Origin of the sequence: Mannheimia kashgarensis, assembly GCF_041807705.1 — a bacterium.
GTDB lineage: Bacteria > Pseudomonadota > Gammaproteobacteria > Enterobacterales > Pasteurellaceae > Mannheimia.
Genome location: NZ_JBGTYY010000007.1, coordinates 1 through 87,995, shown reverse-complemented (window position 1 = coordinate 87,995; position 87,995 = coordinate 1). Strand labels below are relative to the sequence as shown.

General features: G+C 38.7%; 85 protein-coding genes, 1 tRNA gene, 3 pseudogenes and 2 riboswitches. Of the genes and pseudogenes, 40 read left to right on the top strand and 49 right to left on the bottom strand.

All coding sequences use genetic code 11. The annotated features are described in order from the left end of the window. Positions 1-224 precede the first annotated feature (224 nt). The 4 genes from ACERCF_RS05105 to asnS all read right to left on the bottom strand — a co-directional run bounded on the left by ACERCF_RS05105 (position 225) and on the right by asnS (position 2,832). Positions 225-404, bottom strand: a complete 180-nt coding sequence (locus ACERCF_RS05105) for a hypothetical protein (RefSeq protein ID WP_373624861.1) — start codon at positions 402-404, stop codon at positions 225-227. 277 nt (positions 405-681) lie between these two features. Next, positions 682-822 (bottom strand): hypothetical protein, encoded by a 141-nt coding sequence (locus tag ACERCF_RS05100; RefSeq protein ID WP_373624860.1) that lies wholly within the window; start codon positions 820-822, stop codon positions 682-684. 96 nt (positions 823-918) lie between these two features. After that, positions 919-1,041 (bottom strand): hypothetical protein, encoded by a 123-nt coding sequence (locus ACERCF_RS05095; RefSeq protein ID WP_373624859.1) that lies wholly within the window; start codon positions 1,039-1,041, stop codon positions 919-921. A 387-nt stretch (positions 1,042-1,428) separates the two neighbouring features. Next, positions 1,429-2,832, bottom strand: coding sequence for an asparagine--tRNA ligase (gene asnS, locus ACERCF_RS05090; protein ID WP_373624858.1), 1,404 nt, complete (start codon positions 2,830-2,832; stop codon positions 1,429-1,431). A 469-nt stretch (positions 2,833-3,301) separates the two neighbouring features. Between asnS and sbcB the strand changes: the two genes are divergently transcribed. The 3 genes from sbcB to ACERCF_RS05075 are packed head-to-tail and all read left to right on the top strand — an operon-like array spanning position 3,302 to position 6,268. Then, the gene (sbcB, locus tag ACERCF_RS05085; protein ID WP_373624857.1) at positions 3,302-4,846 is read left to right on the top strand and encodes an exodeoxyribonuclease I; all 1,545 of its coding nucleotides are present in this window, start codon (positions 3,302-3,304) and stop codon (positions 4,844-4,846) included. Between the two features lies 1 nt (position 4,847). Further along, complete coding sequence (locus tag ACERCF_RS05080; RefSeq protein ID WP_373624856.1) at positions 4,848-5,447, top strand: DNA glycosylase; 600 nt, start codon at positions 4,848-4,850, stop codon at positions 5,445-5,447. A gap of 2 nt (positions 5,448-5,449) precedes the next feature. Next, positions 5,450-6,268: a PHP domain-containing protein gene (locus ACERCF_RS05075; RefSeq protein ID WP_373624855.1), complete on the top strand. Its 819-nt coding sequence runs from the start codon at positions 5,450-5,452 to the stop codon at positions 6,266-6,268. A 10-nt stretch (positions 6,269-6,278) separates the two neighbouring features. Here the strand turns inward: ACERCF_RS05075 and ACERCF_RS05070 are convergent. Then, positions 6,279-7,171, bottom strand: a pseudogene (locus ACERCF_RS05070) (ABC transporter permease); the annotation flags it as partial. A 236-nt stretch (positions 7,172-7,407) separates the two neighbouring features. On the opposite strand from ACERCF_RS05070, the gene uvrB reads away from it, so the two are divergent. After that, complete coding sequence (uvrB, locus tag ACERCF_RS05065) at positions 7,408-9,426, top strand: excinuclease ABC subunit UvrB (RefSeq protein WP_373624854.1); 2,019 nt, start codon at positions 7,408-7,410, stop codon at positions 9,424-9,426. A 90-nt stretch (positions 9,427-9,516) separates the two neighbouring features. Here uvrB and ACERCF_RS05060 read toward each other — a convergent pair whose 3' ends face one another. The 3 genes from ACERCF_RS05060 to ACERCF_RS05050 all read right to left on the bottom strand — a co-directional run bounded on the left by ACERCF_RS05060 (position 9,517) and on the right by ACERCF_RS05050 (position 10,837). Further along, positions 9,517-10,077 (bottom strand): hypothetical protein, encoded by a 561-nt coding sequence (locus tag ACERCF_RS05060; protein WP_373624853.1) that lies wholly within the window; start codon positions 10,075-10,077, stop codon positions 9,517-9,519. Positions 10,078-10,162: 85 nt separating this feature from the next. Continuing rightward, complete coding sequence (locus ACERCF_RS05055) at positions 10,163-10,615, bottom strand: hypothetical protein (protein ID WP_373624852.1); 453 nt, start codon at positions 10,613-10,615, stop codon at positions 10,163-10,165. A gap of 3 nt (positions 10,616-10,618) precedes the next feature. Beyond that, positions 10,619-10,837 carry a hypothetical protein gene (locus tag ACERCF_RS05050; protein ID WP_373624851.1) on the bottom strand — a complete coding sequence of 73 codons (219 nt, stop codon included), beginning with the start codon at positions 10,835-10,837 and terminating at the stop codon, positions 10,619-10,621. A 207-nt stretch (positions 10,838-11,044) separates the two neighbouring features. Between ACERCF_RS05050 and ACERCF_RS05045 the strand changes: the two genes are divergently transcribed. Both ACERCF_RS05045 and ACERCF_RS05040 read left to right on the top strand, forming a co-directional pair. Further along, the gene (locus ACERCF_RS05045; protein WP_373624850.1) at positions 11,045-11,800 is read left to right on the top strand and encodes a TatD family hydrolase; all 756 of its coding nucleotides are present in this window, start codon (positions 11,045-11,047) and stop codon (positions 11,798-11,800) included. A gap of 14 nt (positions 11,801-11,814) precedes the next feature. Beyond that, the gene (locus ACERCF_RS05040; RefSeq protein WP_373624849.1) at positions 11,815-12,702 is read left to right on the top strand and encodes a DMT family transporter; all 888 of its coding nucleotides are present in this window, start codon (positions 11,815-11,817) and stop codon (positions 12,700-12,702) included. Positions 12,703-12,786: 84 nt separating this feature from the next. Here the strand turns inward: ACERCF_RS05040 and ACERCF_RS05035 are convergent, their stop codons facing one another. Both ACERCF_RS05035 and ACERCF_RS05030 read right to left on the bottom strand, forming a co-directional pair. Next, positions 12,787-14,199 carry a surface lipoprotein assembly modifier gene (locus ACERCF_RS05035; RefSeq protein ID WP_373624847.1) on the bottom strand — a complete coding sequence of 471 codons (1,413 nt, stop codon included), beginning with the start codon at positions 14,197-14,199 and terminating at the stop codon, positions 12,787-12,789. A gap of 53 nt (positions 14,200-14,252) precedes the next feature. After that, complete coding sequence (locus ACERCF_RS05030) at positions 14,253-15,629, bottom strand: hypothetical protein (protein ID WP_373624846.1); 1,377 nt, start codon at positions 15,627-15,629, stop codon at positions 14,253-14,255. 151 nt (positions 15,630-15,780) lie between these two features. On the opposite strand from ACERCF_RS05030, the gene ACERCF_RS05025 reads away from it, so the two are divergent. Beyond that, complete coding sequence (locus tag ACERCF_RS05025) at positions 15,781-18,162, top strand: TonB-dependent receptor (protein ID WP_373624845.1); 2,382 nt, start codon at positions 15,781-15,783, stop codon at positions 18,160-18,162. Positions 18,163-18,241: 79 nt separating this feature from the next. On the opposite strand, the gene ACERCF_RS05020 is transcribed toward ACERCF_RS05025, so the two are convergent. The 5 genes from ACERCF_RS05020 to mazG all read right to left on the bottom strand — a co-directional run bounded on the left by ACERCF_RS05020 (position 18,242) and on the right by mazG (position 24,077). After that, the gene (locus ACERCF_RS05020) at positions 18,242-19,012 is read right to left on the bottom strand and encodes a Nif3-like dinuclear metal center hexameric protein (protein WP_373624844.1); all 771 of its coding nucleotides are present in this window, start codon (positions 19,010-19,012) and stop codon (positions 18,242-18,244) included. An 81-nt stretch (positions 19,013-19,093) separates the two neighbouring features. Continuing rightward, entirely contained in the window at positions 19,094-21,016 is a 1,923-nt protein-coding gene (locus tag ACERCF_RS05015) for a MacB family efflux pump subunit (protein ID WP_373624843.1), read from the bottom strand. Positions 21,017-21,048: 32 nt separating this feature from the next. Further along, positions 21,049-22,443, bottom strand: a complete 1,395-nt coding sequence (gene cpxA, locus ACERCF_RS05010; protein ID WP_373624842.1) for an envelope stress sensor histidine kinase CpxA — start codon at positions 22,441-22,443, stop codon at positions 21,049-21,051. 52 nt (positions 22,444-22,495) lie between these two features. Next, positions 22,496-23,218, bottom strand: coding sequence for a response regulator (locus ACERCF_RS05005; RefSeq protein ID WP_373624841.1), 723 nt, complete (start codon positions 23,216-23,218; stop codon positions 22,496-22,498). A gap of 76 nt (positions 23,219-23,294) precedes the next feature. Then, complete coding sequence (gene mazG, locus ACERCF_RS05000; protein ID WP_373624840.1) at positions 23,295-24,077, bottom strand: nucleoside triphosphate pyrophosphohydrolase; 783 nt, start codon at positions 24,075-24,077, stop codon at positions 23,295-23,297. A 308-nt stretch (positions 24,078-24,385) separates the two neighbouring features. On the opposite strand from mazG, the gene accD reads away from it, so the two are divergent. Then, positions 24,386-25,279 carry an acetyl-CoA carboxylase, carboxyltransferase subunit beta gene (accD, locus tag ACERCF_RS04995; protein WP_373624839.1) on the top strand — a complete coding sequence of 298 codons (894 nt, stop codon included), beginning with the start codon at positions 24,386-24,388 and terminating at the stop codon, positions 25,277-25,279. A gap of 6 nt (positions 25,280-25,285) precedes the next feature. Next, entirely contained in the window at positions 25,286-26,587 is a 1,302-nt protein-coding gene (gene folC / locus ACERCF_RS04990) for a bifunctional tetrahydrofolate synthase/dihydrofolate synthase (protein ID WP_373624838.1), read from the top strand. A 110-nt stretch (positions 26,588-26,697) separates the two neighbouring features. Here the strand turns inward: folC and ACERCF_RS04985 are convergent, their stop codons facing one another. Together ACERCF_RS04985 and ACERCF_RS04980 are read right to left on the bottom strand one after the other, a co-directional pair. Next, a complete protein-coding gene (locus tag ACERCF_RS04985; protein WP_373624837.1) occupies positions 26,698-27,894 on the bottom strand; it encodes an amino acid aminotransferase in 1,197 nt (398 codons plus the stop codon). 108 nt (positions 27,895-28,002) lie between these two features. Continuing rightward, complete coding sequence (locus tag ACERCF_RS04980) at positions 28,003-29,895, bottom strand: tRNA(Met) cytidine acetyltransferase TmcA (protein WP_373624836.1); 1,893 nt, start codon at positions 29,893-29,895, stop codon at positions 28,003-28,005. A gap of 255 nt (positions 29,896-30,150) precedes the next feature. Here ACERCF_RS04980 and ACERCF_RS04975 point away from each other — a divergent pair, with 255 nt between their 5' ends. Together ACERCF_RS04975 and ACERCF_RS04970 are read left to right on the top strand one after the other, a co-directional pair. Beyond that, the gene (locus tag ACERCF_RS04975) at positions 30,151-30,525 is read left to right on the top strand and encodes a hypothetical protein (RefSeq protein WP_373624835.1); all 375 of its coding nucleotides are present in this window, start codon (positions 30,151-30,153) and stop codon (positions 30,523-30,525) included. Next, positions 30,518-31,177, top strand: a complete 660-nt coding sequence (locus ACERCF_RS04970; RefSeq protein ID WP_373624834.1) for a DUF805 domain-containing protein — start codon at positions 30,518-30,520, stop codon at positions 31,175-31,177. Before ACERCF_RS04975 ends, ACERCF_RS04970 begins: the two co-directional genes overlap by 8 nt. 55 nt (positions 31,178-31,232) lie before the next feature. On the opposite strand, the gene ybeY is transcribed toward ACERCF_RS04970, so the two are convergent. The 5 genes from ybeY to moaA form a co-directional block, all read right to left on the bottom strand. Continuing rightward, entirely contained in the window at positions 31,233-31,715 is a 483-nt protein-coding gene (gene ybeY, locus ACERCF_RS04965; protein WP_373610898.1) for an rRNA maturation RNase YbeY, read from the bottom strand. A gap of 17 nt (positions 31,716-31,732) precedes the next feature. Continuing rightward, positions 31,733-32,188 (bottom strand): molybdopterin synthase catalytic subunit MoaE, encoded by a 456-nt coding sequence (gene moaE / locus ACERCF_RS04960; protein ID WP_373624833.1) that lies wholly within the window; start codon positions 32,186-32,188, stop codon positions 31,733-31,735. Position 32,189: 1 nt separating this feature from the next. Next, positions 32,190-32,435, bottom strand: a complete 246-nt coding sequence (moaD, locus tag ACERCF_RS04955) for a molybdopterin synthase sulfur carrier subunit (RefSeq protein ID WP_373610897.1) — start codon at positions 32,433-32,435, stop codon at positions 32,190-32,192. Continuing rightward, positions 32,428-32,904: a cyclic pyranopterin monophosphate synthase MoaC gene (gene moaC / locus ACERCF_RS04950; RefSeq protein WP_373610896.1), complete on the bottom strand. Its 477-nt coding sequence runs from the start codon at positions 32,902-32,904 to the stop codon at positions 32,428-32,430. The genes moaD and moaC overlap by 8 nt, the downstream gene beginning before the upstream one ends. A gap of 494 nt (positions 32,905-33,398) precedes the next feature. Next, positions 33,399-34,424 carry a GTP 3',8-cyclase MoaA gene (gene moaA / locus ACERCF_RS04945; RefSeq protein WP_373624832.1) on the bottom strand — a complete coding sequence of 342 codons (1,026 nt, stop codon included), beginning with the start codon at positions 34,422-34,424 and terminating at the stop codon, positions 33,399-33,401. Beyond that, positions 34,413-34,567: riboswitch (molybdenum cofactor riboswitch) on the bottom strand. It overlaps the preceding gene by 12 nt. A 160-nt stretch (positions 34,568-34,727) precedes the next feature. Between moaA and ACERCF_RS04940 the strand changes: the two genes are divergently transcribed. From ACERCF_RS04940 to ACERCF_RS04915, 6 genes are all read left to right on the top strand, one after another. After that, on the top strand, positions 34,728-36,467 hold the full coding sequence (locus tag ACERCF_RS04940) for a LuxR C-terminal-related transcriptional regulator (RefSeq protein ID WP_373624831.1): 1,740 nt from the start codon (positions 34,728-34,730) through the stop codon (positions 36,465-36,467). A gap of 165 nt (positions 36,468-36,632) precedes the next feature. Next, the gene (locus tag ACERCF_RS04935; RefSeq protein WP_373624830.1) at positions 36,633-37,748 is read left to right on the top strand and encodes a NapC/NirT family cytochrome c; all 1,116 of its coding nucleotides are present in this window, start codon (positions 36,633-36,635) and stop codon (positions 37,746-37,748) included. Between the two features lie 4 nt (positions 37,749-37,752). After that, positions 37,753-37,939, top strand: a riboswitch (molybdenum cofactor riboswitch). A gap of 18 nt (positions 37,940-37,957) precedes the next feature. Then, positions 37,958-40,444, top strand: a complete 2,487-nt coding sequence (gene torA / locus ACERCF_RS04930) for a trimethylamine-N-oxide reductase TorA (RefSeq protein WP_373624829.1) — start codon at positions 37,958-37,960, stop codon at positions 40,442-40,444. 151 nt (positions 40,445-40,595) lie between these two features. Then, positions 40,596-40,799 (top strand): DNA methylase N-4/N-6, encoded by a 204-nt coding sequence (locus ACERCF_RS04925; RefSeq protein WP_373624828.1) that lies wholly within the window; start codon positions 40,596-40,598, stop codon positions 40,797-40,799. A 38-nt stretch (positions 40,800-40,837) separates the two neighbouring features. Then, on the top strand, positions 40,838-42,199 hold the full coding sequence (locus tag ACERCF_RS04920; RefSeq protein WP_373624827.1) for a site-specific DNA-methyltransferase: 1,362 nt from the start codon (positions 40,838-40,840) through the stop codon (positions 42,197-42,199). 14 nt (positions 42,200-42,213) lie between these two features. Further along, on the top strand, positions 42,214-44,847 hold the full coding sequence (locus ACERCF_RS04915) for a DEAD/DEAH box helicase (RefSeq protein WP_373624826.1): 2,634 nt from the start codon (positions 42,214-42,216) through the stop codon (positions 44,845-44,847). A 70-nt stretch (positions 44,848-44,917) separates the two neighbouring features. Here ACERCF_RS04915 and ACERCF_RS04910 read toward each other — a convergent pair whose 3' ends face one another. After that, complete coding sequence (locus tag ACERCF_RS04910; RefSeq protein WP_373610889.1) at positions 44,918-46,198, bottom strand: citrate synthase; 1,281 nt, start codon at positions 46,196-46,198, stop codon at positions 44,918-44,920. 223 nt (positions 46,199-46,421) lie between these two features. On the opposite strand from ACERCF_RS04910, the gene icd reads away from it, so the two are divergent. The 3 genes from icd (at position 46,422) to ACERCF_RS04895 (ending at position 52,860) form a co-directional block, all read left to right on the top strand. Then, the gene (gene icd, locus ACERCF_RS04905) at positions 46,422-47,669 is read left to right on the top strand and encodes an NADP-dependent isocitrate dehydrogenase (protein WP_373610888.1); all 1,248 of its coding nucleotides are present in this window, start codon (positions 46,422-46,424) and stop codon (positions 47,667-47,669) included. Between the two features lie 21 nt (positions 47,670-47,690). Then, a complete protein-coding gene (gene acnB / locus ACERCF_RS04900) occupies positions 47,691-50,297 on the top strand; it encodes a bifunctional aconitate hydratase 2/2-methylisocitrate dehydratase (RefSeq protein ID WP_373624825.1) in 2,607 nt (868 codons plus the stop codon). A 214-nt stretch (positions 50,298-50,511) separates the two neighbouring features. After that, positions 50,512-52,860, top strand: a complete 2,349-nt coding sequence (locus ACERCF_RS04895) for a molybdopterin guanine dinucleotide-containing S/N-oxide reductase (protein ID WP_373624824.1) — start codon at positions 50,512-50,514, stop codon at positions 52,858-52,860. A gap of 76 nt (positions 52,861-52,936) precedes the next feature. On the opposite strand, the gene ACERCF_RS04890 is transcribed toward ACERCF_RS04895, so the two are convergent. The 3 genes from ACERCF_RS04890 to ACERCF_RS04880 form a co-directional block, all read right to left on the bottom strand. Beyond that, complete coding sequence (locus tag ACERCF_RS04890) at positions 52,937-53,848, bottom strand: DMT family transporter (protein WP_373624823.1); 912 nt, start codon at positions 53,846-53,848, stop codon at positions 52,937-52,939. 92 nt (positions 53,849-53,940) lie between these two features. Beyond that, the gene (gene cspD / locus ACERCF_RS04885; RefSeq protein WP_373611923.1) at positions 53,941-54,147 is read right to left on the bottom strand and encodes a cold shock domain-containing protein CspD; all 207 of its coding nucleotides are present in this window, start codon (positions 54,145-54,147) and stop codon (positions 53,941-53,943) included. Positions 54,148-54,248: 101 nt separating this feature from the next. Continuing rightward, positions 54,249-54,821, bottom strand: a complete 573-nt coding sequence (locus ACERCF_RS04880) for a YceB family lipoprotein (protein WP_373624822.1) — start codon at positions 54,819-54,821, stop codon at positions 54,249-54,251. Between the two features lie 93 nt (positions 54,822-54,914). Here ACERCF_RS04880 and ACERCF_RS04875 point away from each other — a divergent pair, with 93 nt between their 5' ends. From ACERCF_RS04875 to ACERCF_RS04855, 5 genes are read left to right on the top strand one after another with little or no spacing between them, the layout of a single operon-like run. Next, on the top strand, positions 54,915-55,055 hold the full coding sequence (locus ACERCF_RS04875; RefSeq protein ID WP_373611926.1) for a hypothetical protein: 141 nt from the start codon (positions 54,915-54,917) through the stop codon (positions 55,053-55,055). 59 nt (positions 55,056-55,114) lie between these two features. Further along, the gene (gene tgt / locus ACERCF_RS04870) at positions 55,115-56,269 is read left to right on the top strand and encodes a tRNA guanosine(34) transglycosylase Tgt (RefSeq protein WP_373624821.1); all 1,155 of its coding nucleotides are present in this window, start codon (positions 55,115-55,117) and stop codon (positions 56,267-56,269) included. Between the two features lie 12 nt (positions 56,270-56,281). Continuing rightward, a complete protein-coding gene (locus tag ACERCF_RS04865; RefSeq protein WP_373624819.1) occupies positions 56,282-56,794 on the top strand; it encodes a hemerythrin domain-containing protein in 513 nt (170 codons plus the stop codon). A 51-nt stretch (positions 56,795-56,845) separates the two neighbouring features. After that, positions 56,846-57,055 (top strand): sulfurtransferase TusA family protein, encoded by a 210-nt coding sequence (locus ACERCF_RS04860; RefSeq protein WP_373624818.1) that lies wholly within the window; start codon positions 56,846-56,848, stop codon positions 57,053-57,055. Between the two features lie 9 nt (positions 57,056-57,064). Further along, on the top strand, positions 57,065-59,044 hold the full coding sequence (locus ACERCF_RS04855; RefSeq protein ID WP_373624817.1) for a WG repeat-containing protein: 1,980 nt from the start codon (positions 57,065-57,067) through the stop codon (positions 59,042-59,044). 262 nt (positions 59,045-59,306) lie between these two features. Here the strand turns inward: ACERCF_RS04855 and ACERCF_RS04850 are convergent, their stop codons facing one another. The 8 genes and pseudogenes from ACERCF_RS04850 to ACERCF_RS04815 all read right to left on the bottom strand — a co-directional run bounded on the left by ACERCF_RS04850 (position 59,307) and on the right by ACERCF_RS04815 (position 62,926). Further along, positions 59,307-60,026 (bottom strand): alpha/beta hydrolase, encoded by a 720-nt coding sequence (locus tag ACERCF_RS04850; protein WP_373624816.1) that lies wholly within the window; start codon positions 60,024-60,026, stop codon positions 59,307-59,309. A gap of 105 nt (positions 60,027-60,131) precedes the next feature. After that, positions 60,132-60,362 carry an enterochelin esterase domain-containing protein gene (locus ACERCF_RS04845; protein WP_373624814.1) on the bottom strand — a complete coding sequence of 77 codons (231 nt, stop codon included), beginning with the start codon at positions 60,360-60,362 and terminating at the stop codon, positions 60,132-60,134. 238 nt (positions 60,363-60,600) lie between these two features. Next, positions 60,601-60,783 (bottom strand): hypothetical protein, encoded by a 183-nt coding sequence (locus ACERCF_RS04840; protein ID WP_373624813.1) that lies wholly within the window; start codon positions 60,781-60,783, stop codon positions 60,601-60,603. A 33-nt stretch (positions 60,784-60,816) separates the two neighbouring features. Beyond that, positions 60,817-61,629: pseudogene (locus ACERCF_RS04835) on the bottom strand (TonB-dependent siderophore receptor); the annotation flags it as partial. A gap of 297 nt (positions 61,630-61,926) precedes the next feature. After that, the gene (locus ACERCF_RS04830) at positions 61,927-62,103 is read right to left on the bottom strand and encodes a hypothetical protein (protein ID WP_373624812.1); all 177 of its coding nucleotides are present in this window, start codon (positions 62,101-62,103) and stop codon (positions 61,927-61,929) included. A gap of 23 nt (positions 62,104-62,126) precedes the next feature. After that, a complete protein-coding gene (locus ACERCF_RS04825; RefSeq protein WP_373624810.1) occupies positions 62,127-62,444 on the bottom strand; it encodes a hypothetical protein in 318 nt (105 codons plus the stop codon). A gap of 60 nt (positions 62,445-62,504) precedes the next feature. Continuing rightward, a pseudogene (locus ACERCF_RS04820) lies at positions 62,505-62,567 on the bottom strand (hypothetical protein); the annotation flags it as partial. Positions 62,568-62,656: 89 nt separating this feature from the next. Then, positions 62,657-62,926, bottom strand: a complete 270-nt coding sequence (locus ACERCF_RS04815; RefSeq protein ID WP_373611937.1) for a hypothetical protein — start codon at positions 62,924-62,926, stop codon at positions 62,657-62,659. Between the two features lie 97 nt (positions 62,927-63,023). Between ACERCF_RS04815 and ACERCF_RS04810 the strand changes: the two genes are divergently transcribed. Further along, positions 63,024-63,656 carry a helix-turn-helix domain-containing protein gene (locus ACERCF_RS04810; protein WP_373624809.1) on the top strand — a complete coding sequence of 211 codons (633 nt, stop codon included), beginning with the start codon at positions 63,024-63,026 and terminating at the stop codon, positions 63,654-63,656. Here ACERCF_RS04810 and ACERCF_RS04805 read toward each other — a convergent pair. The 5 genes from ACERCF_RS04805 to yjgA all read right to left on the bottom strand — a co-directional run bounded on the left by ACERCF_RS04805 (position 63,640) and on the right by yjgA (position 66,351). Continuing rightward, the gene (locus tag ACERCF_RS04805; RefSeq protein WP_373611939.1) at positions 63,640-64,089 is read right to left on the bottom strand and encodes a pyridoxamine 5'-phosphate oxidase family protein; all 450 of its coding nucleotides are present in this window, start codon (positions 64,087-64,089) and stop codon (positions 63,640-63,642) included. The genes ACERCF_RS04810 and ACERCF_RS04805 overlap by 17 nt on opposite strands. A 67-nt stretch (positions 64,090-64,156) precedes the next feature. After that, the gene (locus tag ACERCF_RS04800) at positions 64,157-64,720 is read right to left on the bottom strand and encodes a UbiX family flavin prenyltransferase (RefSeq protein ID WP_373624808.1); all 564 of its coding nucleotides are present in this window, start codon (positions 64,718-64,720) and stop codon (positions 64,157-64,159) included. 2 nt (positions 64,721-64,722) lie between these two features. Next, entirely contained in the window at positions 64,723-65,436 is a 714-nt protein-coding gene (locus ACERCF_RS04795; RefSeq protein ID WP_373624807.1) for a DUF554 domain-containing protein, read from the bottom strand. A 7-nt stretch (positions 65,437-65,443) separates the two neighbouring features. Further along, positions 65,444-65,815 carry a SirB2 family protein gene (locus tag ACERCF_RS04790; RefSeq protein WP_373624806.1) on the bottom strand — a complete coding sequence of 124 codons (372 nt, stop codon included), beginning with the start codon at positions 65,813-65,815 and terminating at the stop codon, positions 65,444-65,446. A 5-nt stretch (positions 65,816-65,820) separates the two neighbouring features. After that, the gene (gene yjgA / locus ACERCF_RS04785; protein ID WP_373624805.1) at positions 65,821-66,351 is read right to left on the bottom strand and encodes a ribosome biogenesis factor YjgA; all 531 of its coding nucleotides are present in this window, start codon (positions 66,349-66,351) and stop codon (positions 65,821-65,823) included. 99 nt (positions 66,352-66,450) lie between these two features. Between yjgA and pmbA the strand changes: the two genes are divergently transcribed. Both pmbA and hpt read left to right on the top strand, forming a co-directional pair. Continuing rightward, positions 66,451-67,800: a metalloprotease PmbA gene (gene pmbA / locus ACERCF_RS04780; protein WP_373624804.1), complete on the top strand. Its 1,350-nt coding sequence runs from the start codon at positions 66,451-66,453 to the stop codon at positions 67,798-67,800. Positions 67,801-67,838: 38 nt separating this feature from the next. Beyond that, the gene (gene hpt, locus ACERCF_RS04775; protein ID WP_006249222.1) at positions 67,839-68,375 is read left to right on the top strand and encodes a hypoxanthine phosphoribosyltransferase; all 537 of its coding nucleotides are present in this window, start codon (positions 67,839-67,841) and stop codon (positions 68,373-68,375) included. A 166-nt stretch (positions 68,376-68,541) separates the two neighbouring features. Here the strand turns inward: hpt and ACERCF_RS04770 are convergent, their stop codons facing one another. The 6 genes from ACERCF_RS04770 to ACERCF_RS04745 form a co-directional block, all read right to left on the bottom strand. Continuing rightward, positions 68,542-70,929, bottom strand: coding sequence for an exo-alpha-sialidase (locus ACERCF_RS04770; RefSeq protein ID WP_373624803.1), 2,388 nt, complete (start codon positions 70,927-70,929; stop codon positions 68,542-68,544). Positions 70,930-71,884: 955 nt separating this feature from the next. Beyond that, positions 71,885-72,190 (bottom strand): hypothetical protein, encoded by a 306-nt coding sequence (locus ACERCF_RS04765; protein ID WP_373624802.1) that lies wholly within the window; start codon positions 72,188-72,190, stop codon positions 71,885-71,887. Positions 72,191-72,385: 195 nt separating this feature from the next. Continuing rightward, positions 72,386-72,634 (bottom strand): Arm DNA-binding domain-containing protein, encoded by a 249-nt coding sequence (locus ACERCF_RS04760; protein ID WP_006250244.1) that lies wholly within the window; start codon positions 72,632-72,634, stop codon positions 72,386-72,388. 203 nt (positions 72,635-72,837) lie between these two features. Continuing rightward, positions 72,838-72,913, bottom strand: a tRNA-Ile gene (locus ACERCF_RS04755). A gap of 98 nt (positions 72,914-73,011) precedes the next feature. Further along, positions 73,012-73,749: a peptidoglycan editing factor PgeF gene (pgeF, locus tag ACERCF_RS04750; protein ID WP_373611951.1), complete on the bottom strand. Its 738-nt coding sequence runs from the start codon at positions 73,747-73,749 to the stop codon at positions 73,012-73,014. Between the two features lie 31 nt (positions 73,750-73,780). Then, positions 73,781-74,170, bottom strand: coding sequence for a RidA family protein (locus ACERCF_RS04745; protein WP_373624801.1), 390 nt, complete (start codon positions 74,168-74,170; stop codon positions 73,781-73,783). An 83-nt stretch (positions 74,171-74,253) separates the two neighbouring features. On the opposite strand from ACERCF_RS04745, the gene yejK reads away from it, so the two are divergent. The 3 genes from yejK to gdhA all read left to right on the top strand — a co-directional run bounded on the left by yejK (position 74,254) and on the right by gdhA (position 77,205). Then, entirely contained in the window at positions 74,254-75,255 is a 1,002-nt protein-coding gene (gene yejK / locus ACERCF_RS04740) for a nucleoid-associated protein YejK (protein WP_373611955.1), read from the top strand. A 68-nt stretch (positions 75,256-75,323) separates the two neighbouring features. Then, on the top strand, positions 75,324-75,665 hold the full coding sequence (gene bamE, locus ACERCF_RS04735) for an outer membrane protein assembly factor BamE (RefSeq protein ID WP_373611956.1): 342 nt from the start codon (positions 75,324-75,326) through the stop codon (positions 75,663-75,665). A 199-nt stretch (positions 75,666-75,864) separates the two neighbouring features. Then, entirely contained in the window at positions 75,865-77,205 is a 1,341-nt protein-coding gene (gene gdhA / locus ACERCF_RS04730; RefSeq protein ID WP_373624800.1) for an NADP-specific glutamate dehydrogenase, read from the top strand. Positions 77,206-77,517: 312 nt separating this feature from the next. Here the strand turns inward: gdhA and glnS are convergent, their stop codons facing one another. Continuing rightward, the gene (gene glnS, locus ACERCF_RS04725; RefSeq protein ID WP_373624799.1) at positions 77,518-79,188 is read right to left on the bottom strand and encodes a glutamine--tRNA ligase; all 1,671 of its coding nucleotides are present in this window, start codon (positions 79,186-79,188) and stop codon (positions 77,518-77,520) included. A gap of 229 nt (positions 79,189-79,417) precedes the next feature. Here glnS and ACERCF_RS04720 point away from each other — a divergent pair, with 229 nt between their 5' ends. The 8 genes from ACERCF_RS04720 to ACERCF_RS04685 all read left to right on the top strand — a co-directional run bounded on the left by ACERCF_RS04720 (position 79,418) and on the right by ACERCF_RS04685 (position 85,316). Next, the gene (locus ACERCF_RS04720; RefSeq protein ID WP_373624797.1) at positions 79,418-80,377 is read left to right on the top strand and encodes an ABC transporter substrate-binding protein; all 960 of its coding nucleotides are present in this window, start codon (positions 79,418-79,420) and stop codon (positions 80,375-80,377) included. A gap of 97 nt (positions 80,378-80,474) precedes the next feature. Continuing rightward, positions 80,475-80,735, top strand: coding sequence for a GlsB/YeaQ/YmgE family stress response membrane protein (locus tag ACERCF_RS04715; RefSeq protein ID WP_373624796.1), 261 nt, complete (start codon positions 80,475-80,477; stop codon positions 80,733-80,735). A gap of 183 nt (positions 80,736-80,918) precedes the next feature. Continuing rightward, positions 80,919-81,311: a DUF423 domain-containing protein gene (locus ACERCF_RS04710; protein WP_373624795.1), complete on the top strand. Its 393-nt coding sequence runs from the start codon at positions 80,919-80,921 to the stop codon at positions 81,309-81,311. After that, positions 81,311-82,414 carry a 23S rRNA (cytidine(2498)-2'-O)-methyltransferase RlmM gene (rlmM, locus tag ACERCF_RS04705; RefSeq protein ID WP_373624794.1) on the top strand — a complete coding sequence of 368 codons (1,104 nt, stop codon included), beginning with the start codon at positions 81,311-81,313 and terminating at the stop codon, positions 82,412-82,414. The genes ACERCF_RS04710 and rlmM overlap by 1 nt, the downstream gene beginning before the upstream one ends. Positions 82,415-82,478: 64 nt before the next feature. Beyond that, positions 82,479-82,934, top strand: coding sequence for a hypothetical protein (locus tag ACERCF_RS04700; RefSeq protein WP_373624793.1), 456 nt, complete (start codon positions 82,479-82,481; stop codon positions 82,932-82,934). After that, positions 82,913-83,302, top strand: coding sequence for a hypothetical protein (locus tag ACERCF_RS04695; protein ID WP_373624792.1), 390 nt, complete (start codon positions 82,913-82,915; stop codon positions 83,300-83,302). Before ACERCF_RS04700 ends, ACERCF_RS04695 begins: the two co-directional genes overlap by 22 nt. Positions 83,303-83,353: 51 nt before the next feature. After that, the gene (dapB, locus tag ACERCF_RS04690; protein WP_373624791.1) at positions 83,354-84,166 is read left to right on the top strand and encodes a 4-hydroxy-tetrahydrodipicolinate reductase; all 813 of its coding nucleotides are present in this window, start codon (positions 83,354-83,356) and stop codon (positions 84,164-84,166) included. A 16-nt stretch (positions 84,167-84,182) separates the two neighbouring features. Beyond that, a complete protein-coding gene (locus ACERCF_RS04685; RefSeq protein ID WP_373624790.1) occupies positions 84,183-85,316 on the top strand; it encodes a methionine biosynthesis PLP-dependent protein in 1,134 nt (377 codons plus the stop codon). Positions 85,317-85,492: 176 nt separating this feature from the next. Here the strand turns inward: ACERCF_RS04685 and ACERCF_RS04680 are convergent, their stop codons facing one another. Then, a complete protein-coding gene (locus tag ACERCF_RS04680; protein ID WP_020824066.1) occupies positions 85,493-85,828 on the bottom strand; it encodes a DNA-binding protein in 336 nt (111 codons plus the stop codon). A gap of 26 nt (positions 85,829-85,854) precedes the next feature. Further along, positions 85,855-87,006 (bottom strand): phage/plasmid replication domain-containing protein, encoded by a 1,152-nt coding sequence (locus ACERCF_RS04675; RefSeq protein WP_373624789.1) that lies wholly within the window; start codon positions 87,004-87,006, stop codon positions 85,855-85,857. A 156-nt stretch (positions 87,007-87,162) separates the two neighbouring features. Here ACERCF_RS04675 and ACERCF_RS04670 point away from each other — a divergent pair, with 156 nt between their 5' ends. Continuing rightward, positions 87,163-87,357 carry a hypothetical protein gene (locus tag ACERCF_RS04670; protein WP_373624788.1) on the top strand — a complete coding sequence of 65 codons (195 nt, stop codon included), beginning with the start codon at positions 87,163-87,165 and terminating at the stop codon, positions 87,355-87,357. A 103-nt stretch (positions 87,358-87,460) separates the two neighbouring features. Here ACERCF_RS04670 and ACERCF_RS04665 read toward each other — a convergent pair whose 3' ends face one another. Then, a complete protein-coding gene (locus tag ACERCF_RS04665; RefSeq protein ID WP_020824063.1) occupies positions 87,461-87,745 on the bottom strand; it encodes a hypothetical protein in 285 nt (94 codons plus the stop codon). Positions 87,746-87,995 lie beyond the last annotated feature (250 nt).

The window sequence follows — 87,995 nt, the reverse complement described above, 5'->3', positions numbered from 1 at the left end:
CACCATCGAACACATCAAGGAAAAATGTGCTGTGGCAGAACACCGATGGCAACCTTACTTGATGGAAAACGGATTTGGGTGGAAAAGAATTTAAGCTCAAATTAATCTGACAGACACGGTAATTTAAAACGGGGGACTGTCAGATTAGGTTTGATCTTCTACACATTACTTGACGTACACAAGTTCTTATATCATTAATTGCCTCGGGCGATAAAATTACTGGTTTAGGCATATGCTACTGTACGCTCGAAATCTGCTAACTCTTGAGCAGTTTCTTCAATAGTTGATTGAACTAACAATTTGGCTTGTTCAAGAGGAATACCTTTTCCAGATTCTAATTCAGCTCTGCCTTTTGCAATTTTTCGAGCAAGGAACTCATCGTAGCCTTTTTCTTTGAATAACATTGTAGTCTCCAAATTTTTTACTTGTACTAAATTTACGCTGGAATTTGGGAAGTGTCAATAGTCCGTTTTACAGGGAAACCCAAATTTCTGCCCGATAATCTAAGCAAAAAACCGAATCCGTTTTTCTCTTGGGAACCCAGTTGTGATGTTACCTCTCAATCTAGGAGGTGCTTACGCTTTAAATACTGAGCGTATCATATTCCGTTAGGTATCCTTGACGTCAATGAATGATTGTCAAAATTTGCACTTGTGTTTATGTTTCTCTATCTGCTGTTCCCTATAGTTCTTGCAAGACCTCATATATAATTTTTTGGCAAAGCTGACGGCTTTCTTCTAATGGAACAACACGACCGTTTTCAATGTCATCAAGTCCCTGTCTGACTTGCTCTGTTAAGAAATTTTTGTATTCTTCTGACATAGGAATTATATTCTCCGAGAACTATTGTTGGAATAATTTACGCTTAAAGCAATAGAGTTTCAAGAGTAGGGAGAAAGTGTTGTGATTTGGTGAGATTTAAAAATCATCATCGTAAGACTCAATTTCATATTCAGCTTCTTCATCATCATACTCATTCTCTTCAATTTCTGTATACTCAAATTGTTCCCGTAATGCGGCAGCTGCTTCTGATTCTGGCATAAATTGTTGGTAATTGCAGAAGAGATTATCATCATTGCCCTTTTTCCAATTAGCTCTGAGATTGACACAAGATAATATTGATTTTTCTCTATGGGAATAAAGCGAAAATACGCTTTTGAAGAAGATAAATAATTCATCATGATAAGAAAACAGTAAAGTATTGTTTAAAGTGAGTAGTATCCATCATAATATTTACCACTTGAGGAAGTGTTTTTTACTCTGCTGTTATTACTTTCTCAAGATGCCTTTTAATCGTTCTCTCAGAACAGAGGTTAAAAGAGGGACAGAAAATGCAATTTTTTAGGCATTTTTATAAAAAGTAGGTAAAACCTTAGCTTTAACCTACTTTACAGACTCAATTTTTTCCACTATGCCATTTCTTGCAAATTAGAAGTTTGCGTTGCGAGGAGCGCGAGGGAACGGGATTACATCACGAATATTCTGTAAGCCTGTTACATACACGATCAAACGCTCAAAGCCTAAGCCGAAGCCTGAGTGAGGCACTGTACCGTATTTGCGTAAATCACGATACCACCAGTAATCTTCTGGGTTTAATCCCATTTCAACCATACGTTTATCTAACACATCTAAACGCTCTTCACGTTGTGAACCACCGATAATCTCGCCGATGCCCGGAGCTAAAACGTCCATTGCTGCTACTGTTTTGCCGTCTTCGTTTAAACGCATATAGAAGGCTTTAATATCTTTCGGATAGTTTTTCACTACCACAGGCGATTTAAAGTGTTCTTCTGCTAAATAACGCTCGTGTTCAGATGATAGGTCAATACCCCATTCCACAGGGAATTCAAATGTTTTGCCTGATTTTAATAAAATCTCAATCGCATCAGTATAATCTACTTGAGCAAATGGGGCATTAATAAAGTTCTCTAAACGACTTATCGCATCTTTATCAACGTGTTTAACGAAGAATTCCATATCGTCTTTACGTTCAGCAAGTACGGCACGGAAAACATATTTCAGCATATCTTCGGCTAATTTTGCGTTATCGTTTAAGTCTGCAAATGCAACTTCAGGCTCCATCATCCAGAACTCGGCTAAGTGGCGAGTGGTGTTTGAATTTTCCGCACGGAAAGTCGGGCCGAATGTATACACTTTACTTAATGCACAAGCGTAAGTTTCTGCATTTAATTGACCTGATACGGTTAAAAATGACTCTTTACCAAAGAAATCTTGGTTGAAATCGACTTTGTCATTCTCACCACGTGGTAGATTTTCTAAATCAAGTGTAGAAACACGGAACATTTCGCCTGCACCTTCAGTATCTGAAGCGGTAATCACTGGTGTTGCAACCCAATAGAAGCCTTGTTCGTGGAAGAAACGATGAATTGCTTGTGCTAAGCAATGGCGAACACGAGCCACTGCACCGATTAAGTTTGTGCGAGGGCGTAAGTGTGCGACTTCACGCAGATATTCAATAGAGTGGCGTTTTGCTGCCATCGGGTAAGTATCAGGATCTTCCACCCAGCCAACAACTTCTACATTGCTTGCTTGTAATTCAACTGCTTGACCTTCAGCGGGTGATTCCACTACTTTACCTGTAACAATAACAGAGCAACCTGCAGTTAAACGTAATACTTCATCATTATAATTAGGAAAATCGTTGTTGATGATTGCTTGAATTGGGTCAAAGCACGAGCCGTCATATACAGCTAAGAATGATAAACCTGCTTTTGAATCTCGACGGGTACGCACCCAGCCACGCACTGCAACTTCTTCACCTACTGTAACTTTGCCAGATAGGATTTCCGAAACTGTTGGAAATTTAGACATTGAATACCTCAAATTCTTTATTGTGAGTTTTAATATAAGAAACGTTCCGTATTCTACAAGAAAATAGGGGGAAATATAATAATTTTACGGAATTATTTGCAAATTTGTGAGTCTATATAAGCATTGCAAGTAGTTAAATCTGAATTTGCTTAGTTTTAAAAATTTTTTAATTTTTAATGAACTTTCGTTCAGTTAGTTAGTCTGAGTATATGTAACAGATTTATGCAAGTTTTTTTCATTAATTTCCTTAGGTAAGACCTCCGCCCCTTTTCGCTGTTTTGATTAGGGGCTTTTTTTTTGCTAAAAGATTTACAAATTTTTGATGACAAACGCTTGCATTTGAATGTTGGCTTTGCCAACGGATCTGAAGGATAGAGCGTAGCGAGTGAAAACAACCGCTTGCATTTCTTCCTCGCTTTTATCTTATCTGTGGTACAATTTCCCTAATTTTGGCTAATCAATTATTCCAATGAGCAAATCATTTTCTTTTTTCTTTTACGATTATGAAAGTTTTGGCGTAAGCCCATCTCACGATAGACCTGCCCAGTTTGCAGGGATTCGCACCGATGAGGATTTTAATATCATCGGCGAACCTGTGATGTTTTATTGCAAACAAACGCCAGACTATTTACCTAGCCCTGAAGCGGTAATGGTTACAGGTATTACACCGCAACAATGTAACGCTGAAGGTCTGCCTGAGCCTGAATTTGCCGCTCGTATTCACGCTGAATTTAGCCAAGCCAATACTTGTACTATTGGCTATAACAACATTCGTTATGATGATGAAATGACTCGCTATACCTTTTTCCGCAATTTTTACGATCCCTATGAATATAGCTGGAAAAATGGCAATTCTCGTTGGGATTTATTGGACTTAGTGCGAGCTTGTTATGCGTTACGCCCAGAGGGCATTGAGTGGACTAAAGATGAAAATGGTATGCCGAGCTTTAAATTGGAGAATCTAACCAAAGCGAACGGCATTGCTCACGAAAATGCTCACGATGCGATGTCAGACGTTTATGCGACCATTGCAATGGCAAAGTTGATTAAAGAAAAACAGCCAAAACTGTTTCAATTTTTCTTTAATTTACGCACTAAAAAAGAAGTTGAAAAGCTAATTGATACAGGCGAGATGACACCACTTGTACACGTTTCGGGTATGTTGGGAAATTATCGTGGTAATACTGCTTGGGTTGTGCCTTTAGCTTGGCACCCAACTAATCGAAATGCAGTGATTGTGTGTGATTTATCGGGTGATATGCAGGGTTTACTGAATGAAAATGCAGAAACTCTACGCCAACGCTTATATACCAAACGTGAAGAATTAGCAGAAAATGAACTCCCAGTGCCGTTGAAATTAGTGCATATCAATAAATGCCCGATTTTAGCCCCTGCAAAAACCTTGCTACCTGAAAATGCAGAGCGACTAGGTATTGATCGAGCATTATGCTTAGAAAATTTGAAAGCGCTAAAAGCTCAGAAATCGCTTGTGCGAGAAAAAGTGTTGGAAATCTTTACTGATGAACGCACATTTGAGCCTTCAGCTAATGTAGAAACTATGCTCTATGAGGGCTTTTTCTCGCCTGCGGATAAAAATAATATGGCGATTTTACGCACCTTACCGCCTGAAAGTTTAGCTAAGCACGGCTTGAAATTTGAAGATCCTCGTGTAGAGCCACTTTTATTCCACTACCGAGCAAGGCATTATCTAAACACGCTAACAAGGGCAGAGCAGATTAAATGGCAGAAGTATTGCCACCAACAAATTGATGCAAAAGCAGAGCAGTTTGCCAAATCCATTGATGAATTGTTCCAACAACATCACGACAATCCAGAAATGGTAAAATTATTGGAAAATTTGACCGCTTACGCAGAGCAAGTCTCACAAAAACAGACGGTTGTTTATACGCCAAAAAGTGATGATGAAAAATTAGTGAATGATTTAAATAAAGTGGCAGAGCAATCATTAGATAAAGCTGAAAAATTAAAGCTATTAAAGGAATTAATTAAATAGAATGGAAACGCTTGAATTAGAACATCACCCTTTTGAGCCGATTCTGCCTGAACACGCCACCGTTGTGATGATGGGGACATTTCCACCAACGTCCGAAAAACGCTGTATGGAATTTCATTATCCAAACTTTCAGAATGATATGTGGAGGATAATGGGCAAGGTGTTTTTTGATGATGTGAATTACTTCCGAGTAAATGATGAAAAACGGTTTGACCCTGTTCGCATTGAAGCCTTTTTGCGAGAAAAGTGCATTGCACTTTGTTCATCGGCTAAAACGGCAATTCGTTTAAAAGGTAATGCGGCAGATAAAGATCTCAAAATTGTTGAGCCTGTGGATATGGACGAGTTATTAACTCAGCTACCCAAAATGAAATGGCTATTCACAACAGGCGGTTTGGCAACAGATGTGTTATTAGACCTTCTGCCAGAGAAAATAAAAGCCCCGAAAACTAATGAGTGGGTGGTGTATCCTTATGCCAAATCAAGAGAGCTTTATTTATATCGGTTGCCTTCTACCTCAAGAGCTTATCCATTAAGTTTGGAGAAAAAGACTGAAGCCTATCGCCAATTTTTCATTCAAACAGGGCTAATTAAGGATTAATAATGAAATACGATTTACATTCGCATAGTACGGCTTCCGATGGCGTACTTTCGCCCACCGAATTAGTCCAAAGAGCGGTTGAGCAGGGCGTTGAAATGCTTGCTTTAACCGATCACGACACCATTTCAGGCATTCGTGAAGCGAAAACCTTTGCCCAAACTCAGCCAATCAAATTTATTTCTGGGGTGGAAATTTCCGTATTATGGCAAGACAAAAGCATTCATCTTGCAGCCCTAAATATTGATGAAAATAATGAAGAATTAATTCAGTTTTTAGATAACCAAGCTAAATTGCGTGAAGAACGAGCGGTCGAAATTGGTGAAAAATTAGCAAAAGCAGGTATTCCTAATGCTTATGAAGGGGCAAAATCTCTTGCCACAGGTGAAATAACCCGAGCTCATTATGGTCGTTTTTTATATGAAAACGGACACGTTCGCAACATAGAACACGCTTTCAAACGCTATTTAGGAATGGGGAAGCCCGCTTATGTTAAGCCAAAATGGAGCAGTTTAGAAGAAGCCGTTCAGGTTACACACAAGGCTGGAGGGGTCATTAATATTGCCCACCCATTGCGTTATAAAATGACTTCTCGCTGGATTCGCCGTTTGATTGTCGATTTCAAACTAGCAGGCGGAGATGGAATTGAAGTGGCAGGCTGCGGACAAACGCCAGACCAACGCCAATTACTCACTCGCTGGGCGAAAGAATTTGATTTATATGGCTCGGTTGGCTCTGATTTCCACTATCCAACAGGCTGGATTGAACTCGGAAGAAGTTTAGAACTGCCGAAAGAGTGCAAGCCGATTTGGGAGCTGTTTTAATTATATAAATGCGTTTTTCTCTTATTAATAAATAGAGGAAAATAACTGTTCCCACAATACCAAAAATAGTGGATATCGGCACTTCATAAGGGGCATTAACTGAACGCCCTAAAATATCACAAATAAGGACTAAATTCGCACCTAATACCACCACAGTAGGCAGATTTTGACGCAATCTATCGCCCGCAATCCGAGAAATAATATTCGGTACAACCAAACCAATAAAAGGGATTTGCCCAACCGTTACTACAACGATGGAGGTAATCATCGCAACCACAATCAACGCTAGCCACGTTATTTGTTTGTAATTTATGCCTAAATTGGTACTAATGTTCTCGCCTAGTCCCACAATGGTTAGCTTATCTGCCATTACATATACAACCACCGCTAAAATTGCAGTCAGCCAGAGTAATTCATAGTGCCCTGCTAAAATGCCAGAAAAATCGCCCGAGAACCAAACTGCCAGCACTTGCAAGCTATCATTTTCATAAGTGATATAAGTTGAAATTGCTTCAATTACGCCACCAAACACAATGCCGACTAAAGGTAACATTAATTGTTGGTAAGGAGGTAAGTTGCGAATAAGTAGTATAAAATGCTAATGCCAATTAAGGTGCTAACGGTGGCAATAGACATTTTTAGCATTAACATAGAGGCTGGGAACATTAAGCTCGCAATAAGAATGCCAATAGCTGCACTTTGGCTTGCCCCAATCATACTTAGCTCAATAAAGCGATTTTTTAAGACGATTTGCAGCACCATTCCAGCAACGGCAAGGAAACGGCTAACAAAAAAGAGCTGGCTTTGCTCGGCAGAGCTAAATACCTCACGCCAACTAAAATCAGCAACACCCACACTTGTGCTAATTGGAATGAGTAATAAAATAAGAAGATTTAATCTAATGCAGAAACGTGAGCGGCGATAAAAAAGCTAGAAAAGGCAAAAGCAAGTTTAGTTAAACGCATAATAGTCTCCATAAATTAAATATTTGCACAGAATGATAATACTATTACGAACTATTCTCAAAAATAAAGTAAGGATTTTGTGATCTAAATCACATTTTAATTTGTAAATTTTTCACGAAAAAAGACCGCTTGCTTGTGCTAAAATGCTTTAAAAGTTTTCAGGATTTCTATTTTATGAGCAAACAGCACAAACCCTTTATTCTCCATTCTCCATTCAAACCCTCAGGCGATCAGCCCACCGCAATCGCCAAACTCACCGAAGGCTTAAATGACGGGCTTGCCCACCAAACCTTACTCGGCGTAACGGGGTCGGGCAAAACTTTTACGATTGCCAATGTGATTGCCGAGCTCAATCGCCCTGCGATGGTGCTTGCCCCGAATAAAACCCTAGCCGCTCAGCTTTATGCGGAGATGAAAGCCTTTTTCCCTGAAAATGCGGTAGAGTATTTCGTTTCCTACTATGACTACTACCAACCCGAAGCCTATGTGCCAGCAAGTGATACCTTTATTGAGAAAGATGCGTCCATCAATGAGCAGATCGAACAGATGCGACTGTCGGCAACTAAATCTTTCCTCGAACGCCGAGATACCATTGTGGTCGCTTCCGTTTCCGCCATTTACGGCTTGGGTGATGTTGATGCCTATATGCAGATGATGTTACATTTACAAATAGGTGCGATGATCGGGCAGCGGGAAATTCTGACTCGCCTTGCCGAATTGCAATATACCCGTAACGATCAGGCGTTCCAACGCTCGACCTTCCGTGTGCGGGGCGATGTGATCGACATTTATCCTGCCGAAAGCGATGAAGTGGCACTGCGTGTTGAGCTGTTTGACGATGAAATCGAAAATCTCTCGCTGTTCGACCCACTTACAGGGCATAGCTTAGGCAAAGTGCCTCGCTACACGATTTATCCTAAAACTCACTATGTCACGCCACGAGAGCGAATTTTAGAGGCGATTGAGCAGATCAAAGCAGAACTTGCCGAACGCCGTACCTACTTTATTCACGAAAACAAATTGCTGGAAGAGCAGAGAATTGCTCAACGCACCCAATTTGATATTGAGATGATGAACGAGCTGGGCTACTGTTCGGGCATTGAAAACTATTCACGCTATCTGTCGGGCAGAAAAGAGGGAGAAGCTCCGCCAACTCTGTTTGATTATATGCCGGCAGACGGTATTTTGGTTATTGATGAAAGCCACGTTACTGTGCCACAAATCGGCGGAATGTATCGGGGCGACCGAGCGAGAAAAGAGACGCTGGTGCAATATGGCTTCCGCCTGCCGTCTGCTCTCGATAACCGCCCGCTCAAATTCGAGGAGTTTGAACGCCTTTCGCCACAGACGATTTATGTCTCTGCCACACCAGGTGCGTACGAATTGGAGAAAAATCCCGATGTGGTGGATCAAGTGGTTCGCCCAACCGGCTTGCTCGACCCGATTATCGAAGTTCGCCCCGTTGCCACGCAGGTGGACGATTTGCTGTCTGAAATTCACAAGCGAGTGGCGGTGGACGAACGAGTGCTGGTGACAACACTCACCAAAAAAATGGCGGAAGATCTCACCGATTATTTGGACGAACACGGCGTACGAGTTCGCTATCTGCATAGCGATATTGACACAGTAGAGCGGGTGGAAATTATCCACGATTTACGAATGGGAATGTTTGACGTGCTGGTGGGGATCAACTTATTGCGTGAGGGCTTGGATATGCCGGAAGTGTCGCTGGTGGCGATTTTAGATGCGGACAAAGAGGGCTTCCTCCGTTCCGAACGCTCGTTAATTCAGACCATCGGACGTGCCGCCCGAAACCTCAACGGCAAAGCGATTTTATACGGCGACCGCATTACCAACTCAATGCAAAAAGCAATTACTGAGACCGAACGCCGCCGTGAAAAGCAGATGAAATACAACGAAGAACACGGCATCACGCCACAAGCGTTGAACAAAAAAGTGGGCGAATTGCTCGACATCGGACAATCCGACAAACCAAAACGCGGCAAACAAGCGGTTAAAAAAGCCGAAAATTCTGCAAGCGACTACAAACCGAAATCCCGCAAAGAGTTGGAAAAAGAGCTTAAACTACTTGAACAACAAATGCGTGATTTTGCGAAAGATCTGGAATTTGAAAAAGCGGCTGCGGTAAGGGATAAAATTGGGCAGTTAAAGGCGTATTTGTTGGAAATTTAATATAACAGGTAGGTTGCGTTGAGCTTGCGAAAACCCAACACTATTTTTAGACATTTTGTTGGGTTACGCTTCGCTAACCCAACCTACGAGTTAATTCCATTTAAATAACCATTCACCATCAGGTTGTTTGATAGCAGCATAGCCATAACTGTCGGTTTCTTCACTTTGAGGAGATTGATAATAAACTGTGAAGGTAAATGCGTTAGCCGCTTGTCGTTTGAAATTGTTTATTCTAAGCACCTTCAAACAACCTGATTTGTGGTATTTAAGCTTATAACTAACTGATAGAGGGACAGGTAAACCTAAGCCACTATTAGGATCACTAAATTGATTAAGAGGAGATTGTTGTGTAGTACAAGCTGTCATTGAAACCATTTTCTCAATAGTTGGCTTCGCTTCATTAAACATTTTTTTGACATCATTACTTGCATTTGCCCTATTAATAGCATTCACAGCAGATGTTTTAGTTTGAGTATCAATAGGAACAGTAGAGGAAGATAAGGCAGAATTTACAGAACCAAGAGTGTTATTCACAGCACTCAATACATCATTTACACCTTGACAAGCAGTTAAGCTAACGCTGAAACGCTGAACGAGAGTTTTGCATATTTTTCTCCTATAAGAATTAAAAGACGAATTAAATTCTATCAATTTCCATAAATTGTTCAAGGGTTTTATCGTATCAACCTCATTCTTTAATCTAACAAGCGGTCAGATTTCTTCCATTTTTTACAAATTAACTCACAGCCCCACACTCAGCCACTTCCCATTGCATTTTTGAGATTTTATTTCGTTGATAAAGCCAGTTTGCAACCTCTTTCCAAGAATAGAGTGCGGAACCGCTCGCTACGCCGTAAACAGGGCGGGGGAAATTATTGGCTCGTTTGCCATTGGCGTAATTAGAAATGGCTGCACGGGTTAAGCCTGTTCGGGTGGCGATTTCACTTAACGAACTGACACCAGCTTCTTGCAATACTAAATCTGAAAACCCTGCTTGGCGGAGATTATCAAAGGCGGATTGAATAGCGATTTGTGCTGTTTCGGCTTCTCTGTCAAATTCCAAATAGACACTTTGGTTGTAAAAACAGATCAAGGCATCATCACACCCTGCGTCAAAAAGACGATCTTCAAGGTTTTCGGTGCTTTTGTCGGCATCTCGAATCAAAATTGAAAAATGATAAAGTGTCATCGGTTATTCTCCACATTCGTTTACTTTACGAATAATTTGTTTGGCGTGATTTTCAGGATTTCGGGGCGTACTCCATACACTCATTTGATGTTCACTATGCCCTAGAATACAGCGTAAACGGCAGTATGAGTGAGCAGATTTTCCTGATTTCACAATCTCCCAGCCATTTTGCACGGCATAATCTAATGCAGCTTGAATATGTTTATTGGGGTGTTTTCCCATAGATGTTCCTAATTAGCTATTATACACAACTGTTTACATTTGTAAACAATTTATTGATTGTATAGATAGAATAACGAGGAAAATGGTTTGTACAAGCGGAGAAATTGGGAGAAATTGATTTTTGCGAGTGAGATCGAAAAATTTGTTTTTATTGCTTGATTTTAGATTTATTCTGTGAAGCAATTTTTGTTATCGGAGGAGGGAAATATGCTTTTCGACACCCATATCCATCTCGATCAATTTTCAGATCAAGAAATCGAGCAAATTTTAGAGCAACCTCATTTACAAGGCGTGCTGGCTGTTGCAACGGATTTAGCTAGTTGTGAACGGTTATTGAGCTTAAAAGAGCAGTATTCCAATCTCTACATTGCGGCTGGCTTTCACCCAGAACAAGCATTACCTTCGCAGAGTGAGATCGAAAAACTATTTGATTTTATTGCAAAAAATTATCAAAAGTTGACCGCTTGTGGAGAAGTTGGGTTGCCGCATTATCTGAAGCGAGAAAATCCAGCATTAGATTATCAGCCATATATTGATTTGTTAGAGAGTTTTATTGCGGCAAGCAAGCAGTATGATTTGCCGTTAAATTTGCATATTGTGTATGAGGACACAGAAATTGCCCTTGAACTGCTAGCAAAACATCAAATTCAAAAAGCCCATTTTCATTGGTTTAAGGCAAGTGATGAGACGTTGGAAAAATTGCTTTTGACCCCTTATTTTGTTAGTCTTACGCCCGATATTTTGACTAACCCGAAAACGCAAAAAGTGGCTCAGCAGTTTCCGTTATCACGGCTACTAATTGAAACTGATGCCCCTTGGCAGCACGAGGGATTTAAGTCTGTAGAAATTACTCAGCAACTCGTTGCCGTAATCCAAAAGCTGGCGGAAATTAAGCGATTGCCAGAAAAAGTGGTGGCAGGGCAGATCAGTCAAAATATACATTCATTTTATCTCACTAAATAGAATTTATTACATCTATGAAAAACCATCAACCAATTAAAGGGGCAGTTGCAATTATTACCGCAGGTGTATTGTTTGCCTGTATTAATACACTTATTCCCAAGTTGACTTCTATTTCCCAGATTGACTCTAGCGTGATTGCCTTAGTGCAATACTTGATTGCTTTTGTGTTTCTTGTGCCAAGTATGAATAATGTTGGCTTTTTCTCATCACTAAAGACGGCACATTTTGGGCAGCATTGTTTTCGCATTTTTCTTTCGGCAATCGGTATTCAATGCTGGACAATGGCATTAGCTAACCAATTACCGATTTGGCAAGGCATTGCATTACTGATGACATCGCCTCTCTTTGTTACCATCGGCTCAGGGCTATTTTTGAAAGAACACGTCGGTAAAAGACGCTGGATTGCCACCGCACTCGGTTTTGTGGGAGCAATGATTATTTTAGAGCCGTGGAGCGATAATTTTAACCTGATTGCATTATTACCACTTGCAGCCGCCTTTTTCTGGGCAGGTTATTCATTGATGGTGAAAAAACTTTCTCGCTACGACAGCCCAACCACAATGGTGGCTTATCTGTTTATTTTAATCACGCCATTTAACTTACTAATTGCTTTAACCAATCTTAGCCCGAGTGGATTTAGCTTTCCTTCGTGGAGCGATTTCGGTTTCCTGATTTTGCTTGGTTTTTTAACCGCTCTCGCTCAATTAGCGGTAGCAAAAGCCTATAATTTAGCCGATGCCTCTTATATCCAACCGTTTGATTTTATCAAACTACCGTTAAATGTATTGGCAGGCTGGCTGGTGTTTAACTGGGTTCCACCAGGGAAATTATGGCTGGGGGCTGCGATTATTATTGCCGCCACGGTTTATATTACCTACGCAGAAGGAAAAGATAATCGGTAGCGTAAGCAAACAAGCGGTTAAATTTCGTGAAAATTTTGCAAATTGCAAAAAGTTAGAGAAATTTGACCGCTTGTTTTTTATCGGCTAGAACCGACTTTCAACAATCAAATTGATGTTTTTATCGGTGTAAGCATAGAGGCTCGGTAGGTTGCTACGGTGTTTAGCGTAGGCAAATTGTAGTTTTGGGGTTAGCCCGAGCCAATGCCAGTCACGTTTCCAGAGTGTAAGGTTAGCACTTTGCACACGGTCGTGGCGGATTTTGCCGAGATTCAGTTTTCCGCCCAATATAGCGGTGTCTTTGTAACGCCTATCTGTGTAGCCAAGCGTGAGGCGACTGGAAAGTTCGAGTATTTGCCATTCTCGTTGCCAGCCGAAGCGTATTGCTTTGGTGTCGGAACTATGCTGTTTTAACCGAGTTTTGTCTCGGTGGAAATCTGTGCCGACAAAGAAAAATTGCTGTGGGCTTTGTCGCCAAAGCAGAGTAGCAGAGGCAAGTTTATAGTTTCCGTTATAAATCGGTAAATCAAAATAACGTTTTTTGCCGTATTCTAATGCAGTAGCGAGTTGCCAACGGGGTGAAAACCATTGAGCGTGTTCAAGCCGAATACCGTTTGTCCAACGTTCCGAGCGATGATTTTTCCAGCGTTTTTCATAAAACGGTAACAAGCGGGTGGTTTGGTCGGATTTTTTGTAAGCGTAGCCAAGCAAGGTGCGATTAGTGATTTCATCATAATCGTGCTTATCCCAATAAAGTTCGCCTTGGGTTTGATTATCAAAACTCACATAGTGCGAGCCGAACAGGTTGAAATCTCGCTGTAATCCAAACGCATAGTGAACGCCGTGTGCGGTTTGGGGCAACAAATTCGGTTGTTTTACATAGCCGGTTTGCTCAATGTTCGGCTGTTTTGAGGTGCGGTTAATGTTGCCGTCTCGTACATAATTGGCTGAAAAATTGAATTTCCATTCCTGTTTTTTTGCCAGATGTTGCTGATATTGCTCAATCAATGCGTGAACTTTAGGCGGTAGATGTTCGAAACTTTTGGCTTGTTCAAATTGGGCTTGGGCTTCATTAAGTTGCTGATCGTGCAATAGAGCAATCGCCAGCTCAATTCTTACAGTGTTTAGTTTGGGTTGTTTGGCAAGAATGGTTTGGAAGTGCTGAATTGCCTGTGCGTAATCGCCTTTCAGTAGGGCAATTTTACCTTGTGCATAACGCAGTAAAATAGGGTCAATCTGCGTAAAATCTTGATAAATAGCGGTCAATTTTTCCATATTGGCTAATTGACGGCTATAAATGGCTTGAGTCAGCAGTTTTTCGGTTAATGCCTGATTTGCTCTCAATTCCGCTTCATTAAAAATAGGGGTTGATTGTTCAATAGCGACAGATTGTGGTGCGGTTGTCGGCTGTGCTGTATGCTCAATATGAGCAGGTGTCGTATTCGGATCTCGGGCAAAGAGTAGCATCGGGAAAAAAGCCAGCAAAGCAATTTTTTTCATTGTTCGTCCTTAAAAACAAAGGGCTGTTGCCAGCCCTTATCAGAAATAAAAGATTAGTTGGTAGGTTTAGTTGCACCAAATACGGCGTTATATTTCAATTTGTCGTTCTCTAAATCAACCGCTCCGACCGCATCTTCTAAGTTTGGTCCGGTGAAATATACGTCGTATCCGCCTACAAAACTATCATCGCCTTCTACAGTTGCTTCATCACCAAAGCTAAGGTTACTTTTTAAGGTAGAACTTGGGCTAATTTTCGTTTCATTTAAGGAAATTTTACCTAACGTTTTACTGTTGATTTGACCACTAAGTGAGCTATCTTTCCAATTTTCAGCCAAATTCAAATCTAAGGTAACATCACCGTCAAATTGCGGCAAACTTGCAACTTGTTTGCCATCTTCGGTGCGAACCACTCTAGCAATAGTTTGCCCTTTATAAGTAGCGTTCCCCACTAAGTTCTCATTCCATTTGCTGTCATTGCTAAATACGTCATATTCCGCATAAGCATTGCCTCTGTCATTTTTACCGCTTTGCCCTGCTGTTAAATGCACGCTAAATAGATGGCTATCATTTTCATTGGTAAATAATGCTCCGTAGCTGGAATACGGTTGGTTTACATAGAGATAGTGAATTGATTGAGAATCGCCCTCTATTTTATCATCTTCATAAATGCCACTATGAATACCTAGCTGACTACCTGTGTTATCAAGGGTTTTAAAAGATGTCGCCTTGTCGGTACTACCGAGATTGAATGCAAGGATATGGTTGTAATCTTTATTATCATCGCTGCTTTCAAACGGCGAATCTTCCACAGAATCAGCGGTAAAGGAATCGTGATTTACTTTTAGAAACGCAGCGGTGTTTACCACACTTTTTCTTGGGTTTAAATTAACCACTCGGAAAGGTTTCTTTTTCCTATCAAGCTCCACGAAGATGATTTCCTGATCAGTATTTTCAGCTTTAGCAGGTGGTTCTACCGGTTGGTTATTGGCATTTTCTGCTTGATTATTTTCAGCTTCGTTACCTTGAGCGTTATCCGTTTTATCTGTCTCAGCTGTCTCCGGCTGTTTTTCTTCCTCTTTTTTATGCGTATTCGGTTGTTCCGGTACAGCGTTAGGAGCTTTATCGGAATTTGTTTGATTACTTTGAGGAGCAGGTTGAATATTGTCTTTAGCCGGTGGTGTATTGCTAACAGCAGGATTTGATTGTGGTTTATTTCCTGCTGTATTTACGGTGGCATTTGGTTTATTCGATTGTGGCTTTGGTGGGGTTGATTTTTGTCTATTCTCCTTTGCTTTGGAATCATCCTCCGGAACTGTAATCTGTTTTGGCGGATTATCTGCAATGACAGAAGGACCTTGGCTGGATTTGCAGCCGGTTAAAACAACAGAAACCGCTAATGCGGCAAGGGTTAGTTTGAATTTAGAATGCATAGATATTTTCTCCTTATAAAAACCATAAAATTTTAATGGATAAATTTACCTTTTGACAAGTAGGCAAGTTAAAAATCCCATAAATTTTTTATGGTCTATTGTAAAAAACTCTTTTTTACAGTAATTTATTACCCTTAAAATTTTTAAGGAGATGATTGTGTTTAATAAAAAATTACTGGCTTTGCTAATTTCTGCTCAATTTAGCCCGCTTGTTTGGGCTGAAAGCAGCGATGATGTTGCAGTTTTGAATGAGGTTTCTGTGGTTGGCAGTACACCGAGTGTGACGAAAGGTAGCGAAGTCACCCTAATGAAAACCAGTGATAAAATCATTGAAGGTAAAGAGTTTAAGAAACGTTCGGCAACATTGGGCAATGCGTTAGCCGCTGAATTAGGAGTGCATAGCAATCCGTTTGGGGGCGGAGCAAGTAAACCGATTATTCGAGGGCAGGAGGGCGTTCGAATTCGGATTCTGCAAAATGGCTCTGATGTGATTGATATGTCGAATCTTTCTCCTGATCACGCAGTGGTTGCAGATTCATTACTTGCCGAACAAGTAGAAATTCTGCGTGGTTCAAGCACCTTGCTTTATACCAGTAGTTCGCCGGCTGGAGTGGTTAATGTGTCTGATAAACGCATTCCAACAGCTATTCCGGAAAAAGGCTACGAGGTCGAGCTCAATTCTCGTCTTGATACGGCAGCAAAAGAAAAAGTGGGAGCATTGGGGGCAACTTTTGGCATTGGCAAACATATTGCCGTGCGTGCCGAAGGTTTAACCCGTCATAGTGATAACTACCGTGTGCCGGGCATTAACTTGGGGGAGCGTCTCAATTATGTGCCGGATACTTATCATAAATCCAAAGTCGGCACATTAGGGATTTCTTTCATTGGCGAACGTGGCTATATTGGAGCATCTTACAGCAAACGTCGGGATAATTACGGCTTGCCGGGGCATAACCACAAATTTGATTTTTGTACCGGTCATATTTACGGCAACAAACGGGATAAATATGCCTACACCTATCTCTATCCACATTTGTTAGATGAGAATAACATTACCAGTAATCCGCACTTCCATTGTGGCACTAACCACGCACATGATGAAAATCATAGCCACGATAACCCGTTCGGACACCAACACGACCATAATCACAAAGGTCCGTGGGTTGATCTTGAGTCGAAGCGAATTGACATCAAAGCAGAACTCCGCCAGCCGTTTAAAGGTGTGGATAAAATCAAAGCAAGCTATGCCGATGCCGATTATTATCACGATGAAAAAGATGCCGGAGCTTTAACCACCAGCCTGCATAAACAGAACAAAAAAGATCAGGATTACGGTAAGCCGGTGAATATTTTCAAAAATCGGGGTAAAAATGCCCGCTTGGAGATTTATCATGCACCGATTGGCGGTTTAACCGGTGTATGGGGCGTGCAATATCAAACCCAAAAAAGCAGTATGAATGCTCCAAAAGATCGTGAGGTTAAATTCCCACTGGTAGAAAATACCAACAAGCAGTTGAGCTTATTCGGGATTGAGCAATATATGTGGGACGATTTTGCCCTCGAATTAGCAGGCAGGGTAGAGCGACAAAAAATCGAGATTGATTACGACCGTGATGAAATCAAACGACTACAGAAACATTACACTCTAACCGGTGGTAAACAAGTTGAAACCACGCTTGACCCTTACGATCAAACGGCTTTTGCCTATTCAAGCACGTTAAACTGGTTCTTCCACCCAGATTATCAGCTTTCGTTTACCGCTTCGCACAACGAACGCTTACCAACGCCAATGGAGTTATACTATCACGGGCAACATATTGCTACTAACTCCTTTGAGTACGGTAATAAAGACTTGAGAAAAGAGAAGTCAAACAATGTGGAATTGGGATTAAGTTATCAAACCGAGCGTGTTGGTTATAAAGTGAACTTGTATTATAACCACTTTAAAAACTACATCTATAATGAAAACCTGTTCCGTGAAAATCAGCTGTTTATGCGTCGTTATAATCAAGCAAAAGCCCGTTTTTTCGGTATTGAAGCCGAAGCCGGCTATCGTTTTAACGACCAATACCAAGCCACTATTTTCGGTGATATGGTACGAGGCTGGCTCACCGGCTTACCGCCACTTAAAGTAAACAGCGATTACTCCGTCTTTAAGGATTATCTGCCGGAAAATGCACAGCGTGGGCAGGATTATTGGGTGTATCGAGCCGATCAAAATACCCCTCGCACACCGCCGTTGCGTTTAGGTTTCCGCTTTAATGCTGAATTTACGCCAAATTGGTCGGGGGATTTAGAGCTAATCCGCACCTTTACCCAACGCCGAACCAGCCAGTTGGAATACATCACCGAAGGCAATACAATGTTGAATATCGGGCTGGCGTATAGTAACAAGTGGAAAGATCTGGATTACAAAATCAGTCTAAACGGCACAAACTTACTGAATCAGCCGGTGTATATCCACACTTCGTATCATCAATTTGTACCACAAATGGGACGTAATTTTATGTTAGGATTAGAGATGAAATTCTAACAAAGCGAAACAAGCGGTCGTTTTTCAATCATTTCTGCAATTTGCAAAATTTTTCAGAAATTCGACCGCTTGTTTTTCATTACGCCGGATTATCAATATCAATAAACTCAACTTCTAATTCATAGTGTTCGGCGAGCCATTCACCTAAGGCTTTTACGCCGTCTCGCTCTGTTGCGTGATGTCCGCAGGCGAAGTAGTAAATACCTTGCTCACGGGCTGAGTGGGTGGTTTGTTCGGAAATTTCCCCGCTAATAAAGGCATCGCAGCCTTTTTCAAAAGCAAGATCGATATAACCTTGTCCGCTACCTGAACAGATACCAATGCGTTTAATCATTTTTTGTGGCGATGAAGTAAACTCATTACATAAAATAACGGTGCGTTGTAACGTTTTTTCAAGTTTCTGTTGTAGTTCTTCGGCAGAAATTGGTGTTTCTAATTCGCCATACATTGGAATACAGTTTGGATTATCTTCTAAACCTTGTAAATTGATTACACCTAAATGCTTCGCTAGTTGGGCGTTATTCCCTAGTTCTGGGTGGATATCAAGTGGTAAATGATAACCGAACAAGTTAATATCATTCACTAATAGTTGTTTAATACGTTTACCTTTCATACCTCTAATGCACGGGTTTTCACTTTTCCAAAAATAGCCGTGATGGACTAAAATTGCATCGGCATTTTTCTCGATTGCTTTTTCAATGAGTGGGAGTGAAGCTGTTACACCTGTGATGATTTTTTTAATCTCTTTTTTACCTTCAACTTGCAAGCCGTTTGGAGCGTAATCATTAATCGCAGAGCTGTTTAGTTTTGTGTTAAGAATTTGTTCTAGTTCAAAATTGGTTATTGTCATTTTATCTCCTTAAAATTGAGTGGTAATATGCGTAGGGGCAAAAAATTTTTGCCCCTACAATGTAACATATATGAGATGGATTTACTCTTGAGCAAGAGCAGCAATCGGATTAAGCCTTGAGGCATTGCGAGCAGGAATATAGCCAAACACAATGCCGATAAGAGTAGAGCAGAGTACTGCGATAATAACGGATTCTGGCGAAAGGATCATTTTAAAACTTGAGCCTAAGCTATTAAATGCCCAAATAATGCCACCTGCTAATAAAATCCCAATCACGCCACCAATCAAGCAAATTACAATGGCTTCGATCAGAAATTGTTGCAAAATGTTGCGTTGTTTAGCACCTATTGCCATTCTTACACCGATTTCACGAGAGCGTTCGGTAACTGAAACTAACATAATATTCATTACCCCAATACCACCTACAATCAATGAGATAAGTGCAATGGAAGAAATCAGCAATGTCATTGTATTAGTGGTATCGGTAATGGTTTGTTTAATGCTATCACTGTTAATAATAAAGAAATCTTTTTTGCCGTGTCGGGCTGTGAGTAGTTCCGTAATACTTTTTTCTGCGGTTTGGCTTTCGATATTATCTTTCACTTTAACTGTCAGAGAATCAATCTGCTTCGCCCCTGAAACACGCTGCATAATAGTGGTATAAGGCGACCAAAGCGTAAGGCTGGTTTGGTTCATAGCATTGGCTTGTTGAGCTACGCCGATAATCTGAAGCGGTTTTTTATCCACCAAAATAATTTCGCCTTCGACTGGAGCTGGTAAGCCTAAGTCTTTTTGCGTGTTAGGGTCGATAACAATAACTTGTGCCACATTTCTTACTTCTTCAGCCGTAAAAAAACGTCCTGAAATCAGCTTAAGCCCTTTTACGTCGATAAATTCTTCACCAACACCACGCACCGAGCCTGTTACTGCGGTATTGCCATAAATTAATGTGGCATTCACGTTACTTGATGGTGTGGTACTTTCAACATAATTTTGTCGGCTTAATGCTAAGGCATCGCTAATGGTCAGGTTTTTGGTAAGATTTGCCCGTCGATCGCCAAAGCCCGTGCCGTTCATAATATCCATTGTATTTGTTCCTAAGCTATTGATATTTGTCAAAATTTGCTGCTGCGAACCTTGTCCTAATGCAACTACAGAAATAACGGAGGCTATACCAATAATAATCCCCAGCATTGTGAGTAATGCTCGCATTTTGTGAGCTAAAATAGCACTGCTTGCCATTTTGAACGATTCAATTAATTGATCAAAAAAACGTGGCGGTTTGTGGGGCGTTTTATTAAGTTTAAGTTCGTTTGAGTAAGGTTTCTGGCGTTCATCTCGAATAATTTCACCATCTTTAATTTCAACCACACGGCTGGCTTGGGCTGCAATGTTAGGATCGTGCGTTACCATAATAATGGTATGACCTTCGCTATGCAGATCTCGCAAGATTTCTAGTACTGTTTCGCCGCTTTTGGAATCTAATGCCCCTGTGGGTTCATCAGCTAAAATAATTTCGCCGCCGTTTATTAAGGCACGGGCAATACTCACACGCTGCTGCTGTCCACCAGAAAGTTCGTTTGGACGATTGCGTGTTTTATCATCTAATCCCAGTTTAGCCAATAAGTTATCGGCACGTTGTTTGCGAGAGATTGTACCCATTCCCGCATAAATAGCAGGAAGAGCCACGTTTTCATTGGCTGTAAGGGCAGGCAATAGATTATAGCGTTGGAAAATAAAGCCGAATTTGCGTTGGCGTAAATCGGAGAGTTCATCAGCACTCATTTGCTGGGTTTCTTTGCCATCAATGCGACAAATGCCTGAGCTAGCTGTATCTAAACAGCCGATAATATTCATCAAAGTGGATTTGCCAGAGCCTGAAGCTCCGATAATTGCAACAAAATCACCTTGTTCTATAGTGAGGTTAATATTTTTTAAAATATGGGCTTGGCTTTCTCCCAAGCCAAAATATTTATTTAGACCTTCAATTTCAATTAATTTCATATTTGTGATGTTCTTCAGCTGCTTTTACAAATTTAGTAAAATTGTGTCCAAATAGGAATTTCTAATTCTACTCTTAATCCCCCCATATTGCTTTTTGTTAATCGGATATAGCCTTGGTGCTGTTGTACCGCATTATAAACGATAGAGAGACCTAACCCGGTTCCGCCGGTTTCTCGTGTTCTGGCTTCATCTATACGGTAAAAAGGCTTTAGAATATTCTCATATTCATTTTCAGGAACACCGGCTCCATCATCTTCAACTACTAAAATTAACTTTCCATTTTGGATATCCATTGAAATAGAAATAATTTTATTTGCATATTTTTGTGCATTTCTAACTAGATTTTCCAATGCACTAGAGAGGGAGGTCACTGAACCATTAATAGAATAAAAGCATGGTTTTTTAATATTCTGTTTAATAATCAAAATAATATTGTTTTGAGATGTTTCAAACTTTGCATCTTCAATTACATCTTGCCATATTTCATCAACTTTAAATATTTTAGTATGAGTCTGATAATTAAGTTTTTGCCGAGAAATAACTAATAAATCTTTAATCATTTGATCAAGTTTCCCGATTTCAGTCTCGATGCGATTAATTTCTGAAATTTCGCCTATTTTTCTGCGTAGGATAGCAGTAGCAAGCTGTAATCTTGCTAATGGAGTTTTTAATTCGTGGGAAATATCAGAAATCATCCGTTGTTGTTGTTCTGTTAAATCTTTTAGGCTCTTTACCATATGATTAAAACTTTTCCCTACTTCTCTTATTTCATAAATTCCTTCTTTTTCTAGTTTAGGGTTTGTTACTAAATTTCCTGCAGCGATTTTATTTGCAGAATCAGTAAGATTTTTGACTGGTCTAGTAATTTTAAAAGATAGCCATAATAATAATGGCATACCTGAAAACATTAAGATTAATGTCATTAGGAATGGGGAATCTAGAATAGCATTAAGCCATTCTTCTTGAGCAGCTACCGCTTTAATAAAATACTGATTATAAGTATGTGCAGATGACTTAATAATAAAAGGTCCATATATTTCAATGTTTTCGAATCGACGTTGTAATGGTCCCTCTGTTTGCTGTGATTGATAGATAAAAAATTGTAATGACTTAATATTACTTTGGTTTACACCACTTAAGTTCCCAGTCTCTTTATCTTCCAGAATAACATCATAGCCATTTATAGTTTCAACAGAAATGTTTCTCTCAAATATTTCGTCTAGGTTAAGACTTTTTTCTGTTTCACGACTCTCATTTCTAAAATAGATTTGATCTTTTTGAGAAATAGGGGAAAATTTTCTTGAATCAAATTTATCTAAATTAAAAGTAATTGTGATAAATAATATAAGTAATAGCCCATAATAGGTAATAAGTTTATAAGCTAAACGTTTTCTAAATTGTAAATATTTATTTAATAAGCTTGACATAATTTAAAAATATAAAAATCCCTAAAATAATTTCTATCTAGGGATTTTCGCATTACTTTTCGGTTACTAATAAGTAGCCTTTTCCTCTTAATGTTTTGAACCAAGATAAACCATCTTCTCGTTCAGGTAATTTTTTTCGAAGATTAGATATATGCATATCAATAGCACGATCATAAGGTGTTAATTGTTTACCCAGCACTTCTAAGCTTAATAGCTCCCTTGATAAAATTTCACCAGGATTACATACTAATAGTTTCAATAATGCAAATTCAGTACCGGTTAGATCTAAATCGTTACCTTGATAAAATGCTTGCTGATGTCCAGGATTTAATTCTACGCTGGCAAATTGTAGCAGTTTTGTTCCTTGCTCTGCAGTAGAACTATCAGTACTAATATTATTTTTTATAGATGTAACAGTAGTTCGTCTTAAAATTGCTTTCATTCGAGCAACTAATTCTCTATCGTTAAATGGTTTTGGTAAATAATCATCAGCACCTAATTCTAGGCCTAGAATTCGGTCAATTTGTTCATCTCTGGCACTTAATATTAAAACTGGCAATACATATTTTTGTCTAATTCTTTTCAATGTTTCTATGCCATTTAATACAGGCATCATAACATCAAGTAATACTAAATCATATTGATTGACATCTAACTCATTTAGCCCTTCCTGACCATTATGAACGACTTTTATTTGGAACCCCTCTAAGGAGAGTAGTTCTTCTAGTAAGTCAGTTAGTTCAACATCATCATCTATTACTAAGATTCTTGACATAGAACACTCCCTATAAAATATCGAATATAGATAAGATAGAATAGTGAATATTTCTTATTATAACAAGTGAAATGAATTATTCTACTTTTTTTATTTGGTGCCAAATGGCATCTAGATCGGCTAATTTACACTCTTTTAAAGACTTCCCTATATCTCTAACTGCCTGTTCAACTTTCCTAAAGCGTGTTTCAAATTTAAGATTAGCATTGCGTAAATTTTCTTCAGCATCTGTCTGATAATGGCGACATAAATTTACAATCGCAAATAATAAATCGCCTAATTCTTCAGCTAATTCGGCAGAACGATTAGGATATTGGGCAATTTCTGCTTTGACTTCATCGAGTTCTTCTTCCACTTTTTCTAAAACATCGTCTGGATTATCCCAATCGAACCCCACTTTCGAACATCGTTTCTGCAATTTATTGGCTCGAGTTAGAGCAGGTAAGGCAAAAGGGAGGTCGTCTAAAATAGAGTCTTGATTTTTATGTTTTTCATCATTGGCTTTTTGAGCTTCCCAACTTTTTAATGCTTCTTCGCTATTTTCTGCTTTCACATCACCAAAAACGTGAGGGTGGCGGTAAATCAATTTATCGTGAATATCAGTTACCACATCATCAAAGGTAAATGAGCCTTCTTCTTTCGCTAGTTGGCTTAAGAACACCACTTGAAGTAATAAATCGCCCAGCTCTTCTCGTAGAGCAGAACGGTCTCGAGTATGGATAGCTTCAGCAACTTCATAGGTTTCTTCTAGCAGATGGGGGAGCATTGTGTCGAAATTTTGTTTTAAATCCCACGGGCAGCCGTGTTCAGGGTGGCGAAGTTGGTTTACGACTTCAAGAAATTGTTCGATAGTGGCCATATTTTTCCTTTTACAAGCGGTCAATTTTTATCAAAATTTTACAAATTCTAGCATAATAACGCTCTTTTCGCTTATAATAAGCCAATTTTTAGCAAAATTAGGAACGAAATGGCAGCAGAAAAATTAACTAAAAAACGTTTAATTCAAATTGTAATAATGCTCGTCATTCTTCTGATTGCGTTTTTTTATCGAACTTATACGCATAGTTAGTGATCTGATATGTCAATAAAACATATCAAAAAACGGTAATTTATGCTTTAATAGCAAGAATTTTATTTATCCCACAACTCAATCCAGAAGGACTAAAAATGAGCTGGTTAGACAGAATTTTAGGTAGAGATTCATCATCAAGTACTGCAAAATCAAAAATCCCTGAAGGCGTTTGGACAAAATGTACAAGCTGTGAGCAGGTTCTTTATAGCGAGGAGTTAGAACGTAATCAGCACGTTTGCCCAAAATGCGATCATCATATGCGTATTGATGCTCGTACACGTTTGTTGAACTTATTAGATAAAGATTCAGCGGTTGAAATTGCGGCTGATTTAGAACCGCAAGATGTGCTTAAATTTAAAGATCTGAAAAAATATAAAGATCGTTTAACTGCCGCACAAAAGCAAACAGGCGAAAAAGATTCTTTCCTTGTTTTCTCTGGCACATTACACAATATGCCTGTTGTGACTGCCTCCTTTAACTTTGAGTTTATGGGTGGTTCAATGGGTTCTGTGGTTGGTGCGAAATTTGTAAAAGCGGCAGAAAAAGCCTTAGCAGAAAAAATTCCATTTATCTGTTTCTCCGCTTCAGGTGGTGCTCGTATGCAAGAAGCGTTATTCTCATTAATGCAGATGGCAAAAACCAGTGCAATTCTTGCTAAAATGAAAGAGCAGGGCGTGCCGTTTATTTCTGTATTAACTGACCCAACATTAGGTGGTGTTTCCGCAAGTCTTGCAATGTTAGGCGATGTGAATATCGCCGAGCCTAAAGCCTTAATCGGCTTTGCAGGCCCTCGTGTTATTGAACAAACTGTGCGTGAAAAACTGCCGGAAGGTTTCCAACGTGCTGAGTTTCTATTAGAACACGGGGCTATTGATATGATCGTTCCTCGTAAAGAGATGCGTGATACGCTTTCTCGCCTTTGTGCAAAATTAACCAATCAGCCAACGCCATTTAAAACGGCAGAATTGATTGTTGAAGATGTAGAATAATCACGAATGAATACATTAATTACCCCTAAAGCCACGGATTCTTTGGAAACGTGGCTTTCCTATTTAGAACAAGCTCATTCTAAGCCGATTGATATGGGTTTAGAACGTATTACTGCAGTTGTAAAGGCGTTGGATTTACTCAATCCAGCCCCTTATGTGATTACCGTTGCAGGTACAAATGGCAAAGGCTCAACTTGCCGATTATTAGAAGTGGCTTTATTAAAAGCCGGTTTTCGTGTGGGTGTTTATTCTTCCCCCCATTTAATTCATTACAATGAACGGGTAAGAATTAATGGTGATGTGCTGCCAGATAGTGATCACGTTCAGTCATTTGCAAAAATTAATGAAAAAAAGACCGCTTCACTCACTTATTTTGAGTTTAGCACACTCTCTGCGTTCGAATTATTTAAGCAAAATCAGTTAGATATTGTAATTTTAGAAGTTGGCTTGGGTGGGCGTTTAGATGCCACAAATATTGTTGCTCCAAACCTTGCGATTATTACTTCTATTGACATCGACCACGTCGCTTTTTTAGGGGACAATCGAGAAGATATTGGGCGTGAAAAAGCGGGTATTTTCCGTAAACATATTCCTGTGATTATTGGCGAGCCGAATTGCCCTAATTCTATTAAAGAAATGGCAATATCGTTAAATTGTAACGCTTTTTATCGAGGTAAAGATTGGCAGTTTGAAATTAAAAACAATTTATTTCATTGGACTTCTGAGCAGAAATCCTTTAACGATTTACCGCTGCCATTAATGCCAATCCCAAATGCTGGCACGGCACTTGCAGCATTAATGCAATTACCGTTTGAAATTGATGAGCAAGTTATTCGTGAAGCCTTTGGTGAAGCTCAAATGACAGGGCGTTTCCAAACGCTTTCAGATAAAGATTTCGCTCAATTTTCAGGGCAAAAGCCCGTTGCAAAAGTGATTATTGATGTAGGGCATAATCCACACGCTGCACGCTATTTAGCTGACAAACTTGCAGAGTTAAAACAAGCCAATCAAAAAATCTATGCGGTATTTAGTGCATTGGAAGATAAAGATTTATCTGGCATTGTTGAGCCGTTAGAACATTTGATTGATGAATGGCATTGTGCAGGTTTAGATTGCTGGCGAGGGCAAAGTGGCGGAACGGTATTGAATAAATTGGTAAAAGTTTTACCAAATTCGACCGCTTACAGCTATGAAAACGTGGCTCAAGCAAGCCTTGCATTGTTTGGAAAAGCAAACGAACAAGATATCGTGCTAGTGTTTGGCTCATTCCATACGGTAGCAGATTTTATGCTGTGGTTGGAAAAGTAGTTTTACGATAGCTAAATGATGGTGCAGGCGTCCACGCTTGTACCCTAAAATGATAAAAAATAGAGGCACAAGCGTGGACGCTTGCGCCATCTATATTTTAACTTGTTAATTTAAAACACTTTCACAATTGCATCAGCTAAGGCATCAATATTTTTGCTGGTAATACCTGCCACATTAATTCGACCTGAACGCACTGCATAAATCGCAAATTCATCTTTTAATTTATCTACTTGCTCAGGGGTTAAGCCACTGAATGAGAACATACCGTTTTGTTCGGTAATGAAAGAGAAGTCTTTATTCGCGCCTTTCTCTTTCAGTTTTTCAACTAATTGCGTACGCATATCTTTAATACGGTTACGCATTTCATCTAGCTCTTCAATCCATAATGCTTTAAGTTCAGGATCTGCCAATGCTACCGCAACCGCACTTGCACCGTGAGCTGATGGATTAGAGTAGAGTACACGAATAATTGATTTAATTTGTGTAAATGCACGGTTCGCATCATCTGCGTTATCCGCAATTAAGGTAAATGCCCCAACACGCTCGTTATATAAGCCGAAGTTTTTCGAGAATGAGCTTGCCACTAATAATTCACGATTGTTTTTGGTGAATGCTCTTAAGCCGTAAGCATCTTCTTCTAAACCATTTGCAAAGCCTTGATAAGCGAAGTCAAATAATGGTAACCAACCTTTTTCGGCTGATAATGCCGCTAATTCTTCCCATTGTGCTGGAGTTGGGTCAATTCCTGTTGGGTTGTGGCAGCAGCCGTGTAGTAAAACCACATCGCCCGCTTCTGCTTGGCTTAAGTCTGCAATTAAGTTATCCCAATCTAAGCCATTGGTGTCTTTATTGTAGTAGCGATAACCTTTTACATTCATTCCAACCGCATCAAAAATACCATTGTGGTTTGGCCAAGTTGGGGTGGAAATCCACACATTTTTTGCATTGGTATGGCGTTTGATAAATTCTGCTGCAATACGCAATGCCCCTGTACCACCTAAGCTTTGAGCGGTTTTTGCACGACCAGAGGTAATTACTTCAGCCCCTTCACCAAATAATAACGCTTGTGTTGCCGCATTGAAGGCTTGAACGCCATCAATAGTAAGGTAGTTTTTGCTGGTTTCGGTATCTAATAAGCGTTTTTCCGCCTCTTTTACCGCTTTAACGATCGGGGTTTTACCCTCATCGGTCATATAAACACCGATTCCAAGATTGATTTTTCCTTCACGGGTATCTGCTTTAAATGCTTCGCTTAAACCTAAAATTGGGTCTGCCGGTGCTGCTTGAATATGGCTGAACATTGACATTGGAAATCCTCTTAACAATTAAAAAAAACAACAGTGAATTTATACGGCTAAATGAAAAATTTAGCAAGAGGGAAAACATAAAAAAATTAAGTTAAATCATAAATTATTTTAATGATTAACTGTTTTTAAATATGTTTGCACAATTTGTCGGTATTTTTCCGTTTCTGCTTTTGAACGCTTTTGTTTATTTTTACTAAAAACAGCAAGTGAAATCAGCTTTTCGGGATTAGAAAAATATAAACGCTTTAAACTCACATAAACCGCTGATAAAGCTCGTTTGCCATTGGCAAAAGCAGTAAGGTTTTGCCAATCACGATCTGCTAAATTTTTCTCTGCAAGCGGTCTAAATTGCTCAACATTTTGCAATTCTTCATAAACATCATCAAAAAATAGCTGGAAGGCAAAATCTCTGGCAAAGGCTTGGGTGGCTTGCTGAGCAAACTGTTTACCTTTTTCTGATAAAGGATAAATCATCATCGCACTATGATAACCGCTACTTGCCTCTTTATTCGGTGTGATTTGCACAAGATCAAAACCGCAAGATTGCCAAAAGGTATAGAGTGGAGCAGTTAGACCAAAGCTGACAGAGATAAAATCAAGCGGTCGTTTTGCTGAAGAATTTTGCAAAATAAAGCGAGAAATCAACCGCTTGCCAACACCCTGATTTTGCTTTTCAGGCTTAACTGCAATACGAGAAATACGAACTGAATGCAGTTTGCAAGCCTCTGGTAAATTTCCTTGAAAGCAGAGATATTGAGCCACCAAGTTACCTTGAGGGCGACGTTCACCTAACCAAATTGCGTGGGTTAATTCCTCGCTTAAACCACCTTCAAGCATTGCCCAGATACCGCCAATCAGTTGGTCATTCTCTATTTCTTGCAATAAAATTTGATTTTCGCCATCAAATAAACGGCGTAAATCCGTTGGGGTAGTTTTGTAATGGGCGTTGGCAAGTAAGCGGTAAAATTCAATTCTGCGTTGTATTAATGCTACTTCCACAGATTGTAGGGGAAAATTGCAATTTTCCCCTACGGTATAGCCATTTAACAGGAGTAAATCGTTAATAAAATGCTCTAACGGATCATTTTCCCCCCAGCGTAGTGGTTGCGATAATGTCCAATGTTTGAATAGTTTATTTAACATCTTCGGCAATTTCAGTTCAAAACCTCGACCTGTGCCTTCGTAATTTTGGGTGGTTGTGGTTAAAACCACTTTTTCAAAATAGGCACAAAGTGTGTGGAGTATCGGTAAGGGAAGGCTGGCGGCTTCATCAATAAAAAGCCATTGGTTAGGCGAAATTTTTTTACTTTTAACCAGCTCGGTTAAATGATCAGGTGCGAAAAATGGGATTTTTTGCTCAGCCGAACGCCAAAAACTTGGAAGAGCAGATAAGGAACGAGCAGTAATCAATACATTGTGTTGCTGCGTAAGTTCTGTCGCAAGCAAACCCGCTAAAGTCGATTTTCCTCTCCCTCGAGGGGCAGTAATTAAATGAATATCTGGATTATCAAGCGGTAGATTTTTCAAGATTTTTTGCTGTTCGTTCGTTAATCGTAGGGGCGAATTACATTCGTCCTTTGAGCTAGGATAACTGAAAGGCGAATGTAATTCGCCCCTAGATTCAAATTGATATTGGGTTACTAACTGCTTGAAATAATGATAAAAATTTGGTGCTGTAACTGCTTTACCATCATTCCACCTAAGACTATCTAAATCGATTATATTTTCTATATTTTCCCAATCAGGGCAGAGCAGATAGAGCGTACCATTTTCTTGAATTGTACCGGCTAGAATGCCAAATGCCTCAAGGTTAAAATTCACACCGTTTTCCGCACGCATATCGTAAATGGCAAAAGGGTATTCATTGCCAAGCAGAGATTTTGCGTTAGAAAAGTGTATAGGGTATATAGCACTTGGTAGATAAATCCCTGATGATACAAATTTAGGGACATACTGAACGAGTTTTTTATTTTGATCGTTTACGATAACCAGTTTTCTCATTGTTTGTTTGGTTTAGCATTTTATTGTTTATGTAGAATTATGTAAGTATACATAATTCTACATAAACAATAACAGATAAATTGAATGTAAATTTTTCTACTAAAACAACCGCTGGTGAGTATTTTTTATATAGCCCACCATTATGATGATTTTTCATTTGAATAAAGTTTGCTCACGAACAGATAGTACTATCTGTGTTCTTCCACTTGACAGTGGAAGAACAATTAATACTGACTAACATTTATAGGATTTTATATGGCTGGAAAATGGAACTATAAAGAGAGTTGTGAAAAAGCTATCTTAGCTGATTATGAAGAATGTACCGATGAGTATGCTTATAACGGCTCTTATTTTATAAAAGATGACAAAATTTGGATTCACGATTTGGAATCTTTGTGTGAAAAAATGGGCTTTACGACCATTCAAGAGATAAAGGATGCTGGTTATGCCTTCGATGATTGGCTTAAATATAAGGATTTGACAACCTCTCAAATGGAAGCTCTATTGGCTGAGGAAGAAATGTTAGATATTTATGCAGAAATCGGTGGAAACGGTTTTGATAATATTTATCTAGCAGACGGTATGTGGCTAACGCCTGAAGGTGAATTAGTGGGTGGAAATAATGCGTAGATCACGATTAAATTATATCTTTTGGTCAATAGTCAATTGGGTTTTCTTTTTTATAGTAACAACCATACTTTTCAATAAAGTATCCTATTATGATTTTTCTTCTAGGCTGGAATATGAAGGAACAATATGGACTTATACTATTATTATGCTTATTATGCTAGTAGCTCAATCTATAATGATGATCTCTCTTTCTAGAGATAGATTAAAAGATATGGGAAAAGATCCTATATGGTCTTGGGCTGTTATTCTGCCATTTGTTTGGTTATATTTTGCATTTGCAAAAGGGACGGATGGTGATAATCAATACGGCAAATCGCCCAAAGATCTTCGTGCAGAGAAAAAAGTGCAAGAAGCAGAGCAACAGGCATTGACTAATCCAACAGATATTGATTTAGTGCTGCAAAATATGGGGCAGTTCTGTAGTCCGCCTATTGGTAGAATTGAAAGTATCAATTTCCGAATAAGTGAAGAAAATGAACGTTATTTTTATGCAATTCCGCCAGAAAGCGTGAAAAAACTTCGTCAACGTTTGGAAATTTTAGCCAAACGATTACAAGATGATGAAGATTCTTATGGTTATTTATATGCAGAAAGACGATTTTATATTGGTGATAAATTGATGTTTTCTTGGTCAAACGAAGTGAAAATCTAATGTGTAAGTCGGGCAATTTTGCCCGACTTTTCTGTGTTGGGCATAAATGCCCAACCTACATTTTCTCGCTTAAATACGGATCTTCATACCCCAACGCAATCATAATTTCGGTTTCAAGGCTTTCCATTTCAATCGCTTCATTTTCTTCAATGTGATCGTAGCCGAGTAGGTGGAGCGTGCCGTGTACGCTTAAATGAGCCCAGTGGCTTTCCTCGCTAATTTGCTGTTCTTTGGCTTCTTTTTCCATCACTTGTCGGCAGATAACCAAATCGCCCAATAGTGGCATTTCTATACCTTCAGGCACTTCAAACGGGAAAGATAGCACATTGGTTGGCTTGTCTTTACCACGATAAGTTAGATTTAGCTCGTGGCTTTCTGCCTCATCGACAATCCGAATGGTAATCTCACTTTCAGGGAAATCATCAGTTTTTGCCTCAACTGCAAGGGCTTTTTGTACCCAAGTATAAAATTGTTGTTCGCTTGGTAAGTTTTCGGTATTTTCGCAGGCGATCTGCAAATCAATATATAAATTTTCCATTGGTTACCTTTTGCAAATTATTGCCACTTTTGGACCGCTTGTTGATCGCTCTCACGTCCTTCAATCCAACGCTCGCCCTCTTGGGTTTGCTCACGCTTCCAAAAAGGTGCCTTGGTTTTGAGATAATCCATAATAAATTCATTAGCGTGATAAGCATCGCCTCTGTGAGCAGAGCTTACACCCACTAACACAATCTCATCGCCTGTGTTGAGTTGTCCAATTCGGTGAATCACTGCAACACGTTGTAAATCCCAACGGTTTCGGGCTTCATCAACAATTTCTTGCAGGGCTTTTTTCGTCATTGTAGGGTAGTGCTCAAGAAATAAACCCGACACATTATCGCCTAAATTCATTTCACGCACTTTGCCGATAAAAAGCGTAGTTGCCCCAACACTATTGTATTCACTGAGCCAACGATAGATTTTGTTTTGGTCAAATTCAGCTTCTTGTACTTCAATCAATGTAGCGTGCATTTTAGCCCCCTGTTACAGGTGGGAAAAATGCCACTTCATCGCCATCTTTAATTGCTGTTTCAAGCGGGCAGATGGTTTGGTTGATTGCAACTAACAGTTTGCCTTTTTCTAACGCTAATTGCCATTTTTTACCTTGCTGGCTTAAATGTTCACGCAGTTCTTCTGCAGTCGCAAATGTTGGTTCAACCTCTAACATATCGGTTGCCACAAGCTCTCGCACTTGGGCGAAAAATAATACCTTAATCAACGCTAAAATCTCCCGATTTTCCACCGCTTTTACTCAGCAGTCTGACATTTTCAATTACCATATCTTTTTGTACCGCTTTGCACATATCATAAATTGTTAATGCTGCCACACTTGCTGCGGTGAGAGCTTCCATTTCCACGCCTGTTTTACCCGTTAGTTTACATAGGCTTTCAATACGCACTTGATTGGTTTCAGGTAAAGCTTCAAGCTGAACTTCGGCTTTAGAAAGTAATAACGGGTGGCAAAGAGGAATAAGCTCCCACGTTCTTTTCGCTGCTTGAATGCCTGCAATACGAGCGGTTGCAAATACATCGCCTTTATGATGATTTCCGCTCACAATCATTTGTAGCGTTTCAGCGTTCATTCGCACAAAGGCTTCCGCACGGGCAATTCGTACGGTTTCTTGTTTCATTGAAACATCAACCATATTAGCTTCGCCATTTTGGTTGATATGGGTGAATGTTGTCATTTGTTTGTCTCTTTGAATTTGAATTTGATTGAAAAATTAATATCGAGAGTTTTTTCTTGTTACTTTTCTTTGCTTCGCCAAAGAAAAGTAACCAAAAGAAAGGCGACCCCAGATTTTCCTTATCCCTTCGCTTGTTGCTAACTTTTGGGACGAACTTTTCAAACTCGCCAACTTCGTTGGCTCAAACACGAAAAGTTGTCCTCAAAAGTTGACGCAACCGCTACAGCGGAAAATAGGGGGAGCAGGTGCACTATTTAAGATTTTTTACAAGTTTTCAGTGAAAAATAACCGCTTGTAACGCTCCAATTACTCCCTTCTGAACCGCCTGAGCGACTTTGAATTTGTAGGAAAAATTTAGTGTTTGAGCCAACGGAGTTGGCGAGTTTTAAATTTTTTCGTTAAACAAATTCAAATAAAGCGAAGGTAGCGGTGAAGTAGGGTGTGCTTTCTTTGGTTACTTTCTTTGCACAAGCAAAGAAAGTAACATAAAACTCTTAACCACCGATACTCGCCAAATTATTCCTAACCCCACTATCCCCAATATGCAAATAGTGGTGTTCTCGCTTGCCTTGTAAGGCAGATTTTAGCCGTGTTTCAAGCTGTAATTGTTGCTCATCACTTGCCAGCAAATCACGAATATCAATCCCTTCTTCACCAAATAAGCACAGATGCAGTTTACCGAGGGCGGAAACACGCAAGCGGTTACAAGAGGCACAGAAATTTTTCTCGTAAGGCATAATTAAGCCGATTTCGCCTTTAAAATCAGGGTGAGAAAGCACTTTTGCCGGGCCGTCAGACATCGCTTTGGGTTGTAATTGCCAGCCTTCTTGTAATAAGCGGGTCATTACCGATTGCCCGGAGAGATGCTGAGCTTGAAAGAAAGTATCCATTTCGCCGGTTTCCATCAATTCAATAAACCGCATTTGAATCGGCTTGTCTTTTATCCAAGCGAGGAATTTATCCAATTCAGGGGCGGTATACTGCTTCATCAGCACCGCATTAACTTTAATTTTCTTGTAGCCAATTGCAAAGGCTTTATCAATACCGTTTAAAATCGATTGCAGCTTGTTTTCGCCTGTAATGAGTTGAAATTGGCGAGTATCTAAACTATCCACACTCACATTAATATCGGTAATGCCTGCTTGTTGCCAAAGTTCGACATCACGTTCCATTCGATAGCCATTGGTGGTTAAGGCAACTTTGCGAATGCCAGCAGTTTGAGAGATAGTATGAGCAATTTCAACGAAATCTTTGCGTAGGGTAGGCTCTCCGCCTGTAATACGGATTTTCTCTGTACCTAAATTAGCAAAGGCTTTAGCGATACGTTGAATTTCATCAACACTCAGAAATGTTTGCTTATGCGAAGGCGGTTTATAGCCATCAGGCAAGCAATAGTTACAACGGAAGTTGCAAACATCGGTAATAGATAGCCTTAAATAGGTATATTGACGCTGAAAACGATCAACAAGCCCAGAAACCATCTCATTACCCACGTTTTTAATTGGGATAATAGACTGCATTTGACACCTTTCTAAACACGAGAGGACAACCCATTTCTAAGTTATCCTTTGAACAGCAATGCTGTTACTGGCATAAGTTCCATATCAAAAATTTGTCTTTAATTTTTAGAGTTAGGAAATAATGCTCGGAGTCTTAAATAAAATTGGTTTTATTGTAGGGGGAGAATGCTGATTAAGCAAGGGGTATATAGTGGTATATTTTAATAGTAAGTTGTAACTAAATCAGGTTGGTTTGATTTATATCATTTTTTGGAATAGTTAATTTTGTTATTTTAGCGTGGCAATTTTTACTTAGGAAAAAGAATGGCTGAAAATAATCAATGGTCTTGCTTGATAAATAAGCAGGGCGAGATTCTAGAATGGGAAAATAAAGCAGGGGTAGCGTATTTAACGCAGTTAGAACAACTCTGCCTCTATGCTCGAGCATTTCTCTATTCAGAACAAACTTCATTATCTTTTTTCTATTGCTTGCCTACTCAGCATTGGCTAAAAGTTCTGTTCAAACGCCATCAAGATTTTGCACTAATACACGCAGAGCAGAGCAAATTACCGTTTGAACTCAGTAAACGAGAAATTGAGTTATTAACCTTAGTAAGTAGTGGACTTAGCAATGAAGAAATTGCAAATGAATTGAATATCAGTAAGCGCACTGTTGATAAACATATTGAAAATATTTTTTCTAAAACGAAAACAGAAAGTCGAACTTTACTGGCTGTTTTTGCCATAACCGAGCATTTAATCTGCTTGCCAACACCAGGTAAATTAGCACAATCTTTTCTTGCTACCTTTAAAATCGAACAACTCGCTTTGCAAATTGCAAACAAAAAACAACCGCTTGCAATGGATGAGCCTGCCGCTTTTTCGATTAATAATTATAGCCATCGTCCTATTATTTTTGGCGTACCTTATGTGGAGCAAGGTATTGGGCAAATTGATACCAAAGAGCTGTTAAATGGCACTCAACTTGCGGTAGAAAATATAAATCGACAAGGTGGTATTAATGGGCGAGAGGTGCAAATTGCTACAGCTGGTTTTTGTGTAGAAGATAAATCCAGCATTTTGAAGGCTTACAATGCGTTGTTAGATCAAGAAGTTGATGCGATTTCTACCGCCTATGCGTGTTATTTGCCTGAAATTCACGAACTGATTGCAACCGAAGGCATTCCCTATTTGCATATCGCTACTCATAGTGGTTCAAATAAACTTGCACAAAATTTGTCAAATAAGCGTATTGAGAATATGTTCCAGGTTTGTGCAAGCGATGTTACTTACAGTTTGGGGATTTTAAATTTTCTACAATATTACCGTTATTACTATGCCGATTTTGTGCAAAATAAAACGGTAATGATCGTGAGCGTAAAATGGCAAAAAGTGGATATTGGTATCGATAATTTAACGCACAATTTGCATAAACAAGGTTGGAATGTTGAATATATAGAACTAGAGCAAGATCCAACGATTTATCAACATTTGATGACGCAAATTCATAATGTCTCGCCATCGATTATTGTGCTTGCCTCTTATTTTGCAGAGGATATTGTTCATTTTTATCAAGCCTTTATTGAAAACCCTACTAATGCAATTATTTACAGTATTTACGCACCTTCTGCATTTTTACCGCACGAACAACCTTGTGAAGGGGTGTTGTGGAGTACTAATAGTGGACTAAGCGATAACTATCTAGGACGGCAATTTTGTCAATGCTATGAGCAGTTATTTGAACGAAAACCGACCTATTCACAAGCCAGCATTGCTTATGATCAAGCCAATATTTTAGCCAATGCTTGGAAGCAAAGTGTATCTCCTCGCCATTTTAAAGCGGTGTCAAATATTATTCGTCAGCAGCCACATTATGGCGTAAATGGCACTTATTATTTTAATACAGATAGCCAAATTGGTTTAACTTACCCAGAAACAAAAGACTTATCCATTAGCTTGCCACAGCTTATCTATCAAATTCAGCAAGGCAGAAGTGCAGTTATCGCGCCAGAGCTATTTGCAGATTCACAATTCGTATTACCAGCTTGGTTTTCTTATAAATGATATTGGGGGAGAGTTATCTCCTTTTTTTATTTGTTATTTTTTGCCTTAGATCAAACTTCATTAACTCTTTTGAGTTAATACGCATTTTTACTTATTGTTTATACCTCTAATGAATTAATAGAATGTTTTCGTCTTTAATTTTTAGCGTTTTTAGTGGGGGTAGTTATGTCTAAGATGAAAAAAATAGCGGCTTTTGTTGGCGTTATGGGGCTGGGGGCAATTTTATTGGGTGGTTCTCAATATGCAATGAAAGCCACAAATTCAACTGAATTTTGTGTTAGTTGCCATTCAATGACTCATCCGCAAGCGGAATGGGAAGGAAGCGTGCATTTTTCCAATCGCAAAGGTATTCGTGCCGAATGTTCAGACTGCCACGTTCCACAAGATACCTTGCATTATGTAAAAGCAAAAGTAATAGCATTAAAAGATGTGTGGCACACTTTTGTGACTAACAAATTACCCGATCAGGAAGCGTATGAAGCTCATCGTCTGGAAATGGCTCAACGAGTGTGGGAAGAGATGAAAGCAAATGATTCTATGACTTGCAGAAGTTGCCATAGTTTTGATGCTATGGTGTTGTCAGATCAAAAAGAATCTGCTCAGAAGATGCACAAACTTGCACAAGAAACTAACCAAACTTGTATTGATTGCCATAAAGGTGTTGCTCATTTTATGCCAGATATTCAATTAGATAATGTCGCAGCAGCAGGAGAATTATCAAAACATGGTGCAGAATTTACTACCAGTGATAAAACGCTTTACACGCTTGCGATGACCACGGCTCAACTTCCACAAGGAGGAGAAGTTCGGTTATTGCCTTATGCTGAATTACATCAGTGGAAAGAAGAAGGGGAGCAAGTAAAAGCGACAATTAAGGGCTGGCAACAAGAAGGAGCAGAATCTGTTGTATATATGGATTTAGGTAAACGCATTATGGTGGCGTTATTACCTGATGAGGCTCAAAGTAAAGTGAATATCGTAAACACGGTTTTTGATAATGTGACTAACTCGAATTGGAAAGAAATTAATGTTGAGATTATTGCGCCTAAAACTGCAGTAACCGCAAATATTATGGCATTAAATCAATTTGGAGATAATTTGAATCAAACACATTGTAGTGGTTGGCATGCACCTATCGGAGCAGGTCATTACACGGCTAATCAGTGGATTGGGGTAGTAAATTCAATGAAAGATCGAACATCAATGTCTGCAGATGATGTCAGAGCGGTCACTATTTATTTACAACGTAACGCTAAAGATATTGCAGGTAGTTCACATTAATTTTTAACTTAGAGGATACCGAGCTTGTGAACCTAAGTCTCTATGTGGGATATGGTAGCAAGCCGTAAAGATGCAAAACAAGCGGTCGTTTTTTGCGAAAATTTTGCAAAAAGATCTAGCAACTTTACCAATGGATAAGCGAGAAATGGTTTATCCACTCGACTTCAGAAAGGTGTCTATTTTTAACTTAACTTCAAATGAGGTTTATTATGAAAAAGCAAGACAATATTGACGTAAGTCGTCGTGGTTTTCTAAAAAAATCATCACTTAGCTTAGCTGCCGGTGCAGGTTTTTCAACCGGTACCACAGGGGTAGTGGGTGCATTAGCATCAACGAGTGCAAAAGCTGCTGAAATGAATGCGGTTCTAACTGCCGCTCACTGGGGACCATTAGCCGTTGTGGTTGAGAACGGAAAAGTGGTTAAATCTGATTCGGCTATTGATATTTCTGTGCCAAATGAACTGCAGCACGTTGTGGCAGATCAAGTTCACGGCGAAGCTCGTGTGAAATATCCGATGGTGCGTAAAGGCTACTTAGAAGGTAATAAAGATACAACCTTACGTGGACGTGATGAATGGGTTCGAGTTTCTTGGGAGAAAGCCTTTGAATTAGTTCACGGAGGAATAAAATCAGCCCGTGATACGCACGGTGCAACCAGTATTTTTGCAGGCTCTTATGGTTGGTATAGCTCAGGCTCATTACACGCAGCACGTACATTATTACATCGCTATATGAACTTAACCGGCGGTTTTGTTGGGGTAAAAGGCGATTATTCGACCGGTGCAGCTCAAGTTATTATGCCACACGTACTTGGTACTATTGAGGTTTATGAGCAACAAACCAGCTGGGAAGTTTTACTTGAAAGTAGCGATATTATCGTGCTTTGGTCAGCAAACCCATTAACAACGCTACGTAATGCGTGGACATCAACCGATCAACAAGGTATTGAATACTTCAAAAAATTTAAAGAAACAGGTAAACGTATTATCTGTATTACGCCTGAACGTAATGAATCTGCTGAATATCTAAATGCAGAGTGGATACCAGTAAATACAGGCACTGACGTTGCATTAATGTTAGGTGTTGCACATACTTTAGTGAGTGAGGATAAGCACGACAAAGAATTCTTGAAAAAATACACTACGGGTTATGATAAATTCGAAGAATACCTTTTAGGAAAAAGTGATAATCAGCCAAAAGATGCAGAATGGGCAGCGAAAATTTGCGGTGTGCCGGCAGAGAAAATTAAACAATTATCCGCTGATTTCTCCTCTAAACGTACGATATTAATGGGTGGTTGGGGTATGCAACGCCAACGTCACGGTGAACAAACTCACTGGATGTTAGTTACTCTAGCTTCAATGTTAGGACAAATCGGATTACCGGGAGGCGGTTTTGGGTTAAGTTACCATTATGCAAATGGTGGTGTGCCAACGGCAACCGGTGGCATTGTTGGTGCAATATCGGCAAATGCTAGTGGAGATGTGGGAGAGAAAACGTGGTTAGATGATACTTCAAAAGCTTCTTTCCCATTAGCCCGTATTTCCGATGCGTTACTGAATCCGGGTAAAACCATTCAATACAACGGAACAGAAATTACTTATCCGGATATCAAAGTCATTTACTGGGCAGGTGGTAATCCATTAGTTCATCATCAAGATACGAATACGATGGTAAAAGCGTGGCAAAAACCAGATTTAATCATAGTGAACGAATGTTATTGGACACCAACTGCTCGTATGGCAGATATTTTATTACCAGCCACAACGAGTTACGAACGTAATGACTTAACAATGTCGGGCGACTATTCAATGATGAATATCTTCCCAATGAAACAAGTTGTTGAACCACAATTTGAAGCGAAAAGTGATTATGATATTTTTGCGGAGCTTTCTAAACGTGCGGGTGTAGAAGATAAATTTACCGAAGGTAAATCGGAAATGGATTGGCTCAAGGGCTTCTACCAATCAGCCTTTGACGCAGCTCGTAAAAACCGAGTGATTATGCCGAATTTCGATAAATTCTGGACAGAAAATAAACCAGTCACCTTTAAAGTTAGTGATAAAGCGAAAAAATGGGTACGTTATGAAGAATTCCGCAACGATCCATTACTCAACCCACTTGGCACACCATCAGGTAAAATTGAGATCTTCTCTGATGTTGTTGCAAAAATGAACTATGATGACTGTAAAGGACACCCAACTTGGATGGAACCGGAAGAGTATGCAGGTAATGTAACCGCTGAAGCACCGTTGGCTTTAGTTACACCGCACCCATACTACCGTTTACACAGTCAGCTGGCTCATACCTCTCTGCGTAGTAAATATACGGTAAAAGATCGTGAACCTGTCTTAATTCACAAAGAGGATGCAGCCGCTCGTGGCATTGCTGATGGTGATATTGTGCGAGTATTTAACGCTCGTGGTCAGATTCTCGCTGGAGCAGTAGTAACTGATGGCATTATCAAAGGAACAGTTGCTATTCACGAAGGGGCTTGGTATGACCCAGCAGACGCAGGTCAAAGCGACAAACCATTATGTAAGTTTGGCTGCCCTAATGTATTAACCCGTGATGAAGGCACATCAAAACTAGCACAAGGTAACTCTCCAAATACGGCGATAGTACAAGTTGAGAAGTTTACCGGTAAAGCGCCGGAAGTAACTGTCTTTAAAGAGCCTAAATATACAGAGGCTTAACGGCAAATAGTGACAAAACAAAAGCACAGAGTAAACTCTGTGCTTTTTTCTTACAAGCGGTTATAATTATTCAATTTTTTGCAAAATTTTCTATTTTTTTAACCGCTTGTTACAGTTACAATAATGCATTTTTATCTTTCAGGTGCATTTTATGACAACCCTTACTTGGTACGGCAAAGAAGAAGCCGTAAAAAAAGCCAAACAAACCCCATATTGTCTATTGCGTGAGTTGCCGGATTTTTCGCATAATATTGCCCGACAGCCGACAGCCGACAGCCGACAGCCGACAGCCGACAGCCGACAGCCGACAGCTCAGCTTCTGCTGAAACCTTATCTGATGTCAAGCAAAATTTAATTATTCAAGGCGATAATTTATCAGCCCTAAAATCCCTTTTGCCCTTTTATGCCGGGCAAGTCAAATGTATTTTTATTGATCCTCCCTATAATACAAAATCTGCATTTACCCACTACGATGATAATTTAGAGCATTCCGTTTGGCTTTCAATGATGTATCCACGTCTTGAAATTCTGCGAGAGTTACTTGCCGAAGATGGTTCAATTTGGATCACGCTTGATGATAACGAAAGCCACTATTTGAAAATTATGCTTGATGAAATTTTCGGGCGGAAGAATTTTGTGGCGAATGTGGTATGGCAACATAGTATTCAAGGAAAAAATGACTCTAAATTATTATCTATCCATCATAACCAATTATTAGTGTTCAGAAAAAGCGACAGTTTTCGACGTAATCTATTGCCAAGACAAGAGGAGCATAATATTAATTATAAAAATCCAGATAATGATCCTAGAGGAGCTTGGCGTTCAGGAGATTTTAGAAGTCCCAATTTAAGAGAAAATTTACGTTATGATATTGTTACACCTAATGGAAATACTATATCGCCTCCAGAAAAAGGTTGGCGTTGGAGTAAAGATACATTTTTTGAAAAAGTTAAAACAGGTGAAATTTCTTTCATTGAAAATGAAACAAAAGTTTTAAGAAAGATTTATTTGTCAGAACAAGAAGGAAGAATTCCTGAGACAATCTGGTTTGGTAAAGAAGTGGGAACAACAAGAGATGCAAATAATGAAATAAAAAATATTTTTAATTCAGCATTCTTTGAAACCCCTAAGCCAGAACTCTTAATTCAACGTGTTTTGCAGATAGCCACATCAGAAAATGATCTTGTTCTCGATAGCTTTCTTGGCTCAGGTACAACTGCAGCAGTTGCTCATAAAATGAACCGTCGTTATATCGGTATTGAGATTGGCGAACATGCTAAAACCCATGTTGTCCCAAGGTTGAAAAAAGTAATTGAAGGTGAGCAAGGCGGTATTTCAAAAGCAGTAAATTGGCAAGGTGGCGGATCATTTCGCTTTTGTGAGTTAGGCGAGGAAGTATTTGACGCATTCGGTTCACTTAATCCGAACATTCGTTTTGACGATTTAGCCGCCCATATTTGGTATTTAGAAAATCATTTCCCTTTGCAAAAAAACAGCGGAAAATCACCGCTTGTCGGCACTTTCAACGGCAAAGCCTACTATTTGTTATATAACGGAATTTTAGGTGATAAACGTCCGCAGAGTGGTAATGTTCTGACACGAAAATTAATGACGGAGTTACCATACTTTGCTGAATTTATTCAACAGGGAATGGATATTGTGGTATATGGCGAAGCGTGCCGTTTAGGAGAAGTGCAGTTAGCTGAAAAGAAAATTACATTTAAACAGATTCCGTATGATGTAACAGCGCGTTAATAGTGGGAGAAAAAATGAAATTAAAAAATTACCAAAATGAAGCATTAAACCGTGTCAGCCACTATTTTCCGGCTTGCTTGCAATCTGATGCAAAAACCGCTTTTAGCCAAATTCAACCTGAATATAGTTACAAGATCCCAAGTGAACACAGCAATTTGCGTGATGTGCCTTATGTTTGTGTACGAATTCCAACCGGTGGCGGTAAAACATTGTTAGCCTCGCATAGCATCTCCCGTATTGCAAAGCAATATTTGGATTGCGATTTCCCTGTTACTTTATGGCTAGTACCTTCTCGCACAATTAAAACCCAAACTGCAGAAGCGTTGAAAAATCCACAACACCCTTACCGTGCGGCACTTGATAAAACTTTTAACCGAGAAGTAATGGTTATTGAGTCTGAAGATTTTGATTTACTTCGCCCACAAGATTTTGGTAATAAGGCGATTGTAATCGTTTCTACTATTCAAAATTTTCGGGTAGAAAATCAAGATGGGCGAAAAATCTATGCTTTTAATGAAAAATTAACAGCTCATTTTGAGCGTTTACCACCCCATATTCAGGCAAATTTAGAAAAGATTTCCACTACTGATCTACAAGAGAACGGTTTAACCTACAAACAAACGGGCAAAATTAAGTGTTCTTTTGCAAATTTGTTGCGAGCTTATCAGCCTTTGGTCATTGTTGATGAAGCACATAATGCTCGGACTTCACTCTCTTTTGATGTGCTATCTCAACTTTCCCCATCAGCTATTTTAGAATTTACTGCTACGCCAAACACAGATAGAAAAACAGGGAGTAATGTGTTGTATCACGTTTCGGCAAGTCATCTAAAATCAGAAGAGATGATCAAATTACCGATTGTGCTGACCGAACATCACAACTGGCAGCAAGCAATAGATGGCGCAGTAATTAACAGAGGAGCATTAGCACAAAAAGCACAGTATGAGAGCGATTATGTTCGTCCGCTTGTGTTGTTCCAAGCTGAGCCGAAAAACGGCAAAGTAACAGTAGAAGTCTTAAAACAGTATTTAATTGATGAATTAAAAATTGATGAAGAAGAGATTGCCATTGTTACGGGTAATCAGCACGAATTAGATAATATCGATTTATTTAATCCACAATGTAAGATCAATTACATCATCACGGTTGAGGCATTGAAAGAAGGGTGGGATTGCCCGTTTGCCTATATTTTTTGCTCGGTGCAAAATGTTTCCTCAAGTAAGGAAGCGGAGCAGTTGTTAGGGCGAGTATTGCGAATGCCTTATGCTAAACGCCGTCAAATTGAAGATTTAAACCGTGCTTATGCTCATCTTTCCTCTAAATCGTTCGGCGAAACGGCTCGTAATTTACAAGATAAATTGATTGGAATGGGGTTTGAAGCATTAGAAGTAGCTGAAATGCTCCGCATTCCACAACAAGAGAATTGGATTAGTGAGAATGAAGGGGATTTATTCTATACGCCGACAACAGTTTTAGCATTAACACAACTTCCTATAATGATGGATTTAAGCGAAGCAGAACGTTCTCAACTCAAAATTACCGAGCAAGAAGGTAGCATTTTAGTGCAAGTAAAAGGTAATTTAAGTGAAAAGTTAGAAAAAGCCTTGATCCAAACTGCAACCGGTAAGAAAAAAGAACAAATTGAGCAACAATTACAAATTCACCAAAATAGAGTTGAAATATTCGCTTCTCCTGCCGAAAAGGGTGAAATATTTAAAGTAATACCTCAACTTTGTATGAATATTCAAGGCGAGTTAGACTTAGCTGATTCACAAGTGCTATTAGATTACCAGAGTTGGAGTTTATTGGATTACCCCGCCAAACTTGATGGCTTTAGATTACAAGAGAATAGCCAAAGTTTTGAAATTGATGTGGAAGATAAACGGGTTTCTTACCATTTTAATCAACAACTTAGCTTTTCTGATGATTGGCTGGAACTAACCGAGCAAGATTTTATCCGTTGGTTAGATAAACAAGTGCGTTTAACGGATATTCCTCAACCTATAATGTTAAGATTTTTGCAATTATTGATTTCAGATTTACTGAAAAATGTAGAAATCACTTTAACGCAGTTAGTTCAACATAAATTTGCATTGGCTCGGGCTATTTCAGATTTGATTAATCGTTATCGGGCTTTAGCTCAAAAAAATTGCTATCAACAAACGCTATTTGGTGATAATGAAGAAGTAGAAATCTGCCTAAATGAGCAGTATCAATTTAGTTTTACACCAGAAAAACTAGCACCACAACCGCCTTTTTATGTAGGACGTTACAAATTCAACAAACACTATTTTGCTCAAATTGAAGAGTTGAAAGCAAGTGGGGAAGAATTTGATTGTGCCGTTGCGATTGATTCATTGCCTCAAGTGAAATATTGGGTAAGAAATCCTGTAAAAAGAGGGTTTTCTTTACCATTAGCTCATCAGAATTTTTATCCTGATTTTATTGTAGAGCTTATTGATGGTCGAATTCTAATTGTGGAATATAAAGGGGAACAATTAAAAAGTAATGAAGATTCTAAAGAAAAAGCCTTAATTGGCAATCTTTGGGAGAAATTAAGTCAAGGAAAAGGCTTATTTATTATGGCTGTAAAAAGCGATGAAAATGGTCAAGATGTTAGAACACAGCTGCTAAATAAATTAGCCTGATTTGCAAATTTTATGCAAAATATAACCGCTTGTAGAAACAAGCGGTTTAATTTTTTCGATTTTTTGCAAGTTATGCTTTATCCATCGGTTCAAAATCACGTTTGGTTTCGCCTGTGTAGATTTGGCGAGGGCGGACGATTTTGATATTGCCTTGTAGATACATTTCTTTCCAGTGTGCAATCCAACCAACGGTTCTTGCTAAAGCGAACATCACGGTAAACATTGAGGTCGGAATACCGATTGCTTTTAATACGATGCCTGAGTAGAAGTCCACGTTTGGATATAGTTTATGCTCAATGAAGTAAGGATCGCTTAATGCAATTTTTTCTAGCTCTAACGCAACTTCAAATAATGGATTATCGATGTTGAGCTCTTTTAATACTTCGTGGCAGGTTTCACGCATTACTTTGGCTCGTGGGTCGTAGTTTTTATATACACGGTGCCCGAAGCCCATTAAGCGGAATGGGTCGTTTTTATCTTTAGCACGGGCGATAAACTCTGGAATTCGATCAACTGTGCCGATTTCTTCTAACATATTGATACAGGCTTCATTTGCCCCACCGTGTGCCGGTCCCCAAAGCGAGGCAATACCTGCTGCGATACACGCAAATGGGTTTGCACCAGAAGATGCAGCGGTACGCACCGTTGAGGTAGAGGCATTTTGCTCGTGATCTGCGTGTAAGATGAAAATTCGGTCTAATGCACGTTCTAGTACAGGATTTACTTCGTAAGGTTCACAAGGGGTTGCAAACATCATATATAAGAAGTTGCCTGCATAAGATAAGTGGTTTTGTGGGAACATAAACGGCTGACCGATGGAATATTTATAACACATCGCAGCAAGGGTTGGGATTTTAGCTAACAAACGAATTGCGGTAAGTTCACGGTGGGCTTGGTTATTTACATCGATAGCATCGTGGTAGAAAGCGGCTAACGCACCACTTACCCCACACATTACCGCCATTGGGTGTGAATCTCGACGGAAACCGGAGAAGAATTTGGTTAGTTGTTCGTGTACTAAGGTGTGTTTTTTGATGAGTTGAACGAAGTCTTTGTATTCTTCTTTGGTAGGGCGTTCGCCGAATAAGAGCATATAGCTTACTTCTAAATAATCAGAGTCTTTTGCTAATTGATCGATTGGGTAGCCTCGATAGAGTAAAACACCTTCATCGCCATCTACATAGGTAATGTTAGATTCGCAAACGGCAGTTGAAACTAAGCCCGGATCGTAAGCAAATAGTTTATGCTTTAAAAAAGGTTGGATATCAACGTTTTGATACCCTAGTGACCCCTTTTTCATCTCGAGTTCAATTTTTTCGCCTGTTTCTAGCGTTAATGTTGCTGCTGACATATATACTCCTTTTTTATTTTAGGTTTGTAAATAAACTAGATGATTTTTAACAGAATAACAATATTTTTTTATAATTCATTTACAAAATGTGCGGTGGATCACAAATCTTAATGTAGAGAAGTTTCTCTTTATTTACATTTGCATATTTACTGTTTATAGTTGATTTGTTATTAAATCGTAAAAATTCATTTTTTGTCGTTATTTTCGATTTAAGGGGGAGAAAATGCAAACACAAGTCCAAATTCCACAAGGCGAAACCATTCAACTGAACCAAGACGGTTCACTCCAAGTTCCTGATCATCCTATTATTCCATTTATTGAAGGCGATGGCATCGGTGTTGATGTAACACCTGCGATGAAAGCGGTATTAGACGCTGCTGTTGAAAAAGCCTATCAAGGCAAGCGTAAAATTGCGTGGATGGAAATTTATGCAGGCGAAAAAGCAAACAAACTCTATGGCGAAAATACTTGGCTGCCTGATGAAACCTTAGAGCTTATTCGCCAATATCATGTTGCGATTAAAGGCCCATTAATGACACCAGTAGGTGGCGGTATTCGTTCTTTAAATGTGGCAATGCGTCAAGGTTTGGATTTATATAACTGCTTACGCCCAATTCGCTATTATGATGGCACACCAAGTCCTGTAAAACACCCTGAATTAATTGATATGGTGATTTTCCGTGAAAATTCGGAAGATATTTATGCAGGGGTAGAGTGGGTAGCTGGTTCGCCTGAAGCTAATAAAGTGATTGAATTCTTACAAAAAGAGATGGGTGTGAAGAAAATCCGCTTTACGGAAGATTGTGGTATCGGTATTAAACCTGTTTCTAAACAAGGTACACAACGCTTGGTGCGTGCAGCATTACAATATGTGATTGATAATAACCGCAAATCACTTACTCTTGTACATAAAGGTAACATTATGAAGTTTACCGAAGGGGCATTTAAAGAGTGGGGCTATCAAGTTGCAGAAGAATTTGGGGCAAAACTTATTGATAAAGGCCCTTGGATGAGCTTAACCAATCCAAAAACAGGCGAAGAAATCATTATTAAAGACAGCATTGCCGATGCGTTTTTACAAGAAATTTTATTACACCCAGCAGAGTATGATGTTATTGCAACCCTTAACTTAAATGGCGACTATATTTCTGATGCTTTAGCGGCTCAAGTGGGGGGAATTGGAATTTCTCCAGGGGCGAATATCGGTTATGAAGCGGCTATTTTTGAAGCTACTCACGGCACAGCACCAAAAATTGCAGGGCAGAATAAAGGTAATCCCGGTTCATTAATTTTAAGTGGTGAAATGATGTTACGCCATTTGGGTTGGGTTGAAGCGGCTGATTTAGTGGTAAAAGCAGTATCCAAAACCATTGCGGATAAAACAGTAACCTTTGATTTTGCTGAAATGTTAGAAGGTGCAACCTTACGTTCAACATCAGAGTTTGCACAAGACATCATTGCAAATATGTAACTCAAGGAGAAGGAGTAAGTTATGGCACATTTTATAGAAAATTATCAACAACACGTTGGTGAGCGTGCAAAATTAGGGGTTGTTCCACAACCATTGAATGCAGAACAAACCGCACAGCTCGTTGAGTTACTGAAAAATCCACCAGCCGAACAAGCGGTCTTTTTATTAGAACTTTTTGAAAATCGTATTCCTGCGGGGGTTGATGAAGCCGCTTATGTGAAAGCGGCATTCCTTGCCGATATTGTAAAAGGGGCAACGTCATCGCCGCTTATTTCGCCTGCTAATGCCGTAAAATTATTAGGCACAATGCAGGGTGGTTACAATATTGAAACCTTGTTACTCGCCTTAGATAAGCCAGAACTTGCTCCTATTGCCGTTGAAGCTTTATCTAAAACCTTATTGATGTTTGATAATTTCCACGATGTGAAAGAGCGTGCAGAACAAGGCAATGAATTTGCACAACAAGTATTAGAATCTTGGGCAAATGCGGATTGGTTTACCTCTCGCCCGAAACTGGCGGAAAAACTGACGGTTACGGTATTTAAAGTAACAGGCGAAACCAATACTGATGACCTTTCTCCAGCTCAAGATGCTTGGTCTCGTCCTGATATTCCTCTCCACGCTCAAGCAATGTTGAAAAATGAACGTGATGGTATTTTCCCTGATGAAAACGGACAGGTTGGCCCAATTAAACAGCTAGAAGCGTTGAAAGAAAAAGGCTTCCCACTAGCTTATGTGGGCGATGTGGTAGGCACGGGCTCTTCTCGTAAATCTGCAACAAACTCGGTACTTTGGTTTATGGGAGACGATATTCCATACATTCCAAATAAACGTGCTGGCGGTGTGGTATTAGGCGGTAAAATTGCCCCAATTTTCTTTAATACTCTTGAAGATGCAGGTTCTTTGCCAATTGAGGTTGATGTTACCCAACTCAATATGGGAGATATAATCGACATCTATCCATATCAAGGCAAAATTTGTAAGCATAACTCTGATGAAGTGCTAGCGGAATTTGAGCTGAAAACGGAAGTATTGCTCGATGAAGTACGAGCTGGCGGACGTATTCCGCTAATTATTGGTCGTGGTTTAACCCACAAAGCCAGAGTAGCTCTCGGTTTGCCTGAAAGTGATGTTTTCATTAAACCTCAAGCGGTTTCTGATAGTGATAAAGGCTATACATTAGCACAAAAAATGGTAGGGCGAGCTTGTGGCGTGGAGGGGGTTCGTCCGGGTCAATACTGCGAACCAAGAATGACCTCTGTTGGCTCACAAGATACCACAGGCCCAATGACGAGAGATGAGTTAAAAGATTTAGCCTGTTTAGGCTTCTCTGCAGATTTGGTTATGCAATCATTCTGCCACACAGCAGCTTATCCAAAACCTGTTGATGTGGTAACGCACCATACTTTGCCTGATTTTATTATGAATCGTGGTGGTGTTTCACTTCGCCCTGGCGATGGCGTTATCCACTCTTGGTTAAACCGTATGTTATTGCCTGATACAGTAGGCACAGGCGGCGATTCGCATACTCGTTTCCCAATCGGTATTTCATTCCCTGCCGGTTCAGGCTTGGTTGCCTTTGCAGCCGCTACGGGCGTAATGCCGCTGGATATGCCGGAATCTGTTTTAGTGCGTTTTTCAGGCACAATGCAACCGGGCATTACCTTACGTGATTTAGTCCACGCTATTCCATATTATGCAATTCAGCAAGGCTTGCTGACTGTTGAGAAAAAAGGGAAGAAAAACATCTTCTCAGGGCGTATTCTTGAAATTGAGGGTTTAGAAGATCTGAAAATTGAACAGGCCTTTGAGCTTTCAGATGCTTCAGCAGAACGTTCAGCAGCGGCTTGTACCATCAAGCTAAATAAAGAGCCAATCATCGAGTATCTAAACTCTAACATTACGCTATTAAAATGGATGATTGCCGAAGGTTATGATGACAAACGCACCCTTGAACGCCGTATTGCTAATATGCAAGCGTGGTTGGATAACCCAGAGCTATTAGAAGCGGATGAAAATGCAGAATATGCGGCAATTATTGATATCAACCTAGATGAAATCAAAGAGCCGATTCTCTGTGCGCCTAATGATCCTGATGATGCTCGTCTGCTTTCAGAAGTGCAAGGTGATAAGATTGACGAAGTCTTTATCGGTTCTTGTATGACCAATATCGGGCACTTCCGTGCAGCAGGTAAATTGCTTGGTCAAGTGAAAGGGGAGTTACCGACTAAACTGTGGATTGCACCGCCAACGAAAATGGACGCCGCTTTATTGACCGAGGAAGGTTATTACAGTATCTATGGTAAAAGTGGGGCAAGGGTTGAAATGCCAGGCTGCTCGCTCTGTATGGGTAACCAAGCCCGCGTTGCGAATAATGCAAATGTGGTTTCAACCTCAACCCGAAACTTCCCGAACCGTTTAGGGCAGGGGGCAAATGTGTACTTGGCCTCAGCGGAATTAGCCGCCGTTTCTGCCTTGTTAGGTAAGTTACCAACACCAGAAGAGTACTTAAACTATGTAAACGGATTACAGCAAGAGAAAGATGACATCTACCGCTATATGAACTTTGACCAAATCAATAGTTATGTGAAAAAAGCGGATAATGTGATTGTGCAAGTTGCCGTTTAATAGATGAACAAGCCCACCTTCTTAGGTGGGTTTCTTATTTGCAAATTTTCCATAAAAATTATTCACAATCCTTGTCAGGATTGTTCACAGCTTCGCAGCCGTTGTAAAGCCAAAGTTCAAAAAGCAATGCTTTTTGTGGTCGCTTGTAGTTGCAACTTCACTCTTAATCTAGTAAATTCCATTCAATTTTGTATATTTAAAAGGCTCGTATTAAATGAACACAGCATTAGAACAAGGCAAATTTATTTTTCTCGACAAACCAGAAAATACTATTACCACCGCTGCCCACTGGGGAGCATTAAATGTTACGGTTGAAAACGGTAGAGTAGTAAAATCAGAAGGTAGTTTAGTGAAAAACCATCAAAACGAATTACAAAATGTAGTCGCTGATCAGCTTTATAGCCCTGTGCGAGTGAAGTATCCGATGGTCAGAAAAGGCTACTTAGAAGGCAACAAAGACACCACATTGCGTGGGCGTGATGAATGGGTACGTATTTCTTGGAATAAAGCCTTTGAGCTGGTTTCAAATGAAATTCAACGTGTACGCCAGCAATATGGCAGCGAGTCGATTTTCGGTGGTTCTTACGGCTGGTATAGTTGCGGCTCGTTACACGCCTCTCGTACGCTATTGCAACGTTATTTAAACGTAACAGGCGGTTTTATTAACAGCAAAGGGGATTATTCCACAGGTGCGGTGCAAGTGATTATGCCTTATGTGTTAGGCAATATCGAAGTTTACGCCCAACAAACCAGCTGGCATACCATTGTAGAAAATACCGAATTATTAGTGATTTGGTCATCTAATCCGCTGAATACACTTCGCATTGCGTGGACATCAGCAGAGCCTGAAGGGATTGATTATCTGGCAAAAATCAAAGCCAGCAGCAAACGGATTATTTGTATCGACCCTGTAAAAAGCGAAACCTGCCAATTTTTAGAGGCAGAGTGGTTACCAATTAATACAGGCACTGACGTTGCGTTAATACTTGGTATTGCTCACACATTAATTAGCGAAAACAAGCAAGATAACGACTTTTTAGCGAAATATACCGTTGGTTTCGAGCAATTTTCCGATTATGTGTTAGGTAAAACCGATAATCAACCCAAAACGGCAGAATGGGCGAGTCAAATTTGTGGCATTCCAGCCAATACTATTCAGGAACTCGCTCACGCATTTGTGGCAAACCGTACAATGTTAATGTCGGGCTGGGGATTACAACGCTTACAACACGGCGAACAAAGTCATTGGGCATTAGTTACCCTAGCAGCAATGCTCGGGCAAATTGGCTTGCCGGGTGGTGGTTTTGGCTTAAATTATCGTTATTCAACTGATGGATTGAACGCCAATTCAGGCATTCGTTTAGGGGCAATAAATGCAGGCAAGCCAAACCCAAATATGCCGTTTTTCCCTGTGGCACGCATTGCTGATGCTTTGCTTAAGCCAAATCAGCCTTACGATTATAACGGGCAAACTTTAGTTTATCCTGATGTTAAATTGGTTTATTGGGCGGGTGGTAATCCGTTTGCTCATCACCCTGATACCAACTATTTGGTCAAAGCGTGGCAGCAGCCTGAAACGGTAATCGTGAACGAGTGCTATTGGACGCCAACCGCTCGAATGGCAGATATTGTGCTACCAGCTACCACAAGCTATGAGCGTAATGATTTGACCGTCGCAGGGGATTATGTGGTTAAGCATATTATTCCAATGAAACAAGTGGTTGAACCGCAATTTGAAGCGAAAAACGACTACGATATTTTTGCTGAACTAGCTAAACGAGCAGGCAAAGAGCTAGAATTTACCGAAGGTAAAAGCGAAATGGATTGGCTGAGAGAGTTCTACCAAATTGCCAACGATGCTGCGGAAAAAATCAATATGCCATTCCCAACCTTTGAGGCATTTTGGGCGGAAAACAAAGTATTAAGTTTTGAGGCAGAAAATCAAAACAATACTTTCGTTCGCTATCAAGATTATCGTGATGATCCAATTAAACATAAGCTTGCAACACCATCAGGCAAAATTGAGATTTTCTCTGAAACGGTGGCGAAGATGAACTATGATGACTGCAAAGGGCACCCAACGTGGTTTGAACATCACGAATATTCAGGCAAAACAAACGAAGCTGAACCCCTTGCGTTAATTACCCCACATATTAAATACCGTTTGCACAGCCAATTAGCCTATTCTTCACTCCGCCAATACTACGAAGTGAACGGCAGAGAACCTGTGCTGATTAATACAAAAGATGCTACTGAACGAGGCATTACAAGCGGTGATATTGTGCGAATTTTTAACAAACGAGGGCAAGTGTTAGCAGGAGCAGTCGTTACCGATGGTATTATTCAAGGCACAGTTGCCTTATACGAAGGCGGCTGGTATGATCCACAAGATTTAGGCAAAACCAAATCGCCATTATGTAAAAACGGCAACCCGAATGTACTCACTCGTAACGAAGGATCTTCCAAACTCGGGCAGGGTAATGCACCAAATACCACAACGGTGCAAGTGGAAAAGTTTATGGAGGAAGCACCTAAAGTAGTGATCTTTAACTCTCCTATCTAATAACCATGCTGTATGTGGCATTGAAAAACATATTAGATTTTACTAAATTCCCGGAGGAAATTACTTCACAAGCGGCCTATTTTCTCCGAAATTCTACCAATTTCAATGCTACACTTGAGCCAAAAATAACAATACTGGCAAAGCCTATTTGGATTGGTGAAATTCGCTCTCCTAACACTAGATAAGCCATAACCGCAGTTGAAACAGGTATCAGAAGCTCTAATACTTGATATGTTACTAATCCTTGTGTTTGAATAATATGGAAAGTGAGTACCATACCAACCACAATCGCATAAATGCCAATTGCCATTACCGTAAACAGAAGCCAATTCGGTGTTGCAAAAATTTCATTAAATTTACCCGCTTGTTGGCTCAATAAAAGGCTGGAGATCGAGGTCACTAAAGAGGTGATACAGCTTAGGGTAAATACATTAAGTTCTCGGCTGAATTTCACTACCAAGTTTTGAATATTCCGGATAATAATTGATAGAAACAAGAAAAAAGAGCCAAGAATAAACCCTTCCCCAACAGAAATGGTTTTGCCATACCAAACAAAGCCTAATGACCCTAAAATGGTTAAGACTGAGCCAAACCAAAAAGATTTATTTTTAATTCGTTCCCTTTCATCTTTAAAGAAAATTGCAGCAATAATCACGCCAAAAGGCATAGCTAATACACCGAAAATCGAAGCGGTAACTGCACTGGTAATTTTGACACCTTTTAACCAAAAATACATATTGGCAGACATCATTAACCCGACAAATAATGTAATGGCAATGAGTTTAGGGCTTTTGGCTAATTGAATGAGTGATGCGCGAAATTTCCATAAAATAATAGCTAAAAGGGCTAGTCCGCCTGTTAAAAATCGTATGCCATTATTATTAAGCGGATCTAGATGTAGGCTTAAAAATCGGAGAAAAACGATGTTTAGCCCAATACCCAAAACATAGAGTAAATTGATTAAAATTAATTGACGGGAGAGAGGCATAATTAAAAAGATAGAAAAAGCTCGGTGTGAAACCGAGCATAATTAAGCAATGTTGCTAGCATAGCAAGAAATAGACATAAAGATAAGTATTTCTACTCGATAGGCGTAATTTTGGTGGCAGACGCACCTCTTTCGCCTTGGATTAATTCAAACTCAACTTTTTGCCCTACTTTTAAGGAGCGATAACCTTCAGTTTGGATTTCAGAAAAGTGAGCAAAAATATCTCCCTCACAGACTTCCGATGTAATAAAACCAAATCCTTTTACATTGTTAAACCATTTAACAATACCGATTTCCATATAGAACTCCTAATAGCTGATTAATAACCACTAAATTGTAAATAGAATGCTTAAAAGCTCAACTACTAAAGTGTAGAAATTAGACAGAGATCACAAAATTTTTAGAAAATTGAGATTTCTAATTTGATACTTCCATTTTCCACGATAATGGCTTTACCAAATTTTTTCACCATTGCTTCTTTCATTTTACTTTCGTCTAACCGATAAACCGGAGTACCATTAAGAAAGCTCGTTAATCCGTCAGCAAGTACAGGCAAAAACATTTGGAGTTCAGACTGATATTTTGTAGGGGTTGCAGACCAGCTGAGTAAGCGGACATCTTTTAAAAATAATGCCCCTTTTTCAGGATCGTAATAGGGCGTTGTGTCCATATTTAACTGGATAGAGGCATTGTATTTCTTGCCTCGTGCTTTTAAGATCCCATCTACCACCCCTGAAACTGCAACTTTTTTCTCTTCTGTTCTGCCAATTTGGCTGGTGAGTGAATGAAGATTGTAATCAAGTTCAAATAATTGAGGGATACCGGCTTTATCTTGCAATGGTACTTTTTCGCTTAATTTAGTGGATAAGTATTCGTTAATTTCAGCTTCGCTAATGCTCAACAAATTGGCATTTGCTGAAAGCATCGTTGCTGAAGTCATCAATAAGGCGGTAAATTTGGGTAAAATTTTCATAATTTACTCTTTTAAATTAGGTTTAATGGGTTAAACAGGGTAAAATGTGCTTGGACTATAATAGTCCGTCTTGTTATTTTAGGACAGCAAAAAATGAAAAAATTCTTATTATGCGTGAGCATTTTAACGATTTTTGCCTGCTCATCAACGGGTGTAGGTGGTAATGTAGGAGTCGGAGGCGGCTCAAATGGTGTTGGGATCGGCTTAGGTATTGGAACAGGCTTTAGATTCTAATTGGTAAATTTTTGGCGGTTTTTGACCGCTTTCACGAACTGTTTATTTGTGGATAGAAAATGAAGTACGAATTAAAAAAAACAAGCGGTAATGCACGCCGTGGGCGCTTAACATTCAATCGCCCGAAAGGGGCGTTTCACGTTGAAACCCCTGCATTTATGCCTGTAGGCACATACGGTACAGTAAAGGGTATGACACCCGAAGAAGTAGCTGCAACAGGGGCTCAAATTCTTTTAGGAAATACCTTCCACCTTTGGTTACGCCCGGGGCAAGAGGTGATGAAAATGCACGGCGATCTGCACGATTTTATGCAGTGGCACGGCCCGATTTTAACCGATTCAGGTGGTTTCCAAGTCTTTAGTTTAGGCAAATTGCGTAAAATTAAAGAAGAAGGCGTAACGTTCCAAAACCCAATTAGCGGTGAGAAAATTTTCCTTTCGCCTGAAAAGTCAATGGAGATCCAATACGATCTTGGCTCAGACATCGTAATGATTTTTGATGAATGTACGCCTTATCCTGCAACTTTTGATTATGCGAAAAAATCAATGGAAATGTCGCTACGCTGGGCAAAACGTAGCCGTGATCGCTTTGATGAATTAGAAAACCCAAATGCACTCTTTGGTATTATTCAAGGCGGTGTGTATGAAGAGTTGCGTAAGGTTTCGGTTGAAAAATTAGTTGAAATCGGCTTTGATGGTTATGCTGTAGGTGGCTTAGCCGTTGGCGAGCCGAAAGAAGATATGCACCGTATTTTAGAATACGTTTGCCCACAAATTCCTGCTGATAAGCCTCGTTATTTAATGGGCGTAGGCAAACCTGAAGATTTAGTGGAAGGTGTTCGCCGTGGTATTGATATGTTTGACTGCGTAATGCCAACCCGTAATGCTCGTAACGGTCATTTATTTGTTACTAATGGCATTGTGAAAATCCGTAATGCAAAATATCGTGAAGATACTACACCGCTTGATCCTGAATGTGATTGTTATACTTGTAAAAATTATACAAAAGCCTATTTATACCATTTAGATAAATGTGGCGAAATTTTAGGAGCAAGGTTAAATACCATTCACAATTTACGTTATTACCAACGTTTAATGGCAGAAATTCGCCAAGCCATTGAAGATGATCGCTTTGATGATTTTGTGATTGAATTTTATGCCCGAATTGGTAAAGAAGTGCCGCCTTTACAATCTGAAGTGAATAATCAGAAATAATAAGGAGTTTATATGCAACAACTTGAACCGCAAGAATTTGCAAGCTGGGCTGAACCTATTGATATGTTGTATGCTTGTCACGGAAAAGTGAAAAGTTTCTGTAAACAGTTACAAATTCTGCCTGATTACCTTGAAAAAAACGGCTTAAATCAGGCGGTAAAAAATGATGTTCAGCAGATCTTAAATTACTTCAACATATCAGCTCCACTTCATCACGAAGATGAAGAAGACGATTTCTTTCCAGAGTTGATTAAAGTGCAGCCTCAAGCTCAAGCAGATGTTGATGAATTAGAACGTCAGCACGTTCATTTGCATAAAAACTGGGACGATTTATCTGCTCAGCTTGAAGATTTACTTGCAGGCAAACGTGAAAATGTTGATAGAGAGTTAATCGAGCGTTTTGTGGCAGGTTATGATGTGCATATTGCCATTGAAGAACCACTTTTCGAGCTAGGGCGTGAGCATTTAACGGAAGAAAAACTTTCAGCAATGGGTAAAATTATGGCGGATCGCCGTAAATTATAATTTCAATGAATAAGGCGAACTTTTAAGTTCGCCTTTTGTTGTATCGAAACGATGAAATATTCTTTAGATTTAACAGGCTATAGCTGTCCGTTACCTTTATTTATGGCTAAAAAAGCGATGAATGATCTTAAAAAAGGCGATAGTTTAGACGTTCTACTTAATAAGCAGAGCAGCCTTGCCGATTTTGAATTGCTTGCCAAAGAGCAAGGCTGGCTTTGTGAGATACAAGCGGTCGAAAATCGAGTGATTTTTACAATTTAGGAAGTTCAAGTGAGTAATTTAAATTCATTTAAGAAAAAATATGATGACGTAATAGAGTGTGTGAGCTACTCGTTATTGATCGTTGCTAAAAATGGAAAATATGGTGTAGTTGATCGCTATTCGAAAAAAGAAGTTATTCCTTTAATGTATGATGAAATTAAAGAGAGATATTGTGGTGGTTATTCAGTCCGAAATGGTCAGCATTATGGCATTATTAATGATGAAAATGAATTATTAGTGCCAATAGAATATGATTTGATTGAAGATTCTGGTTGGGTAGGAATGATGCAAAACGGCAATAAATACGCATTCTATAAATTGGATAACCCACCTTTGCCTGCAACAACAAAAATCACCCCGTTGAAATATGATTCAGCAAGGCTTTTTAATAAAGGAAATATCACTATTTTTTCTGTTTCAGGTAAGTATGGTATTCTGAATAATGGATTAGAAGAAATTATTCCAGCCATTTATGATGATATTGCTGAAATTCACTATGCTGACTCTGAAAATAAATATCTTGCTGTTGCTTGTTTAAACAGGAAATATGGGGTTATTGATGAATTCAACAATAAAATGTTAGAGTTTAAATATAACAGTCTAGAATTTATAGGAGACACCTTATTAATAAAGGCAGTATTAAATCATAAGTCTGGTTTCTTTAGTTATGCCAGAAAATATGGAATTTTAATTTATGGAGAGGGTAATGTTAAAAATATAACAGAACTAAAATATGACAGTTTAATTGTTAATGAAGAAGATATTGTGGTTTCTGTTGATAAAAAATACGGGTTTCTTGATTTGAATGGTAGAGAAATTATCTCTCCAAAATTTGATGATGTAATTTTTCCTTTTATTAAAGAACGTGCTTATGTAGAGCTTGATGGTGATAGATTTTTTGTTGATAAGTCTGGCAGAAAAATAATAAATTATATTCCTAATGAACTTAGTAGGAAAATTAGGATTTTGTCAGATAATATAGAAAAGCTATATAACTATCTGATGAATGATGAAGTGGCTAGAAATCAGTCTGAGTATAGCCTCTATTATTGGCAAATGCCTTATGCTCTCACAACTTTAGATGATATTCCTGAAAATTATAGCTATCAGAAAGAATATGAGCAATATAACCAATTACGCTGTAAAATGCGTTTAGAACAAGTTGATAATTTACCTGAAATTTTAAAAAATGGATTACATTATCCTGTTTTGAGTATCGATTTTACTGGAGAAATCAATACAGAGTATTATAAGGGAGATGCGAATATTTTCTTTGCTATTCTTAATGAAGAAAATAGATTACACCTTACATACTATATCTCCTTATTTGGAGAGAAATATGTTGATTTATTTGATAAGAGCAAATCTTTTGATTTTGATAGCTTAACTGATGAAGAAATTTCTTTATTTAGTCAATTATTAGATTGCATTGAGAAAATTTGTAATGATTTAGAAATAGAAACCGAGCAAAATCAAGGTGTTTTCATTCATCAAGAATTTAATCGAGAAGAAGATATTGCTAGATTAATTCAATTATTAAATTTTGATGATCACTTAACGAAATCTGAAGTTAATAAATTTAAAAAAGCCTATATTGAATTAACGGATACTCCAGATAAATTCCGTAAAAAATTAGAGAGATGGTTAGATTACGAAAAAGATGAATTGCTAGATGTAGCACAAGATGACTTATATTATGAACTTATTACCTATTTTATTGATAATAATGTTGATGATTGGAAATTTGATATTGAAAGATTAAGTGATTTTATTTCAAATAAAATAGGCGTATCTTTTAGTATTACTGATGATGACTATCAGAAGGGCATTGAATATATTAATCAAAACTTAGAAGCCCAATCAGATTATTCTATTTTAAATATTGTGTCCGGTGGAGATGATGTTAATTTTATTGTTGTCAGAACTGAAGATAAATCAGATATTCTTGAGTTGTCTAAACGACTTAATATGCCGATTGTCGATTATTAAATGTAAATAAGGCTACATGAGATGTAGCCTTTATCTATTTATTCTCTTTCTCAAATCGTTTTTTTCGCACATATCACTTTATTGCTATTTAAGAGTCTTAAAAGCTCCCAAACATCACTCGGTTTTAAGCGTGCAAGCGAGTGTTTTTCGTAATAAATTTGCAATGCTACTTGTTCATCCTCTTTGTATTCTAAACATTTTGCTGTGGCGGAAAACTCTATGCCTTCAATCTCTTTTATTTTTTGAGTAATTTTACTATTCCTTAGTCGGGGTGTTGGCAAGCCCCTTTACCTAATAACGCTTTTAACCCATCGCTTATTAATCCTTGCCACGCTAAATAGCCGTGCGGGGTGGATTGTTCTATATAGGTCACAGGGTAGCCTTTTGCCAGTAACACATCTTTTAAATGGCGAGAGGTTTCCAATATATTCGATCTTCCGCTTTCATAAAATCCAGCACTGATAAAAAAGCAAACAGGTAATTTTTCTTTTATTGCAAATTCGTGTGCGATATAGTGACTATTTTCGCTCGGTGTATTCTTAGGATTCCACCAAAATGAGCCTGATAAAATCAGTGCTTTATTAAAGAGATAAGAATAATTTAGCACGGTATAAGCTGAGGATAATCCGCCGTAGCTAGAACCACTGATAATTCGCTCTTTTGCTTCCATGCCAATGGATTTTTCGGCAAAGGGGACGATTTCTTCCGCTAGTACTTGGGTAAAAATTGGGTTAGCAGGTAGCTCAACTCGTCTTGATTCACTAGACGCATTCTCAATAAAGATGGCGACAGTTGGGGGAATTACTTTTTGAGCGATCATATTATCTAAAATCGTTTTTGCCGGCACACGTTCGGTGTATTCTACACCATCAAACAGATAGAGAATCGGATAGCTATTTTTCGTACTAAAATTCGCAGGCAAATAGGCAAATAATCGGCGTTTATTCCCAAGTTTGGCACTATCGAAAACTAATTCTTGCATTGTGCCTTTGTCGATATTGGGTTCTTCAAGTAGGTAAGGTTGTGCTGGAGCTTTTGCTAATTTGACAAGCGAGTAGTAGTTAAACTTATCTGTATTTTGTAGATTTTATCCTATTTTCTCAAAATAGGGGGTTTTGTTCAACGGATCGGCTTGGGCTGTGGCAAGTAAGGCTCTGCGTTGGGTATATTCATCTACAGGTAATGTTGGAATATCAGGGGCAAGGCGATATTCAACCAACGTATCATTAGGTACGATATAGCTTTTATACCATAAATCAGTTTCACCCAAGCGTTCCATAAAGTCGTGATCGGTCGATACACCACCCCAAATACGCACATTTTGTTTTGCGCCACGCCATAAAAAAGTAACTCGGCTTTGCTATTCGTTCAAAGCTTCAATCAGCGGTGTGCCAGATTGTTTGACTTTATCCCAAAAATCGTTCATTAAAGCGGTCTTTTTTGCAGGATTCTTTGCAATTTGTACACTTAATTCAGCAAGTTGTTGATTTTCGATAGTTTTAGGCTTAGCAATTTGATCTGAAAGAGGAATATGCTCTTCAATGGCTAATTTAAAATCATTGTTTGATATGCTTTGCCATTGTTTGGAATAGAGAAAGTGGCCGTGCCATTGTGTTCAGATTTAAGCATAAATCCTGTTCACCAAAGACATTTTGAGCAAATAGGCGAGTAGAGTTGTCTGGGAAAATAATGGAAAGTGAAAGCGGTTGTTCAGCAAGTTGAGTCAGTGTGCCTTGCACGAAATCGCCTTTTTTAATTCAATTGTTATATTGTTAGCGTGAAGCATTGTATGAATAAGAAAGGTGAGAATATAAGCGGTCGTTTTTTTCATATTTTTTGCAAATGTTTAAGCCCTCATTCGAGGGCTGTTTAAGGTTAAAAAGATAGTTTAAAGTCGCACTTAAATTACGTTCTGTCCCATAGAAACAGGAAAAATTATTAGCACAACTTGCGACATATTTTTTATTCGTCAGGTTTTGTGCGTTGAGCTGTAAGTTTAAATTAGGCATAAAATCATACCCAAGCGACATATCGTAAAGCGTATAGGCGGGTACGGTAAATGTATTTTGGTTATTACCAAAAGTCGTTCCCATATAGCGTACACCTATACCGGTGGTTAGCTTATCAAAGAATTTATATTTTGCCCAAAGTGAAGCTTGATGGCGAGGAGTACCCCATTGCGTTTTATCGATTGTACTGCCATCTTTATCTTCGGTAATCTCTTTTTTGAGATAAGCGTAAGAGGCAGATACTGGGAATTTATCAGAGAGCTGTTGATTTAAGCTCACTTCAATTCCTTTGACGTCCACTTCACCAATTTGCTCATAAGAGCGAGTTTACCATTGATAATTTGCTAAATCTTTTTGTGTAATTTTAAATCCAGCTAACGTTAGCAAGGTTTCTTGAGTTGGTTGATATTTCAGCCCCATTTCCCATTGTTCGGCGGTCGTTGGCTTTAAGAAATCTCCTTGAGCATCTTTTTCGGAAGATGGCACAAAAGACGTGCTGTAGCTTAGGTAAGGTGCGATACCGTTCTCAAAGTTATAGATTGCACCTGACCGCCAAGTAAATTTCCTATCTTTATTACTTTCTCTGGTGTTTGTTACGCGGTCTTGGTTGCTATTTTTAGCAAAGTCATAACGTCCCCGCCTAGCATTAGCTCAACATTAACTATTTCCACCTGATCTTGTAGATAAAACCCAAGCTGTTTTAAATGCTTGATATCACTTGAAAACATATAATTAATCTAGATCTTGACGCACTCGCTTATAATCGATACCAGATAACAAGGTATGATTGATGTTTGTTGTATTAAAGACAAATTCTAACTGGTTATCTAAGCTGATTTCTTGGGTTTTCACGTCCCAGCGGCGAGCCTTATGTTATAAGATCGAACCAGTATCACCCCAGTACACGACATTTTTAAAATTCTCTTCCCCATTATGGTAACTGGCGTTCTGACGGAACATCAGATTTTGGGTGAATTTATGTGACAAATTGTAGCCCACTTGAATTTGCTCTGATTTTAAACCGTGATAGTTTGGATCGCTTAGAAACATATCATAGGGGAGCTTTTTCCCATTTACGTTATTAATTGTCCCTTCTTTTGGTAAGAAATTACGATCGCCTGCTTTTGGTTTTTCGCATAGTAAGCATAAACGTTGAGTTCTGTATTTGTCGTTGGCTTCCATAAAATGCTTGGTGTAAAAGCGCCTCCTTTTTCTTTTACAAATCGGGTATTCCAATTAGCTCTTTCTAACTGACCAATTAAACGAGCGGATAGCGTTTCAGAAAGGTTTTGTTCGACATCAAGCCCTATTTGGTAACGGTTGTGATTTCCAACAATAAATTGCAACTGGCGATGCTGATTACCACTCGCTTTTTTGGTGATAATATCCATTACGCCACCAGGGTTCGCTTGTCCATATAAAATAGAATTTGGACCTTTAATGATATTGATGCTTTCTAAGAAGAAGGGATCAATTTCAAATGCTGTTTGGTAGCGAGAACCGTTTAAATATATTGGAATTGTGCCACCATCGCTTTTATGCCCAATACCACGAATCGAAATTTCAATGAGTGCATTATACCCCGATAACCACCTACCATACCCTAGGTATAAGCAACGGCTTCAGTGACAGAACGCACAGCTTGATCCTGCATTAAATCAGATGAAACGACATTAATACTAAAAGGTGTACGGGATAATGATGTTACGTTTTTTGTTCCGACAGTAGTATAAACAGGGATATAACCTGTAGTCGCAGCAAGTTTTTCTTTTACATCAATAGTATCGAGAGTTGCCTTGTTATCGTTTGCTGATACATAAGATGTCATCAAGGCTAGGCTAATTAAAGAGAGTGAATATATTGTTTTTTTCATAAATTTCTCCATAAATAAGAATTATTATTAATATATCTTGTTTTTAGGCAAAAAACCTTTGTAAAATAAAACTTTTCCTATGGGGAATAAAATTTGTATGAGAAAGACGATTTTCATTGATGAAAATAAAAATATAGTGGGAAGAGTAGAGCTATACCGATTTCGTACAGACCTTATGTTGAAATATACGGACATTCAAGTAAACGCTACCGTAGAGCAAGAGCAAGCCCTATTTGAATCAGGTTTAAGATTGGTTATTTTGTTGAATGGGCGTTCAGAAATTCATTTTGATTCAGGTTATTTTGAATTAGATGCAAGGGCTAAGCCTAAAGCAGCTTTTTTACCCTTGAACCGTTCAGAAATGGGAAAAAAGGTATTTCAAAAAGGGCAATACCAAAAAGAGCTAGTTGTTTTTCTTTATCCTAAATGGATTATGGAAAGCTATCTCAATCTATCAAGTTACCATCAATTTAAACAACATTTAAAACCGTATTCTATTACGGTAACGCAGTCAATGCTTAGGCTTATCGATGAGATCTTCTTACAGCACAATGAATCTGAACCTTTCTTAGAGCAATCTTATAATGCTTTGCTGGATGGACGTAGTGTTATGCAAGTCGCTGAATTAGCTGGTTATTCGAATGCAGAAAATTTTTCGACAGCATTTAAGAAAAATTTCGGTATAACGCCAAGTCAGGTAAAAAGAGATAAAATTAAGGGGATTGCGTAGCATTTTTACTCCAAATACTTTTTTGTGCAAAGACAAATTTATTACCCGTATGCTTGATAGTATTAAAAGAAATCTCCCAAACATCGCTCGGTTTTAAGCGTGCAAGCGGGTGTTTTTCGTAATAAATTTGCAATGCTGCTTTTTCAGTCTCTTTGTCTTCTAAACATTTTGCTGTAGCGGAAAATTGTACGCCTTCAATTTCTTTTATCTTTTCAATTTGCCCACAAATAGTGCCAACAATCTGTGGGTTTTCTAGCATAATTTGGGCGTGTCTGGTTTTTTTAGCTGTTAGAATGATTAAACGAGCGTTTTCTTGATCAAAAGCATAAAAGCAATTCGCCGCCCAAAAATCATCATTATTATGAGTAGCGAAATTTACAACGTGGTTAGATTGGATAAAATCAATAATATGGCTTGGGATTGGGTTTGTCATAAATAAAAATACCTGATCAAATTTATCAGGTATTTTAACATTTGGAACAGGAAAAGATAAGCCCGATTTATTCCCCCCAATGAGGTATATTTGGGATTTCAATATCCAGCAATGAAAGAGCGTGAGCAACGCTATGGGTTACCATCTCATCAAGGCTAGTTGGCTTTTGATAAAAGGCAGGAATTGGGGGGAAGATAATACCGCCCATTTCGGTTACTTTTCGCATATTATCAATATGAGCAAGATTAAGCGGTGCTTCTCTTACCATTAATACCAATTTACGGCGTTCTTTTAGCACTACATCAGCGGCACGGATAAGTAGATTATCACTAAAACCATTCGCAATAGAGGCAAGGGTTCTCATAGAGCAGGGGGCAACAATCATACCTGCGGTTTTAAACGAGCCACTTGCAATGCTTGCTCCCACATTTTGTAGAGAATGCACTTCATCCGCTAACTGGTGTAGGGCTTCTCGCTCGTAATCTGTCTCAAGCGTTCGAGTTAGTTCAGCCCCTTTTGTGATAACTAGGTGGGTTTCAATGTCTTCAAAAGGTTTGAGTAACTCAAGCACTTTATAGCCATATTGAAAACCGCTTGCACCACTAATGCCGACAATAATACGCTTTTTCATCATTAACTCACTAGTCGTTCCCAAAGATAAGAGATTGGCATTGCTAACAGTAATGCAGGCAGCATATTTGCCACAGGGAAGGTTTTAATACCACAAATGCGGAAACCTGTAGCAAAGAGCAGCAATCCGCCCGTTGCTGAGAAATCAGCTAACATATTTGGTGTAGTTAGCGGCATTATGATTGAGGCAAGTAAAACTAATATCACTTGAATAATGACAAGCGGTAGGGCAACAGTCGTAACTACATAACCTAATGATGTTGCAAAGATCATTGCGGTAAAGAAATCCAAGATGGATTTAATGTATAGAACACTTGGATCGCCTGTTATGCCTTCATTAATAGCACCAAAAATGCCTGTGCCACTTACGCAGAAAAGCACAAGAATCGCAATAAACTTTTCCAGAAATTCTTCTTGAGAAAGGGAATGTCTTGGCGGAAAAATTTTATCAATAATGCCTTGTGCTGAGCTGGCAGCTTTTCCGATCTTCTTTTCAAGATAGATTAACTCGCCAATAATTGTGCCAAGAATTAGAGCTAGAGCAACGGCAGACATATATTTTACCGAAGCGGTTAGCATCATACCTAAGCCAAAACAGCATAAACCAAAAATCAGCGGCAATATAGTGCGAAGTCGTTCAGGCAAACGGCTGCCTAAATAAGCCCCCAGTAATCCGCCTAGAATAATAGCTCCTGCATTAACAAAAGGTCCGATCATAATAATCCTATTTAAAGGTTGCGGTAAGCATAATCATCATAAATGAGAATACTGAAAGTAAATAGAATTTTAATGAGAAAGGCTGTCCTTTTTTGAACGCTTTGGTTGCAAAAATGATATACAACACTAAAAATAGAATTTTAGGTAATAACCAGCTAAATTGGGACAATGTAAAAAAGTCATACGCAAGGAAAATAATAACCGCAGCAATACCTGTTACCAATAAGATGGTATCCACAATATGTGGGACAATGCGTAAGACAGCATATTGTCTCCAATCAACCGCTTTAGCGGCTAAAAAACCACGCACTAATAATAATACTAAGCTGATATAAGCTAAGCCAAAATGGGCTTTAAGAATAGTTGATAGGTAATCCATAATAATCACTCCGCAATTCCAGTTTTTAAATATTGATAAATTTCACGATAATTTTTCGCAGGTTTATTCGCTTCACGCTCTTTAATTGCCCCACGAATTAAATTGCGTAAATGTTGGCGATCTAAATGAGGGTATTCATTTAAAAGATTATCTAATGAGGCATCACCCATTACGATAAGTTGATCTCGCACTAATTCTAATTTATGTAATAACGCCTGTTGCTGATTATGGCGATTTTTTACTTTATCTAACGCCTCTTGAATTGGCTCAGGATCTCGATTTCGCAATAACTTGCCAATAAATTGAATTTGGCGACGGCGAGCTTCCATTTTAAATCCTTGAGCTTGGCGGATTGCCTCTTTTAGATCATCATCAAGCGGAATTTTCTCTAAGTTTTGTGGCGTTAATTCAATTAATTCTGCCCCGATTTTCTTTAAATGCTCGGAATCTCGTTTAATTTCACTTTTACTGACCCAGATGATTTCCTCTTCATCATCTGTCCAATCAATCTCATTTTTGCTACGTTTTCTAGCCATTATGTGTCCTTTTTTGTGCAAATTCTAAAAAATGCCATATTCTAGCAGAAATTTGAGTTAGAATATATGAATCATTGAAATCAAGAATATGGAATAAGAATGTCGATTACAGATAAACAAACCTTACAACAGCAAGAACAGGAGCTACGACAAGCGGTCGAATTTGCCTTAAATTTTGCAAAAAAAGCAGGGGCAGAGGCAGAAGTTGGCATAACCAAAGTTGCTGGGCTTTCAGTTTCTAGCCGATTAGAGCAAGTTGAAAATATTGAGTTTAATAATGATGGTTCGCTTGGTATTTCCGTTTATTTAGGCAAACGCAAAGGCAATGCTTCAACCTCTGACTTACAACCACAATCCATTCAAAAAACGATCGAAGCAGCGCTGGCTATTGCAAAATATACGTCAGAAGATGATTGTACAGGGCTTGCCGATAAAGAGATGTTAGCCTTTGAAGCCCCTGATTTAGACCTTTACCACCAAGTGAATATTTCGGTTGATCAGGCAGTAGAGCTTGTTATTGAAGCCGAACATTATGGTTTAAATGCTGATGAACATATTGTAAACAGTGATGGGGCGACATTTAATTCCCATAGTGGGGTTAGAGTGTATGGCAATACGCACGGAATGCTACAAAGTTATCTCTCTAGCCGATATTCACTGTCTTGTAGCCTGATTTCAGAATATCAAGATCAACCGGAGCGTGATTATGAATACACGATTTCCCGTGAATTTGATAAATTACAAGCACCGAAATGGGTAGGGGAGCAAGCTGCAATTAAAGCGGTAGATAGATTGAATCCGCAACGAATTAAGACCGGCGAAATGCCTGTGATTTTCTATAACGATGTGGCAACCGGTTTAGTGGGGCATTTGGCCGGAGCTATTAGTGGCGGTGCATTATACCGCAAATCAAGTTTCTTATTAGATAAATTAGGCGAACAGATTCTGCCTGAATGGTTTGCGATTTCAGAGCGTCCGCATTTGTTGCGTCAATTAGCCTCTTCTGCGTTTGATAGTGAAGGTGTAATTACCCAAAACCGTGAAATTATTACTGATGGTGTGCTACAAACGTATTTAATGACTAGCTATTCAGGGCGTAAAATGGGGTTAAAAAGTACAGGACACGCAGGTGGTATTCATAACTGGTTAGTTAAACCAAATCGTCAAGGTGGTTTAAATACGTTACTTAAGGAAATGGGAAAAGGATTATTAGTAACGGAAATGCTAGGTTCTGCGATTAATAGCGTAACAGGGGAATACTCTCGAGGTGCAGCAGGATTTTGGGTAGAAAACGGTGAAATTCAATACCCTGTAGCGGAAATTACCATTGCAGGGCAACTGCAAGATATGTATAAAAATTTAGTGGCGGTAGGCGATGATATTGAACACCGCTCAAATATCCAAACAGGTTCAATCTTATTAGAAAAAATGATGGTTTCAGGCGAGTAAAAACGGCCGCTTATAATCAATTTTATTTGGAGAAATCAATGGAAAAACATCATATTGAAACGCTACATTCAAAAGAAGAAGTATTAAACCGAATCAATGAATTAGCAAAAGAAATCAATCAACACTATCACCAAAAACAGTGCCAAAACCTTGTAGTGGTTGGTTTATTGCGAGGCTCGTTTATGTTTATGGCAGATTTAGTAAGAAAGCTAGAGTTACCTGTAGAAGTGGATTTTCTAACCGCATCAAGCTATGGCAGCAGCACGGAATCCAGCCGTGATGTCAAAATTCTCAAAGATTTAGATGGCGAAATTCAAGGTAAAGATGTATTGATTGTAGAAGATATTATTGATACTGGCTTCACCTTAAGCAAGGTAGGGGAGATTCTCAAGTTACGTGAGCCAAATTCACTTGCTATTTGTACTTTATTAGATAAACCTTGCCGCCGCGAAGTTGATGTGCCCGTAAAATGGGTGGGATTTGAGATCCCCGATGAATTTGTGGTGGGTTATGGGATTGATTATGCCCAAAAATATCGTCATTTAGATTATATTGCTAAAGTAGTGATTGAATAAAAAAACTCAATCACTACTTAGATTTTCACGACTAATTACATTCTCGATTAAGGTTGAAATATAAAATATTCTTATCGAGAAAGAAAAATTAAAAGACTGAGCTCTATGGAATATAGAACTCAGTCTTGGGCTAGTCTAACTTTTAAATCGTAATCAGTTTACGGTATTACCAGTTATAACTCACATTTAGACCGAAATTACTTTCAGTAGTTTGAGAACCATAACGATGTAATTTGAAATCAGCCCCTAATGCCACACCATTTGCAAAGCGTTTTTTCAACCCTGTCGTGACAGAATACACGTTACTTTTATCCTTTATTTTGTATGTGTTTGTCATATCATTAGATTGAGATAAAGTTATATCACCATTGACAAACCCTATACTTGGACGAATATAAGCATCAATATCATTTAGCTTATAATGGATATTCAATCCTAGATCACTTGCATAGACCGTGCGGCTATTAATCGCAAGATCTTCATCTATTAATGAGCGAGAAGAACGTGAAACGTAAGCACCAACTGATGGGCTAATGCTTAATTTATCATCTAATTGAATACGATAAGCATAATTTAGGTAGCCATCAACACTGTTATTACGTGCTAGCATATCTTTATGTTTTACGCCACGATAGCGTAAGAAGCCAGAAAGTTGGTGATTATCCATTTCATATTTAGCTCTTGCACCAATTTGTACGCTATTACGATTTTTATTACTGTATTCAAAGAATAAGCCACCACGTAAATTCTCACTTAATTTTGTATTCAAGCCTAAGGATAGATTATTGTGTTTTACACCTGTGTCGTAATGGGCAAAGAAATTATCAAAGCTACGATATAAAATATCAGTGTTATATTCATTGAACTTTCTCGCTTTTTGGATGTAGCGAGTGAAGTCTAATTTAGTATTTAAAGCCAAATAGCTTTCATATAAATTAGCATACGTATCCATAATACCATTATAATTTAAATAAGTGGTATCCGCTGTATTGGTGACTTTATTCACATAAGCTAAGGCTCTTTGATAAATATTCTGTTGAGACGGCAGTGCTTTAGTAATATTTTTTGCCAATTTATCCAGCTCATCACTATTGTTTTTCAGATTATACATTTCTTTGTTAATCACAAAAGATTGTGCAATCGCAGTATCATTAGCACGACGCATTTTTTCGACTAGCGTCTCTTTTTGAGCTTTATTGAGATAAGGCAGTGCATTGATTTTATCCAAAGCAGGAGTAAGTTCATCTGGTAATCCCCATTCGATAGCTTTTGCTTCCATTTCAGCAATATATTCAGTTAAATTTTTTACTGAAATATCACCATCGTTTTCAAAAGCAACAAATAAATTCCCTTCTTTATAGGCTAAAGAGGAATAACCAGCACCAGCGGCATTACCTGAACCTGGACGAATAATATGCACCTTGTGTTTGTGCGATGGATCTTTTGCATCTAGCATCCAAAGTGTAATATCACCCCTTTTCCATCCATCATTCTTTCCATCTGGTTTAGAGATTAGTAGCACTTTTCGACCATTTGGTAGTGTTACATAGATAGAAGAGCCTTGAGTTGGTTGTGAGCTAGTTGGTAATAATCCATTAGTTGGAGTAAATAATTCCCAGGTCTTACCCATATCAGTAGAAGAGTATGCCCAGCGACTGTTTCCTCGTCCAGTCATCACTAGCTTACCCGGTTCGAGTTCAAACACCATATTTTCTAAAGAACTTTGGTTCGGTGCAACTGGGTTGTTAATTTCTGGCATATCCCAAGTTTTCCCATTATCCTTAGAATACATAATAGTGGTCGCAATACCATTTTGATGTGCGGTTTGAATTGGGAAAACCAACGTACCATCTTGCATTACAATTCCAGATCCGACCCCGCCTAAAAAGCCTAAGGTAGGTTTTCCATTTTTGGTGACTTTAGAAAATACGTCTAAATTGCTGAATTTACTAAACTCAGTATTTTTCTCCCAATTTAAACCACCATCAGTAGATTTATAAATGGTAGCTGCCCAGCTGCCACTATTAAAGTGAGGAACACGCCCACCATACCATTGTTGATCCGACATAGACCAAGTTCCGTGCATTACATATAAACTATTATCAATAGGATTATGTAATAGCGTTGGATCCATTGAACGGCGTGCTGGGTGATTAGTTCTATCAAAAGACCAAGCGGTTTTCTTCGTCCAAGTATGGCCACCATCGGAAGAAATCGCAATACCAGGATCAATACGATCTTGGTCATACGCACGATTCCAGCGTAAATCAAACATAACAACTAATTTGTTATCTTCGGTAACTTGCATAGCTGGAATACGGCTATAATATAATGGCGCAGTACCTGCAGCTTCACCATTTGGACCAATACCAGCCCAAGGCTCGCCAGCTACTGGAGTGGTAAAGTTATCGACTCCGACACGCTTGGTAATATTTGTGAGATTAAAATTAAGGTCGCTTTTCCAAAAATCAGAGTTAGCGGAAGCAGATAAAATACTTAGAAAAAAGTATGGGGATATGATTAACTGATTGATTTTTCTCATCATTTTCTCCATTAGGGGGATAAAGTGCAAAAACTAATTTTTAGCTGAACAGCTATTATATGGTCCAATCTTATGTATAAAATACCAGATAGCAAGTAATTGTAACGGCATTTTATGATTAAGATTTAAGCACAAAGAAATAAAAAAATCTGAGAGATTTGTCACAATTATTGAAAAAAGTGATATTTTTTAAATATCACCGAAGCCCAAGCTTTGTATCAAGGTTTCATCTTAATGTTAGTGATAAAAGTGACTTTTTTCTGAACTTTGGTGTAAAAAATATAAGAGCTGTAACAAAAAGGCCGCCAGGCAATAACCTAACGGCATTACAAGCGGTCATATTTGGCGGAAAATTTGCTAGGCTACTTAAAATTTGCGATATGAAATGTTTAGTGCCATTGAGCTAAAACAACAAAAAAGCCTGTAAACGTTGATTTTACAGGCTTTCTAAGGTTTTTTCGTTTAGCTCTGTTGAACTAAATTTAGTCAAATGGTGCCTGGTCAAGACTTGAACTTAATAGCTTCAAGTATTGATGGATAAGGTTTCTTTCTAATTTGATTTTTCAGGATATAACTAAAATCCAAAGTGCCTTATTAATTAGGTTATTTTATAAACAGATATTTCGAGCTATCGCCGTAGCTAAAAATTAGTTCTTGGGAAATTTTATTTTTGAATAAAAGAAAAAATTTAAAACTTTTTGAAATTTAACCCACTCAGTGGGTTAAGTGGGTAACTTTGATTTTTACCCACTGTTAGCCACTTTTAGAGGGTAGGTAAATATTAGCGGTTTTGGTAGTGGTTAAAGGGCAAAAAGCCGCTAATTTTCATCAACGGCTTAAGGTTCGGCTAGAATATCAGGGCAAGCACTTTGGCGGATTGCATTTTTTAGGAAGCGTTTATATCTAGGCGTTACTGATTTTAACGATAGTACGCCTTTTAGTATTTGTTGATAGGCTTCATCATTAATTAGGGCTTTTCGGCTTCTATATTTGCCTTAATCTCATCTAACGAATCAATTCTTATATGGCGGTAGAAAATGAAGCTGTCGCGTGTAATAAATTCGTGTGTTCCTGCCTTTAAAATACAAGTTTTATCAAGTGCTTTTTCGTTTTTAATGCTTGAGCAGTTTACACTTAAAATCATATCTCCTTTACCGGTTTCTCCATCAAAACAAGGATCGGTAAGCAGAATATATAAATGCTTGTAGGAGTTCTCTACCTTGCCGTAGTTGTTCGGTCTAAGAATAGTTGCTTGTTTTTTGACTTCAAGCATTGATTAAGCCCTTGAAAAGGTTATCCATTTCTCCTTTTTCTGTCTGTTGCTCTAAAATGCTTTCAATCTCGCTTGCTCCATTGTTCCGCCTGCCTTATGTAGCAAATAGGCGGTCGCTTGGGCTATTTTTAATTCATCAAACATTGTTTTATCTCCTGCTACATCGCAAATAGTGCTTTCTCTTAATTTAATATTTTAAAGACGTGCGATTTGTTCAAATACCTGTGGGGATTGTTCCACTAAGCTCATTTGCGGATAGCTACCGATTCTATTTTTTGTGCTTCGCTTGCCTGTTTTGGGGCTGATATAGCTATAAATCCATACTTTCGCTTTTTTCTGTGCAAGAATAAATAGCCCGTTACTGTCTGCGATAGGCTTCGCATTTGGGGAATATTTAAGATTTTTTAGTAATGTGTCTGAAAGTGTTTTTTTAGTTGCAGTCATTTCTTCTAATCCTTGATATATTAAGGGTTTATCGAAGTTTATGATCCCTAAATTTTCCCGTTTTCAAAATAGGGATCATTTTAGGGATCATAAACGCTAAGATACAATGCAACTAAAGAAGACAATAAGAGACTATAAAATAATCTAAGTTCTTGATTTTATAGTAAATTTGAGACAATGAAAGACAATATGCAACGCTTAAATGGTCCCCCCAGCCGGACTTGAACCAGCGACCAAGCGATTATGAGTCGCCTGCTCTAACCACTGAGCTATGGGGGGATAGAGTGATGTGGATTATAAAGAAAAACCGAGTAGTCGTCTAGTAGTATAAGATTACTCGGTTAATTCTTAAGCGAGCTAAGAATAGATGTAGAGTATTATTCTTCTCGCCAAATTAAGGTTGCCATTCGTCCAGTTTGTTTATCTCGGCGATAAGAGAAAAATAGATCTACTTGGGTATAAGTGCAGTATTCTCCGCCTGAAATCTCGGTAATACCGAGTTTATTGAGGCGTTGAGTAGCAATTTGGTAAAGATTTCCCAAAAACTTACCGCTTGTAGAGCTATCTTGAATAAATGCCTCTTCTGCTCTTGGGTCAAATGCACAAAATTGCTCAATGACCTCTTTTCCAACTTGAAAGGCTTTTTCGCTGATTGCAGGCCCTAACCAAGCAGAAATTTCATTGCGTGGGCATTGGAATTTTGCGACTGTTTCTTCCAAAATGCCATCGCATAATCCTCGCCAACCTGCGTGGGCAGCGGCAATTTCTTTTCCGTCTTTACTCACAAACAGCACTGGTAAACAGTCTGCCGTCATCACTAAACAGACTTGATTAGGCTGATTAGTGTAAACCGCATCTGCTTCAATATCTTCGCCTGAGTAGGGGAGTTCAATCACTCTCGTGCTGTGTGTTTGTGTGAGAAATAGCGGAGATTGTGGTAAATGAAATTTCTCCACAAGCAATGCTCGGTTTTGAGCCACATCTTGAGGATCATCATTGACGTGGTTACCTAAATTAAAACTATCAAAAGGCGGCTTGCTGACCCCGCCTGTTCTGATAGTGGTAAATGCGTGAATATGCTTGGGAATATTCCAATTTGGGATAATGTTATCCATTTGCAAAAAATCTCAAAAAAATAACCGCTTGTTATCTGCGAATAGCGATAGCTTCGATTTCAATACCAACGTCTTTTGGTAAACGTGCTACTTCAACACAAGAACGTGCAGGGAAGTTAGGATGTTCGTGTTCTTGGAAAAAGGCTTGGTATTCCGCATTTACAATGGCGAAATCATTTAAGTCTTTTACAAATACCGTAGTTTTGACAATATCTGCAACCGTTAAGCCAGCTTGTTCAACAATCGCTTTGACATTATTGAGTGATTGGCGGGTTTGCTGAACGATAGCGGTTGGAATTTCCCCTGTTTCAGGATTCACCGGAATTTGACCTGAAGTGAAAACCATACTTCCTAAATCAACCGCTTGAACATAAGGACCGATTGCAGCAGGTGCATTTTCTGTATGAATAATAGTTGGCATCTTTAATTCTCCTTAATAATGAAAAATGAGTGGATTAATGATAATATCTTTTTCTGTTATTTGGAATAAAGAGAAGTGAATAAATGAGCATTAATGTTTCAGAAGTCGTATTGCATCAATTAAATAAAACAGAGGGCGAAAACCCAGAACTCAATACGTTTTTGCGTGAAAATCTCTTAGAGATTTCACCTGAAGTTGATCAAATGATGTTGCAACTGCATCAAGCTTATCAAGGTAAGGCTAAGGCTTATGGTATATTTAAGCCAGAATCGGTATTTGCCCAGCAACTTAATCGTTTACTGGAAAAAGAGATCGATTTTCTACCGTTTAGCCATAGTTGTGCCAAAATGTTGGCAACAGAATTGGTAAAATATCCGTTTGCTGATGGCGGTACATTTATTCTTTGCCGTTATACATTTCTAGCCACAGAGTATCTATTTATTGCTTTAATTGATAGCCGTAACTCAATGTTGGTTGATGAAAAGTTAGAGATTAAACGCACACAATATTTAGAAGTTGCTCAATATGATATTGCTTGTCGTATTAATTTAACTGAATTGAAACTTGACGCGACCTCAAACCGTTATTTAACCTTTGTAAAAGGCAGAGTAGGGCGTAAGATTGCTGATTTCTTTATGGATTTCTTAAGTGCAGAAGAAGGTTTTAACCCACAATTACAAAATCAAACCTTGTTGCAAGCGGTAAGTGATTATTGTGAGCAAGGGGAATTATCTGCACCACAAACGAGAGAAGTTAAAAAGCAAGTATTTGATTATTGCAAAGGGCAAATGAGTAGTGGTGAGGAAATTGCACTAAATGAACTTTCAAATGCAATGCCTACGCTAAATGAGATGGATTTTGCACAATTCACTCAAGATCAGGAATATGGCTTAGAAGAAAACATTCCGCCAATGCGTAATGCGTTAAAAACACTTACTAAGTTTTCAGGTTCAGGAAAAGGCGTTACCATTAGTTTTAATGCAGAATTGTTAGGCGAACGTTTGATTTGGGATGAACTAAACGATACTTTAACAATCAAAGGATTACCAGCTAACTTGCGTGATCAGCTAGAACGTAATAAATAATGGAAAATTTTTGCTGGTTTAGGTATTATCTAATTATCTGAATTTTGTATTATCAAAAGGTCAAATCTATGAAAATGAAATCTCTTTTAGCAGCCCTTTTAGTTGCAATGAGTGTAACAGCCTGTTCAACAGTAGAAAAAGTGGTGTATCGAATTGATGTGCCGCAGGGCAATTACTTAGAGCAAGATAAAATCGATCAACTGAGAGTGGGTATGACACCCGAACAAGTAGAATATCTGCTTGGAACGCCAATGCTTAAAAACATTTTTGAAACCTACCGTTGGGATTATGTCTTTATTAAACGTGAAGCCTACAAAGACCCTGAGCAACGTAATTTATTTGTTTATTTTGATTCAAATGGATTGGTTTCAAAAATTGACGATAGCAATGCAAATGTAGGGCATAAATAACGAATTTATACTTAAAATGCAATAAACCCATCTTGTAAATAAGATGGGTTTTCTATTTTGCATAAAAAAACAGCATTTAGACTTAGTTTTTCTAATTTTTATAATAAATTTTTCTAATCCCTCTTTTCAAATATAAATTTGCTTGTTAGACTTCGTACATCTTAAACACAACATCACATAAAAATTTCAGGAGTATCCAATGAACGATTTAAATGCCCTTTTCCAAAAAATCAAACAACGCGATCCTAACCAAGCACCATTCCACCAAGCGGTTGAAGAGGTATTTGGTAGCCTTGCCCCATTCTTAGCTAAAAACCCAAAATATACTCAGCAAGGTTTATTAGAGCGCATTGTTGAGCCAGAGCGTGTGATTAGTTTCCGTGTAACTTGGGTAGATGATAAAGGTCAAGTCCAAGTAAACCGTGGCTACCGTGTTCAAATGAACTCAGCAATCGGCCCGTACAAAGGTGGTATCCGTTTCCACCCAACTGTAGATTTAGGCGTATTAAAATTCTTAGCCTTTGAACAAGTATTTAAAAATGCTTTAACAACGTTACCAATGGGCGGTGGTAAAGGTGGTTCAGACTTTGACCCTAAAGGTAAATCTGATGCAGAAGTTATGCGTTTCTGCCAAGCGTTTATGAGCGAATTATACCGCCACATTGGTGCTGATACAGACGTTCCAGCTGGTGATATTGGTGTGGGCGGCCGTGAAATCGGCTATATGTTCGGTCAATACAAAAAATTACGCAATGAATTTACGTCCGTATTAACCGGTAAATCACTCACTTGGGGCGGTAGCTTAATTCGTCCGGAAGCAACAGGTTATGGTGCAGTTTACTTTGCAGAATCCATGCTTGCGACTAAAGGTGAGAAAATTGAAGGCAAAGCCGTTGTTATCTCAGGTTCAGGTAACGTAGCGCAATATGCGGCTGAAAAAGTGATTCAAAAAGGTGGTAAAGTATTAACTGTTTCTGATTCAAATGGTTATGTATTATTCCCTGAATCAGGTATGACAGAAGCTCAATTACAAGCACTATTAGAGCTTAAAAATGAACGCCGTGAACGTTTATCAGTATATGCACAAGAGCAGGGATTAAAATACTTTGACGGTCAAAAACCTTGGGGTGTGAAATGTGATATTGCATTACCTTGTGCAACACAAAACGAATTAGATACTGAAGATGCGAAAGAGTTAGTGAAAAACGGCTGTGTGTGCGTGGCAGAAGGTGCGAATATGCCAACCACATTAGGTGGTGTTGAAGTGTTTATCGGTGCAAAAATACTTTACGCACCGGGTAAAGCGGCAAACGCAGGGGGCGTTGCAACATCAGGTTTAGAAATGAGCCAAAATGCAATTCGTCTATCTTGGAGCCGTGAAGAGGTGGATCAGCGTTTATTCAACATTATGAAAGCAATCCACGAAAACTGTGTGGAAAACGGCACAGAAGCAGATGGTTTCGTAAACTATGTAAACGGTGCGAATATTACTGGTTTCAAAAAAGTGGCAAATGCAATGTTAGAGCAAGGTATTGTTTAATTGTTTGCTTTTTAAGACTAGCCCTCATTATTGAGGGCTTTTTATATTGGAGTTTTACTACATTAAGCAAGAAAAATATGAAGTAGATCACAATTTTAAACATTAGTTAGCATTTTTTACAAAATTTGTTTGAAACCATAAGCAAATTCGCTTACTCTTATTCCAACAAGAATAAGTGTTGTATCTAGCAACCTAATACATAAATTTGCTTTCCGAGTGGCCCCAATTTGGGGCTTTTTTTATGGTTGGATTTCTGAACGTTTAGATGAAAAATACCGACATGATTGTCGGTATTCTCTCATTTGAAATGATTTAGAAAGCCACGCTTTCTTTTAGGCTAACGGTTAAGTTGAAAACTAAGTTATCCGTTGAACCATCTTTGCTGTCTAAGCAGAAGTAGCCTTCACGCTCAAATTGGTAACCCTGTTCTGGTCTGGCATCTACTAAGCTAGGCTCAACAAAACCGTGTTTTACTAAAAGAGATTGTGGGTTTAGCACTTCACTAATATCTTCAGCTGCTCCCGGATTTGCTACCGTAAATAAGCGGTCGTAAATACGAAACTCTGCCGGTTTGTTATCTTCAGCCGATACCCAATGAATCACGCCTTTTACTTTGCGACCGTCAGCTGGGTTTTTACCCAATGTTTCAGGGTCGTATGTGCAAAAAATAGTTGAAATTCGACCGTTTGCATCTTTCTCCACACGCTCGGCTTTAATCACATAGGCATTGCGTAAACGCACTTCTTTACCTAAGACCAAGCGTTTATATTGCTTATTGGCTTCTTCACGGAAGTCTGCTTCATCAATATAAAGCTCACGGGTAAATGGCAAATCACGCTCGCCTAATTCAGGGCGGTTAGGGTGGTTTGGCGCTTTTAAGATCTCTTTTTCGCCAAAGTTTTCGATAACCACACGCACAGGGTTAATCACAGCCATTGCACGAGGTGCGTTTTCGTTTAAATCTTCACGAATACAAGCTTCAAGAGCAGAATATTCAACTACGTTATCTTGCTTGGTTACCCCAATACGGCGGCAGAATTCACGCAGTGAAGCTGGGGTATAACCACGACGGCGTAAACCTGAAATGGTTGGCATACGAGGGTCGTTCCAACCATCTACAATGCCATCGGTGACTAATTTCAATAATTTACGTTTAGAAGTAAGAGTGCCTTCTAAATTTAAACGTGAAAATTCGTACTGGTGTGGTAACGGACGCTCAATGCTAATGTTTTCCAATACCCAGTCATATAAACGGCGGTTATCTTGGAACTCTAACGTACAAATTGAGTGCGTGATTCGCTCGATTGCATCAGAAATACAGTGCGTGAAATCGTACATTGGGTAAATGCACCATTTATCGCCAGTTTGGTGATGCGAAGCAAATTTTACACGGTAAAGCACAGGATCACGCATTACGATAAATGGCGATGCCATATCAATTTTGGCACGCAGACTTGCTTTACCTTCAGCAAATTCACCATTTTTCATTTTTTCAAATAGGGTTAAGTTTTCTTCAACAGAACGATCACGATATGGGCTGTTTTTGCCTGGCTCAGTTAAAGTACCACGATATTCACGCATTTCTTCTGGTGAAAGTTCGCACACATAAGCTAAACCTTTATTGATTAATTCAATAGCATAACCATAAAGTTGGTCGAAATAATCTGAGGCATAACGTGGCTCGCCTTCCCATTTAAAGCCTAACCATTCAACGTCTTGTTTAATAGAATCTACATATTCCACATCTTCTTTCACAGGGTTGGTGTCATCAAAACGCAGGTTACATTTGCCTTTGTAGTCTTGAGCGATACCAAAGTTTAGGCAGATAGATTTTGCGTGTCCGATATGTAAATAGCCGTTTGGCTCAGGTGGGAAACGAGTGTAAACGTTGTTATGCTTTCCACTTGCTAAATCTTCATCAATAATATGGGTAATAAAATTGGCTCGAGTTTCTGTTTCAGCCGTTAAAATTTCTTCGCTCATAGTTCTCTCTAGTGTCCTAATTAAAATAACTGCTTATTCTACACGTTATTACAATAATCTAAAAGAGTTTACAAAGAATTGGGTTAAGAGGAAAAAGGATAATATTTAATCAGTTAAAATATGTTTATAGAAAAATAAAAAATTCCACTTGCACAAATTTCTAAAATTACTTATCTTTAGATAAAACTGTACTATTATGATAGTGCAAAATTCAAATCAAGGAGTATCTATGAAATTTCGTAAAACATTATTAGTTGCCGTATTAAGTGCGTTTTCTGTTACTGCATTCAGCCAAGATAAAATTCAAAATGTGGCAATTACGGCGATTGTCGATCACCCAGCATTAGATTCTATTCGTAAAGGTGTGATCGAAGAACTTGAGCGTGAAGGTTTTATTGATGGAAAAAACATCAAAATTGACTATCAATCCGCACAAGGTAGCACTGCAACAGCCGCCCAAATTGCCCGTAAATTTGTTGGCGATAAAGCAGATATTATTATTCCGGTTACAACCCCTTCAGCACAGCCTGTGGTAGCTGCAACTCGTTCTATTCCTATTGTTTTCTCAGGCGTAACTGACCCGGTTGCAGCAAAATTAGTGAAATCTTGGGAGCCTTCAGGCACGAACGTAACAGGGATTTCAGATCATAAACCAATTGCACCTCAAGTGAAATTAATTCAAACCTTAGTGCCTGAATTAAAATCAGTCGGTTATGTTTATAGTGCAGGTGAAGTGAATTCCACTATTGTGTTAGAAGAGCTAAAAGAAGAAGCGAAAAAGCAAGGCTTTAATGTTGTGCCTGTTGCAGTTCAACGTAGTGCAGATATTGGCACAGCAGCTCGCAGTTTAAATGGTAAAGTACAAGCGATTTATATTTCAGAAGATAACAGTGTTGTATCTGCTTATGAAGCCTTGCATAAAGCAGCATTAGAAGCAAAAATCCCTGTGATTGCCTCAGACAGAGATACCGTTGAGCGTGGTGCTCTTGCAGCTTATGCAGTGAATCAGTATGATATTGGCACTGCAACGGGTAAAACTGCTGCCAGAGTGTTAAAAGGTGAAAAACCTGGTGAGATTCCAACACAAGAAGTAAGTAAGTTAGAGCTTTCTATTAATACAAAAACAGCGAAAGAATTGAAAATTAATATTCCAAACAGTTTATTAAAAGAAGCTCAGGAGACTTTTTAGATTAAATTCTGAAAAGGGTTGTGTTATTGCTTTTACTATAGTAGAGTAAATGGCTCAGAATTTATATTTGTGACTTTTAAATAAACAAGGAGTATTTATGGGCTGGATTGCTGCAATTATTGTTGGTGCTATTATTGGTTGGTTAGCCTCAATTGTAATGAAAAGTGAAGGTGGTCTTTGTAAAAATATCATTGTAGGTATTGTTGGTTCATCTTTAGGGCGTTGGCTATTTGGTGATGTATTAGGCATTGGTTCAGCATATAAAGCGGGAGATTTCAATGTGGTTGGAATCTTTTTCGGTGTGTTAGGCGCTGCATTATTAATTTTTATTTTGAGAAAATTAAAAATCTTTGATTAATAAATGAAGAACGTTTAAAACAAGCAGTTATGAGAATAGCTGCTTGTTTTATTATGTATAAAATATCTCTACAATCTTCTGATATAAGCGGTGATTTTTTGTAATTTTTTTGCAAAATTTCACCGCTTGTTAGCTTTCATAATATGATATAGTAAGCCATTCTTAATTATCTCCATAAACCTTATGAAAAACAAATTCATCACTCTTGCCGCATTAAGCGGTTTGTTCACGGTTGCATTTGGGGCGATTGCCAGCCACGCTTTGTCCGCTCAGTTATCACCTAAAGCATTAGGCTGGATTGATATAGGCATTAAATACCAAATGTTTCATACCATTGCATTACTAGCATTAGGCTTGTTTCAAGTTGCAAATTTTGTGCAAAATCCACCCGCTTGTAGAGCTAAAGCCTTTAATATTATCGGCGGAAGTTGGGCGTTAGGGATTTTGCTGTTTAGTGGCAATCTTTACTTAAGAGCATTAGATATTCCGACTATCCATTGGTTTACGCCTATTGGTGGGCTGTGCTTTATGTTCGGTTGGACTGCTTTAATTTATATTAGTGTGAGAAGTCGCTAATGTTAAATAAATCAAGTTTCAACAAATTAGCCCTATATTGCCGTGCAGGTTTTGAAAAAGAAGTGGCTGGAGAAATTTCAGACAAGGCGGCACAGCTTGGCATTTTTGGCTTTGCGAACCTCAAAGAAAACAGCGGTTATGTCATTTTCGAGTGCTACCAAGCAGGGGAGGCGGATAAATTAGCCCAAGAACTAAAATTTGAGCAGCTTATTTTTGTTCGCCAAATGATTGTTGTGGGCGAACTGCTGCAAAACCTGCCTGAAAATGACAGAATTTCGCCTATTTTGCAACAATATGCTGAATTAAACCCTCGTAATAGTTCAGATGTGTTTGTTGAAACGCCTGATACTAATGAAGCCAAAGAGTTATTAACCTTCTGTCGGAAATTTACTGTTCCGTTGCGTTCAGCAATGAAAAAACAAGGCTGGCTGAGTAAATCAGAAAATGCAAAGGGTAGTGTGAGCTTGCATATTCTGTTTATTCGTTCAGGAGCTTGCTATGTCGGTTATGCCTATAATCATAATAAATCGCCGTTTTTTATGGGTATTCCTCGCTTAAAATTCCCTGCTGATGCACCAAGCCGCTCCACACTTAAACTAGAAGAGGCGATTTTAACCTTTATCCCACAAGCAGAAGAACAGAAACGCTTTAATGATTCGATGACAGGCGCTGATCTCGGAGCTTGCCCGGGTGGCTGGACTTACCAGCTCGTGAAACGAGGTGTGTTTGTGTATGCGGTCGATCACGGCAAAATGGCAGCGAGCTTGCACGAAACAGGTAGAATTGAGCATTGCCCTGAAGATGGTTTTAAATTCCAACCGCCTAAACGTAAGCAAGTGGATTGGTTAGTGTGTGATATGGTAGAGCAGCCCATTCGCATTGCGAAATTAATGGCGAAATGGCTAATCAATGGCTGGTGTCGGGAAACTATTTTCAACCTAAAACTGCCGATGAAAAAACGCTATCAAGAAGTACAACTTTGCCTGAATTTCTTAGAAGAAGAGCTTACGAAGCACGGATTCTGGTTTAAAATTCAAGCAAAACATCTCTATCACGACCGTGAAGAAATTACCGTACATATTGCGGTAATGGGGCAGAAATAGCCAAATGAAAGTTGTTTTTCTAAGCAAGAAATTGGATAATAACTTGAATTTATAGGGAGGAATGATGAAAATTTTACCCTTATCAATGACAGAAACGTTATCAACAATTTATCCGTCATTTGAAATAACTGATAAGCCGATAACCGAGCAGCAAATTTCATTGCTTAATTTTCGAATTACAATGGCAAATCAGCTTTTAGTCGCTTGCATTGAGGCAATTGAAAATAATCCAAATTTTTGGACTGAAATTGACTTAGACGATTTCAAAAAATACCTCAATCAAAATAAAGTCGTGATTTTTGATATTCAGCAGTATTTTAGTGATGGCTCAAGAACGATCGCGATTTTAGATAGTATGAAATCCAATATTCGCAAAATTGAAAAGGCTCTGGCGAATGCTACGGCATTTAATTTTGATTTGGAGAGAATGAAAGAGCGAGTAGAAGACGATTTTATTCGTTTACCTAGTAACTTAAAATCGCCTGAGGAACTCAGACAATGGTTACTTCAAGCGGTTTAATTGTTGAAATGGCAGTGCAATTTAGGAAAGAATTTGTAAATTTACCTTTGCAAGATCAACTTGCAATTACTGAATTTGCACAGCATTTAATGATTTTTGGTTTTGAAAATCTAGAAGGTAAGAATAAATCTTCTGATAATGTACCAACTAATGATCCTAAATGGCGTGAAAAAGTTTCTTACGCCCAAAAACATCATCTTTGGCATTACCATATTGGTATTAAACAATATGATAAAACAAAGGCTTTTGGAGAAAGAACCTCTGAATATGTGCTTCATTATCAAAAGTTAGGTAATGTAATAAGATTGGTCGATTATTCATCTCATCCACCATTCAAATTACCATCAGAAATTTATTTGCAAAATTAATCAAAAAAATAACCGCTTGTAACAACAATAAATACAAAGGAAAGAACAAATATGACATTAAAAATCGGAATTGTCGGTGCTGGCGGCAGAATGGGGCGTAACTTAATTACCGCAGTTCATAATGCAGAAGGTGTAGAGTTAGGTGCAGCTTTTGAGCGTAAAGGCTCATCGCTTGTTGGAGCTGATGCTGGTGAGCTAGTGGGAATTGGTTCGTTAGGTGTTACGGTTTTAGATAACGTTGCTGAAAATACAGATAAATTTGACCTTTTGATTGATTTTACTCGTCCTGAAGGCACGTTAGAACATATTGCGATTTGTGCTGAAAACAACAAACAAATGGTAATTGGCACAACCGGTTTTGATGATGAAGGCAAAGCTGCAATTAAAGTTGCTTCCGAAAAAATTGGTATCGTATTTGCCTCTAACTATAGCGTTGGCGTGAACTTAGTATTCAAATTACTTGAAAAAGCAGCAAAAGTAATGGGTGATTATTGCGATATTGAAGTGATTGAAGCTCATCATCGCCATAAAGTAGATGCTCCATCAGGCACAGCATTATCAATGGGTGAACATATCGCAAAAACGCTTGGTCGTGATTTAAAAACACACGGCGTATTTGAGCGTAACGGTATTACAGGCGAGCGTAAACGTGATGAAATCGGCTTTGCTACCATTCGTGCGGGCGATGTGATTGGCGAGCATTCGGTTTGGTTTGCTGATGAGGGCGAACGAGTGGAAATTGCTCATAAAGCCTCTAGCCGTATGACATTTGCCAACGGGGCAGTGCGTTCCGCAAAATGGTTAAGCACGAAACAAAATGGCTTGTTTGATATGACCGATGTACTGGATTTAAACAATCTATAATTGAAGGATAATAAAAATGACAAAATTCAATAATATTGAAACCACTTTAGTCCAAATTGGTAACCGTACTGAGCCAAGAACTGGCGCAGTTGTAACCCCCATTATTCTATCTACCGCTTATGGTCGTGATGGTTTAGGCGAATCAACAGGTTGGGATTACACCCGCACGAAAAACCCAACTCGTGCCGTGTTAGAGCAGGGGATTGCCGATTTAGAAGGCGGCGATGCAGGTTTTGCAATGGCATCAGGAATGGCAGCCATTCAGCTGATTATGTCGTTATTCAAAGGCTCTGATGAGTGGATTATATCAAGCGATGTGTACGGCGGTTCTTATCGTTTATTTGATTTCAGCCACAAAAATCACAATACCTTAAAGCCTGTGTATGTAAATACGGCGGATTTATCAGCAATCGAAGCAGCAATTACTCCAAACACAAAAGCGATTTTTGTAGAAACACCATCAAATCCATTAATGGAGGAGTGTGATGTTGCCGCAATTTCTAAAATTGCGAAAAAACATAATTTAATGCTGATTGTCGATAACACTTTCTTAACCCCTGTGTTGTTCCGTCCGATTGAGCACGGTGCGGATATTGTTGTGCATAGTGCGACTAAATATCTATCAGGTCATAATGACGTGTTAGCAGGTTTAATTGTCGCAAAAGATTCTGAAGCAACCAAAGTAAACGGTCAAAACTTAACTGAACGTTTATTCTATTTCCAAAACTGTGCAGGTGCTGTGCTTTCTCCATTTGATTCTTACCTTGCTGTGCGTGGTATGAAAACTCTTGCGTTACGAATGGAGCGCCATCAATCTAACGCAACAGAATTAGCAAAATTCTTAGCAGAGCAACCTGAAATTGACAGCGTGTTATATGCAGGCAAAAGCGGTATGTTATCGTTCCGCTTACAAAAAGAAGAATGGGTGCCAAAATTCCTTAAAGCCATTAAGTTAATTACCTTTGCTGAAAGTTTAGGTGGCGCTGAGAGCTTTATTACTTATCCTGCAACCCAAACTCATATGGATATTCCAGAAGAAGAACGTATTGCTCGTGGTATTACCAATACCTTATTACGTTTCTCTGTAGGTTTAGAACACGTTGAAGATATTAAAGCAGATTTATTACAGGCATTTAAGCAGTTAGGCTAAATTCTGTTTTTAAATACAAGCGGTCATATTTTGTAAAAACTTTGCAAATATGGCCGTTTTTATTTTGCTAGGGAGAAATAAACTTAATTACAGAGAATTTGATTATTTTAACCATCTATTTAACATAATATACGTTATGCGAAAATTAATGATGTAAGCTATTGATTTATAAGGATTTATTTATTTTCATCAATTGGCTGTATCATTGAATTTTCATCAAAGTTATATGTAATACCTTTACGTCCGCCGTCCATTGCCCATTCACGTGGGTAAACTAAGATCATTACCAGCTTGTCTTTGTGTTGTTGAATGGTTCTTTTAAATCCTTCGTTAATGCAACGTTCATCAACCTTGATTTCCTGTGTTGTGGTGTTGTAACCGCCGTAACCGTCAGGGTCTTGAAGTTGAATGCCGATATTGTGCTTATCTTTAACTTCGCCGGTATCTCGATTAGTGAATGTGCTGGCTTTGTAGCCTTTAAGTACACCAACAATGTAAAAGCCTGTACGCATAGTAATTTCCTCTTGTTAGTTGATGATTAAGCAACCAAACGCAGAATAGGCGTGTTGCTCGGGTATTGATAAAAATCAGGTGCTTTAAACGGTCGAACAAAGATTTGTTCGCAGGATATAACTTGAACAGCTTGGAATTTTTCCACATCACAAGGGTTAGCAATGTCTATGCCGATTTTGCGAAGTCTGGCACGATGTGTCTCATATTGTCGGCTAGAAATGCCTAACTCCTGTCCACTGACCCATAACATAGCGTAATAAGCTGTAGTATTCGCTTTGCGAAGTGTGTCAACTACCCCTTTATTTACAAGCTGTTCTGCTATCGTTTGTAGCTCTATTTTGCTAACGCCTAAATTTTTGTGCATATTGATGAACTCCTCTTGTAACTGCTCTAATTTAGAAAAATCGCTAAGCCCCCAATAGCAAAGATTTTCTCTTTTTAAGTAGCGTGATTTTAGTTTTTGCTCAAAACGAACTACCCCATTTTGCTCGCAGTAATCGTACACTTTTTTGTAATACTGAAATTCTGATGAATGTTCGCCAAATTTATTTTTGATTTTGTCGTAAGAGTGGATTCGTAATTCTTCGTGTTTGATGTAGCAAGAGGGATAAATAAGATTTGCGTTACCTTTTGCACTCAACCAATCAGCTGTACAGCCATTAGTGTGTAAACGTCCGATAGAATTGCGATACCGCATTTGTGATAATGCTTTGATAAAGGTTCTTTCATTACCCTTACCAACAGATTTATTAGTGGTGATGTCCAATCTTTTAATGATTGCACCGTTTGAAAAGGTATGTACTTTTTCTCCGTCTTTACCCTGCCCGTGAAAAATCTCTGTACAGCGAGTAAAAAGCGGTAATTTAAGTTTAGCAAGAATGTTATTAAAACAATGTACGCAAGCATCTATAGATGTAAAGCCGAGTAAATTTTCAGTTTTACCCCAGCGGCTTGGGTTGCCTTCCATTTTTATAGTTGAGCCGGATACCTGAATGGATACCTCATCACAGTAACTGCCTTTGTGACGATACTTGCCTGTTCTAATGCCCTGTTGAATTTCCCCGGTATCAAGATGAATGCCAATCACACCGAAATCGAAAAGCGAAGCAATCACGGATTCCGGAATTTCAAAGCCGTGATCTTGCTCTAAGGATAACCAATCAATGTGATAGTTCATAAAATAACCTTTTATTTTATTATGTTCACTTGCTCACAAGTGATAATATATTAAGATAAAAATCATTTGTGAGCAAGTGATCAACTTCACATTTTTAAAATCATTTTTGTGAAATACAATATAAAAGCATTTAATGAAGACTTAGAAGGACAAAAAATGACTGTTGCCAAACGTAAAAATTTAGGTGTGCCAGCTGAAACACATATGAAAATAGAAAGGGTTGCTGTAGAAATTACAGCCAAAACAGGGCGGGTTACTAAATGGACTGATGTCGTCAATTTTATGATAGAAAATTACTTAAATGAAGCCAAACAAGACCTAATTCATAAAACAACAGAAACGACAAAATAGACCCAAATTTATACTTAAAATTTAATTTTACCGCAGAATATTGCGGTAAAGTTCGGGTGTTACAGAACTCCCGAACTTTTTTGAGCAAAAAACACACACCACCTCAACGGCGAAAAAATCGACTTTTAGGCGATTTACGATAAGTCCTAATAAACTCATCAAGCTCAATAGGAATATCTGAATTAACCAACTCTTGCAGAAAATACATAAAATGCTCCAGTTGCTCAAAACGTTTATCACTCACTTCTCTACTCTCACTTAAATCATATTGAAAGCGGACTTCCAGCGTATTAACTGATAAATAGATGCGGTGGTTATTTGTTTTTAAGAGCTTAACAGTTTCAAAGAAGTGTTTAGGGGTGATATGAGAAAGGGTAATATTTGCCATAATGACCTCGAGAGTCATTATTTCGCATAACAGCAGATTATGTGTAAATTCTCGTGCAGTGGGGCAAGCCTATTATACTGCACTCGAATTGTAACATAATCTGTAAGTCATTATGCGAACAAAATAGAGTGTAACTAATTGATTTATAAGGATATTTTCATTTTAATGTTTGTAACCATTTGATTTTAAAGGAAAATATCCTTATCTAAATTACTTGTCTTCAGCAGGAACCAAAATTACATCGCCAACT

Coding starts and splice junctions, on each gene's coding strand:
- ACERCF_RS05105 (WP_373624861.1), bottom strand. CDS start 404: ATGTTATTCAAAGAAAAAGGCTACGATGAGTTCCTTGCTCGAAAAATT.
- ACERCF_RS05100 (WP_373624860.1), bottom strand. CDS start 822: ATGTCAGAAGAATACAAAAATTTCTTAACAGAGCAAGTCAGACAGGGA.
- ACERCF_RS05095 (WP_373624859.1), bottom strand. CDS start 1,041: ATGCCAGAATCAGAAGCAGCTGCCGCATTACGGGAACAATTTGAGTAT.
- asnS (WP_373624858.1), bottom strand. CDS start 2,832: ATGTCTAAATTTCCAACAGTTTCGGAAATCCTATCTGGCAAAGTTACA.
- sbcB (WP_373624857.1), top strand. CDS start 3,302: ATGAGCAAATCATTTTCTTTTTTCTTTTACGATTATGAAAGTTTTGGC.
- ACERCF_RS05080 (WP_373624856.1), top strand. CDS start 4,848: ATGGAAACGCTTGAATTAGAACATCACCCTTTTGAGCCGATTCTGCCT.
- ACERCF_RS05075 (WP_373624855.1), top strand. CDS start 5,450: ATGAAATACGATTTACATTCGCATAGTACGGCTTCCGATGGCGTACTT.
- uvrB (WP_373624854.1), top strand. CDS start 7,408: ATGAGCAAACAGCACAAACCCTTTATTCTCCATTCTCCATTCAAACCC.
- ACERCF_RS05055 (WP_373624852.1), bottom strand. CDS start 10,615: ATGACACTTTATCATTTTTCAATTTTGATTCGAGATGCCGACAAAAGC.
- ACERCF_RS05050 (WP_373624851.1), bottom strand. CDS start 10,837: ATGGGAAAACACCCCAATAAACATATTCAAGCTGCATTAGATTATGCC.
- ACERCF_RS05045 (WP_373624850.1), top strand. CDS start 11,045: ATGCTTTTCGACACCCATATCCATCTCGATCAATTTTCAGATCAAGAA.
- ACERCF_RS05040 (WP_373624849.1), top strand. CDS start 11,815: ATGAAAAACCATCAACCAATTAAAGGGGCAGTTGCAATTATTACCGCA.
- ACERCF_RS05035 (WP_373624847.1), bottom strand. CDS start 14,199: ATGAAAAAAATTGCTTTGCTGGCTTTTTTCCCGATGCTACTCTTTGCC.
- ACERCF_RS05030 (WP_373624846.1), bottom strand. CDS start 15,629: ATGCATTCTAAATTCAAACTAACCCTTGCCGCATTAGCGGTTTCTGTT.
- ACERCF_RS05025 (WP_373624845.1), top strand. CDS start 15,781: ATGATTGTGTTTAATAAAAAATTACTGGCTTTGCTAATTTCTGCTCAA.
- ACERCF_RS05020 (WP_373624844.1), bottom strand. CDS start 19,012: ATGACAATAACCAATTTTGAACTAGAACAAATTCTTAACACAAAACTA.
- ACERCF_RS05015 (WP_373624843.1), bottom strand. CDS start 21,016: ATGAAATTAATTGAAATTGAAGGTCTAAATAAATATTTTGGCTTGGGA.
- cpxA (WP_373624842.1), bottom strand. CDS start 22,443: ATGTCAAGCTTATTAAATAAATATTTACAATTTAGAAAACGTTTAGCT.
- ACERCF_RS05005 (WP_373624841.1), bottom strand. CDS start 23,218: ATGTCAAGAATCTTAGTAATAGATGATGATGTTGAACTAACTGACTTA.
- mazG (WP_373624840.1), bottom strand. CDS start 24,077: ATGGCCACTATCGAACAATTTCTTGAAGTCGTAAACCAACTTCGCCAC.
- accD (WP_373624839.1), top strand. CDS start 24,386: ATGAGCTGGTTAGACAGAATTTTAGGTAGAGATTCATCATCAAGTACT.
- folC (WP_373624838.1), top strand. CDS start 25,286: ATGAATACATTAATTACCCCTAAAGCCACGGATTCTTTGGAAACGTGG.
- ACERCF_RS04985 (WP_373624837.1), bottom strand. CDS start 27,894: ATGTCAATGTTCAGCCATATTCAAGCAGCACCGGCAGACCCAATTTTA.
- ACERCF_RS04980 (WP_373624836.1), bottom strand. CDS start 29,895: ATGAGAAAACTGGTTATCGTAAACGATCAAAATAAAAAACTCGTTCAG.
- ACERCF_RS04975 (WP_373624835.1), top strand. CDS start 30,151: ATGGCTGGAAAATGGAACTATAAAGAGAGTTGTGAAAAAGCTATCTTA.
- ACERCF_RS04970 (WP_373624834.1), top strand. CDS start 30,518: ATGCGTAGATCACGATTAAATTATATCTTTTGGTCAATAGTCAATTGG.
- ybeY (WP_373610898.1), bottom strand. CDS start 31,715: ATGGAAAATTTATATATTGATTTGCAGATCGCCTGCGAAAATACCGAA.
- moaE (WP_373624833.1), bottom strand. CDS start 32,188: ATGCACGCTACATTGATTGAAGTACAAGAAGCTGAATTTGACCAAAAC.
- moaC (WP_373610896.1), bottom strand. CDS start 32,904: ATGACAACATTCACCCATATCAACCAAAATGGCGAAGCTAATATGGTT.
- moaA (WP_373624832.1), bottom strand. CDS start 34,424: ATGCAGTCTATTATCCCAATTAAAAACGTGGGTAATGAGATGGTTTCT.
- ACERCF_RS04940 (WP_373624831.1), top strand. CDS start 34,728: ATGGCTGAAAATAATCAATGGTCTTGCTTGATAAATAAGCAGGGCGAG.
- ACERCF_RS04935 (WP_373624830.1), top strand. CDS start 36,633: ATGTCTAAGATGAAAAAAATAGCGGCTTTTGTTGGCGTTATGGGGCTG.
- torA (WP_373624829.1), top strand. CDS start 37,958: ATGAAAAAGCAAGACAATATTGACGTAAGTCGTCGTGGTTTTCTAAAA.
- ACERCF_RS04925 (WP_373624828.1), top strand. CDS start 40,596: ATGACAACCCTTACTTGGTACGGCAAAGAAGAAGCCGTAAAAAAAGCC.
- ACERCF_RS04915 (WP_373624826.1), top strand. CDS start 42,214: ATGAAATTAAAAAATTACCAAAATGAAGCATTAAACCGTGTCAGCCAC.
- ACERCF_RS04910 (WP_373610889.1), bottom strand. CDS start 46,198: ATGTCAGCAGCAACATTAACGCTAGAAACAGGCGAAAAAATTGAACTC.
- icd (WP_373610888.1), top strand. CDS start 46,422: ATGCAAACACAAGTCCAAATTCCACAAGGCGAAACCATTCAACTGAAC.
- acnB (WP_373624825.1), top strand. CDS start 47,691: ATGGCACATTTTATAGAAAATTATCAACAACACGTTGGTGAGCGTGCA.
- ACERCF_RS04895 (WP_373624824.1), top strand. CDS start 50,512: ATGAACACAGCATTAGAACAAGGCAAATTTATTTTTCTCGACAAACCA.
- ACERCF_RS04890 (WP_373624823.1), bottom strand. CDS start 53,848: ATGCCTCTCTCCCGTCAATTAATTTTAATCAATTTACTCTATGTTTTG.
- cspD (WP_373611923.1), bottom strand. CDS start 54,147: ATGGAAATCGGTATTGTTAAATGGTTTAACAATGTAAAAGGATTTGGT.
- ACERCF_RS04880 (WP_373624822.1), bottom strand. CDS start 54,821: ATGAAAATTTTACCCAAATTTACCGCCTTATTGATGACTTCAGCAACG.
- ACERCF_RS04875 (WP_373611926.1), top strand. CDS start 54,915: ATGAAAAAATTCTTATTATGCGTGAGCATTTTAACGATTTTTGCCTGC.
- tgt (WP_373624821.1), top strand. CDS start 55,115: ATGAAGTACGAATTAAAAAAAACAAGCGGTAATGCACGCCGTGGGCGC.
- ACERCF_RS04865 (WP_373624819.1), top strand. CDS start 56,282: ATGCAACAACTTGAACCGCAAGAATTTGCAAGCTGGGCTGAACCTATT.
- ACERCF_RS04860 (WP_373624818.1), top strand. CDS start 56,846: ATGAAATATTCTTTAGATTTAACAGGCTATAGCTGTCCGTTACCTTTA.
- ACERCF_RS04850 (WP_373624816.1), bottom strand. CDS start 60,026: ATGCAAGAATTAGTTTTCGATAGTGCCAAACTTGGGAATAAACGCCGA.
- ACERCF_RS04830 (WP_373624812.1), bottom strand. CDS start 62,103: ATGTTTCTAAGCGATCCAAACTATCACGGTTTAAAATCAGAGCAAATT.
- ACERCF_RS04825 (WP_373624810.1), bottom strand. CDS start 62,444: ATGGATATTATCACCAAAAAAGCGAGTGGTAATCAGCATCGCCAGTTG.
- ACERCF_RS04815 (WP_373611937.1), bottom strand. CDS start 62,926: ATGAAAAAAACAATATATTCACTCTCTTTAATTAGCCTAGCCTTGATG.
- ACERCF_RS04810 (WP_373624809.1), top strand. CDS start 63,024: ATGAGAAAGACGATTTTCATTGATGAAAATAAAAATATAGTGGGAAGA.
- ACERCF_RS04805 (WP_373611939.1), bottom strand. CDS start 64,089: ATGACAAACCCAATCCCAAGCCATATTATTGATTTTATCCAATCTAAC.
- ACERCF_RS04800 (WP_373624808.1), bottom strand. CDS start 64,720: ATGAAAAAGCGTATTATTGTCGGCATTAGTGGTGCAAGCGGTTTTCAA.
- ACERCF_RS04795 (WP_373624807.1), bottom strand. CDS start 65,436: ATGATCGGACCTTTTGTTAATGCAGGAGCTATTATTCTAGGCGGATTA.
- ACERCF_RS04790 (WP_373624806.1), bottom strand. CDS start 65,815: ATGGATTACCTATCAACTATTCTTAAAGCCCATTTTGGCTTAGCTTAT.
- yjgA (WP_373624805.1), bottom strand. CDS start 66,351: ATGGCTAGAAAACGTAGCAAAAATGAGATTGATTGGACAGATGATGAA.
- pmbA (WP_373624804.1), top strand. CDS start 66,451: ATGTCGATTACAGATAAACAAACCTTACAACAGCAAGAACAGGAGCTA.
- hpt (WP_006249222.1), top strand. CDS start 67,839: ATGGAAAAACATCATATTGAAACGCTACATTCAAAAGAAGAAGTATTA.
- ACERCF_RS04770 (WP_373624803.1), bottom strand. CDS start 70,929: ATGGAGAAAATGATGAGAAAAATCAATCAGTTAATCATATCCCCATAC.
- ACERCF_RS04765 (WP_373624802.1), bottom strand. CDS start 72,190: ATGCTTGAAGTCAAAAAACAAGCAACTATTCTTAGACCGAACAACTAC.
- ACERCF_RS04760 (WP_006250244.1), bottom strand. CDS start 72,634: ATGACTGCAACTAAAAAAACACTTTCAGACACATTACTAAAAAATCTT.
- pgeF (WP_373611951.1), bottom strand. CDS start 73,749: ATGGATAACATTATCCCAAATTGGAATATTCCCAAGCATATTCACGCA.
- ACERCF_RS04745 (WP_373624801.1), bottom strand. CDS start 74,170: ATGCCAACTATTATTCATACAGAAAATGCACCTGCTGCAATCGGTCCT.
- yejK (WP_373611955.1), top strand. CDS start 74,254: ATGAGCATTAATGTTTCAGAAGTCGTATTGCATCAATTAAATAAAACA.
- bamE (WP_373611956.1), top strand. CDS start 75,324: ATGAAAATGAAATCTCTTTTAGCAGCCCTTTTAGTTGCAATGAGTGTA.
- gdhA (WP_373624800.1), top strand. CDS start 75,865: ATGAACGATTTAAATGCCCTTTTCCAAAAAATCAAACAACGCGATCCT.
- glnS (WP_373624799.1), bottom strand. CDS start 79,188: ATGAGCGAAGAAATTTTAACGGCTGAAACAGAAACTCGAGCCAATTTT.
- ACERCF_RS04720 (WP_373624797.1), top strand. CDS start 79,418: ATGAAATTTCGTAAAACATTATTAGTTGCCGTATTAAGTGCGTTTTCT.
- ACERCF_RS04715 (WP_373624796.1), top strand. CDS start 80,475: ATGGGCTGGATTGCTGCAATTATTGTTGGTGCTATTATTGGTTGGTTA.
- ACERCF_RS04710 (WP_373624795.1), top strand. CDS start 80,919: ATGAAAAACAAATTCATCACTCTTGCCGCATTAAGCGGTTTGTTCACG.
- rlmM (WP_373624794.1), top strand. CDS start 81,311: ATGTTAAATAAATCAAGTTTCAACAAATTAGCCCTATATTGCCGTGCA.
- ACERCF_RS04700 (WP_373624793.1), top strand. CDS start 82,479: ATGAAAATTTTACCCTTATCAATGACAGAAACGTTATCAACAATTTAT.
- ACERCF_RS04695 (WP_373624792.1), top strand. CDS start 82,913: ATGGTTACTTCAAGCGGTTTAATTGTTGAAATGGCAGTGCAATTTAGG.
- dapB (WP_373624791.1), top strand. CDS start 83,354: ATGACATTAAAAATCGGAATTGTCGGTGCTGGCGGCAGAATGGGGCGT.
- ACERCF_RS04685 (WP_373624790.1), top strand. CDS start 84,183: ATGACAAAATTCAATAATATTGAAACCACTTTAGTCCAAATTGGTAAC.
- ACERCF_RS04680 (WP_020824066.1), bottom strand. CDS start 85,828: ATGCGTACAGGCTTTTACATTGTTGGTGTACTTAAAGGCTACAAAGCC.
- ACERCF_RS04675 (WP_373624789.1), bottom strand. CDS start 87,006: ATGAACTATCACATTGATTGGTTATCCTTAGAGCAAGATCACGGCTTT.
- ACERCF_RS04670 (WP_373624788.1), top strand. CDS start 87,163: ATGACTGTTGCCAAACGTAAAAATTTAGGTGTGCCAGCTGAAACACAT.
- ACERCF_RS04665 (WP_020824063.1), bottom strand. CDS start 87,745: ATGGCAAATATTACCCTTTCTCATATCACCCCTAAACACTTCTTTGAA.